Genomic DNA, 113334 nt, shown 5'->3' with positions numbered 1-113334 from the left:
CGACGGCCACCGCACCGGACTCGATGCCGAATGTCGAGGGAATGATGTATGAGGGATCTGCCTTCAATCCAGCTTCTTCCAGGGCGTGGCGGAAACCCTCCACGCGTCCCCGCGAACTGGAGGCATAGGATGGACCGGCGATGACGCCAATTCTGCGATGGCGGAGATCGAGGAGGTGGCGGGCGGCGAGGTACCCACCGAGCCTGTCATCGCCGACCGACGAGAGGCTGTGGCCATCCGTCCGGAGCGCCAGGACATAAGGAATACCGCGTTTTGCCAGCTCGTCCGGAAAGTCATCGTCTTCCCGCGCTGTCGAAAGAATCAGACCATCGACGCCGCGTTTCAGCAGAGACTCGGCCGCAAGCCGGTCTGCCTTTGGCTTGTCGTCGGTCGTTGCGACAATCGCGAAGCGGCCGCTACGGCTGCAGGCCTTGGCCAGTGCTTCATAAAGCATGGCCATGACCGTATCCGTCAGCCTGGGCACGATCACCCCGATTGTCATCGTGTTGCCGCGCCTGAGGCTCGCTGCGGAAACATCCCGAACGTATCCGAGCTCTTCGGCAACCTTGCGCACGCGACGCGCTGTCTCGCTGTCGGAGCGGGGAAGCCTCTCGTCCAGTATGCGGGACACGGTAGATTTGGAGACACCGGCTGCGGCAGCGACGCCGTGAATAGTGACGCGGGTCTGTCCCGGAACTTCATCCGTCTTTGAACTCATTGAGCCTTTTCCATTCGAGTCGGCAATCGGCCGTCGAGCCATTCTGAGCATGCACCAAAAAAGATATTGACTCCAGAGAATTCAAGAACGATAGTGGGAACGTTCCCGTAAACGATCCTATATCGGTCGCGAGTGAACCGCGATCGCACGAAGGAGGAGACCAATATGCAACCGATGGATATGCGCGGGCTGAGCCCGGCCCCCGTTACCGCTTTCACCCGCGACGGTGAAGTTGATCACAAAGCCAACGCCAAACTCGCCAAATGGCTAGTTTCGATGGAAGGCGTCAAAAGCCTCGTCATCCTCGGCCATGCCGGCGAAGGCACCTTCCTCACGGAAGAGGAGCGCCTTGCTCTCATCCGCACCTATGTCGAAGCTGTCGACGGTGCCGTTCCGATCATTGCCGGGATTACCGGTGAAGGCACGAAGGTCGCCGCTGAAGAGGCGAGGAAATGCAAGGCTGCGGGTGCCACCGGCGCACTCGTCTATCCGAACCACGGCTGGCTGCGTTTCGGCTTTCAGAAGGGAGCGCCCCAGGATCGCTACAAGGCAATCTGGCAGGAGTCTGGCCTCCAGTGCATCCTGTTCCAGTATCCCGACGCCACCAAAGCATCATACGATCTCGAAACACAGCTTGCGATTGCCACACAGGAAGGCGTCGTCGCCACCAAGAACGGCGTGCGCAATATGAAGCGCTGGTATGTCGAAATTCCAGAGCTGAAGAAGGCCAATCCAAAGCTGCAGGTTCTGAGCTGCCACGATGAATGGCTGCTGCCGACCATGTTCGATGTCGACGGTCTGCTCGTCGGTTATGGCAATATTGCGCCGGAGCTGCTCATCGACCTGATCAAAGCCGGCAAGGCGCAGGACTATCCGGAAGCGCGCAAGATCTTCGAGCGCCTTCTTCCGGTGACGCGTGCCGTCTATCACCGCGGCTCTCACATGGAAGGCACCGTGGCCCTGAAACTTGGACTCGTGCACCGCGGTATCCTTGACCACGCTACGATCCGCGAGCCGCTGAAGAACCTTGGCGAAAAGGCCGAAGCAGAGATCTTCGTCGCCTTCGACGCCGCCGGAATTGGCCGCGTTGACCAGTTGCTGGCTGCCGAGTGACCTCTTTGACGCCCCTGCGCAGGTCGCAGGGGCGCATTCCGATGGGAGGAAACCATGGGAACCCGCCGAGTCAGGCTTAATAGCTTTGAAAGCCATTGCCCTGACAGGACGAACTGACACGCAGTAGCAACCATCAAGCAGGAGCGCCCCTGGCCGGGAGAGTGGTAGGCCACGGGGCGAGAAGGAGGAACCAATGAATGTCATGCAGCCTATGCCGGCTGAGACGGCGAATGCCGCTGATCGTCAGGCCGAAATCAGCGCTCGTCTGGAGCGCCTTCCCATCACCCGTGAGGTATTTTGGGCGCGCAATATCGTCGGCGCCGCAACGTTCTTCGACGGCTACACGGTCATCGCCATCGCTTATGCCATGCCCGTCCTCGTGCGCGAGTGGGGTCTGACCCCCTCGCAGACCGGCATGATCCTGTCGATGGGCTATCTGGGGCAGTTGATCGGTGCGATCCTGTTTGGCTGGCTCGCCGAGAAGGTCGGCCGGCTGAAAGTTCTTCTGTTCACTATCCTGCTTTTCGTCAGCATGGATGTGGCATGCCTGTTCGCTGCCGGGGCCGGCATGATGATGGCCTTCCGTTTCGTCCAGGGGATCGGCACGGGCGGCGAGGTTCCGGTCGCCAGCGCCTATATCAACGAGTTGATCGGATCGAAGGGGCGCGGCAAGTTCTTCCTCCTTTATGAGGTCATGTTCCTGCTGGGCCTCGTCGGAGCCGGGCTGATCGGCTACTTCATGGTGCCGGTTTACGGCTGGAAGGCGATGTTCGTCGTCGGTCTCGTTCCCGCACTTATCATGATTCCTCTACGCTGGTTCCTGAAGGAATCACCGCGTTGGCTAGCTGCCAACGGCCGCTATGGCGAAGCAAACGCTATCGTTACCCGCATGGAAGAAAGTGCTCGTGCAGCCGGCAAGGAATTGCCCGAACCGAAGCTCATCCAGGCGCCGGCCCGCCGCCAGTCGGACTGGCGCGAACTCTTCCAGGGCATTTACTTGAAGCGGACACTTTCCATCTGGGTCATGTGGTTTACCGCCTATACGGTCGCCAACGGTACGATCACCTGGCTGCCGACCCTGTATCGACAGGTTTTCAACCTGCCGCTTCAAACCAGCATCTTCTATGGTTTCCTGACGTCGGTCGGCGGCGTGATCGCCGCCGTCATCTGCGCGCTGCTCATCGACAAAGTGGGACGCAAGCGCTGGTACACCGGTGCGCTGCTTCTCGCTCCCCTGCCGCTGCTGGCTCTCGCATGGCTCGGCGCGACCTCTCCTATCCAGGTTTTGGTTCTAGCCGGTCTCGCTTATGCGATCGTCCAGACCGTCACATTCTCCCTTTACCTGTACTCGGCAGAGATCTACCCGACACGCCTCAGGGCTTTGGGAACCGGAACCGGCAGTGCCTGGCTTCGCCTGGGATCATCGGCCGGCCCGATCCTCGTCGGCACGGTGATGTCTTCCATGGGCATCCAGTATGTCTTTGCGAGCTTCGCAGCCATTCTGATTGTCGGTGCAATCGTCACGATGTTGTTTGCGGTCGAAACCAAGGACCGCGTGTTGGAGGAGCTTTCTCCGTAACGGTTGAAAATGCGATCTGCTCAGCTTTGATCTGGCGGATGGAAATCCGCCAGTTTCATTTGGTCGCCGTTGAGGGCACTGGGTCGGCGCCGCCGGGAGGGTCAAGCGGCGCCGGATGCGGTTTTCGCTATCGCTGGCAGACTTTGACGCGATGGGGATTGCCCCAATCGTCGTGCAACCATTCGAAGTGGCAATAGTCCGGCCGGTAATAGGTACGGTAAACGGGGTAAGGGCGGTAAGCGGGATAGGCCGGATAGACCGGGTAGGCGGGACGGGCTGCCTCCGACAGCAGGGCGCCACCGACGACGCCGGCGGCAAGGCCGCCCCAGAAGGCATCGCGTGGACGGGCATCGGCGGTGGTGGCGGTGGCGAGCGAGGCGCCGGCAAAGGTCAGCGTGATCAGGCCCGTCGCCATGGTCTTATGAAGAACGGACATAGTATTTTCCTTTCATGGGCATGGCTTCCATAAAGCCATGCCGGAGACTCGGCCCGGATCGCGGCGGCGCAATGGCCGCGCAAGCGGTTTTGGCATTAAATTTTCGTCATGATTTCAGCGGATCCCGACATCGAAAGGAATTATGGCGGGCGTCCTTTCAGTCTCGTGCAAGCCGGGGCTGGTAATCTCGAATTGTCTTCAGCTTGGTGAGCCTGGCTCCTAAAATTCCGCTGTCGAAATTTATGGTTAAAACCTTGTTAAAAGCCTTGGCGTTATAGTTTTTCTAGTCGATATTTCATTCATTGCGGGAGCGATATTTTTTGAAATCAGCCGGGGAACTTCTTGAGTTGGCTTGCCGCCGGATCGCTGATCTGGATACCCCGGCCTATGTCAAGAACAGCGAGCTGCGTTATGTCGCCGTCAACGAGGCCTATGCCCGTTTTCTGGGCCGCGAGATTTCCGATTTCATCGGCAGGCGCAGCCGCGAGCTCCTCGATCGCCCCGAGGAAGAGGATCGTGAGGATAAGGAACGCCGAGCGCTGGTGTTCGGCACCGAGGAAAACGCCATCTGCTTCGATGCGGCGGGCCTCAGTCATGAACGCATCCAGATCGAAAGCTTCTCGCCATCGCTGGATCGGGCCTACGTGCTCGGCATTTTTGAAGTGCGCGAACCGACGCGCCGGGCGATCGGCGATCCAGGGATCGCTAGCGATCCTGGCATGACGGGCGACGCCGGCGTCGCTGCCGATTTCGCTCGTGTGCGCGAGGCACTGGAACAGCTCGACTATCCGATTGGCATCTTTGCGGGGGATGGCCGCCCCCTGGTCGTCAATGCCGCCTATCGCAACGACGCAAAGCCTGCGGCTGTCAGCGACGCGGCCTGGCACGAGAGCGTCAATGAACTCGACCTGCTGCGCACCATTCTGGAGGACCTGCCGGTGGCAGCCTTCGTGCGCGACGAGAAGCATCGCCTCGTCTATGCCAACCAGTATTACGAGACCTTCAGCGGCCATAGCCGTTCCCGGGTGTTGGGGCTGACCGAACATGAAATGTTCGGGCTGGACGGCGGCGAGGCGATCTATCAGGAAAACCTGCTGGCGCTGGAAGGCGGCACGTCTAAGGAAATCGAAAGCCTGTTGCCGAGCAAGGACGGCCACATCTATTCCGTCCTTTCGCGCGTCAATCGCGTCGTGACAGCGGACGGACGGCCCTATGTCGTCGGCTCTTTTTCGGACATCTCGCCACTCAAGGACCGAGAGAAGGCGCTGATCGAAGCGCAGAAACACAAAGAGGTGCTGCACCGGGATATCGAGAATATCCTGCGCTCGCTGCCGGTCGGCGTGCTGATCCTCGATAACGACCACCGGATCCTCTACGTCAACGACGAGTTCTACGGCATCTGGGAGCTGCCACTCGACGATCCCTTCGACGGCCGCCCGTTCATCGACGTCATCCGCCGCAATTATGAGCTCGGTCGTTACGACGGCGCTCAGACGCCCGAGGAGATCTACGATTTCCGCAAGCATCTGTTCGAGACCGAGGAGCCCGAGCCGATTGAGCTCGGCTGGGCGGGCGGCAAATCCGTCATCTTCGATAGCCGCCGTATCTCGAACGACCGGATCCTGCTGACCTATGCCGACATCACGGCCGTGCGTGAGCGGGAAAAGGAGATCCACGAGGCCCGTGCCGCGCTGGAGCGGCTCGGCGAAATGATGCGCGATGCGACCCATGCCATGCCGCAGGGCCTAGCCGTTGTTCAGGACGGCATCATCAAGATGTCCAACGAGGCGCTTTCTGACATCTTGCAGATTCCGGCCACCTATCTCGAGCCCGGCGAGGGCTGGATCGGCATGTTCGAATTTTGCGCGGCGCGTGGCGATTTCCACGATGCCGCCGGCGAAATCCTGCAGGGTTGGCGTGACAATATCGCGGCCAGGCTGCCGATTTCCACCGTCTTCCATGTCGGCGGCGAGCGCTGGGTGAACATGGATGCGACGGTCAGCAAGGGGCAGCACTGGGTGGCGCTTTTTACTGACGTCACCGAACTCAAGAGCCGCGAGGAGGAGTTGCGCCAGCTGCTGTCGCGCGCCGAGGCTGCCGACCGCGCCAAATCCGAATTCCTTGCCAATATGAGCCATGAGATCCGCACGCCGATGAACGGCGTGCTTGGGATGGCGGAGCTGCTTGCCAAGACTAATCTCGACACCCGCCAGAAGACCTTCGTCGACATCATCGTCAAGTCGGGCAACGCGCTGCTGACGATCATCAACGACATCCTCGATTTTTCGAAGATCGACGCCGGGCAGATGAAACTGCGCAAAGCTGCTTTCGATATCACCGAAGCGGTAGAGGACGTGGCGACGCTCTTGTCCTCGCACGCTGCCGAGAAGAACATCGAGCTCCTGGTGCGGGCTGCACCCGATCTGCCCGCCGCCGTAATCGGCGACGCCGGGCGTTTCCGCCAGATCGTTACCAATCTTGTCGGCAACGCCGTCAAGTTCACCGAGCGGGGCCATGTCTTCGTCGATGTCGGCTTCCAGCCGGCCGCCGGCGGCGAGATCATGGCGAGCATCCGCATCGAGGATACCGGGATCGGCATCCCGCCGGAGAAGCTTGAATCGGTCTTCGACAAATTCTCGCAGGTGGACGCCTCATCGACCCGGCGACATGAAGGAACCGGCCTCGGTCTTGCGATCACCGCCGGGCTCGTCGACCTTTTCGGCGGTTATCTCAACGTCGAAAGTGAATGGGGCAAGGGCTCTGTCTTCACCATCAACCTGCCGTTTGCGGTGGCGGCCGCCCGCCTTGAGCCGAAGCCGTTGCCGATCAACGTGCAGGGTGCGCGTATCCTCGTCGTCGATGACAATGAAGTAAACCGGCGAATCCTCACCGAGCAGCTTTCGCTCTGGGGCTTTGACGGCGTGGCCGCCGAAGGCGGCGGCACCGGGCTTGCGATCCTGGAGGCGGCGGCCGATCTCGGCGTTACCGTCGACGCTGTCGTGCTCGACTATCACATGCCTGATATGAACGGCGCCGATGTCGCGCGCCAGCTGCGCGCCGATCCCCGCTTCGTCGAATTGCCGATCATCTTCCTGACGTCGATGGATATTTCGGGCACAGAAAAGGAATTCGCAGCACTGAATGGCCACGCGCATCTGATGAAGCCGGCGCGCGCCAACGTGCTGCGCAACACCGTCGTCGAGGTGGTGCGCGCCAGCCGCGTCAAGCAGGTCTCCGAGGCCGAGATCGCCCGGCTGCAGACGGAAGCGATCGTGCCGGCGCCAGCGCCCGTGCCGCAGAAACGCGCCGCTGAATTCGTCGACGTGCTCGTTGCCGAGGACAACGAGGTCAACCAGATCGTCTTCACGCAGATCCTGCAGGGAACAGGCCTCTCCTTCCTCGTCGTCGAGAATGGCGAGGAGGCGGTCGCCGCCTGGGAGCGGTATACGCCGCGCATCATCATGATGGACGTCTCGATGCCCGTCATGAACGGCCATCAGGCGACCCAGACGATCCGCGAAAGGGAAAAGGGGCACGGCCACCGGGTGCCGATCATCGGCGTCACCGCCCATGCGCTCGAAAGTGACCGCGAGCTCTGCCTCGATGCCGGCATGGACGACTACATGTCGAAGCCGATTAGCCCCGAACTGCTCGAGGAAAAAATCCGCCAGTGGCTGGGAACGAGCGAGCAGCAGCCGGAGCGCACAAGCTACTGATCTGAACCTTCGGGAAACAGGATGCTCTCGAAATCCTGAGCGCCGTTGAGGATATGCAGGATCTCGATACGATCCTCGCCGACACGATAAAAGATCAAATAGCTGCCGTAAGGACGGCGGCGAACGGCGGTATGTTCGTAGCGTGGAACCAATGAAAAACCGTTTGGCATTTGCGCCAGACGCTCACACCGTGCCAGCAGTTCGTGAATGAAGCTTGCCGCCCGCTGCGGATCGACCTCAGCGATATAGTCGCCAATACGTTCGAGATCCGCCTCCGCCTGCGCGGTAATGAGGACGATCACGAACGATCGTCATATTTGCCTGAAAGGCGCGCGGCGACATCGCTGATGGGCTTGAAGCGGCCTGATTCCGCGTCGGCGATCCCCTGGCCGATCGCCAGATCGAGCGCCATCAGCCGTTTTTCCCGCTCCTCGACAAGCCGAACACCTTCCCGCAGAACTTCGCTGCGAGAGTTGTAACGACCCGATTTCACGAGTTCGTTCACATAGTTTTCGAGTTGCTGTCCAAGATTCGCGCTGCTGGCCATATTGGTTCCTCTCGGGCGATTATCGCACGAGGTGATAACTGTTAGCAATGCAGCCGCTTGAATCGATCGTACTTGCCGAGATTACTTGACGCCGCAGAGCATTTCGCGCTTGCCAGCAAAGCCCTTGCGGCGCTCGACGGCGAAGCCCGCGGCGATGAGATTGCGGCGCACGAAGCCGGCCGCTGCATAGGTGGCGAAAGTGCCGCCGGCTGCGCTTTTCTCACAGACGAGCCGCATCAGTTCCTGCGACCACATATCGCTATTGCGCGACGGGGCGAAGCCGTCGAGATACCAGGCGTCGAAGTCGTCTTCGGCTGCCGCGACGCCGTCCAAGGCATAGCCGCATACGACGCTGAGCGTCGTCTGGGCATCGAGATCGAGGCGCACGATACCGGCCGGTATTTCCGGCCAGGCCGCCGTCAGCACCTGACGTTCGGCGTCGATCTCCGGCCAGTGCGATAGCGCCCGGCCGATTTCTTCACCGCGCATCGGGTGCAGTTCGAAGGAGGTAAAATGTAGCTGCTGGCCGTCTGCACGGTGGAGCTTCCATTGCCGCCAGGTCTCAGCGAAGTTCAGACCGGTGCCGAAGCCGAGTTCTCCGATCCGGAATCTCTGCCGCCCGTTCCAGCGCTCTGGCAGGCCATTGCCGGCGAGAAAAACATGGCCGCATTCCAACCGCCCATCGGTCTGGCAATAAAAATGATCGCCAAAGGCGGTGGAATAGGGCATATCGCCGTCGCGCCATTCGAGCGGCTGCGGCGCGCCCGCGCCAATCTGATCGGGGTTCACGTCTGTCATGGAAAAAGCCGATAATCCTCAGCCGGTCTCAGGTCAATCGTCCTCAGAATTGCTGATCGTCGGCGGCGGTATCATGGGACTCTGGGCGGCCGTCCATGCCGAGCGCCGGGGCATCCGTGCCGTTATTGCCGACGCCGGCAGGTTGGGCGAAGGTGCAAGCGGCGGCGTGCTCGGCGCGCTGATGCCACACATGCCGGACCAGTGGTCGGAGAAGAAGCAGTTCCAGTTCGATGCGCTGGTCTCGCTCGAAGCCGAGATCGCCGCGCTCGAATTCGAGACCGGGCTTTCCGCCGGTTATAGCAGGTCCGGACGGCTGATCCCGCTGCCGAAGCCGCATCTCAACACAATAGCGCGCGGCCGTTTCGAGGACGCTGAACAGCATTGGTGGGTGGGCGACCGCCGCTTCCACTGGCATGTCCTCGACAGGCCGCCGATCGACGGCTGGATCGAAGCGTCTGCCGGTGAGAGCGGCTTCGTGCACGACACGCTCGCCGCCCGCGTTGCGCCGCGTTTGCTGATCGCAGCGCTTATCGCCTTCCTGCGGCGGGCAAAGCATGTTCGTATCCTGGAGCATGCGACGGTTGCCGGCCTCGATCCCGATCGCGGTACGGCCGAAATCGAGGGCGAAACCATTGTTTTCAGTCACTGCATCCTGGCTGCCGGCCATCAGTCCTTTCCGCTGTTGCAGGGACTGACGCCGGGGCTGAAACAGCCGCTCGGCCAGCCGGTCAAGGGGCAGGCGGCACTGTTGAACGCCGATATCGACCCGGCGCTGCCGACGATCTTCCTGGACGGGCTCTATGTCGTCGCGCATGAAGGCGGGCATGTGGCAATCGGCAGCACCAGTGAGAACCGTTTTGACCATCCTACATCCACCGACGTCCAGCTCGACGCGCTGATCGAGGCGGCGCGCGGTATCGTGCCGATGCTTCGCGACGCTCCCGTTGTCGAGCGCTGGGCCGGGCTTCGCCCGAAGGCGATCGACCGTGATCCAATGATCGGCCGCCATCCCGACCACCGGCGCCTGATCGCGCTGACCGGCGGCTTCAAGGTCAGCTTCGGCCTGGCCCACCGGCTGGCAGAGGCGGCGATATGTATCGCAGGCGATACAGACTGCGGATTTTTGCTGCCGGAAAGCTTCGCAATTTCAAGCCATATTGCGGCGGCTTCACGTTAAACGTGAATTAGGCGCCGCTACGTTTCGTTATTCTGTCATGCAAATCACCTATCTGCTTGCGCATCGACAGCGCCGGATCAAAACGGCGCTCACTTCCTTGATGGAGGAAATTGCATGCGCTATGCCATTTGCTTCACGCCTCCGGCGGGCGACTCGTTGTCGCTCGTGGCCGCCAATTGGCTTGGCCGAAACGTGTTTTCGGGCGATATGATGGAGCCTCCGGCCGTTCGTGGTCTCGGCATTCACGAGATCGCCTTCCATACCGCCGTGCCTCGCCGCTACGGCTTTCACGGTATTTTGAAGGCGCCCTTTCATCTGTCCCACGACATGGCCGAATCGCAACTCCTGCGCGATCTGATGCGTTTTTCCGGGACCTTCGTTCCCTTCCAAATTCCGCGTATCGAAGTCGCCCGGCTCGGCAATTTCTACAGCCTGCTCCCGAGCGCTCCCTGCGAGCAGATCCAGTATCTCGCCTCGGCGATCGTGCAGGAATTCGATCGTTTTCGCGCACCGCTCAGCGAGGCCGAGATCGAACGCAGCGATCCGGACGGGCTGTCGGCGACGCAATTTTCCAATCTGCATCGCTGGGGCAATCCCTATGTGATGGAGGAGTTCCGCTTCCATATGCCGGTGACAGGCCCCGTCAACGCGATCGACATGCCGCGCATCGAGCCAGCGTTGCGGACGATCTTCGAGCCTGTCCTCTGCGAACCTGTTACGGTTTCGAACGTGGCGCTGATGATCGAAGAGGGCACTGGCGGTCCTTTCCGCGTTCATTCGCTGCATCCGATGGGCAAGGTCAGCGCGCGCAAAATCGCTTGAATCTGCTGGTGAGCTAAACGCTTGTATCGTAAAGGCAAAATCCGGCTGAGCAGTTTCCGTCTCGACATTCCGGCTGCGGATGCTACCGTTCCCCGTCTTTTCAGAAGGTGATTTGATGGTATCCGAGACTTATCCGCGCAATCTCGTTGGTTACGGGCGTCTGACGCCCGATCCGAAATGGCCGGACGAGGCACGCGTCGCCGTGCAGTTCGTTATCAATTACGAGGAAGGCGGCGAAAGCTCGATCCTCGACGGCGACCCGGCTTCCGAAAACCTACTGTCGGAGATCGTCGGTGCGGCCGCCTGGCCAGGGCAGCGCAACCTCAACATGGAATCGATCTACGAGTATGGTTCGCGTGCCGGCTTCTGGCGGCTCTGGCGAATGTTCACCGATCTAAAGGTGCAGGCCACCGTCTACGGCGTGACGCTGGCGATGGCCCGCAACCCCGAGGCCGTCGCTGCGATGAAGGAGGCCGGCTGGGAGATCGCCAGCCACGGCTACCGCTGGCTGGAATACAAGGATTTTCCAGAAGAATTGGAGCGCAAGCATATCCTCGAAGCCGTGCGCCTGCACACCGAGCTTACCGGCGAGCGGCCCTACGGCATGTATCAGGGCAAGCCTTCCGACAATACGCTTCGGCTGGTGCAGGAGGAGGGTGGCTTTCTCTATTCCTCCGATTCCTATGCCGATGACCTGCCTTACTGGGTGAAAGGCGTCGACGGGAAACCCTTCCTGATCATCCCCTATACGCTCGAAACCAACGATATGCGTTTTGCGACGCCGCAGGGCTTCAATGCCGGCGATCAGTTCTTCACCTATTTGAAGGATGCCTTCGATACGCTTTATGAGGAAGGCAAGGCGGGCAGCCCGAAGATGATGTCGGTCGGTTTGCATTGCCGGCTCGTTGGACGTCCCGGCCGGGCGGCGGCGCTGAAGCGCTTCATCGAATATGTCCTGAAGCACGACAAGGTCTGGATTCCGCGCCGTATCGAGATCGCCGAGCACTGGCACAAGCACCATCAGCCGGAAGCGCTCTGATGATGTCGCGAGAGGATTTTGTCTCCCGCTTCGGCGGCGTCTTTGAACATTCGCCTTTCATCGCCGAGCGCGCCTATGACGCCGGCCACGTGACGGAGCCGCTGACGGCGGCCGGTGTGCATGCGTCGCTAACCGCTGTCTTTCGGGTGGCAAGCCCGCAGGAGCGTCTCGGCGTGCTCAGCGCCCATCCTGACCTTGCCGGGCGCCTCGCGATAGCAGGCGAACTCACTGAAGACAGCCGGAAGGAGCAGTCCGGCGCCGGTCTCGACCGCCTGAGCGCGGCCGAACATGCCCGCTTCACCGAACTCAATTCGGCCTATGTCGAAAAATTCGGCTTTCCCTTCATCATTGCCGTCAAGGGGCTCGGTAAGGACGACATCTTGGCGGCTTTCGAAACACGGATCAGCAATGGCAAGGACGAAGAATTTGCGGCCGCGACGGCGCAAGTCGAGCGGATCGCGCTGCTGCGTCTGACGTCGATGCTGCCGGAGGCTGAATGAACGAGCGGCGCGCGATCGACTATCTCAATGAGATGTATGAGGCTGCATCCGAAGCGCTGTCTTTCGTCGGCGGAATGGATGGGGCGGCGTTTGCCGGGGACAAGCTCACTTTCAAGGCGGTCACCTTTTGCCACTTCACCATCGGTGCCGCGGCGTCCCGTCTGCTCGTGACTCATCCAGAATTTGCGAGCGAGCATCCCGATCTGCCGTGGACGAAAATCTGCGGCACGGGCAACCGTATCCTCGACGGCATCTTCGATCTTGATCCTTCCGACATCTGGGAGGCGACCTATCGCACGCTGCCGGAACTTCTTTCTGCGATCGATGCCATCCGTCACTGGCATGCCGAAGGTGAGTAAGCGATTGCCTCCACATCTCGACATCCGTCCGCTTACGAGATCCGCCTTTGCTCCCTTCGGGGAGGTGATCGAAGCCGATCCCGCCTCGATGCGGTTCATCAATGGCGGTACGACGGAGCGGTTTCATGCGCTGGCCGCCACTGAGGCGACGGGCGAAGGCGCACGCGTCATCATCAACCTCTTTCGCGGCCAGCCACGAAGCTTTCCTTATGACGTCGCGATGATGGAGCGCCATCCGCTCGGCACCCAGAGTTTCTCGCCGGTCTCGGGCCGTCCTTTTCTCGTCGTCGTCTCCGAGGATGAGAACGGTCGCCCGGGCAGGCCGCAAGTGTTTCTGGCGCGCGGCGATCAGGGCGTGAACTATCGCCGCAACGTCTGGCATCATCCGTTGATGGCGCTCGGCCAAGCCTCAGATTTCCTGGTCGTCGACCGTGATGGGCCGGGCAATAATCTGGAAGAATACTTCTTCGAAACCCCTTATATCATCAGAGAGCCAGCCCCATGACCGGACTGACCACGCATGTTCTCGATACCGCTCTCGGCAAGCCGGCCGAAGGTTTGAGGATCGATCTTTTCCAGCTCGACGGCGAGATTCGCAGGCATCTGAAGACGGTGGAGACCAATGCCGACGGCCGGGTCGACGGCGGCCCCATCCTCATTGGCGAAAATTTTCGGGCCGGCACCTATGAACTGGTCTTCCATGCCGGCGATTATCTGAGGGCCAGCGGCACGCCGCTGCCGCATCCCGCTTTCCTCGATCTCGTGCCGATCCGCTTCGGCATTGCCGACGTCACGGCGCATTACCATGTGCCGTTACTGATTTCGCCCTATGGCTATTCTACCTACCGAGGGAGCTAGAGATGCGTTTTGCAGCGATCGCCGACATTCACGGCAACCATCTGGCGCTCGAGGCGGTGCTTGCTGATATTCGCGCACAGGGGATCGAGGAGATCGTCAATCTCGGCGATTTCTTCAGTGGGCCACTGGAGGCCGGCCGGACAGCAGATCTTCTGATGTCGCTCGGCCTGACCTCGGTTCGCGGCAATCACGACCGCTACCTGATCGAACAGGACCCGGCGGCGATGCATATTTCGGATGCGGCCGCCTACAGTCAATTGTCGCCGTCTCATCTTAGTTGGATCCGAAGCCTGCCGTTCGATACCGTCTATCGCGGCGAGGTCTATCTCTGCCACGCAACGCCGAAGGACGACAATCTCTACTGGCTGGAATCGGTGTCGCCGGAGGGCGTCGTCTTCCTGAAGTCGATCGGAGCGATCGAGGCGCTGGCCGAAGGCACTGACCTGCCGCTGATCCTCTGTGGCCACAGCCACATTCCCCGCGCTGTGCGCCTCTCCGATGGCCGCCTGATCGTCAATCCGGGCAGCGTCGGCTGCCCGGCCTATGACGACGAACTGCCTTATTACCACAAGGTGGAGGCTGGCCATCCGCTGGCGAGCTACGCCATTCTGGAAAAGACGGCAGCCGGATGGACATGGCAGTTCCGAACCGTCGCCTATGACCAGATAGCGATGTCGGCACTGGCCGCCGAAAGGGGCCGTGCCGACTGGGCAGGCGCGCTGGCAACGGGTTGGGTGAGATAGAGCACGATGCCGAAAGTGTGTGCGGTTTTCGGGCGACATCGTGCTCTAACTATTTAATTTAGAACAGGATTTGGATTTTGGGCCGGACCGGCCTAAAATCATCCTGTTCCAGTCCAGACCCGCTTGCGCGGCGGTCAGTCCTTCTTTGGTCCCGGCTTCGGCGCCGGAGGAATGATCGTTTGTGTCGGAGTTGCGGTCGGTGTTGTCGGCCTTGCCGGGGCTGCGGCGGGCGTTGCCGGTCTTGCCGGTTTTGCGCCATCGAGATTTCCAAGAAGGGATGAGATGGCATCGTCACCTTCGAAGCCGGCTTCCTTCAGCAATTTGTCGAGGATCGGTTTATTCGCCTGATAGGAGAGGAGCTGGCTGGCCAGTCCTTCGCCGAGCCCGATGCCGTTTCCGCCGGTCGCTCCGTTTCCGCGGCCGAGCATGCCGCCGGTATCGAATATCCTGATGTCGGAGATCTTCTCGATCGGCTTGACCGCTTCGGCGAGCGCCTGCGGAATGATGCGGATCCGTTCGCGGGTGATCTCGAACTCGATGATAGCAGAGCTCAACTTGTTGCGCGCGTCGTTGAGCAATGCCTCGCTCTCGGCCGCGGCCTTGCCGGTTTCGAGAATGCCCTTGGCCTTGATGATCGCCGCATCCGCCTCGGCGGTCGCGAGCGTCTTGATGGCCTCGGCCTGGTCGCTTGCCGCCTGTTTTTCGGCTTCGGCGCCGACGGTGACGGCGGTCGCTTCCGTCTCGGCTTTCTTGCGTGCGTCGATGACGGCAATCTGCTTTTCGCGTTCGGCAATCTCGATCGCCTTGGCGGTGCCGACTTTTTCCTCCGCCGCTATCGCCAGCGCGCGGGCCGTTTCCGCAGCCGCCTTCGCCTCGGATTCTTCACGGCTCTTGTTGGCAACGGCGATGGCGCTTTCCTGTGCCACGATCTGGAGGTCGCGCTTGGCTTCGGTTTCGCGTTGCTGGACGGCGCGGGCGGCGTCGATGTTGGCGCTTTCGCGAGCCTGTTTGGCAGATGCCTCGCGTTCGGCGATCGCCTGTTCGGAAGCGATGCGGGCTTCCTCCTCGGCGCGTTTTGCGGCCTGCTCCTGCTGCGCGGTTTCGGCGCGTGTCGCCGCGGATTTGTTGGCGATGTCCCGTTCCTGGCTGAGTTCGGCTTCCCGCTTGGTCCGCTCGATGGTCAGCGATTGCTGGCGGGCCTCGAGATCCTTCTGGGCGATGGCGACTTCGGTGTCGCGAACGATCTCGTTCCGCTCCTTCTTGCGTCCCTCGGTGATGCGGGTCAATGCCGCAAGGCCTTGCGCGTCGAAGAAGTTGTTGGCGTTGAAATGCTTGATATCGGTCTGGTCGAGGCGTGTCAGCGACACGGATTCGAGTTCGAGGCCGTTCGACTGGAGATCGGCGCCGACAGCTTCCTGCACGGCCTTGACGAAATCCATGCGCTGTTCCTGCAGCGCGTCGAGATTCATCGTCGCGGCCACCGAGCGAAGGCCGTCGACGAATTTCGCCTCGATCAGGATGCGGAGAGCCTCGGCGTCGTTGGTGCGGTTGCCGAGTGTCTGAGCTGCAAGCGCAATCGAGGAGGCATCGGGTTTCACGCGCACATAGAACTCGGCGCCGATATCGACGCGCATGCGGTCCTTGGTGATCAGTGCATCGCCTTCACCGCGGCGAACCTCGAGCCGCAGCGTCTTCAGGTTGACCCGGGCGGTCGAATGGAAGATCGGCAGAACGACCGAACCGCCGTCGAGCACGACCTTCTGGCCGCCGAGACCGGTGCGCACATAGGCCTCATCGCGGCTGGAGCGCGTGTAAAGAGAGGCGAGGACAAAACCGATGCCGAAGATCAGAACAATCCCAATGCCGGCTGGTAGAATAACGTCGTACATCATTGCTGCTCCCTCAAAGATTGATTGTCCGCATCGGTGGGGTCGACCGGCGCGGGAATGGCGATAAACACATTTGCCTTGTGATCGACGAGAAGAACCAAAGCGCCGATCGCGAGTGGACCTTCGCCCTTGGCGGCTCGGGCTCGAAGCACATGCCAGTTTCCATGCTGATCCTTGACGCGGACGCGGCCCGGCAATCCCTGATCGAGCGGGCCGATCGACACCTCGGCTGTCCGGCCGAGCAAGGCGTCGAGATCGACCGCATAGGTTTCGTCGTGCGGTACGATCCGCGCCACGGTTCTGCTCGACGCCCTGACCATGGGGATGGTTGCGAGCGCGGCAGGTATGACGGCTATCAAGCTTGGCAGCGGCGCCCAGAAGGCGTTGGCGACGGCCTGCAACGCAAAGCCCGTCATCGCGAAGAAGCCGAGCGTCAGCATCATGAGAATCAGTAGCGGAACACCGCCGAGATTGAGCCAGGAGAGATAAGCCAGAATGCCGTCATGGCCATGAACCTCTGGCTTTCCTAGGAATTCCGTCATCGAAAAACCCATGACCATCGCGAGCATCTCGATCGCGGTCAGGCCGACAAGGATCGCTGCGGCGATGGCGAAGGGCGCACATTCAGGGGCGAAAAGGAGTGCCATCGTGTTATCGGTTATCCGCCTTGAAGCGTGCGAGCCGGGCTTCGATTGCCTGTTCGCGGTGCAGCCGGTCGAGTTCGTCCAATTCGGAACTGTGGCCATGCTCGCCAGCGGGAACTCCGGTCAGCCGCGAGACCGCCGCAGCAGCGCGCGCAGCATCTGCACCCGGTGCGGGCTGGCTGTGACCGGCCGCTGCCTGTTCGGGATGCCGTGCGAGACTGCGTTTGAAATCAGCAAGGCGGGCGTCCGCCTCGCGGCGCGTGGCGAGCACGGCCTGCAAGGCTTTCTGGCCTTCGTCCACCTGTTCCCTAGCATCGGCCAGTGCCTTATCGAGCGCTGCGATCTGGGATTCGAGATCGATCTGGCGGGCAACGCCGGCCTTTGCCAGGTCATCCCGCTGAGACGAGACGGCGATGCGGATCTTTTGGTCGAGCGCGTTCAGGTCTTCGACGATTTCGTCTTTGCGGCTCTGGATGCGGTATTCCTCCGCACGCGCCTTGCCGAGATCGGTGCGGGCCTCATCCGCCGCTGCGTCGATCTCGCGGATCGCCTGTTCGATGACGGCAATCTTGTTGACGCCTTCCGCCTTGTCGATCGCCGCATTCGCGATGCCCGCGATCAGACGGCCCATGCGTGAGAGAATGCCTTCGTTCGTCATGTTTTCCTCCATCCGAGCGGAATTCGGCGTAACGCCAATGTGAATCTCGTAGCGATCCTGGCCTGCAACGAGATAGGCCGGAAAAATACTCTCCCATCCCCGTGAATAACCCGCGACATCGAAGGGCACGGCAACACGTCCGTGCACCGTGGCGATCGTCAAGTCCGAGGGACCTTTGATGGCGAAGAGCTTGTCGTCGAGCGGCAGATGCAGCGGATCGGCGGTGACGCCGCGATTGGCGGCGAAATCGCGAAGGCCGAGCGTGACCAACCTTGCCGGCAGGCCCGTCTGGTCGCGGACGGTTTCATAGGCAAGGTCATGCAGCACGACGAGATTTGCGCCGGTCCTGTCGGAGACGAGGCCGGTCAGGATTTCGATCATCCTGAGATAGGCGGCAATGGTGTCGTCCAGCGCCTGCCGGGCACTGTCGTCAGGTGTCAGCGTGTAGCGCAGCAGCGATGGATGCGGTGTCTTGCCTGTGGTAGCCATGGGTAAAACATAAAGCACCGCTTTTGTGCTTTCAAGAGGTCGCGCTAAAAATACAACCTAAGCTCAACGTGCGGTTAGAAGGACTGAGGCAGCGTCCAGTATCGAGATATTTGGGGCCGTTGCTACATACGTCGCTATTGCAGCTTTACTGCCGGCCGTCGATGATTGAAGAATTCACATCGTTGATGTCGCGCTTGCCGCAGAGCGCCATGGTGATGTCCATCTCCTTGCGGATGATGCCGAGTGCCAGCGATACGCCTTCCTTGCCCATGGCGCCGAGACCATAAAGGAAGGGGCGGCCGATATAGGTACCTTTGGCGCCGAGTGCCACGGCCTTCAGCACGTCCTGGCCGGAGCGGATGCCGCCGTCGAGATGGATCTCGATACGGTCGCCGACGGCATCGACGATCTTCGGCAGCATGCTGATCGAGGAGGGGGCGCCGTCAAGCTGGCGCCCGCCATGATTGGAGACGACGATCGCATCGGCGCCGGTGTCGGCGGCTGCCTTCGCATCCTCCGGATCGAGTATGCCCTTGATGATCAGCGGGCCGCCCCATTGTTCCTTGATCCAGGCGACATCCGCCCAGGACAGCCGCGGATCGAACTGCTCGTGCGTCCATGCGGAGAGCGAGGCGATATTGGTGACATTTTTCGCATGGCCAACGATATTGCCGAAGTTGCGGCGCTTGGTCTGCAGCATGTCCAGGCACCAGAAGGGCCGGGTCGCCATCTGCCAGACGTGTTTCGGGGTGAATTTCGGCGGCGCCGACAGGCCGTTGCGCAGATCCTTATGCCGCTGGCCGAGGATCTGCAGATCGGCGGTCAACACCAGTGCCGAGCATCCGGCGGCCTTGGCGCGGTTGATGAGGTTGACGACGAAATCCTTGTCCCTCATCACGTAGAGTTGGAACCAGAAGGGGCGCGTCGTCGCTGACGCCACGTCCTCGATCGAGCAGATGCTCATCGTCGAAAGCGTGAAGGGAACGCCGAACTCCTCGGCGGCGCGTGCCGCCAGCATCTCGCCATCGGCATGTTGCATGCCGGTCAGGCCGGTTGGCGCCAGCGCCACCGGCATCGACACTTTCTGGCCGATCATCGTCGTCGCCAGTGTGCGGTTGGTCATGTCGACCATCACTCGCTGGCGCAGCTTGATCTGGCGGAAATCGCTCTCGTTGGCTGCATAGGTCGATTCCGTCCAGGCACCCGAATCCGCATAGTCGAAAAACATCTTCGGCACACGGCGCCGTGCGAGTTTTTTCAGGTCAGCGATGGTGAGCGGAGCGGCCATGAATCGAACCTTCACATCTGAATGCGGCCATCGGCCATAACATGAATTTGGCAGGAGCGTTACGGGAAACTGGCCGTGCCGGGCTGCTTTCACGGTCCGAATTCGAGAGTAACAGGGCGTGTCATTGAAGCTCCTTCTTCAACGCAATGCCGGCCACATAGGTCTCGGCGATCGCCCGGTCGTCGCCCATCGTCTGCAGCAGGAAGAGTTCTTCGGACAGCGTCTTCACCACTTCCATCTTCAGCGCCATGGCCGGTGTCGCTGTTGCATCGAGAACGACGAGATCGGCCTCGGTGCCGGGTTCCAGTGTGCCGATCCGGTCCGCCAGCGACAGGGCTTCGGCATTGCCACGCGTCATCAGGTAATAGCTTTCCAGCGGGTTCAGCCGTTCGCCGAGCAACTGCTGGATTTTGTAGGCTTCGTCCATCGTCCGCAGCATCGAATAGCTGGAACCGCCGCCGATATCGGTCGCTACCCCGATGCGAACAGGCTTTTCCCGCCGCGCCAGCGCCTTCAGTGGAAACAGGCCGGAGCCGAGGAAGAGGTTCGAGGTCGGGCAGTGGACGGCGACGGCGCCCGCCTCGCTCATGGCATCGGCTTCGCGCTCGGACAGGTGGATGGCGTGGCCGAAGAGGCTTTTCGGCCCGAGCAGGCCGTAGTGGGCGTAGATGTCGGTATAGTCGAGCGCGTCGGGATAGAGCTCGCAAGTGAATTTGATCTCGTCGTGGTTTTCCGAAAGATGCGTCTGGATGTGCAGGTCAGGAAATTCACGGGCAAGCGCTGATGTCGCTTCCATCTGCGCCGGTGTCGAGGTGATGGCGAAGCGCGGAGTGATGGCGACGTGGTTGCGGCCCTTGCAGTGCCAGTCCGATATCACCTGGCGGGTCTCGTCATAGCCCATCTCGGGCGTGTCGAGCAGGCCCTGCGGGGCATTGCGGTCCATCATCACCTTGCCGCCGACCATGCGCATGTTGCGCCTCAGCGCCTCGGCAAAGAAGGCGTCGGCCGAGGTCTTGTGCACGGAGCAATAGGCGACCGCCGTCGTCGTGCCGTGGCGGATCAGTTCGTCATAGAAATGCGTGGCGATCCTTTCAGCATGGGCGCTTTCGACGAAACGGCACTCCTCGGGAAAGGTATATGTATTCAGCCATTCGAGCAGGTTGGCGGCGTAGGAGGCAATCACCTGCATCTGCGGAAAATGCAGGTGCATGTCGATGAAGCCCGGCATGATCAGATGCGGGCGGTGGTCGATCTCGGCCGTGTCCGCGGATGCTTTTGCCTTGACGTCGGCATAGGGGCCGACCGCCGCGATCAGCCCATCTTCGACCAGCAGGCCGCCATCCTCTTCGTAAAGATAGCTTTGGCTGTCGGCGAGGCTCAGCGGCGCGCGATGGAAGGAAAGCAGGCGGCCGCGCAGGAGTGTCGTCGTCATTGTTGCTTGCCTTCGACTGCGCTCTCGAACCAGGCGACCAGCAGCTTGCGCTCGTCCGGCGTGATATCGGTGATGTTGCCGGGCGGCATGGCATGGCTGCGGCCCGCCTGTATATAGATCTCGCGGGCATGGGCGGCGATTTCCGCGTCGTTTTCGAGCATCACGCCCTTGGGCGGTCGCGCGATACCCTCATAGACCGGCTCGGCCGCGTGGCACATGGAACAGCGCGTCGAGACCAGTTGCTTGACGGCGGGGAAATGCGGATCGCCGGCGAATTGCTGGAAGGCGGGCGCGACGGCTGCCGCATCCGTTTCGCCGGTCAGCAGCTTCGGCACGGTCGAAAGCCAGATGATCAGGATGAAGAGAATGACGGTGACGATCCAGGTCCAGGTCGGCCGGCCTTTCCTGGCATGCGTCGTGTTGAACCAGTGGCGGATGGTGACGCCCATCAGAAAGACCAGAGCCGCGATCACCCAGTTGAACTGCGTACCGAAGGAGAGCGGATAATGGTTCGACAGCATGAAGAAGATGACGGGCAGCGTCAGGTAGTTGTTATGCAGCGAACGCTGCTTGGCGACCTGCCCATATTTGGGATCGGGAACCCGTCCGGCGATGAGGTCGGCGACGACGATCTTCTGGTTCGGAATGATGATCATGAAGACGTTGGCCGACATGATTGTCGCGGTGAAGGCGCCGAGATGCAGGAATGCGGCGCGGCCGGTGAAAAGCTGCGTATAGCCCCAGGCCATGAAGACGAGCACGACATAGAGCACCGCCATCAGCCCCCAGGTATTCCGCCCAAGCGGCGACTTGCAGAGCAGATCGTAGACGACCCAGCCGAGGGCAAGCGACCCTAGCGAGATCAGGATTGCGACGGGCGGGCTGATATCCAGCACATGCCGATCGATCAGGAAGAGGTCGGCGCCGCCGTAATAGACGATGCACAGCATCAGGAAGCCGGAAATCCAGGTGAAATAGCTCTCGTATTTGAACCAGGTCAGGTGCTCCGGCATCTGGGCGGGCGCCACCAGATATTTCTGGATATGATAGAAGCCGCCGCCATGGACCTGCCATTCCTCGCCATAGGCGCCGGGCGGTAGATGCGGGCGTTTCACCAGTCCGAGATCGAGCGCGATGAAATAGAAGGACGATCCGATCCAGGCGATCGCGGTAATGACATGGAACCAACGCGCCGCGAAGGCGAGCCATTCCCATGCTATGGCATATTCATACATCGAGTTCCCCTATCTTCCTCCGACTCGCGACATTGCGGAAATTTTGGCGGGGAGGGAAGAGGAGATTGAACGACTGCACACGCGCAACGACCGGCGCGGCCAAAGGAGCAATGGAATGATCACCGCGCTCTACAGCGATCAAGTCATCGCCGAAAACGCGCCGATGGACCGCCGGCTTGCCGCGCTCATCCTCTCGCGTGGGAACCGCGTCGGCTATATCACGTCCGGTCCGGACCCGCAGCGGGCGTTTTTCGATGAGAAGCGGCGTTATTACATGACGTACGGGCTTCTTCTCGATCCTTTCGTCGATCTCGACACACTCTCCGGCGACGAGGAGATCAACCGGCTGCTTTCCTGCGACGCCATCCATCTTTCCGGCGGTCATACCGGCGATTTTCTGAGAAGGCTGCGACAAAGCGGCATGCTGGACAAGTTGCGCTCATGGGCACTGGACGATGGCATTCTCATCGGAACCAGCGCCGGGGCGATTTTGATGACGCCGACAATCACCATCGATGCGCTCTTTTCCGGCGGTTCGCCTGATGCGGTGCAGGATGGCGCGGCTCTTGATCTCCTGCCCTTCGAATTCTTCCCGCATCTGAACGACGATCCCGGCTATCTCTCCGCGCTGCTGCGCTACAGCGAGACGACGGCAAGACCCATTCTCGCGTGCCGGGACGGCGAAGGTCTCATCCTCGGCAACGGACTCGTCGAGATCTTCGGCGCTCCGCTGACGATTTCCGGCGGTTTTGCCGAAGCTGCCGATCGCAGCCGCATCGCCGATCTGCTGTCGCGTGCCTAAAAGCTGCCGAGAAGGCTGTGTATTATCCCTGCCTTATACTTGATCTGCTAATTCAGCAGGCCTTGAACTACGACGACTCGATTACAGTTATTTTGCGGGCCGCCGGAATAAAATAAGAACCGTTAGATCATCGGCGGCGCATTCATCGACGGAGAAGATGCCCATGCGCAGCATTCTGACGTGTGTGATGATTGCGTATGCGTCGTTGGCGACGGCTCACGACGCACCTTCGGGGTGGAGTTATGACCCCTATTGTTGCAACGGCGACAGTCATAATGGCGATTGCCAGATGATCCCTTCGAAAAGCGTGGCGGTGACGCCGGGCGGATATCGTGTGACGCTGCTGCCGGGCGACCATCGGCTGGTCACGCATGCTCATGTCTTCCTGTTGCCGATGACGAAGGCGATGCAATCCGGCGACAATGACTACCATCTCTGTCTGTTCCCGAATGAGGACACGCCGCGGTGTTTTTATGCGCCGGAGATGGGATATTGAGGGTGGAGCACAAGACCGGACCCGGCTCACGAACCGGGTCCGGCATGTCGTTGTCCGAAAAATACTTTTAGGCGACATGCATCAATTGCCGGCTGCCTTCATCTCCTCCAGGATCCAGTTGCGGAAGGCCTTAATCTTGGGCACGTTGCGACGGTTTTCGGGGTAGACGAGCCAGTAGGCCTTGCCGTCGCTGCGGGTCAGTTCGAAGGGCTGATAGAGCCGGCCGAGCGCGATCTCAGCCGTATAGAAGGCCGGATGGAGAATGGCGACGCCATGGCCGGCGATCGCCGCATCGGCTTCCACCGCCTGAGAGCCGAGCTGGTTGCGCGGGCGCCGATCAAGATCCGTCTCCGTGATGCCGGCGGCCTCGAACCATTGTTTCCACCAGATGTCGCCGGCGTCGAAGAGATCGAACTTCAGGAGATCGCGCGGTTCTTTGATGCCGCCTGCCGTCTCCGCCAGCTTCGGGCTCAGCATCGGCGTGAATTCCAGGCCCATCAGCCGGTGCAGCGCCAGCCCCGGCCAGTTGCCGTCGCCCCAGCGGATGCCGACATCGATCTGCTCGCGGCCGAAGTCGATAATATCCGAACTCGCCTGAAAGCGCACAGCGATCGCCGGATGTTTCAAGTGGAAGGAGCCAAGGCGCGGCGCCAGCCACTTCGAGGCGAAGGTATGGGTCGAACTGATGGCGAGCGTGCCTTCGACGCTGTCGCGCGCCGTCGCCATGGCGTCGTGCAGCATGGCAAAAGCTTCGGTTACCTTCGGCGCCAGCCGCTCGCCGGTGTCTGTCAATGCGATCTGGCGCGGACGGCGCAGGAAGAGCGGCTCGCCGACATTCTCCTCCAGCAGTTTGATCTGATAGCTGACGGCGGTCTGCGTCATGCCGAGTTCATCGCCTGCCTTGGTGAAACTTCCAAGCCGGGCAGCGGTCTCGAAGACGCGCAACGCATTCAGCGGGAATTGTTTCGACAGTTTCATGGATAAGTTCTCTTGATGCAGGCAGACGGTCGTTCGATTGGAATTGCAGCATTTTTTGCCGCAAGCTGCAACTCATACCATCAAACCATCGAGGTGATGTCATGGATTGCTATGCTATCGAACAGAGCCCGCCGCAGCCGACCATCGGAATTTTCCGGCGCATCGGCGGCCGGCTGGCGCGGATCTGGCGCATGCCCAGCCTCGATCTCGATACGGCGCCCGATCGCGTCAAGCGCGATCTCGGTTTCCTCGACGGGCGCGATCCCTATTACGAAGACGAGCGCATGCGGTAGGCGCCAAGCGCCGTCAGGATCTCGGCGGCGGTGATGACGGCGATCACTTCAGGGCGTTTGTCCCTGACCGCCGCGCCGCCGATCGGCAGCGTCAGCCGCTCCATCCAGCCGCGTTCTCCGCCGCCTTCGCGGGAAAGCCAGCTGGCGAAGGTGGCGCGCTTGGTCGCCGAGCCGATCATGCCGGTATAAGCGAGATCCGTTCTTTCCAGCGCTTCGCGGGCGATGAGGAAATCCAGCGCGTGGTCGTGCGTCAGGATGACGACCACGCCGCCGGCCGGAATAGCCTTCACCAGTGCTTCCGGCATCGGCACGAGCCGCGTCTTCGTCTCGGGAGGCAGGTTGGCGAGTTCCTCCTGCCGCGTCTCGACGACCGTCACCGACAGCGGCAGCGGCGCAAGGGCTGTTGCCAGCGCCCGGCCGACATGGCCGGCACCGAAAAGATAGACCTCGGGCAGACACTCGATCTCACTGGTTAGCCTGGCTCCTATTTCGTCAGCAAGCGCCTGCGTCACCCGGCGAAACCGCAATTGCGTGCGCCCACCGCAGCACTGGCCAATATCGGGCCCGAGCGGGATATCCATCTCCGCCACCCCGCCGGTTCCCGCCAACATGTCCCGCGCATTCGCGATCGCCATGAACTCGAACTGGCCGCCGCCGATCGTGCCCCACAATGCGGTTTGCGATACCAGCATGAAGGTACCGGCCTCGCGTGGGGTGGAACCTTGTGTGCCAGTGATGTCGACGAGGATGCAGTCTGGGTGGGTGGCGAGGAAGGGGTGGATGTCGGTCATGGGTGGCTGACCGATGGGTTCAGGCGTGTGTCACCCCCCTCTGTCCTGCCGGACATCTCCCCCACAAGGGGGGAGATCAGTATGAGGCGGCGGCTTCCCGGAACAAAGAAGTCGTCGCGTAGAGTCGGACTTTGGTGATGTAGCGGAAGGGTAGCGAAGCGCAGAGCGTTCCGTCTTGCTGATCTCCCCCCTTGTGGGGGAGATGTCCGGCAGGACAGAGGGGGGTATCGCTCACTCCAAGCTCTCTGCCCGTCCCGATCAACCGTCGGGGGCAACAAATGAGCCGGACGCGTTTCCATCTCCTACACCCGCTTCATCCGCTCGACTGCCATCAGCACCCGCTCCGGCGTCGCCGGGGTGTCGAGCCTCGGGCAGACCTTGTAGTTGGCGACGCTTGCCACCGCCATCGACAGCGCTTCTAGCACCGAGATCGCCAGCATCAAGGGTGGTTCGCCGACGGCCTTGGAGCGGCCGATGGTGGCCTCAGTGTTCTCGGACCATTCGGCAAGGCGCACGTTGAAGATCTTCGGACGGTCGGAGGCGAGCGGGATTTTGTAGGTCGAGGGGGCATGGGTGCGCAGCCGGCCCTTGTCGTCCCACCAGAGTTCTTCCGTCGTCAGCCAGCCCAGTCCCTGCACGAAGGCGCCTTCGACCTGGCCCATATCGATCGCCGGATTCAGCGAGCGGCCGACATCGTGGAGGATGTCGGTGCGGTCGATCAGATATTCGCCCGTTAGCGTGTCGATCGAAACCTCGGTGCAGGAGGCGCCGTAGGCGAAATAATAGAAGGGTGTGCCGCGGCCGGCCTTGCGGTCCCAGTGGATCTTCGGCGTCTTGTAGAAGCCGGCGGCGGAAAGCTGGACGCGGGCGAAATAGGCCTGCTTGATGAAATCGGGGAAGGGGATTTCGATCTCGCCGACGCGCACGCGGTTCGGCAGGAAGACGACATCGACGGCCTCAACATCCCATTTCTCGGCGGCGAAGGCTACCAGCCGTTCCTTGATCTGTCGGGCAGCGTCATAGGCGGCCATGCCGTTGAGGTCCGAGCCGGAGGACGCCGCGGTGGCCGAGGTATTCGGCACTTTGGCGGTGGTCGTCGCCGTGATCTTCACCCTGTCGATATCGACCTGGAAACTGTCGGCCAGCACTTGCGCCACCTTGGTATAGAGGCCCTGGCCCATTTCGGTGCCGCCGTGGTTCAGGTGGATCGAGCCGTCCTGGTAGATGTGGACGAGGGCGCCGGCCTGGTTGAAGGCTGTCATGGTGAAGGAGATGCCGAATTTGACCGGCGTCAGCGCGATGCCTTTTCTGATGTAGCGACTGTCGCGGTTAAAGGCGATGATGGCGTTGCGCCGCGCCCGGTATTCGGTCGTTTCCTCCAGCTCCTCGACGATGCGGGCGATGATATTGTCCTCAACCTCCTGATGGTAGGGGGTGAGTGTGCGCTCCGAACCCGGCTGGCCGTAGAAATTCAGCTTGCGGACATCCAGCGGGTCCTTGCCGACGGCATAAGCGATCTCCTCGATGAAGCGTTCGGCGCCGAGCATGCCCTGCGGCCCGCCGAAACCGCGGAAGGCGGTGTTGGAGACGGTGTGCGTCTTCAGCGGCTTCGAATTCAGATGCACATGCGGATAGAAATAGCTGGAATCTGCATGGAAGAGCGCACGGTCGGTCACCGGTCCCGAGAGGTCGGAGGAGAAACCGCAGCGCGCCGCATAAGTGGCGTGGACCGCATGGATGCGGCCTTCGGCGTCGAAGCCGAGCTCGTAATCGACGAGGAAATCATGGCGCTTGCCGGTTGCACTCATGTCTTCGTCGCGGTCTGGACGGAATTTGATCGCGCGGCCGAGCTTCTTGGCGGCGATCGCCGCAAGGGCCGCGAACTGGTTGCCCTGCGTCTCCTTGCCGCCGAAGCCGCCGCCCATGCGGCGCACATTGACGGTCACGGCGTTCGAAGGAATATCGAGCACGTGGCCGACGATGTGCTGGATCTCGCTCGGATGCTGCGTCGAAGACCAAACGGTGACCTCGTCATCCTCACCGGGGATCGCCACCGCGATATGGCCTTCGAGGTAGAAATGTTCCTGTCCACCGATGCGCATCTGACCTTTCAGACGCATGGCGGCTTTGGCCATTTCCGTGTCAGGCTCGCCGCGCCTCAGCGTCATCGGAGTGATGACGAGCGGGCTGCCATTGGCGAGCGCGCCGTCGATATCGCTCCAATGCGGCAGGTCACGATAGTCGATCTTTGCCAGCCGTGCGGCGCGGCGGGCGGCATCACGCGTCTCGGCGATGACGGCAAAGATCGGCTGGCCGTGGAATTGAACTAAAGTTTCGGCCAGCAGCGGCTCGTCATGGCTGCCGTTGGAGCTGACGTCGTTGACGCCGGGCACGTCCTTGCCGATGAAGACCCAGACCACGCCGGGATAGGCGGCGACCGCGGAAAGGTCGATGCTGAGGATTTCGGCATGCGCCCGGTCGGAGAGGCCGAGGGCGCCATGCAGCAGACCTGCGGGTTCGGGAATATCGTCGATATAATCGGCGGTTCCGGTGACATGCTTATGTGCTGAATCATGCTGCAGCGAGCCGTGCATCGGCCCCGCGATGATGGCCTTGCGGTCTTCGAAGGTGGATTTGTCCATTAGCGGTGTCCTCCTTCGCGAGGATGTGTGGTGCCGCGCGGCCCCCTCATCCGCCCTTCGGGCACCTTCTCCCCGAGGAGAGAAGGGGGAAAAGAGACGGCGCGGCAGTCGCTTCTCCCCAGCGGGGAGAAGGTGGCGGCAGCCGGATGAGGGGGGTGGCTTGCGCTGACATGTATTATCTTCATCACGCCACCTCCTCGAATCGCTTCAGTTCCGCCGGCGCTCCAACCGTCTCAAGATAGAACCGCGTCAACAGGTTCTTCGCCGTCAGCTGGCGGTATTCCGCCGTGGCGCGCCAGTCGGTCAGCGGTTGGTAGTCGGCGTCGAATGCGGACCGGGCTGCCTCGATCGTCGCTTCCGTCCATGGTTTGCCGATCAGTGCTGCCTCCACGATGCGGGCGCGTTTCGGCGTCGCCGCCATGCCGCCAAAGGCGATGCGGATGTCGGTGATCATCTCGGCCGCGTCGAGCGTCAGCAGGAAGGCGCCGAGGACGGCGGTGATGTCCTCGTCGCGGCGCTTGGTGATCTTGTACGCGGCAAAGCGATTGGTTGCTGCCGGGTAGGGCACGAAGACGCTCTCGACGAATTCGCCGGGCTTCCGATCCTGCTTGCCATAGGCGATGAAGAAATCCTCGAGCGGCATTCTGCGCTGGCCTTGCAGGGACCGCAGCGTCAGCGTCGCGCCGAGCGCGATCAGCGGCGGCGGGCTGTCGCCGATCGGCGAGCCGTTGGCGATGTTGCCGCCAATCGTGCCCATGTTGCGCACCTGCTCGCCGCCGACGCGATCGATCAACCGGCCGAGCGCCGGGATTTTCTTGGAGATTGCTTCGAAGGCCCTGGTGTAGCTGACGCCGGCGCCGATAGTGACGCCGTCTTCGTCTTCTCTGACCGACTGCAGTTCGCTGAGGTGGTTGATGAAGACCACCGGGCTCAGCCTGCGCATCTGCTTCGTCACCCAAAGGCCGACATCCGTCGCGCCGGCGACGATGATCGCGTCGGATTCCTGCGAAAGGACCTCGGCCAGTGCCTGCATCGAAGCCGGCACGATCAGCCGGTCTTCGCCATTCGCAATCCTGATCGTGCCGCTCGCCAGCATTGCCCAAAGCCGCGAGACGATTTCAGAACGCGTCCGTTCCAGCGGGTCGAAGAGTGTGCTCGGCCGCATCAGGCTCACCTGCTCGGCGGCCTTGACGATCGGCTCGTAGCCCGTGCAGCGACAGAGATTGCCCTGCAGTGCCTTTTCGATTTCTTGGCGGCTCGGCTTTTCCTTGGCGAGCCAGAGACCGTAAAGAGACATGACGAAACCAGGGGTGCAGAAGCCGCATTGCGAGCCGTGGCAATCGACCAGTGCCTGCTGCACCGGATGCAACGCGCCGTCCCTGCCGGCCAGATGCTCGACCGTTACCACATGGGTGGCGTGCAGCGAGCCCATGAAACGGATGCAGGCATTGACGGATTCATAGGCGAGTTTGCCGTCCGCCAGCCGGCCGACGAGTACGGTGCAGGCGCCGCAATCGCCTTCCGCGCATCCTTCCTTGGTACCCGTCAGGCGTCGCTTCAACCGCAAAAAATCGAGAAGCGTCTCGGTTGGCCCGACATCGGTGAGCGCGATGTCCTCGCCATTCAGAATGAAGCGGATGCTGTCGTTCATGATATTCCCGGTTGTTTTTCCAAATGGTTAAGCCGCTGTCCAGCCACCGTCAATCGAGATGTGCGTTCCGGTCACCTGCCGGGCCGCGTCGCTCGCGAGATAGAGTGATAGTGCGCCGATTTCCTCGGCCTTGACGAATTCATGCGTCGGCTGCGCCTTGAGGATGACCTCGCTCTTTACTTGTTCCTCGGTCATGCCGCGCGCCTTGGCGGTATCAGGTATCTGCTTCTCGACGAGCGGTGTCAGCACGTAGCCGGGGCAGATGGCGTTCACGGTCACGCCGAATTCGGCGAGCTCCAGCGCTGCCGTCTTCGTCAGGCCTAATATACCATGTTTGGCCGCGACATAGGCGGATTTGAAGGGGGAGGCGACGAGCCCGTGGGCCGAGGCGATGTTGATGATGCGGCCGTACTTCTTCGCCTTCATCAGCGGGATCGCGGCGCGCATGGTATGAAAGGAGCTCGACAGATTGATCGCAATGATCTGATCCCATTTCTCGATCGGGAAATCCTCGATCTTCTCGACATGCTGGATACCGGCATTGTTGACCAGGACATCGACGCCGCCGAAGGTCTTGGCGGCCGTTTCGATCAGGTCGGCGATCTCGGCGGGCTTCGTCATGTCGGCCGGATGATATAGCGCCCGGCCTTTGGACATTGATTCAAGTCGTTCGACGATCGCCTTGATTTCATCTGCCTTTCCGAAACCGTTGATGACGATGTTGTCGCCCGTTTCGGCGAAGGCAGTGGCGATCGCAAGGCCGATGCCGCTGGTGGAACCGGTGACGACGACTGTTCTGCTCATGCTGTTCTCCCTGAAATCGCGATGCTGCGTTGCAGCGTTGGCTGCGAAGTTATGCCCAAAGCCGGCGGGCTGGCAATTCCGCTTTATTCGCTTTTCTCGCCCGCATCCGTGTCCTATTGATTTGCTTCGACAATTGACATGCTGAGGGAGGGTTTTCATGAGCGGATATGTTCTGGCGATCGATCAGGGAACGACGTCGACGCGGGCGATCGTCTTCGATGGCGACATGCATGTCGCCGGCAAGGGCCAGAAGGAATTTACTCAGATCTATCCGCGCTCCGGCTGGGTCGAGCACGATCCCGAGGAGATCTGGGATTCGGCTGTCTCCACCGTCCACATGGCGCTGCGCGATGCCGGGATCGAGGCCAAAGATGTTGCAGCGCTCGGCATCACCAACCAGCGCGAGACCGTGGTCGTCTGGGAGCGCGAGACGGGCCGGCCGATCCAGAATGCCATCGTTTGGCAGGACCGGCGTACGGCAAGCTATTGCGACAATCTGAAACGACAGGATCTCGAGCGGCTGTTCACCAAGAAGACCGGCCTGATCCTCGATCCCTATTTTTCCGGCACCAAGCTCTCCTGGATGCTGGCTAACGTGAAGGGCGCGCGGGCGCGCGCCGCCAGGGGCGATCTCTGCTTCGGCACGATCGACACCTTCCTGATCTGGCGGCTGACAGGCGGCAGAAGCTTCGTCACCGATGCCACCAATGCCTCGCGCACGCTGATGTACAACATCGCTGAAAACGCGTGGGACGAGGATCTGCTCGATATTCTGAGAGTCCCCGCCGCCATGCTGCCGGAGGTCAAGGATTGCGCCGCCGACTTCGGGACGGTCGATCCTGATATCTTCGGTGCGGCGATCCCCATCCTCGGCGTTGCCGGCGACCAGCAGGCGGCCACCATCGGCCAGGCGTGTTTTGCGCCGGGCATGATGAAATCGACCTATGGCACTGGCTGTTTCGCGCTGCTCAACACCGGCGCCGACATGGTGCGCTCCAAAAACCGGCTGCTGACCACCATCGCCTATCGCCTGAACGGCGAGACGACCTATGCGCTGGAGGGTTCGATCTTCATCGCGGGTGCGGCCGTGCAGTGGCTGCGGGACGGGCTCGGCATCATCGGCAGCGCTGCCGAGACCAATGCCCTTGCCGAAAGGGCCGATCCGACGCAGGAGGTCTATCTCGTGCCTGCCTTCACCGGCCTCGGCGCGCCGCATTGGGATGCCAAGGCGCGCGGCGCGATCTTCGGGTTGACGCGTAACAGCGGTCCCGCCGAACTCTCCCGGGCGGCGCTGGAGGCCGTCTGCTACCAGACCCGCGATCTGCTCGATGCCATGCAGAAAGACTGGAAGAACGGCACTGAGGACACCGTGCTGCGCGTCGACGGCGGCATGGTCGCCTCCGACTGGACGATGCAGCGTCTTGCCGATCTGCTTGACGCCCCGGTCGATCGCCCGGTCATTCTTGAGACGACGGCGCTGGGGGCTGCCTGGCTCGCCGGCAGCCGGGCAGGGGTGTGGCCGGACAGGGACGATTTTTCGGCGACCTGGAAACGGGATCGGCGGTTCGAGCCTGAGATGGATGAGAAGGTGCGGGCGGCGAAGCTCAGGGGCTGGAAGAATGCTGTCCGGCGAACACTGAGCGAGGGGTAGAGGCGATGAGAACCGCGTCGTAGCCCCGCTCGTTTCCGCGAGTTGGTTGGCTATTTTTTCAACCACGGCGTCGCCGTGCTCCAGAAGATCACGTTCGCGCCGAGATAATCCTCAGCGAAGGCGGTGAATTCGGCCTTGGTGAAGGGCTTCTTCGTCGCCGGGTTCTTATATGTCAGCGTCGGCTCCTGCACGGCCATGCCGACATAGGCGAGCTTGCCCTTGTACTTGTTGAAGAAGGGGTAGGAGTTCTTCATCTGCGCCTTGCGATTGGGCACGATATCGGGGCCGCCGAGGCCGATATTGTTCTTCGCCGCGAAGTCGAAGAGGCGGCCTATATAATTATGGTCGTTTTCCCATTCGCAGGGCCAGAAGTTGACGTATTGCACCACCATCGACTTGGCGAAGACCTTCCTTGCAAAGGCGAGGTTTGCCATCTCGCCCTCCAAATAGGCATCGCAGCTATAGCCTTTCGGTTCGTGCTTGGGGTCAAGATCGATCGCCGTTTCCGGCAGATTGACGCCGTAGACCTTGCCGTCGAACTTTTCGGCCAGCGCCTTCAGCAGCGCCTGATAACGCTCGCGCACTGCGGGGTTCCATTGCTGCGCCACCCAGCCAGAGCCGACCGGCTTGTTTTCGCCGGGATTATCGAACTGGGCGGTGAGACCGCCATCATATTCCGGTTCGTTCAGCATATACTCTGGAATGTTGCGCGCCTTCGGCTCGAAGAAGCGGTCCTGGACCTGGATGAAGAGCTTCCTGTTCAGGCTTTGGGTGAGCGCCAGATCCTTCTCGATCTGCCAGAAATCATATTGGCCCTTGGCAGGCTCGAGGCCCTTCCAGTTGTACACGATTTGGACGCCTGAGATTTCCGGCCGCGAGAGCAGCGCCTTTGAGGCCTCGAGTTCGCCGGAGCTGGTATAGATGAAATTCTCGGCGGCGAATGCCGCCGGATGCAGGGAAACGAAGACAGCGCAGGCAAACAGCAGGCTTTGCAGTGGTTTCATTTTGCGTCCTGATAGCCGCGAGTTGATCGGTGCAGCGGCAGACACATCCGATGCAAAATGGGCAACTCCGTGACATCTACCCCAGAACCAGCGACGTGGTTAATCGCGCGGCACGGCCTTCGTTAACGGCAGGGTTCAGGCATTTTCCAGCGCGCCGAGATGCACCTTGGCGTGGCGCTTGCGATACTCGGCAGGCGTCACACCGATCTGCCTTGCAAAAGCTCGGCGCAGCGTATCGGCATCGGCAAAGCCGCATTCGACGGCGACCTGCTTCGGCGCATGGCCTTCTTCCAGCAGGTGCCGTGCGGCGGTGATGCGCGCCGCTTCCACCCAGGCGGCGGGTGTCATGCCGACCTCGTCGCGGAATAGCCGGGCGAAGTGGCGGGGGCTCAATTCCATTCGCTGCGCCAGCGTCGCGACGCTGTGGTTGACCGCGGGATTGGCGGCGATCCAGCGCTGGACCTCCTGCAGCGCCGAGCGGCCGGCAGGCGCTGCCTCGCCTTTGCGGCTGAACTGCATCTGCCCACCCGGCCGCTTGAAGAACATCACGAGCTGACCCGCTACCCTCATGGCGATCTCATGGCCAAGATCCTCCTCGACGAGCGCCAGCGCAAGATCGAGCCCGGCGGTGACACCGGCCGCGGTCCGCAACTGGCCATCCCTCACTTGGATGGCATCCGCCTCCACCGTGATCCCAGGATAGGCTTCGACCAGCCTGTCGGCGACCGCCCAGTGGGTGGTGACGCGGCGGCCGTCGAGCAGGCCGGTTGCCGCGAGCAGGAAGGCGCCGCTGCAGACGGAGCCGTATCGCCTTGCCGCCGGCGCTGCCGAGCGCAGCCAGGCGACCATCGCGGCATCCGGTTGAATATCCGCCGCATTCGGACAGCCGGCGACCAGCAGCGTATCCACCGCGCCGATATTGTCGCCGATGACGTAGTCCGCCACCAGCCGAACGCCGGAGGAGCTGCGGATATGGCCATGGCCGACGGCGATCACCACGGGTCGATAGACCTCCCTGCCTGTCTGGACATTGGCTTCGGCAAAGACGTCGAGCGGTCCCGAGACATCAAGAAGCTGGACGCCCGGAACAGCGAGAATGGCAATGGTCTTCGATCTGGTCACGGCGGCGTCCTGTCGATACCGGTTTTGGCAGAAAATGACGTATTACGTCGATTTATGACATATGCACCTGTTCTAATGTGGAAGCAGGTTCAAACGCAAGGAAAAAAGCCATGACCCTGACGATCGACGGCATCAGCATTCCTAACAGCAAGCTGGCGCGCGAGGTGACGGAGGTAGTGCGAGACACTGCCTCGCCGCTGCTCTTCCACCATTCCAGCCGTGTCTATTATTTCGGCGCGCTGGCCGGCAAACAGCGCGGCCTCCGCTTCGATCCGGAGCTACTTTATACTGGCGCGATGTTCCATGACATGGGGCTCACCCACCAGCATAGCAGCGCGGATGAGCGTTTCGAGGTTGATGGCGCCAATGCGGCGCGCGATTTCCTGAAGAGCCGCGGCATTGCCCAGGCCGATATCGACACCGTCTGGACGGCGATCGCGCTGCATACGACGCCGGGCATTCCGCAGCATATGCACCCCGTCGTGGCGCTGGTGACAGTGGGTGTCGAAATGGATGTGCTAGGACTGACCTACAAGGACTACAGCGATCAGCAGCGCGAGGCGGTAGTGCATGCCCATCCGCGCGGCGATCAGTTCAAGGAACATATCATTCAGACCTTCTATGAAGGCATCAAACACAAGCCGGAGACCACCTTCGGCAACGTCAAGGCCGATGTTCTGGCCGACAAGGATCCGCACTTCCACCGCGGCAATTTCTGCAGCGTCATTCGTTGCTCGCACTGGGCAAGCTGACCCAAAAGGGCGGTGACCCTCTCCGGTCGCCGCCCCTTTATTATCAATAGCGCTTTATTTCCCATCAATAATTTTTTGATGCGGCCTGTCGGGTAAGCGGTTACTCCTTCGTCATTCGGAAAGAGGAGTGAGCGATGCTTTATGCAATCCTTTGTTACGCCCATGAGGAAACCGTCTTCGCCTGGACCAAGGAGGAAGAAGCTGCCGTCATGGAGAAACTCTACGCCGTGCAGGAGCCGCTTGCCGCATCCGGCAAGCTTGGCCCTGTCGGCCGGCTGATGCCGACGACGGCTGCGACCACGGTGCGCAAGGGCAAGGACGAGCCCTTGGTCATCGATGGGCCTTTTGCGGAAACGAAGGAGGCGCTTCTCGGCTTCTATGTGGTCGACTTTGAAACGCTCGATGAGGCGATCGCCTTCTCGAAGCAGCTTTCATCCGTCAATCCAGGTTCCACCTCTTACGAAATTCGGCCTTTCTACGTCTTCAGGCCCGGAGATGCTTCATCATGACAGACATTGCCTGGATCGACCTCGCGCTTGCATCGGCCCGCCCGAAGGCGCTCGGCGCGCTGCTGCGCTATTTCCGCAATCTCGATACCGCGGAAGAGGCGTTTCAGGAAGCGTGTCTGAGGGCGATCCGGACATGGCCGGAGAAAGGGCCACCGCGCGATCCCACAGCCTGGCTCATCTTCGTCGGCCGCAACAGCGGCATCGATTCGGTGCGCAAACGGGCGAAGATCCAGGCTCTGCCGGATGAGGACGTAATCTCCGATACCGAGGATGCCGAAAGCGACATCGTCGAGCGGCTGGACGATTCCAACTATCGCGACGATATTCTGCGGCTGCTGTTCATCTGCTGCCATCCCGATCTACCCGCGACCCAGCAGATCGCGCTGGCGCTGCGCATCGTCTCCGGCCTTTCGGTGCCGCAGATCGCGCGTGCCTTCCTGGTTTCCGAGAGCGCCATGGAACAGCGCATCACCCGGGCCAAGGCGCGCGTCGCCAAGGCCGGCGTGCCTTTCGAAACGCCGAGCCCGCAGGAGAGGGCCGAACGGCTCTCGATCGTCAGCACGATGATCTACCTGATCTTCAACGAGGGCTATAGCCAGGCCGATCCCAGGCATGAGGCGGCTGCCTTCAGCGACGAGGCGATCCGGCTAGCTCGGTTGATGCTGCATATCTTCCCTTCGGAACCGGAGTTGATGGGGCTGCTTGCGCTCATGCTGCTGCAGATCTCGCGCCGGCCGGCGCGCTTCAACGCCGGAGACGAGATCGTGCTGCTCGAAGATCAGGACCGCTCGCTCTGGAACAGACCCTTCATCAATGAGGCCATAGCGCTGCTCGACAAGGCGCTGCGCCATCGGCAGCCCGCTCCTTATCAGATTCAGGCGGCCATCGCCGCTGTTCACTCCCGCGCAAAACGCGCCGAGGATACAGACTGGGTGGAGATTGATCTGCTCTATCGCGCGCTCGAGCGTCTCCAGCCATCGCCTGTCATAACGCTCAACCGGGCCGTCGTCGTCTCCAAGCTCCAGGGTGCGCAGGATGCGCTCGACCTCATCGATCCGCTTGGCGAAAAACTCGGCGGCTATTTCTACTATCACGGCTTGCGGGGCGGGCTGCTGAAGCAGCTTGGCTTGACCAGCCAAGCGCGCGAAGCCTTCGACCGCGCCATTGCACTGGCCCATTCGGCGGCAGAGGCAGCCCATATCCGCCGGCAGATCGACAAGATGCAGGAAGATGCCACGCAGCCGATCGCAAAATAAATTGCGAAGAAGCCGGCGGGCTGTCGGAACGGCGAACTTCGACACGTCCTTGTAACAACCTGACAGGAAACAGGTTTCATTCAAATGGAGAGATGTCGACATGACCGCCAGCACGCAACATGAACTCGTCCTCGTTCGCGAATTCGATGCGCCGCGCGAGAAGATCTACAAAGCATGGACCGATCCTGATCTGATGAAGCAATGGTTCGTGCCGCGTCCCTGGGGTGTGACGGAAGCGACGCTCGACGTCCGCCCCGGCGGTTCCAGCGTCATCGTCATGCATGACCCCGAGGGCAATCAGTACCCAAACCGCGGCGTCTATCTCGAGATCATCGAGAACGAGAAGATCGTCTTCACCGATGCCTATACCAGCGCCTGGGTGCCTTCCGAGAAACCTTTCTTCACAGGCGTCATCCTGCTCGAAGATCTCGGCAACGGTCGCACGAAATATACGGCCAAGGCGCTGCACTGGCGCGCGGAGGACAAGGAAGCACACGAGAAGATGGGTTTCCACGAAGGATGGGGCAAGGCTGCGGACCAACTGGCGGAGCTGCTGGCGAAGATGTGAGGGGTAGCGGGGCCGCCCCGCGCGGCCCTTTTTGTCATCTGCCGTGTGAAGTCATTCGAGAGATGATTCCGCTCGCCCCTTGAAGTGCCTGATCCGGAATCGAAATTGGTGATCGGCGGTCTCTCCAGGTGCCGTTTGGCGCGACGTGTGCCAATCTTCCGCCATGAAGGGTTATGTCTATATTCTCGCATCGAAGCGCAACGGCACGCTCTATGTTGGCGTGACGCGCGATCTGGCAGGGCGTTTGTACGAACACCAGAATGAACTGACGCCGGGCTTTACGTCGAGATATGGCGTCAAGATTTTAGTGTGGTTCGAGGAATACGACCTCCTGACGACCGCGATCACGCGTGAGAAAACGATCAAGAAATGGCCGCGGCAGTGGAAGCTCAATCTCATCGAGAGGGAGAATCCCGAATGGGAGATATCTCGTTTCATCTTTTGGGTTTGTGAGAAGATGAGTCTCTCGTCGCGCGGACGCGCGACGGCTGGATTCCTGTGGCAAGCACAGGAATGAGGGAGTTCTTGGTGTTTGTGGAATTCAACAACAATCGCCTACCCAATATGATGATAATACCTTGAATGATAACAGATATTAGTGGCGGAGTGCATACCTCTTACTCCCTCATTCCTGTGCTTGTCACAGGAATCCAGCAGCGCCGTGTCCACGGCGCAAAGACTCTTTGCCGTCTCGCGATGAAGTCCATCAACCGTCCGAAACACAACGCCGCCCATCGAAACTCTCGAACATTCCGTTCCAGAATTTGTATTTGCGCTCTATCCCCGGCATCCTTATCTCAGCCGAGAATTCAACAGGATGCCGATGATGGAACTGGGGCTTTACACATTCGCCGACGTCAATCCCAACCCTTCCCGCAGCAAGGGCGCGGAAGCGGCCGAACGGCTGAAGCATCTTATCGAGGAAATCGAGCTTGCCGATCAGGTGGGGCTCGACGTCTTTGGGCTCGGCGAACATCATCGGCCGGATTATGCGGCGTCGGCTCCCGCGGTCGCGCTGGCGGCCGCCGCCGTTAAGACGAAGAACATCCGGCTGACAAGTGCGGTCACCGTGCTCTCGTCCGATGATCCGGTGCGCGTCTTCCAGCAGTTTTCGACGCTCGATCTGATCTCCAACGGCCGCGCCGAAATCATGGCGGGGCGTGGCTCCTTCATCGAGTCCTTCCCGCTGTTCGGCTATAATCTCGAAGATTACGACCAGCTTTTCGAGGAGAAGCTCGATCTGCTGCTGGCGCTGCGCGACAGCGAGGTTGTGGAGTGGAAGGGTGAACTTCGCGCGCCGATCAACGGGCGCGGCGTCTATCCGCGACCGCTGCAGGATCCGTTGCCGTTGTGGGTTGCGGTCGGCGGTACGCCGCAGTCGGTGGCGCGCGCCGGCGCGCTGGGCCTGCCGGTGGCACTGGCGATCATCGGCGGTGAGCCGCGCCGTTTTGCGCCGCTCTTCGATCTCTACCGCGAGGCGGCGCGCCGGGCAGGGCAGGATCCAGCGAAGCTGAAGACCAGCATCAACGTCCATGGCTTCATCGCCGATACGACGGAGGCGGCGGCCAACCAGTTCTATGGGCCTCAAGCCGAGGTGATGAACCGTATCGGCCGCGAGCGCGGCTGGGGACCGACGAACCGGGCGCATTTCGACATGTCGCGTGGGCCGAACGGCGCGCTCTTCGTCGGTGATCCTGAGGCGGTCGCCGAAAAGATCATCGCCCATCATGCACTCTTCAAGAACGACCGCTTCCTGCTGCAGATGGCGATCGGCCTGATGCCGCATGCCGAGATCATGCGCGGCATCGAGCTTTACGGCACGAAAGTCGCGCCGATCGTCAGAAAGGCATTGACTGAAAGGAGCGAAGAGGCGAAAGCCACGGCCTGACGAGCGCATAACGTCGAACATCGGAATCGATTTTCGAAAAAGGATTGTGCGCCACTTCAACGTGATGAGCGTCCTTCGCGCGTCCTGTCGAACGCGCGGCGCTCTGAGGCGGCCGCGGCCGTCCTGCGCAAGGCCGGAACAGACGAATGGTTATCGCAAACGACGACGAACTGGTAAAGCTCAAGGAGATCGGTCGCATCTGCGCCAACGCCATACAGGTGATGGCGGCGGCAATGGAACCCGGCATGACGACGCTGGAACTCGACCAGATCGGCCGCAAAGTGCTCGAGGATTCGGGCGCGCGTTCGGCGCCGGAGTTCTGCTACCAGTTTCCCGGCGCCACCTGCATCAGCATCAATGAGGAAATCGCCCACGGTATTCCCGGCCCGCGCGTCATCCGCACGGGCGATCTCATCAATATCGACGTCTCGGCGGAAAAGGATGGCTTCTTCGCCGATACCGGCGCCTCCTTCACCATGCCGCCGGTCAAGCCGAAGATCGAGCGGCTCTGCCGCGACGGCAAGCGGGCGCTTTGGATCGGGCTCAACCAGGTCAAATCGGGCGAGCCGCTTGCAAAGATCGGCACAGCCGTCGGCGCCTTTGCGCAGAAGAACCGCTATACGCTGGTCGCCAATCTGGCGAGTCACGGCGTCGGCCGCTCCCTGCATGAGGAGCCGGCCGAGCTCTCGACCTGGCCGGACCCTTCGGAAAAGCGGATGATGACGGAAGGTCTCGTCTTCACCGTCGAGCCGTTTCTCTCACTCGGCGCGACATGGGCCGAAGGCGGCGACGATGCCTGGACGCTCTATGCCGATCCGAAGGCGCCGACCGTGCAATACGAACACACGGTGGTGGCGACGCGCAACGGGCCGGTGATTCTGACCTTGCCGGATGAGCGGGCGTAGGGCGTTAGGGAGCGCCTCGCCCTTCAAGGTTTGCATCTCCACGACGCTTTGTAGGGTGCGCCCACTTCTCCTCCCTCATTCCTGTGCCTGTCACAGGAATCCAGCCACGGCGCGTCTGCGCCGTGAATGAATCAATACCTCAAGGGAAAGAGTCTCCCGCGCCCAAGGACTTGGGCGCTGGGTTCCTGTGACGAGCACAGGAATGAGGGAGGAAAGGTTAGCGCACTCGTCAACTCACCGAGCTTTGGTGGCCAGCCTCGCTCTTTAACCCCGCGTTCCCGGCCTGCCGCCTTGCAGGATTTCGGTGGCAGCGCGTTCGAGGATGCCGGCGATGCGGGCGGCTTCGGGTTTCGACCAGGGATAGCGCATCCGCATGGCCGAGCGCAGCAGCATGCGGGCGGCGCGGATATCACCACCGTCCTGCATGAAATCGCCGTCATCGCCTTCGTCGGCGCCGTGACGGTCGGTTTCGAAGACACGCTTCACATGGGCCATCTTCTCGCCGATGCGTTCCAGCTTGGCGAAGGTATGCAGGATCATGGCGCGGTTTTCCTCGATGCGCCCGCGGCCTGCCTCGGTGATGCGGTAGAGCTTCTTGGCGCCCTCCACCTCGACCTCGGCAAGGCCGGTTTCCTCGAGATAGGTGAGGGCGGGATAGATGACGCCGGGGCTCGGCACGTAGAAGCCGCCGGACCGCTCCTCCAGCAACTTTATCAATTCATAGCCGTGGCGCGGTTGCTCAGCGAGCAGGGCCAAGATGACGAGCTGCAGGTCGCCCGCCGCGAATTTGCGGCCCATACGGAAATCTCCGCCGAACATGCCGCCTTTAAAACCTCTCATGGGTCTTTCCTTTCATCGTTAGATGTATCGTTGACTATGTCGTAAAACATATATCGTAAGATAATTGTTTTCAAGAGGGGGTGAAAATTTCCGACGTTTCGGGAAATTGATCGATCGATCAGAATTACTTGATTGTGATGCCGGTGCTGCAGCGCGATAAACACGGGCATGCTCGCCCGCACCCGAAACTCCCCACCGAACCTTGTCTCTGCAGCCGCTGCCGGCGCCGTTGCCATGGCTGCTGCCATGGGCTTCGGGCGCTTCTCCTACACGCCGATCCTGCCCGGTATGATCAGCGGCGTGCCGCTTTCGGCGGCAGATGCCGGCTTCATCGCATCGGCGAATTTTGTCGGTTATCTCGTCGGCGCCGTGCTTGCCGCCTATGGCTGGGCGGCCGGACGGGAGCGGCTGGTGGCGCTGCTGTCGCTGCTGGCAACCGCGATCCTGCTTGCCGCCATGGCCGCCACTGATTCCGTCGCCGTCTTTGCCATCATTCGCTTCCTGGCCGGTGTCGCCAGCGCCTTTGCGATGGTCTTCACCTCGTCGATCGTGCTCAGCCACGGGGCTGCCGCCGGCAACGACCATGTGCAGGCGGCACATTTCGGCGGGCCGGGGGCGGGTATTGCGCTTTCTTCGGTCATGGTGTTGCTGATCGGACTTGGCTTTCACGACGGGCCGGGCGGTTGGCGGGCCGACTGGATCGGCGGGGCGCTCTACTGCGCGGCAAGCCTCGTCGTCGTCTTCCTGCTATTGCCGTCGGCGCCGGCGCAATCGGCGCAGGCGGGCAGAGAGCCGCCGCTCATCTGGAGCCGGCCGATGGTGCTGCTGACGCTGTCTTACGGCCTGTTCGGTTTCGGCTACGTCATCACCGCGACCTTCCTCGTCACCATCGCACGTCTTTCTGCAACTGGACCCTTCGTCGAATTCCTCTGCTGGTTCATCGCCGGCCTGACGGCTGCGGTGGCGCTGTTTGCCTGGAAGCCTCTGGTCAGGCCGCTCGGGCTTGGCGGGGTCTATGTCGCAGCCCTTCTGGTCGAGGCCGCCGGGGTGTTTGCGACGGTGGCGCTACCGCCTTCCGTCGCACCGTTGATCGGCGGGGCGCTGTTCGGGGCGACGTTCCTGGCGATCACCGCTTACGGGTTGCAGATCGGCCGCAAGCTTTCGCCTGACAGTCCGCGGCGGATCCTGGCGATGATGACAGCCGCCTTCGGCGTTGGCCAGATCGGCGGGCCTGTTGTTGCCGGCTGGATCGCCGAGCGCACAGGCAGCTTCACCCTGCCCACGATGATCGCCGCCGTGGCACTTGTCGCCTGCGCAGCGCTGGTAATGCCGGTGATCAAGAAAGTCGCTTAACCGGTTACATCTCCGTAACAATCGGCTGAACCCATTGCTGCTTCCTTGGAACTGCCTTAGTTTCCGGCACAATCAGTGTTGACGACACTCCCGAGACTCACAGTTCAGGAAAGCAAAGCCCCCCGTGTTTCATTCGTTTTTTCCCCGACCGAAGCTGTTTTTCACCTCCGCGGTCGCATGGACGCTCGCCTGCGTTTTCTTTTGGTATTTCGCAGGCATTGGCCTTTTGACCAATCTTGGCTTTCCTCCACTGTCGGAGGATGCACAGCCAGTCGGAGCCGCGTTCTTTGTCGCACCTACCAATTTGCTATTTTATCTATTTTTCATACTTTGCTCCGCTTTGTTCTGCGGTGTATGGCACGTCCTCGCCCACGCGCATCCTTGGAAAATATGGTCGGTCTGGGGATCGGCGCTGATTATTTTCATTACGTATTTCGGCGTTCAAATGGATGTGGCAATTAATGTTTGGCGAGGACCTTTCTTTGATCTTCTTCAAAATGCACTTGCCGGAAAACCGGGCATCACCAATGAGAACTTCTATTATTTGATCTTGAAGTTCTTGGAGATCGGTACGGTGGGCGTGATTGTGTCCGTGGCGTCTGCATTTCTCATCAACCACTATGTGTTGAGATGGCGCGTGGCGATGAACGATTTCTACATGTCGAAGTGGCAGAAACTTCGTCATATCGAAGGAGCGTCGCAGCGTGTCCAGGAAGACACGATGCGGTTTGCAAACATCATCGAAGGCCTCGGCGTCAGCCTCATCGGCTCGGTCATGACGCTTATCGTCTTCCTGCCAATCCTGTCAGCGCTATCGGCCCATGTAACCGATCTTCCAATCCTTGGAGCGGTTCCGAATTCCCTCGTCTGGCTCGCGCTTGGTTGGTCGGTATTAGGCACCGTCCTCCTGGCTGTCGTCGGCGTAAAACTGCCAGGATTGAATTTTCGCAACCAACGTGTTGAGGCGGCTTATCGCAAAGAACTCGTCTACGGCGAAGATCATGAAGATAGAGCCCAACCGGTAACCGTCGCCGAGCTGTTCTCGAATGTCAGGCGAAACTATTTCCGTATGTATTTTCATTATCTTTATTTCAATGTTGCACGTTATTCATACGGGCAGCTTGATGCGATATTTCTTTATTTCGTTTTGGTGCCGACGTTCGTCGCGCATAAGATCACGCTTGGGATATGGCAGCAGATTGCTACCGCTTTTGGCCAGGTCAGCAATTCGTTCCAATACCTCGTGAGTTCCTGGACGACGATCATCGAACTACTCTCCATCCACAAACGCCTCCAGGCCTTCGAAGCGGCAATCGACGACGAGCCGCTGCCTGAGATCGACCAGCGCTATCTGGAGCGTGAGGCGGGTATTGTTCACGCCGACGGCTGATGGAGCGGGGGTATTCTGCGAGCGATCGGAAGGTTCGCGTCGGCGGCACCCGTCCGCCCTGTCGGGCACCGAGCGGGGTCGAGCCACAGGTCTCGACCCGTCCTTCGGACCTCCGGTGGGTAGAATGGGGAATCGCAGCGTCGCAACGAATCTCTTCTCCCCAGCGGGGAGAAGATGCCGGCAGGTAGATGAGGGGGCGGCACGGCATGCCGTCTCGTTCAAGGAAATCTGGAGACACCTTGCCGTCTCTACAGCATTTCCATAGCCGCCATCAAAGACCTGACGTCTGCAGTTTCCCGCGGGCTTCGATCATCGGGATCGCTTCCGAATAGCTGACGCAGGCGACGTCGGTGCGGTGGCAGACGTCGCTGACCAAACGGTCGAGCGCCCGCCAATAGGCGCCGCCGTTCATTTCGACGAAGTGGAAACCGAGCTGTAGCGGGATGCGGTTGCCGGCATATTGCTTGTCGAAAGCTTCCTTGAAGGCGGCATAGGCGCGATCCTCGAATTCCGCGGAATCGGCCGTGTCTTCCTCGCCCTTGGAATGGCGGACGAAGAGATTGTAGTCCATGCCGATGATTGGCTTTTCGCTCGGGCCTTCGGGGATGAGCGGCAGGCCGAAGCGGATGATGCCGTCTTCTTCGACAGGCATGGCAGGGCCTTTGGTGACGAGGCTCGCGTCATAGCTGAAGCCTGCCTTCTTTTCGGCGGCGATCATGTCGGCGCCCGCAGTTGCCGAGAGATAGGGGGCGCGAAAGCCCTTGATGCCGTGATCAACCAAATCCTGCCAGCCGGCCGGCGCCTGGAGGCCGACACTCTTCCAGGCATTCTCAAGCGTCGCGTGGAAGGTGGCGTATTCGGCCGACCAGTCGGCCTCGCTCCAGAGGCGGCCGTCGAAATGGCCGCAGGCATGGCTCGATATGTCGTGTCCTTCGAGATGGGCGTGCCAGATATTGCCGAGGCGCTCGCGGATCTCGTCGTCACTCTGGGCGAAGCCGACGTTGGATTTTCCGCGTTTCTGGTGCGGCGCCTGATAGGCCCTCTTCGCCGCCTCGTTCATCAGGAAAGTGCAGGAAAGGAAATAGGTGAAATGGGCGCCGTTTTTCGCCGCCATTTCGCGGCTCTTCAGCCAGAGTGCGTTGTCGTGGGCGCCGTCGAAGGAAATGATGACGAGCTGTTTCGGCCGGTCGGCTGCCTCTGCCATTGCCGGAATGAGGAGCGAAACAGAAAGGCAGGCGGAGAGGAGGGAACGAGACATGGGCACCGCGACAATTTGTTCGCGGTTTCCCTCCGACAGAATTGCGGCGAAGCTGCGGTCGCGCTGGCATTTTTTCGCGCCAGGCTCTAAGCCATGACAAACGGCACGGAAGGGATCCGCAATGACATTGCTTATCGTCGGCATCATACTTTTTCTCGGGGTGCATTTGGTGCGGGTGCTGTTGCCGGACTTTCGCCGCTCGATGATCGCAAGCCTCGGCGAGAAGGGCTGGCGGGCGGCCTATTCCATTGCCAGCATCGCCACGCTGATCCTGTTGATCTACGGCTTCGGGCAGGCGCGGCAGGTGACCGGAATGCTCTACAATCCACCGGTCTGGATGGCGCATATAGCAATCACGCTGATGCTGATCGCGATGATCTGTCTCGTCGCCTCGCTGCTGCCGGCGGGGCATATCGCGACCAAGACCAAACATCCGATGGTGCTGTCGGTGAAGATCTGGGCGCTGGCGCACCTGCTCGCCAATGGTGAGACGTCGTCGGTCCTGCTGTTTGCCGCCTTTCTCGCCTGGGGCGTCATCCTGCGCATTTCCCTGAAACGGCGGCAGCGGGCGGGCGAGATCACGCTCCGGCCGTTCGTCTCGGCCAAATACGACCTCTATGCCATCATCATCGGCATCGTCGTCTGGGCGCTGATCATCTGGAAGCTGCACGAATGGTTGATCGGCGTTTCGCCGCTCGTCATCTGACCCGCGCATAACCCCAAAAATCGATTCCGATTTTTGGAAGGATTATACGCGGATTCAAAGTGTTAGAGCGTCCTGTTGGACGCTCGGTGCTTTAGAGCGGTTCAGCTTTCATGGAAGCTCAGAACCGCTCTAACCTTTTGTTTTTATACAATTCCCGGCAAAAGCACTTCGCGCTTTGCGTGGGAAACCCGCTTCGCACTTTTCCTGGAATTGCTCTAATCTTTCGCATCCCCCTTACAACGGCGGCAAAATGGAGTAGAAGGCCCGACAATATGCGTTTTGCATGGTTATGGGTATTTCCGCGGCCGGAGACGAGAATGGCATTCAACGACGACAGCTTCATCCGTGAAGTCAATGAGGAATTGCGGTCTGACCAGATGAAGGGCGTCTGGCGCCGGTTCGGCCGCTATATCATCGTCGTCGCCATTCTGATCGTCGCCGGCACAGCCGGCAAGGTTCTCTATGACTATTGGGACGACAACCGCTCCTCCGGCACCGGCGATCAGTTCCTGGCAGCGATGAAGCTTGCCGACGAGAACAAGAACGACGAGGCGCTGGCCGCGCTCGACAAGCTCGAGAAGGAAGGCCATGGCGCATACCCGGTGCTGGCGCGGATGCGGGCCGCGACCGTCCAGGTGCAGAAGGGCGATACCGCCGCGGCAATCACCGCCTTCAACGAGATCGGCAAGGACAATGCCGTTCCGGCTGCCGTGCGCGATGCCGCCAAGATGCGCGCCGGCTGGTTGCTCATCGAGAACGGCACTTACGAACAGGTTTCGGCGGCGATCGAGGAAATGGCCGTTCCGGGCAACGCCTTCCGTCATTCGGCGCGCGAGGCACTCGGCCTTGCCGCTTACAAAGCCGGCAACATGGCGCAGGCGCGGCAGTGGTTCCAGTCGATCGTCGACGATACCGACAGCCCGCGCAATGTTGCCAATCGCGCCCATATGATGCTTGATCTGATTACCGCATCCGGCAAGGCGCCCGCCGCTCAGGGCTGATCGCGTTAAGGACAAGATATGAGTTTCACGGTCGCCATCGTCGGTCGTCCGAATGTCGGCAAGTCGACACTTTTCAACCGGCTGGTGGGCAAAAAGCTGGCGCTTGTCGATGACACGCCGGGTGTTACCCGTGACCGCCGGCCGGGCGATGCTCGGCTAATGGGCCTGACTTTCACGATCATCGACACGGCCGGTCTGGAAGAGGCCGACGCGGAAAGCCTGCAGGGGCGGATGCGGGCACAGACGGAAGCGGCAATCGACGAGGCGGATCTTTCGCTTTTCGTCGTCGACGCCAAGAGCGGATTGACGCCTGTCGATACCGACCTTGCCGAAATGCTGCGCCGGCGCGGCAAGCCGGTGGTGCTTGTCGCCAACAAGTCCGAAGCGCGCGGTTCCGACAGCGGCTTCTATGACGCCTACACGCTCGGGCTCGGTGAGCCGACGCCGATTTCGGCCGAACATGGGCAGGGCATGCTCGACTTGCGCGATGCGATCGTTGCGGCAATCGGCGAGGACCGGGCCTACCCCACCAAGGAGGATGTCGCCGTCACCGACGTCGACATTCCGCAGACGGAAGGCGAAGACAGCGACGCGGACGAAGAGCCGGCCTATGACGAGACGAAGCCGCTCAGAGTGGCGATCGTCGGCCGGCCGAATGCCGGCAAGTCGACGCTGATCAATCGCTTCCTCGGCGAGGACCGGCTGCTGACGGGACCGGAAGCGGGCATCACCCGCGATTCCATCTCGGTCGAATGGGACTGGCGCGGCCGCACCATCAAGATGTTCGACACGGCCGGCATGCGCCGCAAGGCACGGGTGATCGAGAAGCTGGAAAAGCTTTCGGTGGCCGATGCGCTGCGCGCCATCCGTTTCGCCGAAACCGTCGTCATCGTCTTCGATGCGACGATCCCCTTCGAAAAGCAGGATCTGCAGATCGTCGACCTCGTGCTGCGCGAAGGCCGTGCCGCCGTGCTCGCCTTCAACAAATGGGACATGATCGAAGATCGGCAGGCGGTGCTTGCGGATCTGCGCGAAAAGACCGACCGGCTGCTGCCGCAGGCGCGCGGCATCCGCGCCGTGCCGATCTCCGGCCAGACCGGCTGGGGGCTCGACAAGCTGATGCAGGCGATCATCGATACTGACAAGGTCTGGAACAAGCGTATCTCGACGGCGCGGCTCAACCGCTGGCTGGAGACGCAGCAGATCCAGCATCCGCCACCGGCCGTTTCGGGCCGCCGCATCAAGCTGAAATATATGACGCAGGTCAAGGCCCGCCCGCCGGCCTTCATGATCTCCTGCACCCGGTCGGATGCGCTGCCGGAATCTTATACACGCTATCTGATCAACGGGTTGCGCGCGGATTTCGACATGCCGAGCGTGCCGATTCGCATCCACTTCCGCTCGCCTGAAAATCCGTTCGAAGGCAAGAAGAGGCGGACGTAGGGCTGGGGTTGGCGCTGATTGGTAGCGTTTTGTGGAGTTTGGGTGTGCCGCGTGGCAACCGCCCTCTGCCCTGTCGGGCATCTCCCCCACAAGGGGGAGATCGGCAGGAGGCGAACGCTCAACGCTCTCTATCGGTGTTCTGATCGCCAAACGGTAATTGTTTGGGAAGCCGAACGTCCATCTGATCTCCCCACCTGTGGGGGCCGAAGGACGGGTCGAGACCCTTGGCTCGACCCCCAGGCCCCGGCAGGGCAGAGGGGGTATCACAAGCACTGTGATACCAGTCCGGTTAGCAGCTAAACCACGCTTCGATTCAGCGCTTCACGCAGCGCCACGATCTCGGCCTGAAGGCGGGTGAGGTCGACTGCATCGCGACCGCTGGCAGCGGCGATGCAACCCGGTATGCCGATCGCCTTTTCCTTCAGGCGAATGCCTTCTTGGCTCAAGCGGATGACCACGACGCGTTCGTCCTCCCGGCTGCGTTCGCGTCTGACATAACCTGCGGTTTCCAGGCGTTTGAGCAGCGGGGTCAGCGTGCTCGATTCCAGGAAGAGCTTTTCGCCGAGGCCACCGACGGTCTGGCCGTCCTGCTCCCAGAGCGAAACCATTGCCAGATATTGCGGATAGGTGAGGCCGAGCGTATCGAGCAGCGGCTTGTAGACGCGGTTCAGTGCGTGGCTTGCCGTATAGACGGCGAAGCAGATGAAATTGTCGAGCTTCAGTTGATCCTGCATGGGTATCTCCAGAACTGATGGAAGTTATATCGTGCAATAAATAATCGTAAGCAATTTTTATGCATAGCTGCCATGTGTAAATTTAAATTGCCCAATAAACAATCGTGCGCGATATAAAAAGTGTTCAAGACGAACATCGAACCCGAGAGGACAAGACAATGTCGACCATCAAGACCACCGTTTCCGCAGCAGCACTGCTCGCAGCTTCCGCCGTCGGCGCGCTTGCCGATCCGGTACTCGAACCGACAACGCAGAAATTCATCGACGGGCTTGCCGGCGGCAAGCCGATCTACACGCTGTCGCCGGCCGATGCCCGCAATGTCCTGGCCGGCGCGCAGAAGGGCGATGTGAAGAGGCTTGCTGCTAGGGGAGAGGACAAGGTCATCAAGGCTGGTCCGACAGGCAGCATCAAGCTGCGCATTGTCCGCCCGGAGCATGCCACGGGCACGCTACCGGTCATTCTTTATTTCCATGGCGGCGGCTGGGTGCTGGGCGATGCGGATACGCATGACCGGCTGGTGCGTGAGATCGCCAACGGCGCCGATGCCGCTGTCGTCTTCGTCGACTACGAGCGCTCGCCGGAAGCCCGTTATCCCGTTGCCATCGAGCAGGCTTATGCTGCGACCAAATATGTCGCCGAGCATGCCAAGGAGTTCAAGGTCGATGCCTCCAGGCTCGCGGTCGCAGGCGATAGCGTCGGCGGCAACATGGCGGCGGTGGTGACGCTGCTTGCCAAGGAACGCGGCGGTCCTGCCATCGACCAGCAGGTGCTGTTCTACCCCGTCACCGACGCCAATTTCGACAATGGGTCCTACAACCAGTTCGCCGATGGGCCGTGGCTGACCAAGGAAGCGATGAAGTGGTTCTGGAACGCCTATCTGCCCGACGAGACCAAGCGCAAGGAGCCGACGGCCTCACCGCTGCAGGCGTCGCTGGAGCAGTTGAACGGCCTGCCGCCGGCGCTGGTCATCGTTGACGAAAACGACGTGCTGCGCGACGAGGGTGAGGCCTATGCCCGCAAGCTCAGCCAGGCCGGCGTTAAGGTCACGTCGATGCGATACAACGGCACGATCCACGATTTCGTGCTGCTGAACGCGATTGCCGAAACGCCTGCCGCGCGCAGCGCGATTGCGGTCGCGAACGACACGCTTCGCAGCGCCCTGCACAAGTAAAATCAATCAGTCTGCAGACGGGAGGGGCCTGGCGGTTTCGCCGGGCTTTCTGCTTCTTGGAAGTGATTTGGCAAACTGCCAGGCCTTCTTCCATTTCGGCGTGATGACGCCATTGGCGGCGCGGATATTGTTGATGAACTGCAGCGTCGCTGCTTCCCAGGAATATTGCATGGCGAGTTCACGCGCCTTGCCGCGCGAGGCGGAGAGGGCGGCAAGGCAGGCGGCCTGCAGGTTCTGGTCGAGCGCCCCGACCTCGCTGTCATCGCCAATGATGTCGAGCGGGCCGGTGACCGGATAGGCTGCGACCGGCACGCCCGATGCCAGTGCTTCGAGGATGGTGTTGCCGAAGGTATCGGTGAGCGAGGGAAAGACAAAGACGTCGGCCTGGGCATAGGTTTTCGCCAGGTCCTCGCCGAACTGCACGCCCGCGAAGAAGACGTCGGAATATTGCTTCTCGAGTTCGGCGCGCGCCGGGCCGTCGCCGACGACGACCTTGGAACCCGGCAGGTCGAGATCGAGGAAGGCCGGCAGGTTCTTTTCCAGCGCCACGCGGCCGACGGTCATGAAGATCGGACGCGCCAAGCCGAACGGGTTTTCCTCGAGCGCCATCGGACGGAACTGCGTGGCGTCGATGCCGCGGCTCCAGGGCATGAGGTTGCGGATGCCCTTTTCCGACAGTTCACGGGCAAGGCTCGGTGTCGCCACCATGCAGCCAGCGCCGCCATTGTGGAACCAGCGGACGAAGGAATAGAGCCAGCTCTTCGGTATCGGCAGGCGCGCGGAGACGTATTCCGGGAAGCGGGTGTGGTAGCTCGTCGAAAACGGCATGCGGTTCCTCAGGCACCAGCGGCGGGCGGTCAGCCCCAGCGGACCTTCGGTGGCAATATGCACGTAGGAGGGATTGTGCTTTTCGATCTCGCGGGCGATGCGGTGGTAATTGGCGATCGATAGGCGGATCTCGGGATAAGTTGGGCAGGGGATGCTGTTGAAGCGCTCCGGCGTCACCATCGAAACCTCGACGCCCATCTTCGCCAGTTCGCGGTTGGTGTTCTCGATCGAGCGAACGACGCCGTTGACCTGCGGGTGCCAGGCATCGGTGACGATCACCAGCCTTTCGGGCAGGTTTCCGGCGGCTGCGGCATTGGCCCAGCTCTCGCAGCTATAAGTGTTTGCCGAACGTTGCAGCATGTCACGATTTCCATCCGCGTCGCAGTGATATGCCAACGCTCAACCCCAAAGCGGGGTTCCGGAACGGCGATTCCCGCTTCTCTATTTTGAGGCATGACCATGATGGAAATATTACAGCCCATATTGCAAGGATTGCAGGGCTTTAGCGGCTCGATACCCGCGAATATGTCAGCGGTCGATCGCGGTTTTCATGCATAAAGAACGATGGCGCCGGTCGTGGACCGGCGCCGTTTGGGAGGTTAAGCGGCAGCGGAAGCCGAGCTTGCTGTCGGAACTTCCGAGATCGTCTTCAGAACCTGCGAAGCGATCTGGTAGGGGCAGCCCTGCGAGTTCGGGCGGCGGTCTTCCAGATAGCCCTTGTAGTCGTTCTTGACGAAGGAGTGCGGCACGCGGACCGAAGCACCACGGTCGGCAACGCCGTAGGAGAACTTGTTCCACGGTGCCGTTTCGTGTTTGCCGGTCAGGCGCTTGTCGTTGTCAGGACCGTAGACGCTGATGTGGTCCATCAGGTTCTTTTCGAACTGCGCCATCAGCGCTTCGAAATAGGCCTTGCCGCCGACTTCGCGCATGTATTTGGTCGAGAAGTTGCAATGCATGCCCGAGCCGTTCCAGTCGGTATCGCCGAGCGGCTTGCAGTGATACTCGATGTCGATGCCGTACTTTTCGGTCAGGCGCTGCAAGAGGTAGCGTGCCATCCAGATCTGGTCGGCGGCCTTCTTGGAGCCCTTGCCGAAAATCTGGAATTCCCACTGGCCCTTGGCCACTTCAGCATTGATGCCTTCGTGGTTGATGCCGGCAGCGAGGCAGAGGTCGAGATGCTCTTCGACGATTTCGCGGGCAACGTCGCCGACGTTCGAATAGCCGACGCCGGTGTAGTACGGGCCCTGCGGAGCGGGGTAGCCCTGCTCAGGGAAGCCGAGCGGACGGCCGTTCTGGTAGAAGAAATATTCCTGCTCGAAGCCGAACCAGGCGTCTTCGTCGTCAAGGATGGTGGCGCGGGCATTCGATGCGTGCGGCGTGACGCCATCCGGCATCATGACTTCGCACATGACGAGAGCGCCGTTGGTACGGGCCGGGTCGGGATAGATGGCGACCGGCTTCAGCACGCAATCGGAGCTGCGGCCTTCGGCCTGCTGCGTCGAGGAGCCGTCAAAGCCCCAGAGCGGAAGCTGTTCCAGCGTCGGGAATACGTCGAATTCCTTGATCTGCGTCTTGCCACGCAGGTTCGGTACCGGAGTGTACCCATCGAGCCAAATATACTCGAGCTTATATTTTGTCATCGTGACTCTCTCAATGCTACGAAGGTGAGCAAATCCGGAGGTGATCTCGGCGCGCAAGCGCATCCGACCGCCAGGGATGATGCTTTAAAAGCACGTAGCGTGCCAGTTTTGGCGCGGCTCGAAAGAAAAATCGCGAGTCAGCATGTCTGTCGGTTTTTTAGCTTTTGGAAAATCGGGCCGTTTTTAACGCTCACCGGCGGTATTGCCCATCAAAACGCGCTTTTTCCGTCTGGAACCGGATGAAAATTGCGGCGTTAAGCTGAAATGATGAAGTGTTAAACAAATTATCGGAAGCTTTTAGCCGAGACAGCATACCGACCGATTACAATTGTAACATTGCCCTTATTTTATGCAATTTGCATAAACTATGTGCATTGTGCTATGTAGGTGGTCCTGAAATGTTGATGCGCCGAACTGAATGGAGGCGATCTCATGCCCACCGGTTTCCATCGTGAATCCGCGACGATCTACCAGTTTCCCGCTAAGGCGATACGAAACGCCAACCGGTTCGAACGCGCCAAGCTGATGGAGCGCGAGGCAGCAGCCGTCTGCGATGCTGCGCTCGACAGCTGCTGGTACCATGACGAGGCAGTTCGCGAGTCCGATCGACCGACGAAGTCCTGATTTCCCCTGGCAGCGGGGCACACGATGCCGATAAGGCAGGGAGCGCCTACACATGGCGTTCAGACTGCGTCACCATGGGCGGCGTAAAAGCATGTTGCGCTAAGCGAATCTGAAAGACCGCGCCGCTTTAGCCGCGGTCCAATCCAAGCTTTTCCCTTACGACCAATGCACCATGTTCGCTGACGACGCGGGCAGCAACCTTTGCTGCGAAGCGGGTGGCGGCAGGCGCATCGCCTGCTTCGAGATATCGTGCGAGAAAGGCGCCGTTGAAGCTGTCGCCGGCGCTGGTTGTGTCGACCACCTTCTCCACTTTTTCGGCCGGAACGAAGGTTTGCTCGCCGGCAAAATTCATCGTGACACCGTCAGCGCCGTTCTTGACGACGATATCGACGGCACCCAGTGCGCGATAGCGATGGATCGTCGCCTCGATGGAATCATCGCCGAAATGGGCCGCCTCGTCGTCGAAGCTCGGCATGACGAGCACGGAGGAGCGGGCGCCTTCGCTGATCGTCGTGTGCATCACGTCGTAGCTCGACCAGAGGCGCGGGCGGATGTTCGGATCGAAGACGACGAGCTTGCCGGCGGCCTTGGCGCGACGGACTTCTGCAAGCAAAGTCTCGGCATCCTCCTGGGGCAGAATGGCAAGGGTGATGCCGGAGAAATAGATGACGGCAGCGCTCTCCACCGCCTCGCGCAGGCGGTCCGGATCAGCCGCCAGGCTGCGGGCAGCCGAGCTGTCGCGCCAGTAGCTGAAGGAACGTTCGCCGTTCTTCAGATTGATCATATAGAGGCCGGGCGTCCTGCCCTTGATGCGGCGGATGAGGCTCGTGCCGATGCCTGATGTGTCGATGAAGGCCAGCATCTCGTCCGACATGGCGTCGTCACCGAGGGCGGTGAAGTAGTCGACCGACCAGTCGGCGGCAAGGCAGGCGCGGGCATACCAGGCGGTATTGAAGGTATCGCCGGCAAAGCCCTTGCGCAGCAGACCATCGCCTGCCTGCGAGAGTTCCACCATGCATTCACCGATCGATAGAAACCGTCTGCTCACCTTGTCCTCCCGGCATTTGGAGCCCCGCGTGTCCAACAGGACGCGCTAGTCTTCATTCGCTGATACGCGGAGCCGGGCGGAGTGACAAGCGTCGATATCACCAGATATGTAAACCCGCCTTCACGGACGAGGCGAAGGCGGGCTCTTATTATCTATTCGTGGATGGTGTAGCTGCCCATCGCGCAAAGATCCTGCGTATCTTCGGTGGTTTCGAGGTTTGACCCTTCCTCGAATTCGAAGCGCATGTCGTATTTGCAGACGGTGCGGCCGTCGGCGATGGTGATATCCATGGTTTCGTCCGGATCGAGAACGTTCTCGCCGAAGACGTCTTCTTCCCAGTCGTCGACGCCGGTCGGCGAGCTGTAGAAGTGCGTCAGGACGGAGTTCGTTCCGTTGATGAGCTTGAACGTCAGATCTTCGGCATGCGATGAAACCGCGGAGACGGCAATCATGGCCGCGGTAAGTGCGATTACACCTGATATTTTCGATTTCATATATGCGTTCCCCTGGCTTGCGATTAGGCCGAAATGGGATAGCACATGCTTATAAAAGCTTTCTTATTGGGGTCTTTAGACCCAAAATAAGTCTGCTTCGCCCGAAACGGATGGCGCACTGGGTATCCTTATGAGGTGACGGCCGCTTGCGCGACCGTCGTTCCATTCATGGCCTGTCCATATGATAACAGGCGGCCTTCTGGCCGGGGCGGACCTCCTCTGTCGGCGGCATTTCGGTGCGACAGATGTCGGTCGCCTTCCAGCAGCGCGGTGAGAAGACGCAGCCTTTCGGCGGGTTGAGCGGCGAGGGTGGGTCACCCTGCAGGCGGATGCGGGTGCGCAGGCGCGCAAGCTTCGGATCCGGGATCGGCGCAGCGGAGAAGAGCGCCTGCGTATAGGGATGGGCGGGATGATCGAAGACGGTGGCGCAGTCGCCGGCTTCCACCACCCTGCCGAGATAGAGCACCAGCACATCGTCTGAGATCAGGCGCACGACGGAGAGGTCGTGGCTGATGAAGATCAGCGTCAGGCCGAATTCCTTGCGCAGCTTGCGCAGAAGCGTGATGACCTGACCCTGGATCGAGACGTCGAGGGCCGAAACCGGCTCGTCGCAGATGATGAGCTTCGGTTTGGTGACGACCGCGCGGGCGATGCCTATGCGCTGCGCCTGGCCGCCGGAGAATTCGTGCGGATAGCGGTTGATCATTTCCGGCACCAGGCCGACGGCGGTCATGATCTCGCGAACACGCTCGGTGCGCTCGGCCCTTGATAGCTTCGGCTCGAAGACGGTAAGCGGCTCGGCGATGATATCTCCAACAGTCATGCGCGGGTCGAGCGAGGCGATCGGATCCTGGAAGATGATCTGCATGTCGCGGCGGGCGGCGCGCATTTCCTCGTCCGACAGGTCGAGAAGGTTGCGGCCCTGCCAGAGGATACGGCCCTTCTGCGACTTCAACAGCCGCAGGATGGAGCGGCCGAGCGTGGACTTGCCGCAACCGGATTCACCGACGATGCCGAGCGTGCGGCCTTCGCTGAGGTCGAAGCTGACATTGTTGACGGCGGTCAGGAAGATCGGCGGCTTGAAGAGGCCTTTGGCTGGCAGTTCGAATTGGGTCGTCAGGTTCTCGACCCTTAGAAGCGATCGTTCAGCCATGGTTCAGCAGCTCCTCGCGACGCGGGAAGGGGTGGTAACAGGCGGCGCAATGGTGCGGCGCCAGCGTTTCGAGCGGCGGCGGTCGGTCGATGCAATCGTCCTGGACCTGCGAACAGCGCGGCGAGAAATTGCAGCCCTTCGGCAGGTGCTGCAGGTTCGGCGGACGGCCGGGGATGACGACGAGGTCGTCGACATCCTGGTCAGGGCGTGGGATCGAGGCATGCAGTGCTGCGGTATAGGGATGGGCCGGATTGTCGAAGAGTTCATCGACCGGCGCTTCCTCGACGATGCGACCGGCATACATGACGGCGACGCGGTCGGCGAGGCCGGCAACGACGCCGAGATCGTGGGTGATCATGATCAGCGCCGTGTTCATCTCCGCCGTCAGATCGTTGAAGAGGTCGAGGATCTGTGCCTGGATGGTGACGTCGAGGGCCGTTGTCGGTTCGTCGGCGATCAACAGCTTCGGCCGGGTGAGCAGCGCCATGGCGATGACGATGCGCTGTCGCATGCCGCCGGAGAGCTCATGCGGGTAGAGGTGGAAGCGTCGCGTCGGGTCGGGGATGCCAACGCGTTTCAGCATATCGAGTGCGGCGGCGGATGCGGCGCGCGCCGTCAGCCCGCCGTGAACCTCGAGCTGCTCCGTCAGCTGCCGGGAGATCTTCAGCGTTGGATTGAGCGCCGTCATCGGGTCCTGGAAGACCATCGCCATGTCTTTGCCGCGGATCTGGTCGAGCTCGCGCGGTTTCAGCGCCAGCACGTCCTTGCCTTCGAGCAGCGCCTGTCCCGTCGTTTTGCCGTTCTTGGCGAGCAGGCCCATGATGCCGAGGAAGGTCTGACTCTTGCCGGAGCCGGATTCGCCGACGATGGCGATGCGCTCGCCGCGCTTGACCGTCAGGTTCATGTTCGAGACCGCCTTCACTTCTCCATCCGGCGTCTTGAAGGTGATCGAGTAGTCTTTGAGTTCGAGGAGGGTATCCGTCATTTAACGATCCTTCGGGTCGAACGCGTCGCGCAGCCCGTCGCCGATGAAGAGCAGGCTGAGCAGCAGCGCCACAAGAAAGCTCGCCGGGAAGACCAGCAGCCACGGCATGCTTTCCATGGCATCGGTCCCCTCGGCGATCAGCGTGCCGAGCGAGGTCAGCGGTTCCTGCACGCCGAAGCCGAGATAGGAAAGGAAGCTTTCGGTGGCAATGATCTCAGGCACCGTCAGCGCCGCGAAAATCACCACCGGGCCGACGAGGTTCGGGATGATGTGCTTGATGATGATCTTGAACGGCCGCTGTCCGGATGCGCGGGCCGCTTCGATGAATTCGCGATGCTTGATCGACAGCGTCTGGCCACGCACGATGCGGGCCATCGTCAGCCATTCCAGCGCGCCGATGGCGGCAAACAGCAGATAGACGTTGCGGCCGAAGATCACCATCAGCAGGATGACGAAGAGGATATAGGGAAGCGCATACATGATATCGACGAAGCGCATCATGATCGCATCCAGCCTGCCGCCGATATAACCCGATACCGCACCGTAGAGCACGCCGATGAAGACGGAGACGACGGTCGCCGTCAGCGCCACCGCCAGCGAGACGCGGGTGCCGTAAAGGACGCGGGCGAGAAGGTCGCGGCCGTTCGGGTCGGTGCCGAAATAGTGGCCGGTTTCGATCGAGGGGGGTATGCGGAAAGCCGCCCAATCAGGATCCTCATAGTTGAAGGGAATGAACCAGGGGCCGATGAAGGCGACGAGGATCAAAAGCGTCAGGACGACGATCGACAGGACGGCCGCCTTGTTGCGCCCGAGGCGACGCAAGGCATCCTTGGTGAGCGAGCGGCTTTCGGGCGCAAGGCCTTCCGCCTCCAGCAGTTCCTGGGCGAGCAATTCTCGCTTTGCGGGGTTGAGGATCATCGGTTTCTCACTTTCGGATCGAGCCAGGCATAGGCGATATCGACGAGAAGGTTCAGGAACACGATCAGCACCATGTAGAAGATGACCGTGCCGAGAACCATGCCGTAATCGCGGTTCAGCGCTGCGTTGACGAAATAGCGGCCGATGCCGGGCAATCCGAAGATGCTCTCGACAACCAGCGAGCCGGTGAGAAGGTAACTTGCTGCTGGACCCAGATAGGAGACGACAGGCATCAGCGCTGGCTTCAGCGCGTGGCGCATGACCGTCAGGCGGGGGCCGATGCCTTTGGCCTTGGCGGTGCGAATGAAATTCTGATTCATCACCTCGATCATCGAGCCGCGCGTGATGCGCGAGATACGGCCGGCATGCGGCAGCGCCAGAACGACGATCGGCAGGATGAGGTATTTGATCGAGCCGTCACCCCAGCCGCCGACCGGAAACCACGCGAGATGGATGCCGAAGACGAGCTGCAGGATGGGCGCAATCAGGAAGTTCGGTAGCACGACGCCCACCAGAATGAGCGCGCCCAGAATATAATCCGGTGCCTTGTTCTGATAGAGCGCCCCGAGACAGCCGACGGCCACGCCGACAATGATGGCAATCAGGAAGGCAGCCGTACCGATGGTGAAGGTGTAGGGCAGACCGATCATGATCTGCTGGGCGACTGTGAAATCCTCACTCGCGAAGGAGGGACCGAGATCGCCCCGGAGCAGGTCACCGACATAGATCAGGTACTGCTGGATGAGCGGCTTATCGAGATTGTAGTGGATCGCAAGGTTCTTCAGGATCACCGGCGGCAATGGCCTTTCGCCATCGAAAGGGCCGCCGGGGGCAAGGCGCAAAACAAAAAACGAGGCTGTCACGGCGATCCACATGACGGGGATCGTCGACAGCAGGCGACGGAGTGCGTATTTGATCATGATCGTGGGCCGGTCCTTTCCGCAGTGCGCGGAAAGGACCGTTTTCCCTTACTCTTTCATCGACAGCCAGCGGGTGCGGTGGATGTCTTGGATGTTGTCGACGAAGCCTTCGATCTTCGGCGAAACGACGTTCTTCGAGACATAGTAGTAGATCGGCAGGGCGGCGGATTCATCCAGCGCCAGCTGTTCGGCCTTCTTGAAGATCGCGGCACGCTTGGTGAGATCCGTCTCGGCGTTGCCTTCCTTGATCATCTTGTCGTACTCGGGATTCGACCAGCGGCCGTAGTTCATCTGCACGCCTGTCACCAGGAGGTTCAGGAAATTATCAGGGTCGTTGTAGTCGGCGAGCCAGCCGGCGCGGCCGATTTCGACTTGACCACGCTGCATCTGGTCGTAATGCACTTTGGTTTCGGCATTGACGAGTTCGACATCGACGCCAAGCGGCTTCCACATGGATGCGATGGCGACGGCGATGCGCTTGTGGTTGTCGTTGGTGTTGTAGCTCAGCACGGCGTGAAGCGGCTTGTCGGGGCCGAAACCGGCTTCGGTCAGGAGCTTCTTGGCTTCGGCGACCTTCTCGCTGTAGGGCAGGTCCTTCCAGCTAACATAGGCCGGTTCGCCGTAATTCGCCGTGCCCGGCGGAACCCAGGAATAGGCCGGCAGTTCGCCGGTGCCGAGGATCTGCGGGCCGATGACCTCGCGGTTGATCGCCATGGAGAGAGCCTGGCGGACGCGCTTGTCGCTGAAGGGCGGTTTCTGCGAGTTGACGACGTAATAATAGAGGCCAGAGAAGGGGGCGACATGCGCCTGGCCCGGCAGGTTTTTCTTCATCCACTCGTATTGGTCGGTTGGGAAGTCGGTGAGGATGTCGAATTCGCCGGCGCGGTAGCGTTTCAGCGCGGCTTCCTGGTCTTCGAGCACGAAGAACTTCGCTCCGTCGATCTTCAGGTCTTTGGTGTCATACCACTGATCGTTCTTGACTGTCGTGACATGCGAGCCCGGAACCCATTCGACGGGCTTGTAGGGGCCGTTGGTGACGATGTTGCCGATCTTGACCCAATCCTGCCCCTTCGCCTCGACGACATGCTTCGGCAGCGGATAGGCGGTGTAGTGCATCAGGGCATTGAGGAAATAAGGGGTGGAGTTTTCGAGGGTGATTTCGAGCGTCTTGTCGTCGATCGCCTTGACGCCGAGCTGGTTGAGATCGGTGATCTCACCCTTGTTGATCTTTTCCGCGTTCTTGATGGTGAACTGGAGATAAGCGTAGTCGGCGGCGTTCTTAGGGTCGACGAGGCGCTGGAAGGCGAAGACGAAGTCTCCTGCCGTTACCGGCTGGCCATCGGACCACTTGATGCCGTCGCGAAGCTTGAAGGTGTAGACCTTGCCGTCAGGCGAAATTGTCCAGCTTTCAGCCTGGCCGGGGATCGGATTATCCTTGGCGTCCTCAGTGACGAGGCCTTCAAAAATGTCGCCGGCGATGCGGTTCTCCCAGTCGCCGGAAAGCTTCTGCGGATCGAGCGACTGCGGGTCGCCACCATTGTGAATGTTGAGCGTGGCCGCGTGGGCCGAAAACGCCAGCAATGTGCCAAGCATTGCAGAGGCGAGAAATTTTTTCGCGAAATGGTTCATGGTGGGTCCACCTTTCTAGGCTTTTCGCCTTTATTAGACATTTGTTCCCGGTGTTTGACCTCTTACGTGCAGGTCAGCGCGCACATTATCGCAAAGGCTTTGCGTTGCAACCCCAAATCCGGAGGGTGGATTCGGGTTGTGGACAAGCCTATGTACGTCTCCCCCTTGTCGGATCGCGACGATGCGTCGCGGCGTTTCGCAACGCCTTCATAACCGCTTCACATGGTTGTCTTTTGTTTCGTCCGCTTTAGTGTGGCGAGCGCAAACGAGGCAGGAGATGTAGCCGATGGCATTGCAGGCAGGCGGGAGTGCGGACTGGTGGCGCGGCGCGGTGATCTATCAAGTCTATCCGCGCTCGTTTCAGGACACCAACAGCGATGGTCTCGGCGATCTCAGGGGAATTACCCGCCGGCTGCCGCATATTGCCAGCCTCGGCGTCGACGCGATCTGGCTCTCGCCCTTCTTCAAGTCGCCGATGGCCGACATGGGCTACGACGTTTCCGATTATTGCGACGTCGATCCGATCTTCGGGACACTCGCCGATTTCGACGAGATGATGGCCGAGGCGCACAAGCTCGGCATCAAGGTTGTTATCGACCAGGTGATCTCGCACACCTCCGACCGGCATCCCTGGTTCGTCGAGAGCCGATCGAGCCGGACCAATCCCAAGGCGGATTGGTATGTCTGGGCCGATCCGAAGCCTGACGGCACGGCGCCGAACAACTGGCTGTCGATCTTCGGCGGGCCGGGCTGGGAATGGGATGGCGTGCGCCGGCAATATTACCAGCATAATTTCCTGACCTCGCAGCCGGATCTCAACTTCCACAGCGAGGCCGTGCAGGATGCGGTGCTGGAGACGGTGAAGTTCTGGCTCGACCGCGGCGTCGACGGCTTCCGCCTGGATACGGTCAACTATTATTTCTGCGACAAGCTGCTCAGGAGCAATCCGCCGCACGAGCCGGATGAGGATGACGCAGGCCTCGATGCGCCCGACAGCAATCCCTACGGCATGCAGAACCACCTCTATGACAAGACGCAGCCGGAAAATGTCGATTTCCTCAAACGCTTCCGGGCGCTGCTCAACCAGTACGAGGATCGCACGACCGTCGGCGAAGTCGGCGATGGGGCGCGTTCGCTGAAGACGGTTGGCGCCTATACGAGTGGCGGCGACAAGCTGCACATGTGCTACACATTTGATCTGCTGGGGCCGGAATTCACCGCCGAGCATATTCGCGGCTGCGTCGAGGCCTTCCAGAAAGCAGTCACGGACGGCTGGGTCTGCTGGGCTTTTTCCAACCACGACGTCATGCGCCATGTCAGCCGTTTTGCGCGGACGGAGGAAGAGCGGCCTGTCATCGCCAAGCTGGCGATCTCGGTGCTTGCGGCACTACGTGGCTCGATCTGCCTCTATCAAGGCGAGGAACTCGGCCTGCCCGAGGCGGAGCTCGCCTTCGAGGATCTGCGCGATCCCTACGGCATCCGCTTCTGGCCGGCCTTCAAGGGCCGCGACGGATGCCGCACGCCGATGCCCTGGGAAGCCGGCAAGGCGCATGCGGGCTTCACGTCGGCCGAGAAGAGCTGGCTGCCGGTACCTTACGAGCAGGCAGCGCTTTCCGTGGATACGCAGGAGACGAGCGACAGCTCGGTGCTGCATCACTACCGCAGGACGCTCGCATTCCGGAGGAGCCACCTGGCGCTGATCGACGGCGAGATGACCTTCATCGGCACCAACCAGGATCTGCTCGCCTTCACCCGCGAAAAGGGCGGAGAAAAACTGCTCTTCATTTTCAACCTGACGCGCAAACCGGCGGAATTCCGCCTGCCTGACGGCATCGTGCTCGGGGAACCGCTTGCGATGCCGGGCTTCGAGGCGGTGGCTGACGCGGGATTGGTGAAGCTTGCGGCGTTGGATGGGTTTTGTGCGCGGGTTTGACGCTCGACTGAAAGGCGACTGTTGAGGTTGTCCGCCGCGGAGCCAGCCGTTTTTCAATCGCGTCACCCGATGAGCGCGAACTTGTCGACATCAACCATGCCGCGGTCGGATATTTTCAGGTGCGGGATGACCGGCAGCGGCAAGAAAGCGAGCTGGAGGAAGGGTTCTTCCAGCGTGGCGCCGAGCGCCAAGGCGGCTTTGCGCAGTTGGTGGAGCGTATCGCGGACCGTCTCATAGGGTTCGAGGCTCATCAAGCCGGCGATGGGCAGGGCGATTTCGCCGGTGACCTTGCCGTCTTCGACGACAACGAAGCCGCCCTTGATCTCGCCGAGGCGGTTTGCGGCGCGCGCCATGTCGTCCTCGTTGACGCCGACGACGCAGATATTGTGGCTGTCATGGCCGACGGTCGAGGCGATCGCACCCTTCTTCAGGCCGAAGCCCTGGACGAAGCCGTTGGCATGGTTGCCGTTCTTGCCGTGGCGCTCGATGACGGCGACCTTGATGATATCATTCGCAAGATCGACTGTCGCCTCGTTGCCCCTGACGGGCAGGCGATAGCGGCGATGCTCGGTGATGATCCTGCCCGGGATGACGCCGATGACAGGCGTCTCGCCTTCGGCGACCGGGACGCCGAAATGGGCGGCGTTGACGGGACGGGCCTTGACGCTGTCGAGGCCGATCGGGGCAACCGGCCTGCGCGAGGAAAAGAGCGCATCGGTGACGCGGCGGCCGGCGGAAAAGACCATGTCGGCGCGGCAGTTTTCCAGGCTGTCGAGCACCACCAGATCGGCGCGCCAGCCGGGCGCGACCAGGCCGCGGTCCCTCAGACCGAAGGCGCGGGCGGCCGAAATCGAGGCGGCGCGATAGACCGCGAGGGGCTCGACGCCGCTTGCGATCGCTGTGCGGATCATATGATCGAGATGGCCCTGTTCGGCGATATCGAGCGGATTGCGGTCGTCGGTGCAAAGCGCGAGGAAGGGTGAGAGCCGCTCGGTGATAATGGGTATCAGCGCCGCGAGATCCTTGGATACCGAACCCTCGCGCACGAGGATGTGCATGCCCTTGCGGATCTTTTCCATCGCTTCGGCGGCGGTCGTGCATTCGTGCTCGGTGCGGATGCCGGCCGAGAGGTAACCGTTGAGGTCGTTGCCTGAGAGCAGCGGCGCGTGACCGTCGATATGGCCGCCCTGGAAGGCATCGAGCTTGGCCATGCAGACGGGATCCTTGTGGATGACGCCGGGGAAATTCATGAATTCGGCAAGGCCGATGACCTTCGGATGGTGGCGGTAGGGCAGGAGGCTTTCGATCGGCAGGTCGGCGCCGGAGGTTTCGAGATGTGTCGCCGGAACGCAGGAAGAGAGCTGGACGCGGATGTCCATGATCGTCTCCAGCGCGGATTCAACAAAGAATTCGATGCCGGCGGTTCCGAGCACATTGGCGATTTCGTGCGGATCGCAGATGGCGGTGGTGACACCATAGGGCAGAACGCAGCGATCGAATTCATGCGGGGTCACCAGCGAAGATTCGATATGCAGATGCGTATCGATGAAGCCGGGAACGACGATCCTGCCCGAGATGTCGATCTCGGTTTCGCCCTCATAATTGCCTGAGGTGCCGACGATGCGATCGGCGCCGATGGCAATGTCCGACTGGACGAGTTCGCCGGTGACGAGATCGAAGAAGCAGCCGCCCTTCAGCACGATATCGGCCGGCACACGGCCAACGCCCTGATCGATGAGACGTTCGAGCTTCGTGGTCATGGATTGCTACCTCTTCGATTGTTTTTCTGCCGCTGATGCCGAACTGATGCTGGAAACATTTGGATTGTATTTCCCGCTGCTTTTGCCTCGGTGGCAGCAGTGCTAGTGAAGCGAGAATACAGATGTCGTTTTCCAACTCAAGGTCATGATATGAAAGCAATTATTTCGGCGGCCTGCGCAGCAGTTTTTCTGTTGAGCGGCTGTGTGAACAACTCTGCGGTACTCACGACCGACAAGCACGGGAAGGTCAGTCAGATCATTCTCAAAAAATCGACCGGAAGTGTCGCTTCCGATGAAAATCTTAAGCGCGTCGTGGTCGCCAGTTTCTACGCGCGGATTTCAAATCCAACACCCAATCGGACGTATGTTCAACCGATGGTACTTATCGAACACCCGACAGTGGAAAGCTATCTGCGTGAGGATAAGAGGACGCGGGATTGACCGGCAGCCCATCTCTCAAAATACAAATCGGGCGCCGTGAGGCGCCCGATCCTGTTTCTCTATATCCGTCAATTACTCGGCGGCGACGATCTTGCCGGCTTCCCACTTGTAGAGCGAGAAGCTCTGCGAGGTCAGGTCGCCGGTCTCGCCGTAGGTGACCTTGCCGATGGCGGTCGGGATTTCTTCGCCGCCCTTCAGCGCGGCCGCGACGGCTTCCGCATCCTCGGCGCTGCCGGCCTTCTCGATGCCGGCCTTCAGCACTTCGACGGCGGCATAAGCGTTCAGCGTGAAGGCCTCGGCCGGGATGTTCTTGGCGGCGAGCGCGCCGGCTGCGGCCTTGGAATCCGGGCTCTTGGTGGCGTCCGAAGCGTTGGTGAAGATCGTGCCTCCTGCCGCATCCGTGCCGATTGCCCAGAATTCGGTGTTGGAGAGTCCGTCGCCGCCGATGATCGTCGCGTTGGCGGCGAGGTCATGCAGCTGGCGGGCGAGCAGCCCGCCTTCCGGATGGTAGCCGCCGAAATAGACCACGTCGACCTTCTCGGACTTGATGCGGGTGGTGAGCGCGCTGAAATCCTTGTCGCCAGGCGTGATCGCGTCATTGACGACTTCGGTGATGCCGCCGGCGTTCAGCGTCGCCTTGAAGGCATCGGCGAGGCCCTTGCCGTAGGCGCCCTTGTCGTTGACGATGGCGACGCGCTTGTCCTTGAAATTCTTCAGCACATATTTGGCGGCGACTTCGGCCTGCTGGTCGTCGCGGCCGCAGGTGCGCAGCACATTGGTGAGACCACGCTTGGTGAGGTCGGGGGCCGTCGCGGTCGGGGTAACCATCAGCACGCCGTTTTCAGCAAGCACGTCCGAAACGGGAATGGCGACGCCCGAGGTTACCGGGCCGACGACGAAGCGGATGCCGTCGCCGACGACCTTGTTGGCGGCGGAAACGCCCTGCTTCGGTTCGCCGGCATCGTCGGCCAGTTCGAGAACGACCTTCTCGCCGAGAATCCCACCCTTCTTGTTGATCTCGTCGACGGCGGTCTGAGCGCCGTTCTTCACCTGGTCGCCATAGGCGGCGACGGGGCCGGTCAACGGCGCGATCAGGCCGATGGTGATATCGGCATGGGCAAGCGGCGCAAAGGCGAGTGACGCGACGAGGGTCGCCGTCAATGTCTTGAGGATCATTGTCTGTCTCCTTGGATGGGGTCATTCGACCCGCGATGAAGCGTCGCGCCGGCTTTTCCGGATCGTTCAACGGCCCCCAGGCCGTGCCAAGGACGATCGATATCGGCGCGATCGATGCGCCCTCCGGCCATATTTGGCTCAAATGGGCGCAACGGCAAGATTTCTAGGAATTTTGGTGAGATTCCGCAAGTTGATAACAAAATGAAACGAAAATCGAGCCGATCCGGCATGAAATCGTCCCGGAATCGTCGATCCTGGCGCTGTTTGCCGATTTCTAGAGGGTGCGGTACCCCCTGGCATCAGCGCGGATCGCTGATAGACCTGCTGAATTTCGGGGAACGTCCTCGTCTTTCTGAATATTCGAATTCCGTTTTGAGATTAACACTTGATTCTACCAATTAGAGTAGAACCATTGTTCGTGCATATATTGCTGCGATGCAAAAGAGCGGTCGATAATAAACAGAGAGATATTTCGGGAACTGAGATCTGGATGCTCAAGCGTATCGAAGCCAGGCGGGTGCGCAACGGAATGTTTGTGGAGGCGATCGAGGGTGCATGGCAGGATCCTTTTCTGTCCAAGCGAAGATTTCTGCTGCGGCGTGAAGCCGATGCCCTGAAACTTCGCAAGAGCGGTATTGAAGGTGTTATCATCAACACCAGCAGAGGCCTGGACATTGACGGCCTGCCAGGCGGCAATATCGAGATCGACACCCAGGCGGCACGCGAGACCATCCAGAAATCCGTGCAGGTACTGGAAAGCGTTTTCGGCCGGCTCCAGCATGGCGATGGGATCAGCGTCGATCAGGTGGCGCCGGTGATTTCCTCAGTCTCCAAGTCGATGGATGACAATCCCACTGTCTTTCTCAGCGTTACGCGTCTGAAATCCAAGGACGAAGTGACGTTTCTGCATTCCCTTTCGGTGAGTGCGCTGATGATCCTTTTCGGCCGTCATCTCGGACTTGACGAGGCTACAGTGCAGACGCTCGGCACAGCAGGATTGCTGCACGACGTCGGCAAGCTCGAAATTCCGCTTGAGATACTCAACAAGGAAGGGCGTCTTGACGAGGACGAGATCAAGATGATCCGCGATCACCCCGAAAAGGGGCATGCAATCCTGTCACGCCAGGAAGGCATGTCGGAGATCGTACTCGACGTATGCCTCAACCATCATGAACGTATCGACGGCAAGGGCTATCCTCGCAGGCTTTCCGAGACGCAGGTCAGCTTCCATGCCCGTCTTGCTGCGATTTGCGACGTCTATGACGCCGTGACCTCCGTGCGGCCGTACAAGGCGCCATGGAGCGCGAGCCAAGCACTGAAGTGGATGCTTGGCAGCGAAGGGCAATTCGATCGCCGGCTGGTGAAGAAATTCGCCCTCTGCCTTTCCGTCGCCGCCGTGAGCTGAGGCCTATCGGTCTTCCCAACAAAAGGGCCTGGATGGATTTACAGCGCCGCGCGTCTTTTCAGACGCGAAAAGGACGCTGTAACACTTTGAATTGCCGCATAATTTTCTCCTTAAATCGGTTCCGATTTGAGGAATTATGCAGGCGGTCCGCCGCAGGCCATGATGCCTGAAGACTTCAGAGCTTTCTCAAATGTTGTTCTGCAGGATGGCCCGCAGCTTGCCGAAGAGCTCGTCGATGTGGTGCTTCTCGATGATCAGCGGCGGGGAGAGTGCGATGATATCGCCGGTGGTGCGGATCAGCAGGCCGCTTTCATAGGCTTTCAGGAAAGCGGTGAAGGCGCGCTTGGTGGGCTCGCCGGCGATCGGGTCGAGTTCGATCGCGCCGATCAGGCCGGTGTTCCTGATGTCGATGACATTGGGGCAGTCCTTCAGCGAATGCAGCGCGTCGGCCCAGTAGTCGGAAAGCTCGGCGGCGCGTGTCAGCAGGCCCTCCTCCTTGTAGGTGTCGAGCGTGGCGAGGGCCGCGGCGGAGGCGATCGGGTTGCCGGAATAGGTGTAGCCGTGGAAGAACTCGATCATATGCTCCGGGCCGTTCATGAAGGCATCATGAATCTCGGAGGTGACGAAGACGGCGCCCATCGGGATGACGCCATTGGTCAGTCCTTTGGCGGCAGTGATCATGTCAGGCTTGACGTCGTAATATTGCGCGGCAAAGGGGGCGCCGAGGCGGCCGAAGCCGGTAATGACCTCGTCGAAGATCAGAAGGATGCCGTGTTTGGTGCAGATCTCGCGCAGCTTCTGCAGGTAGCCCTTCGGCGGGATCAAGACGCCGGTGGAGCCCGCCACCGGCTCGACGATGACGGCGGCGACGGTGGAAGCGTCATGCAGGGTGACGATACGCTCGAGTTCGGTGGCGATGTCGCCGCCATGCTCGGGCTCGCCGCGGGTGAAGTTGTTCTTGCCGGGCTGGTGGGTGTGCGGCATGTGATCAACGCCGGTCAGAAGCGTGCCGAACATCTTGCGGTTGGTGACGATGCCGCCTACGGAGATGCCGCCGAAATTAACGCCGTGATAGCCGCGCTCGCGGCCGATCAGGCGGAAGCGTGATCCATTGCCCTTCACGCGATGATAGGCGAGCGCCACCTTGAGCGCGGTCTCGACGGATTCGGAACCGGAGTTGGTATAAAGAACGTGGTTCAGGCCTTCCGGGGCGATGTCGACCAGGCGGTTTGCCAGTTCGAAGGCCTTGGGATGGCCGAGCTGGAAGGCCGGCGCGTAATCGAGCTCGCCGGCCTGCTCGCGGATCGCCTCGGTGATCTTCGGGCGGCAGTGGCCGGCATTGACGCACCAAAGGCCGGCCGTGCCGTCCAGCACCTGACGGCCGTCATGGGTCGTGTAGTACATGTCCTTGGCGCCGACGAACAAACGCGGCTCCTTCTTGAACTGGCGATTTGCCGTAAACGGCATCCAGAAGGCGCGAAGATCGTTTGGTGCGTTGAGGCGATTGGACATGCTGTTCTCCTGGCCGCTGACGGCCCTTTCCCGGGGGCCTTACGCCCATATTTTTACTGCCCGGTCAAATTATCAGGGCTTCCCAAGGCGTCAACGGGAAAAGTCCCGAAAGCTCCCCTGACAGGAGGCTCAAGCTGCTTCGATCGATCACGGGGCGAGCGCTTCAGCGCGGTCGGGCTGCAGTTCCTTGCCTGCGGCGAAAGGAGCAGAAAGGCCAGGCCTTCAAAGGCACGACCGGCAAATCGCAAATTTGCCGGTCGTGCCATAAGGTTCAGGTGCTGAAATATCGCTGCCAAGCCTCCGGGAACATCCCCTTGCAGCGCGGCATCGGCCGACATTCATGTCAGCGCTATCATCAGGCGGCGGATCTATTCCGGTTCTGCACGAGGTAAATGTCTTCGAGCGTTGCCAGGATCTTCATGACTGGCTCGGAGGTGCTCGAGTAATAAATGGTCTGTGCGTCTCTGCGGGTCTTGACCAGCTTTTGAGCGCGCAGTTTCGACAGGTGCTGAGAGAGAGCCGACTGGCTGAGCCCGACCTGCGTCGCAAGCACGCCGACGGCCACTTCGCCCTTCACGAGGCTACACAGGATCAGCAATCTCTTCGGGTTTGCCATGGCCGACAATAAAGCTGCCGCCACGCTCGTGTGGTCGGCCAAATCAGAGGTTTCCATATGTTATCTTCCTAATGCAAAACGTACATCAAGCGTGTTGGCGGCCGCCAGCCGGGATTTTGACTGACACCAAAAACTAGCAACTGGGCTCGAAGATTGTATATACCTAAATTTAAGGTATCGAGTATGCTATTTTAGACATGTTTGAACAAATGTGATCGGTATCCACAGCGAGGGTTTCGAACTCGTATCGCAGCAGCAAATCGCCGGAAATCATGTCGAAACCTGAGGAATCGATACCACAAATGCGCCAAGAGCCGGATTCCGGCGCCTTTAGCCTGATAGCGAGGCTTTCCTCGACGTCGGGGTGGCGTTCTACTAAATCTCGCACTGCTTCTGCCGCCCCGACGGCAATCGCCTCATTCGCGGCCGACTGGATTACGAGATCGTTCCCATCCAGCTGGTAGGCGCGGCCGAAGCCGCCATTGAGGCTGGCCTGCTCAGGCTTGAGACGGAAGAATAGGAAATCAGGAAAGTCGATATAAAGCTTCGCCTTAGTGTGGCGAGCGAGAAAACGCATGTGGATCCGCGCGTAGCATGGATTGCTGCGCTCGACGGATTCTGCTCTGCACTGGGTCGTCAGACGAGGATAGGCGAGGGGATCGCCCTTGCCGGGCTCGCCAGTCAGGAGCGAGGCGCGCGGGTCGCTGGCGAGCGCCCTGGTATGGGCCGACAGCTGCGAAACCAGGATAACGGGGGTGCCGTCGATATCGGTGGCGACGAGCACGCGGCTGGCGAAGGGAAAGCCGGTCTCTGGGTCGAGAACGGCAATCGCCGCGTATCGTGCGGTGCGCAGAAGCACGCGGGCAAGCTTGCGGGCATCGTCGTCGGTTTCGCGTAAGGGCGAGGGCTGATCTTTCATATCCGCCTTGTGACAAAGCGGATGGAAAACATCAAGCTTCCTCCTTGCGGCGATGGCGGGTGAGGCCGGCAACGATATCCTGAGCCGAGATGGTGCCGACGATCGCGCCGTTTTCGACGATGCCGATACTGCCCGGCTGGCGGGCAAGGGCATCGAGGATATCGATGAGCGGGGTCGCGGCGCGGGCCGTGGCGCTGACGCTCATGCCGGCGGCAGTCTGACCGAGGCCTGGCTGCATGACGTCGGCCGCCGTCAGCATGTTGATCGGATTGAGGTTCTGCACGAAGTCGGCGACATACTGGTCTGCGGGGTTCTTGACGATGTCGTGCGGCGTCCCACACTGGATGATGCGGCCGCTCTCCATGATGGCGATGCGATTGCCGATGCGGAAGGCCTCGTCGAGATCGTGGCTGACGAAGAGGATGGTCTTCTTTAGCCGCCGCTGGAACTCCAGGAGCTCGTCCTGCAAACGGGTGCGGATCAATGGGTCGAGCGCCGAGAACGGCTCGTCCATGAGCAGGATCGGGGCGCCGGTGGCAAAGGCGCGTGCAAGGCCGACACGCTGCTGCATGCCGCCCGAAAGCTCGTTGACCTTGCGGCCTGCCCATTTTGTCAGGTTGACCAGTTCAAGCTGCTCGCCGACGCGGAGCTTGCGTTCGGCTTCCGGCATGCCGGCGAGTTCGAGGCCGAAGCCGACATTGTCGGCGACGGTGCGCCAAGGCAAAAGGGCGAACTGCTGGAACACCATGGAGACGGTGTGCGTGCGCAGATCGCGCAGAGCCTTGGCATTGCATCTGTAAGGGTTGACGGGGCCGGTGGTCGTGGAGACGGCGACATCGCCACGCACCACGGGAGCGAGCCCGTTGACGGCGCGCAGCAGCGTCGACTTGCCGGAGCCGGAAAGGCCCATCAGCACCAGGATCTCGCCTTCCTCGATCGTCAACGAAGCATCGGCGACGCCGAGCACCAAGCCGGTCGCGGCGCCGATTTCGTCGCGCGATTTGCCCTGATCGACCATGGCAAGCGCGGTTTCCGGCCGATCGCCGAAGACGATGCTGACATTGTTAAAGCTTACCGCGGTCATGCAGCGCCTCCTTCACCCGCCGTGCGGAACATCCGGTCGAGAATGATTGCCAGGATGACGATGCAGAAGCCCGCCTCGAAGCCCTTGGCGATATTGACGGTGTTCAGCGCACGGACGACGGGCACACCAAGCCCGGGAGCGCCGACAAGGGCGGCGATGACGACCATCGACAGCGATAGCATGATGGTCTGGGTGAGACCCGCCATGATCTGCGGCGTGGCGAAGGGAAGCTCGATTTTGCGCAAGACCTGTATCGGCGTCGCTCCAAACGCGACGGCGGCTTCGACGAGGGACGGCGGCGTCGAGATGATACCGAGGCGCGTCAGCCGGATCGGGGCGGGGATCGCGAAGATGACGGTGGCGATCAGGCCCGGCACCATGCCGAGGCCGAACAGGATGAGCGCCGGGATCAGATAGACGAATGTTGGTATGGTCTGCATGAGATCGAGTATCGGGCGCATGGCAGCATAGACCCAAGGGCGGCGCGCGGCGGCAATGCCGAGCGGAATGCCGATCACCATACAGACGAAGGTGGCGGCGAGCACGAGGGCGAGAGTCTCCGTCGTTTCCTTCCAATAGTCCTGGTTGACGATCAGCAGCAGCCCGAGACAGGTGAAGACGGCGACTGCGATCGACCGGCGCAGCCAAAAGGCGATGGCGGTAATGGCCGCGATGACGATCAGCGGATGGGGCTTCTGCAGCACGAAGAGCAGGCCATCTATAGCGCTCGACAGCAGGAAGGCGATCTGGTTGAAGAACCACTCGCCGTTCGAGGTCAGCCAGTCCACGAAGGATTTGGCCCAGGGGCCAACGGGAATCTTAAATTCGGTGATCCAATTCAAGGGTGCGCCCATCCAGAAAAACAACAATCGGACAAAAATGAAGCGGGGCGGCGAGCCGCCCCGTTCGTATTATCAGAGGCCGAGGCCGGTCTTGGCGGCCGCGAGAGCCTCGCCGCTGCCGTCGCGGGTTTTGACGCCCGCGAGCCAGGGTTCGAGCGCTGCGGGGTTCGCCTTCAGCCATTCGGAAGCTGCAGCCTCCGGCTCCTTGCCGTCGTTGAGGATCTTGCCCATGATCTGGTTCTCCATGTCGAGGGAGAATTTCAGGTTCTTCAACATCATGCCGACATTCGGGCATTCGTCGAGATAACCGGCACGCACGTTGGTGAAGACCTTGGCGCCGCCGAAGTCGGGGCCGAACACTTTGTCCCCGCCTGTGAGGTAGGTCAGCTTGAAGTTGGTGTTCATCGGGTGGGGCTCCCAGCCGAGGAAAACAACGGGCTTGCCTGACTTGTCGGCACGCGCGACCTGGGCGAGCATGCCCTGTTCGGAGGATTCGACGACTTCCATATCCTTCAAGTCGAACTCGTTCTTCTCGATCATGTCCATGACGAGGCGGTTGCCGTCATTGCCGGGCTCGATGCCGTAGATCTTGCCGTCGAGATCGTCCTTGTGGGCGGCGATATCCTTGAAGTCCTTGATGCCGAGTTCCGCACCCTTGGCGTTGGTGGCGAGCGTGTACTTGGCGCCGACCAGGTTCGGGCCGAAGGATTCGACCGACTTGTCGTCGAGATAGGGACGAACGTCCTTCTCCTGCGTCTCCATCCAGTTGCCGAGGAAGACGTCGATGTCCTTGTTCTTCAGCGAGGTGTAGGTGACCGGCACGGAGAGAACCTTGACGTCGGTCTGATAGCCGATGCTCTTCAGGACGATGGATGCGGTGGCGGTGGTGGCGGTGATATCCGTCCAGCCGACGTCCGAGAAATGAACGCTGGAGCAGCTGTCGGGATCGGCGGCGAAGGCGGCGGTCGCAACGGAGAGGGCGGCGACGGCAGTTGCGGTAACGAGTTTGAACGTGCTTGTTGTTTTCATTTTAGACTCCCAGTCTTTAAGTTCCCAAGCCAACCATCAATAACCGAGTTTGACAAGCGACCTCAGTGCGTTTGCGCCGTATCGACCCATGCGATTGCGACGTCCGCGGATTTTTTCGCAATGCCTTGTTTCCGGGGCTTTCGGCGGTTTTCGAGCCGGATTCCTGTGATTATCGCTCCCTCAGGGCTTTTCTTTGCCATTCCAAGCTTTCAATAAGCCGATCAAGGAGAAATCGGATGGCAAAACTCTATTTCAACTACTCGACGATGAACGCCGGCAAGTCGACGATGCTGCTGCAGGCCTCCTATAATTACCAGGAGCGCGGCATGCGCACGGTGCAGCTGATCGCCGCCTTCGACGAGCGCGCCGGCCGAGGCGTCATCGGCTCGCGGATCGGCTTGGAGGCGAGCGCCATTCCCTTCGAGCCGCATGAAGATCTGTTTCGGTTGGTCGCGACGCTGAGCGGAGACGGAGCGCCGATTTCCTGCATCTTCGTCGACGAGGCGCATTTCATGACGCCTGTCCATGTCTGGCAGCTTGCCCGCGTCGTCGACAGGCTCGGTATCCCTGTGATGGTCTACGGGCTGAGAACCGATTTCCAGGGCAAGCTGTTTCCGGCCTCGCAGGAACTGCTGGCGATCGCCGACGAAATGCGCGAGGTGCGCACGATCTGCCATTGCGGGCGCAAGGCGACGATGGTTGTGCGGCTCGACGCGAAAGGAAAAGTATTGCACGAAGGCGCGCAGATCGATGTCGGCGGCAATGAGAAATATGTCTCGCTCTGCCGCAGGCACTGGGACGACGCGATGAACGGTGCCTGGATCGCCGAGCCGGTCTAAAGCCGGCGATGCTGCCTGTTTTCTTTGGCGCCGCAAGCGACTAGCTTGGGGGCAGGAGATTCCCTGGAGAGATCAGGTGCGCAAACCCCCGTCATTCGACAGCCAGTATGAAGCCGCAGGCAGCCTCGCCGAGAGGATTGCGGCCGAGGGGGCCTATTGCGTGGCTGCGATCAGCGCCTTCAGCGGCGACGAAACACGATCAGCCGACGAGGTCTTCCTCGAGCAGAATGCCCGCTTCCAGGCCCATATCGCCGATGCTGCGGCGCTCGACGCCCAACTGGCCGAGCTGGTCTTTTGCCTCGACCGGCTGACGGCCGAGGTTTCTGCCGATCTCGACAGTTTCCGGGGGCTGACGCTACGTGAGAAGATGGCCGGCTGGGTGTCGCGCCAGCGGATGTGGCGCATGTACACCGAACGCGTGCGCGAGGCGCCCGTCATCGAGCGGCTGCTCGATCTTTTGACGAAATCGGACGCGCTCGCCAGGCTGATCGCCAATCAGCGCGCCGCGCTTACCGAACGGCACAAGGCAGCCGAACTCAGCCTTGTCGATATCGTCGAGCAGCGGCGCCGGCTGGTCGTTTCCATCGATATCGCCCGCCTCAAGATGAAGGAGCTCAATGCCAAGGCGCTGACGACGCAGGGCCGTATCGGCGTCTATGGCAACAGGGCGCATTGGGAGCAGATGGAGGCGGAACGGCGGGCGCTGAAGGCGGAGGCCGAGCGGATTTCCGCCGGGGAGCACGAGATGCGCGACGACAGCCAGCGGCGTGAGCGCTTCATCGGCCTGTTCCAGACCTATGTCGATTCGCTGAACGGCCGGATCGCCGCCTGCAACGCGCTGTTGCGCAAGCTGTTGATCGACGTGGAGGAGCGGCTGATCATCTACCAGGCGCAGGTCGATACCGACCGGCCGGGCATGAAGGTGAGGATCAAGCCGGAATTGTTCCCCGATATCGCTGCGCCGATCAGGCTGTTCGAGAAGGGCATGCTGGTCGCCCAGGATCTGGAGCGGCGCAAGAGCCGTGCCGATCTCGAATTCGCTAGAAGGTTCCCGACCTATGCCGATCCGCCGCCGGAAACCTCGGGAGCGCCTCTGATCGATACGGCGCGCAGGTCCTTCCGTTTCAGCCGGCCTTTCCTGCGCTCCTGACCAGCAGGGCGCGGGCAATACCCCTCTCCCAATGCTTTCATTCTGGAAAATCGAAGGGTTCGTGTTGTGCTCGGCCCATCGAGCGCATATGTGGGATGCAGCGGGACGGCAATGTCCCGATGTTCGCCTCGCCTGACAGGAGACGACGATGCTTGACCGGATAGCCGGTTTTTTCAGGCTGATCGGCCAGACGATCGGCCGTTGGGCCCGCCTGTTTTCCGCCTGGGCCTTCTGGCCCTTTCTTGCCGCACACGGCTGGTATCAGCGCCGGAGCTGGATGATCCGGCTGCCGGTCATCGCGTTCGTGGCGCTGCTGGTCGTGCTCTATGGTTATTTCTTCTGGCAGACGCAGGTCTGGTCGAATTTCAACACCGCCTTTGTCGATCAGTACCGGCTTTCCGAACGCAAGGTTGCCGCCGGACAGGAAGTGCCGGTCGCCGAGGGCGCCAATGCGACGGCGCCGAAGACCTGCCAACGCTCGGCGATCGTTGACGTCGCGGCCGATCTGACCGATTTCAATGTCAACCAGAACGCATGGATCTCCTCCATGCTGCTCTACAAGATGGGCTTCTTCGGCATCGACTGGGATCACACGCCCTTTCTCGACAACAAGGCGTCGTTCCAGCGCGGCGTCAACCAGGCGGTCCGACGGACTTCGGCGGAGCTTGTCGATACGCTTGGGCGCGTGCGCGGCACGTCGGGCATCAACAATGACCTGCAGAGCGCGCGCGGCAATCTGCAGTTCGACGAAAACAGCTGGTATTTCGGGCTCAATCCCTTCGGGCCGAAGACGCCAACGCCTTCCTATTACCGCTCCGCGGTCGGCAGCCTGCGCAAGTTCAACACCGATCTCGCCCTCTGCAATGTCGTTTTCGACGGCCGCGCCGATAACCTCATGCAGTTCATCGACCGCATTGCCAACGATCTCGGCGGCACCTCCGACATGCTCGCCGAGCGCTCGGAAAACCACAATCGCGGTTGGTTCGACACCCGCGCCGACGACCGGTTCTGGTTCGCCTATGGCCAGCTCTATGCTTACTACGCCATCCTTACCGCCGCGCAGGCCGACTTCTCACAGGTGGTGCAAGAACGCAATCTCGGCGCGATCTGGGGCAGCACGACGCGGCAGTTCCAGGCCGCCCTGCGCATCCAGCCGGCGATCATCTCGAACGGTCGCGAGGATGGCTGGATCATGCCGAGCCATCTCGCCACCATGGGCTTCTATATTCTGAGGGTGCGCTCGAACCTCGTCGAGATCCGCTCGGTGCTCGACCGCTAAAACGTCTGGAGTCAACGGGGTATCGTGTTGTCCTCGAAGCCGACGACGCGCAGTTTCTCGACGAATTCATAGGTGATGCCGACGATGCCGCCGCCGCTTTCATCGTTTCGGAAGCGGCCGACGCTGCGCACCAGCTTGTGGCCGCCAAGCCGGTTGTCGACACGATAGACGAAATGGAAGCCGACGCCGTGAAGGCTCGCCTCTTCGAAGGTCTGAGCGATCAGACTGCGGTCCTCCTCGTGGATGCGCGACATCAGCTCTGTCAGGTTGACGGGGCCGTCGCTATAGGGGAGGCCGAAGATCGCGTGGACATCCTCGCTTGCAAAGAAATGTCCTGTCTCGATATCGATGCGCCAGAAGCCGAAAAGACGATAGGCAGCAAGCATCCGGACGACTTCCGCATCGGTGATGCCGATGTGGGCGCGGGATTGTTCTGTCTTGTCAATGACGGGCTGTTCGAAGTGAAGAGGCACGATTCCCCCAGATCATGGGACGACGTGCCGACTCTCTTCTGATTCCTCAGTTGATCAGCTTCAATCGAATGGCCTTAGCTACCAACTGGGTCCGGTTGACGCAATCGAGTTTTTTGATCGCGTTCGTCATATAGGCGTTCACCGTATGGTCCGAGAGCGTGAGGATCTGACCGATTTCGATCGAGGTCTTGCCCTGGGCAGTCCAACGAACAACTTCTAGTTCTCTGGTTGATAGCGCGTTATGCGCGCATTCCTCGTTACGTTTGACTGCATTGTATGCATCAAGTGCATGGAGAATGATCATTGCCAGCTCGTTGATCTCACTCTGGCCAAGTGCGGCGCGCTCGCCGCAGAACCAAAAGACCAGGCGCTGGCCGTCGGCTGCAATGGTCGGCATGGCAACGCCTGCCGGTATGGCATGGCGCAGCATCAGGGCACGAAGTTCGGCGGGGAAAGCCTGACCATTGGAGGCGTCGTTGAGGTGCCATGCCGGCGGCACAGCAGACTGCCTCAGCCTTACGCCGAAAGGGCAGCCGCGCATCATGTGGGCGCGGTCGAAATCCCTGACATAGGCGACAGGAAGCGAGCTCTCAATCAGCAGGGGTTTCAGGAGGAGGTCTTCGGGGGAGGGAGCGTGCATCAGCGTCGCATGCGACAATCCGAAGGCTGTGGAGACCCTGCCGAGCGCCTGCGCAAACAGGCTGCGCGTTCGTGCGGTCGCAAGCTCTGCCGAAAGCAATGACTGTCTTTCAGAGGTAGTCATGTAAGACATTTGTACGCCCCCGGCAGCCCCAATGTTACCGCTATCAAATACAGAAAATCTGCGGGATGCTAGCCCCAATTGACCTAACGCAAGCCGATTCATTCAAATTGTGAAAAATTAGCCACAGTAGCTCGCGCTTCGGTTGAGTTTCGAGTTGCAAACATAGCGTTGCGGTATCGTTGAGTTCCCTCATGGCGGCATCGCAACGGTCTCGCGCAGCCGGGCAGGGGAGAATCACTTGGGAGAGTTTCGGGGAAGAGCTCGGATCTCTCCGGCACCGGCGCAAAGGCGGTGGGGCGGCCTACCTGCAACGCTTGGCGGCGGCGCGGGTGATCTGCGCGAACACGGCCGCAGCGGGACGCCATCTCAGCCGGATTGCGATGAGAGAACAAAGATAAGAGGACCGCAGCAGGCGGCGAAATCCGGCTTGCTGGCAGTCAATCCACTTGCTAAGCCTATGCTCAGTACAACTGAGGCAATTTAATCGTGCGCTTTGCAGTTTCCTTTTTGGTGAAGTGTCTATTTTCCAGATTGTTACTTGTTTTTCTCCTTTTGACCTTGCCGATCGGAGCGGCAACCTCGCAGGCTGCCGAGGAAAAGAAGCCAGCGCCGCATCCCCCGATGAATTTCATCCTCGTGCGCAGTCTCCTCTGCCAGGAAAACTGTCCGGAATGGATATCGGCGGAGGGGCGGATAACGTCGGATACACCCGCGCGGCTCAGAAAGATCCTCAAGAAGATCGGCGGCCGTAAACTGCCTGTCGTTTTTCGTTCGGAAGGCGGCGACGTCGATGCCGCCTATGCGATGGGCCGGATGATCCGCAAGGCCGGGCTGGAAACGGCGGTCGGCGGCACGCGGCTCAAAGATTGCCCGGTTGGGGATACGCGCTGCCAAGCCGCTGTTGCCAAGGATGGTAGCGCGGTCGGTTATACCTATTCGTCCGGTGCATACTGCTTTTCTGCTTGTCCGCTGGCATTCGTCGGCGGTACGTCGCGTGTCTCGTCGCAATGGGCCTTGATCGGTGTCCACCAGATCACGACCGTCTACAACAAGGTGCGAGTTTCCTATCGCATCGAATACAAGATCGTGAACGGCAAGAAAAAGGAGATCTCCCGCAAGGAGGTCGGACGCAAGGTGGCGGGGCAGAGCAGTTCCACCAAACTTGGAAAGAAGGCTACTGCTGCCTTGACGGCCTATTTGAAGGAAATGGGCGTCAGCGAAGACGTGGTCGGTCTGATGATGAGCGCTACGCCTGACAACATCAATATCGTACCGGCTGCAGAGGCACTTCGAATAGGTCTCATTACGGACATGCTGTCCTACAATGAGTGGCCCGGCATGCCGCTCTGCGCGCCGGATGCAGCGGCCGAGGCTGTCTGTCACAGCCATCCGGCAGCCGAAGCGCCTGTGGCGGCTGAGGCGCCTGTATCTAAGACGCCGGTATCCGAGGCACCCGTACAGGAAGCGGCTGCAGAGACAAGCGAGAAACTGCCCAAAACCAGGCCGATGGACTTCCTCCTGATGTCCAATGGCAATTGCCAGGAAGAGTGCACGCAGTGGATTTCTGCGGACGGAGACATCACACCGGATACGCCGGCTCGGCTGAAGGCGATGTTGACGACGCTCGGCGAACGAAAGCTGCCGATCGTCCTTCAATCTAATGGCGGGGACACGGATGCGGCTTTCGTGATGGGGCGCATGATCCGCGCTGCAGGTCAGGAAACCTCGATTGGCAGAACGCAGTTGCCGAATTGTCCAAAGCTGGATCCACGTTGCAAAGCCAGCATCGCCAAAAGCGGACCGACCGAGGGCGAAGTCTTTGCCGGCCGTGCGTACTGTCTTTCGAGCTGCGCTCTTGTCCTGATGAGCGGAACGCCGCGGATGGTCGGATATTCGGCAATCGGCATCGTCAGGCCCACGACGGCTGAATATACGAGATTTTTAGCTTATTTCGACGAGATGGGCGTGAGCGCCGAGACATACGAGACGATGATGCCCGCTACTTCAACTGAGCGAGGAAGTATCATACTTCCTTCTGAGGCCCTCAAGCTTGGCATCATCAATGGTATCATCCCCTATGATGAAGAGCCCGGCTTGCATGTCTGTGGGCCGGAGGCGAAGGAAAGCCTTCGGTGCCCGAGAAAAGCTGAGGCAGAGATCGTTCCTGTTGCTGCTTCGGTCAATTGATCTCAGGACTCGAAAGAGCATAGCTCGGCGTTTTCGTCGGGCTGCTGCTTGTTGAAGCTCCGAAGGCGCCTCGTGACGCCTGTCAGTCCTTATCCTTCAGATCATTTTTCGACGTGACGCTCATCAGCTTCTCCAGGAAACCGAGCATGACGGCGGAGGCGACGAAGGCGAGGTGCATGAGGGTCAGCCACATGATCTTGCCGTCCGCATATTTGTCGGCATTGAGGAAGACCTGCAGCAGGTGGATGGAGGAGATGGCGACGATCGAGGAGGCGACCTTGATTTTCAAGCTGCCCGAATCGAGCTTGCCAAGGAAGGAGACCTCGTTGTCGGCCTCGCTGGCCTCGTCGAAGCGGCTGACGAAATTCTCGTAACCCGAGATCATCACCATGACGATCAGGCTGGCAACGAGGGCAGCGTCGATCAAACCGAGCATGGCAAGGATCATCTCCGCCTCGTCAAGCTCGAAGACGCCGGAGGCGATCTTCAGGAACTTGTAGGCGAAGGAAACGGCATAGACGGCGAGTGCTGCTACTAGGCCGATATAGAAGACGACGAGGATCCAGCGGCTCGACAGGATGATGCGCTCGATGATGAGTTCCAGTGATTTCATGTTTTCAGCCTGTTAAACCGCAATTGTCGTCCGCCACATAAACGCCCAGCGTGGCGGCCGCAAGGCGTGGGGCTATTCACACCCCGCCGATATTTCGTTATCTCGATGAAGAGAAAAATAACGGCTCCGCGCCCGCGGAGGTCGGACGGGGGAACATCCATGCCATCCATCAAATCCGATATCGAAATCGCACGCGCCGCGGCCAAAAAGCCGATCTTCGAAATCGGGGCGAAACTCGGCATTCCGGTCGAGCAGCTCGTTCCCTATGGTCATGACAAAGCGAAGGTCAGCGCCGAGTTCATTGCTGCGCAAGCAGGCAAGAAGGATGGCAAGCTGATCCTCGTCACCGCGATCAACCCGACGCCGGCGGGCGAGGGCAAGACGACCACCACCGTCGGGCTCGGCGACGGGCTGAACCGGATCGGCAAGAAAGCCGTTGTCTGCATCCGCGAGGCCTCGCTCGGCCCCTGCTTCGGCGTCAAGGGCGGGGCGGCCGGCGGCGGTTATGCACAGGTCGTGCCGATGGAAGACATCAACCTGCATTTCACCGGCGATTTCCATGCGATCACATCGGCGCACAATCTGCTGGCGGCGATGATCGACAACCACATCTACTGGGGCAACGAAGAGAATATCGACATCCGCCGCATCACTTGGCGGCGGGTCATGGACATGAACGACCGGGCGCTCAGAAGCATGGTCTCATCGCTCGGCGGCGTCGCCAACGGTTTCCCGCGCCAGGGCGGGTTCGACATCACCGTCGCCTCCGAGGTGATGGCGATCCTCTGCCTTGCCACCGACCTCAAGGATCTGGAGCGGCGGCTTGGCGACATCATCATCGGCTATCGTTTCGACAGGACGGCGGTGCAAGCGCGAGACCTGAAAGCCGACGGCGCAATGGCGGTGCTGTTGAAAGATGCGATGCAGCCGAACCTCGTGCAGACGCTAGAGAACAATCCGGCCTTCGTGCATGGCGGCCCCTTCGCCAACATCGCCCATGGCTGCAACTCGGTGACGGCGACGAAGACGGCGCTGAAGCTTGGCGACTATGTGGTGACCGAAGCGGGCTTCGGCGCCGATCTCGGGGCCGAGAAATTCTTCGACATCAAGTGCCGCAAGGCCGGGCTGAAGCCGGATGCGGCGGTGATCGTCGCGACCGTCCGGGCGCTGAAGATGAATGGCGGGGTGAAGAAGGAAGATCTCGGCACGGAGGATGTCGAGGCGCTGAAGAAGGGCTGCGCCAATCTTGGCCGGCACGTTGCCAATGTGCGTCGTTTCCGGGTGCCCGTCGTCGTGGCGATCAACCATTTCGTCTCGGATACCGACGCCGAGATCGCGGCAGTCAAGGAATTTGTCTCGAGGCTTGGCGCCGAGGCGATCCTCTGCAGCCACTGGGCGCTGGGTTCGGCCGGCATCGAGGAACTGGCGCACAAGGTGGTGGAACTGGCCGAATCCGGGCAGGCGAAATTCCAGCCGCTCTATGGCGACGACATTTCGCTGTTCGAGAAGATCGAGATCGTCGCCTCGAAGATCTACCATGCCGGTGAAGTGACGGCCGACAAGGCGGTGCGCGACCAGTTGCAGACATGGGAGGAGCAAGGTTACGGCAAGCTGCCGATCTGCATGGCGAAGACGCAATATTCGTTCTCCACCGATCCGAACCTGCGCGGCGCGCCGGAAGGCCACATCGTCACCGTGCGAGAGGTGCGGCTTTCGGCGGGAGCGGGCTTCGTCGTCGCCATCACCGGCGAGATCATGACGATGCCGGGCCTGCCGAAATCACCGTCGGCGGAACGGATTTTCCTGAACGACCAGGGCTATATCGAGGGGTTGTTTTAGAGCCGGCTTCAGAAGCTCTTCGGCCATCGTTGAGATGTATGCAAGATGGTTAGAATTTCAATTTCGTTTTCTCTAGCGCGACATGCGACAATATAGGGAATGTCGCTCAGCACCACTTCCCTTGTTCCCGCGACGCGACTGACTTTTCCCACCAACGGATAATCCGGCATCGTCTCCACGAGGGATTGGATACGGACGATGACCCTCGCTGCGGCACCTTGATGGTGACGGGCGATGTAAGCGCCGATATGATCAAGGCGGGCAAGCGCTCTGCGGGTCCATTTGATGCGCAGGCTCATTTTCCAGAAGGGCTGCCAATATATTTTGACAGGACTGTAGCGACATCCTCATCGGAGGCGAAGTCGCTTTGGTCGGCTTCGCGAACGGCAGCCTCGATCTCCGAGAGTTGCCATTCCTCCCGTTCGATGAATTCTTCGATCGCCACGGCTGCGATCTCGGCCGACGAAAGCTTTCGCCTTTCGGCCAGGCGATCCAGACGGGAAACTGTGGAGTCTTTCATCTGGAAGCTCAACAAGGTCATGGTAGGCACTCCGCCGGTTCTTCGTGCCGAAGTTTAGTGGTTGGATGACCCGATTCAAGCGGGAATCGCAACTCTTTGAAGTGACTAATGGCAATAACGATAGCCACCCTTCCTCTCGATGACGTCTAGATGGAAATGGGTTTCGTGGGCGGCGTCGCTTTCCGGATCGAGGACGGTGGTGAAGTAGAGGCAGCCGGCGGCGCTGACGGTGCGCTGGAAGGCGCCGGTCAGCGTCGAATCCTCGCGACGGGAGCGGACGGCGACATCTTCACCCTTTTCGAAATGGAAGCTCGCAATATCGATGGCGTTGCCGCGGGCATGCTCGGAGATCTTGCCGGTTCCGGCACTGTTACGCAGGCGGCACATATAGGACGTTGCCTGGTTGACGGTGGTGATGCGGCCCTGCTCCGGTAGGGCGGCGGAAGCCGCCGGGATGACGCTGTCCTTCATCCAGCGAGCAAGGGCAAGCGCTGCCGGACAGCGAATCGTCGCCTCCGGCTTCAGCTTGATGCCGGGCAGGGCTTCAGAGACGATGATCGGCTTGTCGATGCCGCAGCCGTTACCGTCATCGATGCGCGGCGTGTCCTTGAAGACGACGCCCAGGGACTGAAGGGCGGCCGTGCATTCGGCATGCTCGGCATCGCTTTCCGGTTCGATCGTCAGGTGTTGCTCTTCAAGTGTCTGCTCGCCGGGCGGCTTACCTTCTTCCGTCGGCGGCTGTGAGCTTTCGGGGCTGCCCGGCGGCCGCGGCGGACCTTGCATCGGTTCTGTCGGCCCGGGCTCTGACGGTGCGGCCTGCGGCGCTGGCGGGCTCGATGCCGGTGCCTCCGGGTCCTTGACGTCGGGTTTCGGCTGAGGGGCCGGGACCTCTCCGGGCGCGGGCGGTTCCGTCTTTTCCGAGGAAGGGGAGGTGGGGCTGGTCGGCTGTCCGGCATCTGGCCGAGGTTCGGGCATCGGGCCTTGCGGGGGCAGGCGAGCGCCGGCAAGAAAGGCGGTAGCGGCGAAAAGGATCGCCAATGTCGAAAGTTTTCTCAACGCGTCCGATTCCTCGTATCCGTGGCTGAAGACAACGCATGAGGGCGTTTTTCGTTGCAATTGTGCAACGTCATTGAAGATCGCTAAAACTTGATATATTTATTCAACATAAAACGATGACTTATGTTGACAATGCTGCTCATGTTTTTTATGCGGCGAAAAGAAGGCGGAATTTTACTTCGTCTTCATCCGTAAAAGCCCAGCCAGCCCCTCGAGCGTTCGACGCGCCACGACCAGCCAGCCCGGTAATCATCATGAGAGGGTAGGTTATGATCGTCCGGCATTGGCGCTCGGTTCTATTGGTCTGCACGGCAGCCACAGTTGTTCTTCCTGTTTCGCAGTCTTTCGCGCAAAGCGCTCCGGCAACAGCGCCGCAAGCCGCGACGGAGGAAAGCACCGTCCTGCAGAAGATCGTCGTCAAGGGCAAACGCGTGGCGCCGGGCAGCGTCGCCGATACGCCGCTTGCCACCGAAATCACCGCCAAGCAGCTCGAAGAAAAGCAGGTCACCAATTTTGACGATATCGGCCGCAGCGTCGATGCAGGCGTGAATTATTCGCGTGGTGACGCAGGCTTCAACCTGCGTGGCCTTTCCGGCGCTCGCATCCTGACCACCATCGACGGCATTCCGATCCCGTATATTTCGAACAGCTCGCGCCAGGGTGCCTTTGCGCCGGCCAACGCCAACGGCGGCGGCGACACCTTCGATTTCGATTCACTGTCCTCGCTCGATATCGTGCGCGGGGCAGATTCGAGCAAGGGCGGTTCCGGCATGCTCGGCGGCGCCATCGTTCTCAATACGCTGGAGCCGGAGGATCTTATTCCCGAAGGCCGGGATTGGGGTGCGATCGTCAAGTCGACCTATGACAGCGAAGACCGCAGCATTTCCGGCTCGGCCGCCGCTGCCAAGAAGATCGGCAACACGTCGATCCTCTTTCAGGGCGGCTACCGCAAGGGCCATGAACGCGACAATATGGGCGACAATGACAGCTACGGTGCTCTTCGCACCGAGGCGAATCCGGCTGATTTCGATCAGAACAACCTGCTCTTCAAACTACGCCAGGAGCTGGAAGGCGGCCATCGCATCGGCTTGACAGCGGAACGATTCCGCCGCGATCTTAAGACCGACCTGCGCCAACTCCAGGGAGGCACCAGTCCTCGCAACTTCATGATCGACAATTATGACGGTCGCGAACTGCGTGACCGCGATCGCGTATCGCTCGATTATGATTATGAAGCGCAGTCCTCCGACGCGTTCTTCAGCAGTGCGCGTGCCACGCTCTATTGGCTGGATTTGAAGAAGGAAGCCGGCAGCAGGGGCCGTACGACCGCCAATGTAGCCTATGGACGTAACAACGAGATTGAAAACGAAACCTGGGGCTTCAGTGGCACGGCAACGAAGGATTTCGAATATTCCGGTCTCAGCCACTCCGTTCGGGTAGGCCTCGACGTCGGCGTTTCGAGCTGGAGCCAGTATAGCTGGGCACTTTGCCCGACATCGACGACCTGCCCGTCGCTGAACAATCAGGCGGAAGTGCCCAATGTCGACAGCCAGAATCTTGGGCTTGTTGTCGAAGACAAGATCGAGATCGGCAATACCGGCTTCGCGCTGACGCCCGGCTTCCGCTTTGACTGGTTCAACTACAATCCCTCGACCGGCGGGAGTTTCGCAAGCAATACCGGGCTTGCCCGTTTCGGGGACCTGAACGACCGAACGGAAGCCGGCCTGTCACCGAAGATTCTTGCGACATACGAGCTGACGCCTGACGTGCAGCTCTACATGCAGCTGGCAGTTGGCTTCCGCGCACCCACCGTGGACGAACTCTACAGCCGCTTCTACAATCCGACGGGCCGCTATGCCCAGCTCGGCAATCCCGATCTGGAACCCGAAATCGGCCGCGGCGTCGAAATCGGCGCTAACTTTGACACGGGCGATTTTACCGGTCGGGTCGCGGCCTTCCACACCCGCTACCAGAACTTTATTGAGACGGTGACGAGCGTCGACGCGACCGGCTTTACGGAATTCAACTACACGAACGTGTCTGCGGCCACGATCTCCGGTATTGAAGCCAGCGCCGCTAAGACATTCAATAACGGCATAAATCTGCATGCGTCACTTGCCTATGCATATGGCAGAAATGAAGAAACCACTCAGCGCCTACGCTCGGTGGCACCGTTCAAGGCGATCGTCGGCGGCGGCTGGAGCAACGAGACTTTCGGCTTCGACCTTTCCTCGACGCTGTCGGCCGGCATGCTCACCGACCATCTCGATACCCCCGTCAGCAACACCAACGACACGACCTTCGATGCGCCCGGCTACGCAATCGTCGACCTGACCGGCTGGTGGACGCCGGAACAGGTGCCGGGTCTGCGCGTGCAGGCAGGCGTCTACAACATCTTCGACCAGGAATATTTCAATGCGCTTGGCGTGCGCGAGGTCAACCTCAGCTCGGCGACGGCGTCACAGCCGCGCGATTGGTATTCCGAGCCGGGCCGCACATTCAAGGTGTCGCTCACGAAGACCTTCTGATGCCAGTTGAGCCTTCAAGGCTGGGGAGGGGCGGCTTTCGGGCCGCCCTTTTTCAATCCTGCATTCGCCTCTTGCGCAATCGCTGATCTCAGGCTAACAATTTTTCATGATCAAGTCCTTGAACATTGCTGTTTGGTGGTGGGTTCGCTAAGGCGGCCTCGACCAATCGTGTCCAAAGACGACGAGTGAGCCGCCCGAAACTTCGAGGCGGCTTTTTTTGTTTTATGGCCGCCTGTCGTCCGGGCCCCGATAACGGAGTGGAACAATGGTAACGATCCTGCGGGATGATGGTGCGGAAATCTACGAGACCAAGGGCGGCATTACGGTCACGCGGCAGCGGCGGGCGATCCCCTACGGCGATGCGGTCTCTTCCTATGTCGACAAGCTCGACGAGCGCCGCGGCGCGGTGTTTTCGTCGAACTACGAATATCCCGGCCGCTATACGCGCTGGGATACCGCCGTCGTCGATCCGCCGCTCGGAATCTCTTCCTTCGGGCGCGACGTCTGGATCGAGGCCTATAATGAACGCGGCGAGGTGATCCTCGGCTTCGTGATCGAGCGGCTGAAGACCGTGTCCGACATCGTGCTCGGCGCTTCCTCGGCCCGCCGCCTCGACCTCACCGTCAAGACGCCGGACCGGGTGTTCACCGAGGAAGAACGCTCGAAGATGCCGACGGTCTTCACCGTGCTGCGCGCCGTCACCGACCTATTTTATTCGCAGGCGGATGCAAGCCTCGGGTTCTACGGCGCCTTCGGATACGACATCGCCTTCCAGTTCGACGCGATTAATCTGAAGCTGACGCGGCCCTCCGATCAGCGTGACATGGTGCTCTACCTGCCGGACGAGATCCTCGTCGTCGACAACTATTCCGCCAAGGCCTGGGTCGACCGTTACGACTTCGAAAAAGGCGGCGTGTCGACCGAGGGCAAGGCCCAGGATATCGCCGCGGAGCCCTTCAAACACACGGATGCCATTCCGCCGAAGAGCGATCACCGACCGGGCGAATATGCCGAGCTCGTCACCAAGGCGAAGGAAAGTTTCCGCAAGGGCGACCTTTTCGAAGTCGTGCCCGGGCAGAAATTCATGGAGCGCTGCGATAGCAAGCCGTCCGACATTTCAAAGCGGCTGAAGGCGATCAATCCGTCGCCCTATTCCTTCTTCATCAATCTCGGCCATCAGGAATATCTGGTCGGCGCCTCGCCTGAAATGTTCGTGCGCGTTTCCGGCCGTCGCATAGAGACCTGCCCGATTTCGGGCACGATCAAGCGCGGCGACGACCCGATCGCCGACAGCGAGCAGATCCTGAAGCTGTTGAATTCCAAGAAGGACGAGTCCGAGCTCACCATGTGCTCGGATGTCGACCGCAACGACAAAAGCCGCGTCTGCGAGCCGGGTTCGGTCAAGGTGATCGGCCGCCGGCAGATCGAGATGTATTCGCGCCTTATCCACACGGTCGACCATATCGAAGGGCGGCTGCGCGACGACATGGACGCTTTCGACGGTTTCCTCAGCCACGCCTGGGCCGTCACCGTCACCGGCGCCCCGAAGCTCTGGGCGATGCGCTTCATCGAGAGCCATGAAAAAAGTCCACGCGCCTGGTATGGTGGGGCGATCGGCATGGTCGGCTTCAACGGCGACATGAACACCGGCCTGACGCTGCGCACCGTGCGCATCAAGGATGGTATCGCCGAGGTGCGCGCCGGTGCGACGCTGCTCAACGATTCCATTCCTGACGAAGAAGAAGCCGAAACAGAACTGAAGGCCTCTGCCATGCTTTCCGCCATCCGAGACGCCAAGACGGGCAATTCCGGCAGGGTTCAGCGCGACGTCGCAAGCGTCGGCAAGGGCGTCAGCATCCTGCTCGTCGATCACGAGGACAGCTTCGTCCACACGCTCGCCAATTATTTCCGCCAGACGGGGGCGACGGTTTCGACCGTGCGCACGCCGGTGCCGGAGGAAATCTTCGACAGGCTGAACCCGGACCTCGTCGTGTTGTCGCCCGGACCCGGAACGCCCAAGGATTTCGATTGCAAGGCGACGATCAAGAAGGCGCGGGCGCGCAACCTGCCGATCTTCGGTGTCTGCCTCGGCCTGCAGGCGCTCGCCGAAGCCTATGGCGGGGAGTTGCGTCATCTGGCGGTGCCGATGCACGGCAAGCCCTCGCGCATCCGCGTGCTGGAGCCGGGCATCGTCTTCTCCGGCCTTGCCAAGGAGGTGACGGTCGGCCGCTACCACTCGATCTTCGCCGATCCTTCGACGCTGCCGCGCGAGTTCATCATCACGGCGGAAAGCGACGACGGCACGATCATGGGTATCGAACACGCGAAGGAACCGATCGCCGCGGTGCAGTTCCATCCAGAATCCATCATGACGCTCGGTGGCGATGCCGGGATGCGGATGATCGAAAATGTCGTGGCGCATCTGGCGCGCAAGGTGAAGACGAAGGCTGCCTGAGGATTTCGACGGTTATTCGGCCTGCTCTTTCCCCCGACTGCGGGGAGGGGCAGGCCGTTTTCGAAAGGCCGGTTGACTTCTTCAGGCAAATCAGAACATTTCAGGAACGATCAATCGGGATATTCGACGTGGCCAATGCTGAAAAGTTCATCGTTCTTCCCTATCGCAAGAACCGCGGCAATCTCGTCCCCGGTGAAATGCGCCAGGCATCGAACTCCGTCAGCGCGGAGAAAATTGCCTCGGCGATGTCGGAGCGTTTTGTCGGCGTGGCGGCCTATGCGGTGATCGTCGATGAAGAAACCGGAGATATGTCGTCGCCGCGATTGCTTGCACGATATGGCGAGATTGCCGATCTCAACGCCGCCTGAGGCGCGGTTTTCAGCATGGAGACATCGCTCTACCTGCCGGTCAAAGCTTTCCTGGAGGCGGCGGGTTATGTCGTGAAGGGTGAGGTCGGCGGGTGCGATCTCGTTGGCTTGAGCGATGCCGAGCCGCCGGTCGTGGTGGTCTGCGAACTCAAGCTCTCCTTCAACCTCGAGCTTGTTCTCCAGGCGGTCGATCGCGCGGCGATGAGCGATGAGGTCTGGATCGCGGCCCGCGTCTCCGCCAAGGGTCGGGGGCGGGAGACCGACAAACGCTATCGCGATCTCTGCCGGCGGCTCGGTATCGGCATGCTCGGCGTCTCCGATAGCGGCGAGGTCAGCGTTATCGTCAGTTCCGTTTCGCCGATGCCGCGCACCAATCCCAAGCGGCGGACGCGCCTCGTCAAGGAGCATCAGCGCCGCCGCGGCGATCCCGCCATCGGCGGCAGCACGCGGGCGCCGATCATGACCGCCTATCGCCAGCAGGTGCTGCTCTGCGCCGCCGCAATCGAGCGTGGGGTCGGGCGGCCGCGCGATATGAAGGCTCAGGTGCCCAATGCCGGCCGCATCCTGCTCGACAACGTCTACGGATGGTTCGAGCGCAAGGAGAAGGGCGTTTATGCGCTGACGCCTGCAGGGCAGGCCGCGCTCTTGCGCTGGCCGCAAATTGTTCTCGCCGACCCCGCTCCTTGAGTCGCGCGGAAGGGAGTCTCATTGCCCTTTGACAAATCCGCCGTCTTCCCCCATATCACCATCAACTGAACCGCCTGCGCGACATTCGCGTGGGCGGTTTTGCGTTTCAACGGCTTGAAAGCTGCAATTCATTCGCAACCGCAGGGGAACGATATGAGTGACAACGGCGATCTTACGGTTCGCAAGTTGGCGATGTGGGGGATTCCGCTGTCGCTCGGCGTCATGGGGCTGAAGATGGTGGCCTGGTGGGTCACCGGGTCGGTGGCGCTGCTGTCGGACGGGCTCGAATCATCGGTCAACGTCGTCGCAGCCTTCATCGCATTCTTCGTCATTCGCTATGCGCAAAAGCCGGCCGATCACGACCATCCTTTCGGCCATCATAAGGCGGAATATCTGTCAGCGGTTACCGAGGGCGCGCTGATCGTCGTCGCTGCCCTGCTGATCGTCAACGAGGCGGTTGGTTATCTCGCCGAGCCACGCATGCTGGATGCACCCGTGCTCGGCCTTGCGATCAACTTCGCGGCCGGTGTCATCAATGCGATCTGGGCGCGCTTGCTGATCAGAACCGGACGCAGACATCGCTCGCCAGCGCTGACGGCGGATGGGCAGCATATCATGTCCGATGTCGTAACCTCTGTCGGCGTGCTCATTGGCCTGCTGCTGGCGCTGGCGACGGGGTATGCGATCTTCGACCCGGTGCTCGCCATCCTCGTTGCCGTCAACATCCTCTATCAGGGCTGGAAGGTGATCTCGCAATCGATCGGCGGGCTGATGGACCAGGCGGTCGAGCCGCAGGAGGAGGAGGCGATCAAACAGGCGATCGCTGCCCACGCGGAGGGCTCGATCGGCGTGCACGACCTGAAAACGCGCCGCGCGGGCACCGTCACCTTCATCGATTTTCACATGGTGGTGCCCGGCGGGATGTCGGTGCGGCAGGCGCATGATATATGCGACCGCCTTGAGGATGCCATCAGGGCGGTGCACCAGGGCGCCACGATCGCAATTCATGTGGAGCCGGAGGGCGAGAAGGCTCACGGCATCCGCGTCAAAGTCGTCAAGGAGGCATGATGCCGAATACAGATGTTTCCAGCCTGTCGATGCTGGGTCAGCAAACCGAAACCGCGCAGTCGCCGGAGGAGGCGGTGCTTGAAAAAGTGCCGTCCAACCATGCCGGCACCGACTATGTCGTGCGCTTCACCGCGCCGGAATTCACCTCGCTCTGCCCGATGACCGGGCAGCCGGATTTCGCCCATATCGTCATCGATTACATTCCGGGCGAATGGCTGGTGGAATCGAAGTCGCTGAAGCTCTTCCTGCATTCCTTCCGCAATCACGGCGCTTTCCACGAAGATTGTTCGGTCTACATCGCCAAGCGCATCGTCGAACTGCTTGATCCCAGGTGGCTCAGGATCGGCGCCTACTGGTATCCGCGCGGCGGTATTCCGATCGACGTCTTCTGGCAGACGGGCAAGCCGCCGGAAGGCGTCTGGCTGCCGGAGCAGGGCGTTGCCACCTATCGCGGCCGTGGGTGAGCAGCGGTCGGGCAAAGCCCGACCAATCGATCCAGTGAATCGATTGCAGCGGCGAACGCCCTGAGCCTAGAGCGAAGGGCCGGGCAACGGTGCGGCAATCGCTATCCGTCTCCGGCCGCTACACCTCAAACATCCGTAACGTTGTCGCCGGACGAGTCGTCGATGGAATCGTCGCCGTCGTCGTAATCGGCCTGCTGCAGGTCGGCCCTGTTGTCCTTGTCATCGGCCGTGTTGTCCGCGGCCTGGCGGGTGTCGTCATTGCCGTAATAATTGTTGATGACGGTTTCTTCGGTCGGCGCGCTGGCATTGCCGAAGGGATTGGCGCCGAAGGGCGAGCCCCAGCCGAGCGAGGACATGTGGTTGCCGAAGATGCCGCTCAGCGAGTTGGCAAGCAGCATGCCGCCGGCGACACCTGCCGCCGTGCCGAGCGCGCCATGCAGGAAGCTGCCGCCGGCAGACGGCGCAGAGGCCTGCTGGGTCCAGGGGCCGGTCGGCTGTTGCGGCGGCTGGCGGACATCGCGTTCGTAGCCGCGGGAATCGTCATAGCCGCGGGACTGCTGGCCCAAGGGACCGGGATTGGAGGGGCCAGGATTGGAGGGGACTGGCGCCGGTTGCTGCGTCTGGGTGTTGCCGAAGATCGAGCTCAGAAAGCCGCCGCCCTGCTCGGCCTGACGGTGTTCGCTCTCGCCGGCTTCCAACTGGCGGACACGCTCTTCGAGTTCCTTGATGTGGTTGGCGGCTGCCTCAAGCCCCTTTTCCTGAACGATGACGGCCTGGGCCAGGTAATAGGTGGCGGAGGGTTGTTCGCGCGTCGCCTGGTCGATCAGGGCCTCGGCGTCGCGGTCGCGCGGTGTGGCCGCGGCGGTGCGTACGCGGTCGAAGAGGGCGGTCAGCAATTGGCGTTCTTCGGGTGACATGTCCTGTCTCCTAATGATCTAGAGCGCCGCGCGTCGGACGCGCTAAGGACGCTCTATCAATTTAAAACTGCGCATAATCCTTTCCGACAATCGATTCCGATTTCGGGGTTATGCGCTGGCGGCGTTTGCCGCGTGAGGTTGAGGTAGGAACCGATTCAGGCTTTTCAAAGCCTTTCGCCGTTACAATTCAGTAAGGCTTGCAGAACGGCGCGCGGCTTCTTAAGGATATCTCCATCGCTTCGGTGCCTTGTGTTTTTCTCGCATTGTTTTAGGCATTGAGTCGCACTATGTGCGAGGAACCCGAATTCATCTCCAAGAGGTTCGAATGAACGACGAAGACCAGGACGACAAGACGAAGGAACTGCCGCTCGGCAAGGAAACGGAGGCGAATCTTTTCAAGTCGCGTTCGATCTTCATCTACGGACCGATCAATCAGGAATTGGCGCAGAAGGTCTGCTCGCAGCTTGTGGCACTTGCCGCGGCCAGCGACGAGGACATCCGCATCTATGTCAATTCGCCCGGTGGCCACGTCGAATCCGGCGATTCCATTCATGACATGATCAAGTTCATCAAGCCGAAGGTCTGGATGATCGGCACCGGTTGGGTCGCCTCCGCTGGCGCGCTGATCTATGTCGCCACTCCGAAGGAGCGGCGCCTGTGCCTGCCGAACACGCGCTTCCTGCTGCATCAGCCCTCCGGCGGCACGCGCGGCATGGCATCCGACATCGAAATCCAGGCGCGCGAGATCATCAAGATGAACGAGCGCTTGAACAGGATCATGGCAGCGGCCACCGGCCAGCCGCTCGACAAGATCGACAAGGATACGGATCGCGACTACTGGCTTTCGGCCGAAGAGGCGAAGGAGTATGGCCTCGTTTCACGGATCGTGACGTCGCAGGCCGATATCTAAGTTTTCTCAGCCAAAGCTGCCAAGAACCCGCCCTTGCCTGCCGATCGCAGGTGAGGGCGTTTTGTTTTCGGCCAGAGCCTTTCCTGGTCAGAATGCTGCAATCTGGCCAGGAAAGGCTTTAGTGCTTGAACGGAGATGATCTCCTAGCGGCAAGGTCTGAACGGAAAGCACTGAATCCAGACTTGCGCCTGCGGCAACCATCATGCTCCATGCGGCATTCGCGCAGCTCGAGTCCCGCCATGCTCAAAGATTTTTCCGTCCAAGCCCTGTTCATGGGGCTGCTGACCGCCTTCGTCGGTTCCGCCAGTTCCTTCGCCGTTGTACTGCACGGGCTGCAGGCGGTCGGCGCCACGGATGTACAGGCGGCTTCCGGGCTGATGGCATTGTCGATTTCCATGGGCGTCTGCGCGATCGTGCTGAGTGCCGTGACCAGATTGCCGGTCAGCATCGCCTGGTCGACACCGGGTGCCGCACTGCTGGCAAGCACCGGGGCGATCGAGGGCGGCTTCAATGCGGCGGTCGGGGCATTCCTGATCTGTGCTGCGCTGATTATCCTTGCGGGACTGTTCAAGCCGCTCGGGCGAGCGGTTGCCGCCATTCCGGCACCACTCGCCAATGCAATGCTCGCCGGCGTGCTGATCGGCCTCTGCTTCGCGCCGGTAAAGGCGATCGGCTTCAATCCGCTGTTCGGCCTGCCGATCGTCGTCGCTTGGATCGTCGTCGGCGCCTTCAAGCGGCTTTGGGCGGTGCCGGCAGCACTCGCGGCCTTCGTGCTGGTGCTCGCCTTCGGCGTCGATATCCCTGACGGTGCGCTCGGCTCGCTGGAACAATCACTGGTGCCAACGGCGGAAATCGTCCGACCGGTGTTCAATCTTGCCGGCCTCATCTCGATCGCGCTGCCGCTCTTCATCGTCACCATGGCCTCGCAGAACATTCCGGGTATCGCGGTGCTGAAGGTCAACCATTACGATCCGAAGCCCGGCCCGCTCTTTGCCGTCACCGGCTTCTTCTCGCTGCTGTCGGCGCCGTTCGGCGGCCACGCCGTTAATCTGGCGGCCATCACCGCGGCGATGTGCGCAGGACAGGACGCCCATGCCGATCCGAAGCGGCGCTATTGGGCGTCACTCATCGCCGGTGTCGGCTATATCATTCTCGGGCTGCTCGCCGGCGCGGTGACGGCCTTCGTCGCCCTTGCGCCTTCCATCCTGATCGAGGCGGTGGCCGGCCTGGCGCTGGTCGGCGCCTTCTCGTCCTCGGCAATGTCGGCCTTCCAGGCGCCGGACTCACGTGAGGCGGCGGCAATCACCTTCCTCGTCACCGCCTCCGGCGTTTCCTTCGGCGGTATTTCCGGCGCCTTCTGGGGCCTGCTCGCGGGTGGGCTGATGCTGGCGCTGTCGCGGCTGGTGAGGCTTTGGAAAGACCGAGCTCAGGCGAGGTAACGGAAGGTCGTTCTGCCCTTCAAATGCCGGATCCTGGCGCTTTCAAGCAACTCCGCCGGCAATAGATGGGCAGTTGGTCGAATGTTGGCGGCGATCAAAAGCCGGGCAAGGACTTGCCAGCTCTACCGTCCGAGGCTATAAGCGCGCTCATGAAGACCACTGGCGCCAGAATTTCTGACACGATTGCACGCGGCCGCATTGCCCTGCGTGACAATACGCGCGCCCTGACCTCGCTTCTTCTCCTCGGCCTTACGCGCGGTTGTCGGGTCCTTTGAGGAGCGCCCGGCGGCCGAAAGCCCGCCCGGCCATCGCTCCTCGCGACTCACTTTCAAAATTGACCTAACGACCGACAAGGTCCGCATTTGTTTATCGCCAAGCCCGACGTGATCGGCTAAGAGCGGGCAAATGCCGGGACGAGGAGACGATACGATGGACGCGAAGACGCAATCCTCCGAGAATAAAGCGGCCTCAAAGAGCGGAACGAATTCCGCAAAAGGCATGCCCGATGCCGCGGCAAAATACCGGGCCTATCCGCAGGTGAACATTCCCGACCGCACATGGCCGACGAAGACCATTACCAAGGCACCGGTCTGGTGCTCGGTCGACCTGCGCGACGGCAACCAGGCACTCGTCGACCCGATGGGCCACGATCGCAAGGCGCGCATGTTCCAGCTGTTGATCGAGATGGGCTTCAAGGAAATCGAGATCGGTTTCCCCTCGGCTTCACAGACCGATTTCGACTTCGCTCGCTGGTGCGTGGAGGAGGGCAATGTGCCCGACGACGTCTCCCTGCAGGTATTGGTGCAGTGCCGCCCGGAACTCATCACCCGCACCTTCGAAGCGCTGGAAGGCGCAAACCGGCCGATCGTGCATTTCTACAACTCCACCAGCGAGTTGCAGCGCCGCGTCGTCTTCGCCAAGGATGTGCAGGGCATCAAGCAGATCGCCGTCGATGCCGCCAAGATGATCACCGATATGGCCACGAAGGCCGGCGGCGGTTATCGTTTCGAATATTCCCCGGAAAGCTTTACCGGCACGGAACTCGATGTGGCGCTGGAGATCTGCAACGCCGTCATCGAGGTCGTCAAGCCGACGCCCGATAACAAGCTGATCATCAACCTGCCGTCCACCGTCGAGATGGCGACGCCGAACGTCTATGCCGACCAGATCGAATGGATGTGCCGCAACCTCGACAATCGCGAGAACCTGATCGTTTCGCTGCATCCGCATAACGACCGCGGCACCGGCATTGCCGCTGCCGAACTGGCACTGCTGGCAGGTGCCGACCGCGTCGAAGGCACGCTGTTCGGCAATGGCGAGCGTACCGGCAATGTCGACATGGTGACGATGGCGCTGAACATGTTCACGCAAGGCGTCGATCCCGAGATCGACTGCTCGAATATCGAACGCATCAAGGAAGTGTTCGAATATTCGAACCAGATGGCGATCGGCGAGCGCCATCCTTACGTCGGAGAATTGGTCTACACCGCCTTCTCCGGCTCGCATCAGGACGCGATCAACAAGGGTATGAAGGCAGCGCAGGTCGCCAATCATCCGATGTGGGAAGTCCCATACCTGCCGATCGACCCGCGCGATGTCGGTCGTTCCTACGAGGCGATCATCCGCATCAACTCTCAGTCTGGCAAGGGCGGTATCGCCTATATCCTGCAGCAGGATTACGGGCTGAACCTGCCGCGCAACCTGCAAGTGGAATTCCGCGAGGACATCCAGCGCATCACCGACGTCGAGGGCAAAGAGCTTCCGTCCCGGCGCATCTACGACCGCTTCATCGAGCGCTACGTGACGCAGCCGGAAGGCCGCCTGCGCTTCGTCGACCATCACACCTATCCCGACACCGAGCACAAGGGCCAGCGGATCGTCGCAGCCGAGATCACCGACAATGGGGAGATCAAGCGCATCGAAGGGCGCGGCAACGGTCCGATCGACGGCTTCATCAATGCGCTGTCGCATTATCTCGGCGTCGACATGTCGGTCGAGGACTATTCCGAGCATTCGCTCCAGCATGGCTCGAACGCAGCGGCGATCTCCTATGTCGAGATCTCCTATCCCGGCGGCAAGCTCTTCGGCGCCGGCATCAATACCAACATCGTCGCGGCGTCGCTGGAAGCGATCGTTTCGGCCGCCAACCGCGTCCTCGACGTGAAGGCCGGCAAAGCCTAATCGGCCTTTGTCGGTTAGGTCTCAGGCCGAGACCGCTCTACTGCATAATTCCTTAAATCGGAATCGATTTAAGGATAAAATTATGTAGCAATTCAAAGTGTTACAGCGCCTTATGCGCGTCTGAAAAGACGCGCGGCGCTGTAGCGCGGCGCGGCCTGACGATGCAGTCGGCGATATCGGCGGCTTCGTTTCGCGCCTCGGCATGGCGCTGACCCCATTGGCAGAGCGCCAGCAGCACCGGTTCGAGGCCGAGGCCGAGTTCGGTCGCGCTGTATTCGACGCGGACGGGGACTTCAGCGAAGATCTGGCGGGCGACCAGCCCGTGCTCCTCCATCTCGCGCAGTTGCTGGATCAGCACCTTCTGGGTAATGGCGGGCATCATCCGTTTCAGCTCCGACAGACGCTTCGGGCCGGAGAAGACGTAATAGAGGATGACCGGCTTCCAGCGCCCCGAGATCACCTTCAGCGCGCGTTCGACGGGCAGCTCGGGGAGTCTTTTCATCGGCTCAGCCATGGTCACCTCCTGGTGGGTAGGGCACGAAAGAGTGTGTATTTTCATCTGATGTTCTATTGCTAAACCTGCCCCACGCCAATCAGACGTGAGGTTCACCTGCCATGAAAGCCCTCCAATTCAATCGCTTCGGTCCGCCAGATGTCCTCGAGCTCGTGGAACTGCCGGTCCCCGAGCCGGGACCGGACGAGGTGCTTGTCCGCGTCCACGCGGCGGGCGTCAACTTCTTCGAGGTGTTGATGCGGGCCGACCGCTATGCCGTGACGCCCGACCTGCCGATGTTTCCCGGTGTCGAGGTCGCGGGTACGATCGAGCGAGCAGGGCCTGGTGCCGACCGCTCGCTCATTGGTACGCGCGTTGCCGTTCCTCTCTTTGCGATGGGGCGCGGTTCGGGCGGTTATGCCGAGTTCGTTGCGGTCGATGGCGGGGCGGTGGTGCAACTGCCCGGTGCGGTTTCTTTCGAGGCGGCCGCCGCGCTGATGGTGCAGGGGTTGACGGCGCTGCACCTCCTACGCCGCAGTCCAGTGAAAGGCAAAAACGTTCTCGTCAATGCGGCAGCCGGCGGTGTCGGTTCGCTCCTCCTGCAGCTGGCGAGGCGCGACGGGACGAAGATGGTGATCGCGGCGGCGAGCAGTGACGAGAAGAGGGCGCTTTCCCTGTCGCTTGGCGCCGATCATGCGGTCGATTATACGGCGCCCGGCTGGCAGGAGGATGTCAAGAGGGTGACCGGAGGGCCCGGCGCGGATGTCATCTATGAAACCGTCGGCGGCGCGTTTTCAAGGGCGGCGCTCGATGCGCTGGCGCCTTGCGGGGAACTGGTGCTGGCGGCGATGGGGCGGTTCGGGCTCGGGGCCGCAGATGTCGAGGGCATGCTTGATCACAACCAGTCGATCAAGGGATTTTCGTTGTTGGCGCTGCTGACGCCTCAGGGGGTGCGTGAGGATCTTGCAGCGCTCTTCGAGCTTGCCGCGACGGGCGCCCTGACGGTTATCGACGGCGGTCGTTTCCCACTGCATCAAGCGGCGGAAGCGCATCGCGCCATCGAAGATCGGCGGGCGGTCGGCAAGGTGGTGCTGGTGCCTTAGAGCCTTTCCGGGTTAGATTGAAGCATTCTGTTGGCTCAAACGGAGTCGGATGGTCGACCGGCCGGCGCGCGTCGTAGCCCAGCTCTACGGCCAAGCCGGGCGGTCGATCAGCCGGCCCGTTTCAGCCAACCCGAAGGGCCGGGCATCTTTCCGCCAGGACAAAGGCGATCGGCTCGGACGTACCCTGGGGTATGCCCGTCGCCAATCGCCTTTGTCCTGACGAAAACCTGCTCCGGCAGAATGCTTCAATCTAACCCGGAAAGGCTCTAAATCAACGTGACGCACGATGTCGGGCGATACTGCTCGGCATCATGCTCCGGCAATCAGATCGCGGTGGCGATCTCCATGGCGAGCTGGCCGAGCGTTGCTTCGGCGGAGGGGCCGGCGAGTACGTAGGAGGTGCCGGCATTGTGCCAGGTCACGAGGCCGATCTCGTCCTTGATCGTTTCCTTGAAATCGTCGGTCTCCGGCGGCTGCGCGTCCTTGCGGAAGCAAATGGAGATGATGTCGCCATCGGCATTCGAATAGACGAGCTGTCCGACGGGGCGGCTGTCGCCGAGGATGACGCGCGCGCCCTGGAAGGTCCAGGCTTCGGCGCTCAGATCCGGCACGCGGAAGGGGACGCCGATTGCGGTCGTCAGCCAGCTGGAGATTTCCTCGGCCTGCGAGGCGGGCACTTCGACGAGATGACGGGGCTGGCGGATCAGCAAGCGCTGATAGGCGGTGACGTCGCCCAGCCAGTCGCTGGTATTGACCGGTGCCGTATTGGTGGTAGCCGTGGTGGCAATCTCGTCGGCATCCGGGGCTGTGCCGACGAAATAGCCGATGCCGCAGCCGACGACAAAGAGGATGAGGGCGGCGGCCAGTGCCTGCGGGCCGCTCGGCGCCAGTTTCACTTGCGGGCGCGTGGCGCGCTGGGCGATCGGCGTCTTCGGCGGCTGTGTGCTCTTGATAGAGCGGACCAGGGCAAGCGGGACCGGCTCCTTCAGGATATCGTCGAGGCGGCGGCGGCCGAAATCGGCGCCGTGGCGCAGCTTCTCATGCAGCCGGCGCGCATTCTCGTCGCTTGCCAAGCGCTGCTCCAGTTCGTGCCGCTGTTCGGGCGAGACTTCGCCGTCGAGAAGGGCGGTGAGCTGGGCTTCGAGCGGCAGTTTCCTAAGATCGAGCAAATTCAGAACCTGTGGATCGGGTGGGTGCCGGCAAGCTCGGCGAAATGCAGCCTTGCGGTGGCGAGCTGCGAGACGACGTTTGCCACCGGAATACCCATGATGTCGGCCGCCTGCTGGTAGCTGTGGCCTTCGACGTCGACGAGCAAGAACATGCTGGAAACACCATCCGGCATATCGGAAATCATGTGATGGATGGTGTCGGGATCGACCGCTGCCGAACGTTCGCGCGCGGCCTCGCGAATATCGGTGACGTTGCCGCGGACGGAAGCCTTCGGCTTGCGTTTGCGGTTGTCGTCGGTCCATTGCTGGCGGGCAAGCGTGTAGATCCAGCTTTCCAGCCGGCCTTCGCCGCTCCATTGATGACCCTTGGCGATGGCGCGCTGACAGACGGCCTGAACGAGTTCATCGGCCACGGCAACCTCACCCGCGAGCGTGATCGCGAAGCGGCGAAGGCGGGGCAGGAGGCCGACGAGATCACGCCGGAGATCGATGGTCGTTGCGGGCTGACGCATTGTTTATCCAAGAAGCATTCACAATGGTTTCGCGGACGAAGGGTTCGCCGTCGGGCGCGAAACCGACTTTATCGACGCCGTCGATGCATGAGCTTTATGAAACAAGTCTCCTGCACTTCGCAAGCATCCGGTCGTCTTCATCCCTCTTTCCCAAGGGATTTTCGTATTCTGGCCCGCAAAGCTTGCGTCAATATGTCTTGTAGCCGTTCAAGCTTTGCAGCAGGGCGCGATAGGCCCAGGTGCCTTCGCCGCCGCGATCACGGATTTCGACAAGCTGGACGCGGGCGCCCTGAATATCTCCCTGTTCCACCAGCGCCATGCCCATATAAGAGCGGGCGAGGATATAATTCTCATCCGCCTGCAGCGCCTTGCGGTAGTAGGACATGCCGAGCTCCATGCGGCCGGCCTTGCGGTTAGCGTAGCCGAGATAGTTCAGGATGCGCGGGTCGTTCTGGTTGCGAGCGAGATTGAGCACGGTGATGGCGTTGTCATACTGGCCGGCATAGGCAAACTCGCGAGCGAACTTATAAAGATCGTCGTCGTTGAAGCTGCTCTTCTTCGGGTTGACACATTCCTTCTTGGCCTTGTCCCAGACCTTGCCGCCGGTGCAGGTCTTGGTCGTCTGGGTCTTCGGCGGCGGATTGGTGTCGTCATTGTTGTCGCCGACCGCGAAAGCGGCCGTGGCGATGCCGAAGGCAAAGCCGGCGGCGAGCGAAAGTCTGGACAGGTGACGGAAAGAAGAAGTCATCGGCGCGCTCCGTTCTCAGGCAATGCAGTTGCTCGAATTGTACGCTTACCACTAAAAATACCAAGAGGGTAAGCAACCTCCATGGCAAATGTTGCGACGGTGGGCCGATCTCCTCGCAGATCGATTCAAGTGCTATACAAAAAGAGTCAGGAGCCGGCGCTAAGGCGCGAAAATATCGGTGCTTTCCGGCATCACCGCGTCGCCGGCCCTGTTGAGGCTGAAGCGTTCGCCACTGAGCTCCCAGGCGCCGGGAGAGCCGTCGATGGAGAAGAGGTTGTAGGCGGCGGGCGGCTTGACGCTGCCCGGTCCCTGCGAGGCTGAGGCGATGCCGACGACCGGCACCGGCTGCACCTGGCCGCGCAGCCAATGCAGCGTGTTCAGGTGCGTATGGCCGTGCAGCACGAGTTCGGCGCCGCCCGTCGAAATCACAGCGGCGAAACGGCGGATGCCGATCATCCGTTTGTAGAAGGCCGTGGCGCCGCGGATCGGCGGATGATGGATCATGACAACGCGGAAGAGCCCGGCTTCCCCAGCCGCGCGCAACATGTTGACAGTATCGCGGGCCTGTCGCGCGCCGAAAAAGCCGGAGGCGGCGAAGGGAGGAGTGGCGACCGCCGTCGAACAACCGACAATCGCGACTTTGCCGCGAACACGCAGATAGGGGAAGATATGGCGGTCGTCCTGCCATTGCGGCGGGGCGAGATCGCCGCGGACATAATCGTACCACGCGCGCATCGACTTCTCATAGGCGCCTGGTACATAGGCGTCATGATTGCCGGGAACGACTGACGTGTTCGCAGGGTCGCCGAACGCGCGCAGCCATGCAGCGGCGGCGCGAATCTCAATGCCGCTCGCCAGATTAACGAGGTCGCCGGTGACGGCCAGGTGATCGGCCTGGTGGGCGCGGATGTCGTCGAGCAGCAGATCCAACGTGCTGCCGAAAAGGTGCTTGCGTCGATTTCGATGCCAGTTCACAAAGCCTGTTATGCGTTTTGAAAACAGCTCTTGAATGGAAAGACTGGGCAGCGGCCCGAGGTGGACGTCGGAGATATGCGCGAGCTTGAACATGTTACGAGACATAGACCAGCTTATTGACAAATCAAACACATCGGGCGCGATGAAGAGCTGAAACGGAGTGATAGTGGATAAAGAGAACCGGCCCCTTCACATGAGGCTGGCATTGCGCCTGCTGCATGTCTATTTCAGTTTCGTCCGCAGCATGACCGTGGGCGTGCGGGCTGCCTGTTTCGATGCAGACGGACGCATCTTTCTCGTGCGCCACAGCTATATCGGCGGCTGGCACATGCCGGGCGGCGGGCTGGAGCGCAACGAGACGGTCGAGGAAGCGCTTGCCAAGGAATTGCGCGAGGAGGGCAACCTCAGGATCATCGGCAAGCCGCAGCTGATCCAGGTCTATTTCAATACCACCACCACAAGGCGCGACCATGTCGTCTTCTACCGGGCAATCGTCGAGCAGACGGCGCCGCGGCCGCCGGACTGGGAGATATCCGACAGCGGCTTCTTTTCCCTCGACAGCCTGCCCGAGGGCACGACCAAGGCGACGCATCGCCGTCTCGCCGAGCTTCGCGGCGAGCAGGAGCCCGCCCACCGCTGGTAATTCTCAGGCGGCGGCAAGCGACTGCATAATTTCTTAAATCGGAATCGATTTAGGGATAAAATTATGCAGCAATTCAAAGTTCTACAGCGTCCCTTGCGCGTCTAAAAGGACGCGCGGCGCTGTAGCACGACCGTGCGGACGGTCGAGATCGAGCGCCGGGCCGACGGGAACGATGCCGGTCGGATTGATCGTCTTGTGGCTGCGGTAATAGTGTTCCTTGATGTGCTTCAGGTTCACCGTCTCCGAAACGCCCGCCGTCTGGTAGAGATCGCGGAGATAGTCGGGCAGGTTGGGGTAGTCGGCGATGCGGCGGATGTTGCACTTGAAATGGCCGACATAGACGGCGTCGAAGCGCACCAACGTGGTGAACAGGCGCCAGTCGGCCTCGGTCTGCCTGCTACCGAAGAGGTAGCGGCCCTTGCCGAGGTGTTCATTGAGCATGTCGAGCGTTTCGAACAGCTTGCCGACGTTTTCTTCATAGGCTTGCTGGGTGGTGGCAAAGCCGGCCTTGTAGACGCCGTTGTTGACGGTGTCGTAGACGGTGGCGTTCAGCGCATCGATGTCGGAGCGAAGGTCCTCGGGATAGTAATCGGCCTTCGAGCCGGTCAGCCCGTCGAAGGCACTGTTAAACATGCGGATGATCTCGGCGGATTCGTTGCTGACGATCGTGCCGGTCTTCTTGTCCCAGAGCACGGGAACGGTGACGCGGCCGGAATAGTGCGGATCGGCCTTGACGTAGATCTGCCAAAGCGCGGACGCGCCGAAGAGGTGATCGCCGGTGGCACCGTCGCCGACCTTGAACTCCCAGCCGTTCTCGAGCATCAGCGGATCGACGACCGAAACCGAGATCAGCTCTTCGAGCTTCTTCAGCTTGCGGAAGATCAGCGTGCGATGCGCCCAGGGGCAGGCGAGCGAGACATAAAGATGGTAACGCCCGGCTTCGGCCTTAAAGCCGCCGCTGCCGGAAGGACCGGCCTCACCCTCTAATGTCACCCAGTTGCGGAACTGCGAGGGCTGCCGCTTGAAATGACCCTTGCTCTCCTTCGTGTCGTACCAGGCGTCATGCCAGACGCCGTCCACTAGCATTCCCATGGTCTTCATTCCCTTGATTGCGTGTTGGAACGGAAGATATCGCAGATGGCAGGGCTTTGCAGGCGGTAAAGATTGAACAGTGCGTCACGTCGTGCATTTTGCGTTGGACGGCGGAAATTTTTCCTGCTATCGGCCTTTTCACGATTTTCGGACCCCTGCCTGATGTTCATTTCCAGAAACCCGCGACGACGCTGATGCTCCCGAACGCCCAAGGCGTGTTCGAGACCCATCAATCTGTCCATCCGGTTTCTGTCATCATGTACAAGCACGATCTCGTCTACCTCACTGAAGACGCGTCTCATGACGCCGCCATCGAACACATCAACGAAGAAGCCTTCGGTCCGGGCCGATTCACGCGCGCTGCCGCGCGCATCCGTGAGCAGGGACCCCATGACCTGTCGCTCTCCTTCATCTGCACCGATAACGGTGAGACGATCGCCTCCGTGCGCATGACGCCGGTACTGGCCGGTACAGTGAAGGGCCATCTGCTCGGCCCGCTCGCCGTCCGCCCCTCCCACAAGAACAAGGGCATTGGCCGGGAACTGGTGCGGATCGCGGTGGAGGCAGCAAGACGCAAGGGCTCGGAAGCCGTCATCCTCGTCGGCGACCCGCCCTATTACGGCCCGCTCGGCTTCGAGAAGGTCGCCTACAACGCGCTGTCTTTTCCAGGCCCGGTCGATCCCGGCCGTGTACTCGTCGTTCCGATCGCCGAGGGCGTGCACGCGCTGCTGAAGGGTACGATCGCCTGGCGCGAATGATTTAGAGCGCCGTGCGTCCTTTCGGACGCACAAAGGAGATGCGCTAGAGATTTTTCCGGAGGAAGCTGCGCGTGCGGCCTTCCGGGAAATCCTTAAGCTCTCCGAAAACCTCATAACCCTGACGCAGATAGGCGCGCAGAGCCTGCGGGTTGAAGGTGTCGATCCAAGCGCCGCGGCACCCCCGGGCTTTCGCCTCTTCTTCCGCCTTTGCGAGGATATTGCCTGATATACCGGTGCCGCGCAGTGTATCGGGAATATAGAGCATCTGGGTGAAGAGCCAGCCCCAGGCGGTAAAGCCGGAAAGACCGCCGGTCACCTTGCCGTCGGTATCGCGGATGAGGACTGCAAGCGGCTGGCGATCCGAAGGGCCGACATCGCTGTTGTTGAAGGCCGAGAGCGCATCGGTGATCACTGCCAGTTCCTCTAGCGAGGGCGAAGCGGTGAGCTCGAATTCCGGCATGAGATTACCGCCCTTCGCGCCACCACATGGCGCCGAAGGCGAGCAGCAGGATGCCGACGCCGGCGAACCCGGCAAAGAGCGGCAGCGTGTTGATGCCCTTCAAGACCGTCTCGCTGGTCATGCGGATCATCATGCGATCGTTGTCGGAGACGCGCACCTGGCCGCGCACCGGCAGGATCGGCGGGACCGAGATCGCGCCATTTGCATTGGAGACGCGGGTGACGAGACCCTTGCTTCTGTCGGCGACCGGCTGCAGCACATCGGTCGTCGAGATCATTGCCTTGAATTCCGGCGCGTCGACGGCGCCGATATGAACAAGCGTCGACAGCTTGCCGTTGCGGACTTCGAAGAGACCGATTTCGTCCATCCTCTTCTCGGCCTTGTAGAGCCCCGGTTCGGACTGGGTGAGCGGCAGGGTTTCGGTCTTGCCGGAGGGATAACGCACGGTGGCGTTGCCGGGATTGTCGCCGATCGTCTGGCGGGTAACTTCAAGGGTCCGGCCGGAGGCGCGCGCCGTCAGCGCTTCTTCCTCGAGCGCCGGCTCCTTCATCAGCCAATGGGCGATACGGCGATAGAGCGAAACGTTCGGACCGCCGCCTTCGAAGCCGCGCGCCCAGAGCCAGCCCTGATCGGAAAGCAGCATGGCGACGCGGCCCTGGCCGGCGCGGTTCAGCACCAACAGCGGGTGGTTGTCGGCGCCGAGCATGATCGTCTCGCCCTGCGGCCGCTCGACATCGACGCTGCGGAACCAGCGTCCCCAATGCGGCGGGTCCTCGCCCGAGCCATCCAGGCCGCGCGTGACGGGATGTTTTCGGCCTTCCTCGGAGAGGCGGGGATAGAAGGCCTTTTCGATCATCTCTCCGGTGGGCGTTGCCGGCAGGACCGTGGAAAGCGGCGTCAGCGCAATGGAATCGGGGCCGGCATGCTCGGGACCGGCGGCGATCAGCAGCGCGCCGCCGTTGTCGACATATTGCGCGATGTAATCGTAATAGAGCAACGGCAGAACGCCGCGGTGCTGGTAGCGATCGAAGATGATCAGGTCGAAATCCTTGATCTTGTCGACGAAGAGCTCACGCGTCGGAAAGGCGATCAGCGACAGCTCGTTGATCGGCGTGCCGTCCTGTTTTTCCGGCGGACGCAAGATGGTGAAGTGGACGAGATCGACCGAGGCATCGGATTTCAGCAGGTTGCGCCAGGCGCGCTCGCCGGCATGCGGCTCGCCGGAGACAAGCAGGACGCGGAGATTCTGGCGGATGCCGTCGATGACGTGGACGGCGCGGTTGTTGGCGGTGGTGACTTCGCCGGGAAGTGCCGCGACCGAGAATTCGAGCACATTGCTGCCGCCACCCGGCACCTTGAAGGAGAAGGGCGTATCCTGCCCGGGTGTCGCCTGCAGGGTGGCGATCTCGTCGCCATTCAGCTTCACCGTGACATCGGCCGTGCCGCCCGGGCTAGGGCCGTCGTCGAAGACGCGCAGGATCACCTGCTGCTCTTCGTTGACGATGCCGAAGCGCGGCCCCTTGATGACTTCGATGCGGCGATCGAATTCGTTGGCTTTGCCGGTGATGAGGCCATGGATCGGCGCGTCGAAACCAAGCGCCTGATTGGCGGCCGGAGCATCATGGACTTCACCGTCGGTCAGCATGATGGCGCCGCCGATACGGGCGGGCGGGACATCGGCAATGTTGGCCGACAGCGCGTCGAACAAACGCGTGGACGGCACGTCGGAATTGACGTCGCCTTCGACATCGACGAAACGGGGCTCTATCTGGGGGAAGCGGGCGAGCTGTCCCTTCAGGGCCGCAAGCGCATCGTCGGTCATCTTGACGCGATCGGGCGTCTGCTGGCTCTGGCTTCGATCGACAAGAACCGGGACGATCGTCGACAACTGATCCCGATCCTCCTGCAGCAGGACAGGATTGGCAAGGGCGGTCAACATGGCGAGTGCTGCCAGCGTTCTGATCCAGGCGCCGCGAATGCCGCGCCAGATCGCGAAAGCGGCGATAACAGCGCTGACGACCGCGAGTGCAGCCAGAACCGACCAAGGCAGGAAGGGCGAAAAGTCGAAGGTCATCTCATTGTCCTAACCGTTCGAGGAGGTCGGGAACATGGACCTGGTCGGTCTTGTAGTTGCCGGTCAGCATGTACATCATGATGTTGACGCCGGAACGGTAGGCATATTCGCGCTGCGTTTCATCCGACGGCACGGTCGGCAGTATCGGTACGCCGTTGTCGTCGATCGCCCAGGCGCCGGCGAAATCATTGCCGGTGATCAGGATCGGCGAAACGCCGTCGGCCGTCGCCGCCGATTTTTCGCTCGGTCCCTGACCGCCCTGCCGGGACTCGATCCAGAGGGGGCTGCCGGTATAACGACCGGGAAAGCTCGACAGAAGATAGAAGGATTTCGTCAGCACGTGATCTGATGGTACCGGCTCGAGCGGCGGGATGTCGAGATTGGTGAGGATTGCCTGCAATCTCTCACCGTTGGCGCTGACATTGCCGCCATTGTCCAATGCGCTGATCTGATCACGCGTATCGAAAAGCACGGTGCCGCCATTGCGCATATAGGCATCGATACGGCTGATTGCCGCCGTCGACGGCATCGGCGCCGTCGCCGAAACCGGCCAGTAGATGATCGGATAGAAGGAGAGTTCGTCTTTGGTGAGGTCGATGCCGACGGGCGACGCCGGCTCCAGCGTCGTGCGAAAAGTCAGGAACTGGGTTAGTCCCTCAAGACCGCGCTCGGATATATTATCCACATCCTGTTCGCCGGTGACGACATAGGCGAGATGGGTGTTGTCAAGCCTCTGCAGGATGAGGTCGTCGCCGGGCTGGGAGTCGTCGGCGTGAAGCGTGCCGGGTTGCACGAGAAAGCCGGCGCCGACGGCGACCGCGATCATCGCGGCGGTTCGGACAGCCGGGTGCAATCGCGAGAATGCGCCATTCATGAAGAGGACGATCAGGCTATCGGCCAGGAGCAGCAGAAAGGCTGCGAGAAAGAGCGCGGGTTTTGCCGACCAGCTTTCGCCGCCGATCAGGCCTTCGCGCACGGCATTGGTCCCTGTTGTGTCGAGCGGCGTCAGTTCGGCGTTCTCGGGCAGCACGTTCAACGAGGTGAAACCATCCTCCGAACCGTAGAGCCCGGGAGGGTTGTCGAAATTTGTCGTCGGTTCGACCCCGGCCTGTGGAATGAGCGGCCGCGCCGATCCCGTCTCGGAGACGAGCGTGCCCTTGGCCGTCAGCATGCGGAATGGCGGCAGGGTTTCGGAGACACGCGCATTGCCGCGCGCTTCCGAAGTCACACCGCCCGAGCGCGATATCTGCAGGAGGTGACGCAACATGTCGACGAAGGTGCCTGAGATCGGCAGATCGGACCAGGTTGCTTCCGCGGTGACGTGAAACAGGACGATCTGGCCGGATGCGATCTGCTTCATCGTGACGAGCGGCGTGCCGTCAGCCAGGCTCGCCCAGGTGCGTTCGGCAAGATCGGGCGTCGGTTCGGCGAGCACCTGCCGCTTGACGACGACATCGGCGGGACGCGCTATGCCGGCGAAAGGCCCGAAACTCGGAAATTCGGCAAGCGACTGCGGCTCGCTCCAGGACAAGGTGCCGCCGAGCGCCCGTTCTCCCTGACGCAAGATGACAGGGATCAGCGGATCGTCCGCAGGGGCTGCCGCCATGCGCGGGCCGGCAAACCGCAGGAGCATGCCGCCATTCGATATCCAGCGCGTCAGAGGCTCGTAGGTCTCCTCCGGCAGCCGGCCGATATCGGCCATGATGATGATGGAGGGATTGTTGGCGAGAAGTTTTGGTATCGCGACCGAAAGATCGGAATCGCCAGGTTGGATCAGATCCGCATAGGGTTGCAGCGCCCGCTGGATATAATAGAGCGGCGAGAGCAGCGGCTGGAACTCATCCCCTCCTTCACCTGACAGCAACACGACGCGGCGGCGCTTGAATGCGTCGTCGAGAAGGTGGACGGCGCCTGCCGTCGCGCCGTTGTCGACGCTGATGCGCGCGAAATCGTTGCGCATCTCGAAGGGAGCGGTGATCGCACTCGTCGCGACGCTCTGGCCGGGGCGGAAATCCACCCTGCCATTGGCGATCGAGCGGCCCTGGGTATCGACGGCGTTCAGCGCCACCGATGCGGCCTGCGAGGTGTTGAGCCGCGTGACCTTGACGGTCATGGCATCCGCCGCATTGTTGGCGGCAGTGATCGCGACCGTCCGCGCGGCATCGCCCTCGATCAGACGCAGATCGGTGGGCTGGAGTTCGGCGAGCCTGTGCACCGTGGCGTCGTCGGCCTTGGCGGCGGCGCCGTCAGTCAGGAAGGCGAGGGTGCCGGGCTTGATGCCGTTCAGCGCGGCGCGCAGCGCCTGGAAGGCGCGTTCGCGGTCCGGTACCAGTGGTCGCGGCTCGGCGGCGCGCAGCTTGTCGCGGGCGGCAGCGGCGGTGCCGGGCACGGCGTCGTTGCTCGGATCGGCGGTGAAGGCGATCGACACAGGCGTGCCGGCGGATTCGGCGTCGTCTATCAACGCGTCGGCGGTCTGGATGCGGCGCTCCCAGTCGGGTGCCGCCGCCCAGCTGTTGTCGACGAGGAGGACGAGCGGGCCACCTGATGCCAGCGAACTGGTGCGTGGATTGAAAACCGGGTCGGCGATTGCAAGGATGATGGTGGCGGCGAGCAGCATGCGCAGCAGCGTCAGCCACCAGGGGCTCTGCGCCGGCGTCTCCTCGCGCTTCAGCACCGAGGCGAGGATCTTCAGCGGCGGGAAGACTTCGGTCTTCGGACGTGGCGGCGTCAGCCGTAGCAGCCACCAGATGACCGGCAAGGCGACGAGCGCGCCGAGAATGGCGGGATAGGCGAAAGCGAAGGGAAGGGCGTTCATAGCTGCCCTCCATGCGTTGCCTTGGCCGGCATGCCGGACAGATACATGTGCACCGCGACCAACGCTTCCGAAGCAAGATGATCGGTGCGATGAGACGCGAAGGTCCAGCCGAGATGGCGCAGCGACTGGCCGAGGCTGTCCCTGCGAGCGAGGTAGGCGTTGCGATAGGCCTCGCGGATATGTTCGGCGCGGCCGGAGATAAGCTTGGCGCCGCTCTCCGGATCGGTGAATTCGGTGCGGCCGCTATAGGGGAATATCTCTTCGGCGGGATCTGATATCTCGACCACGTGGCCGCGCAGGCCGCGGCGGGCAAGCGGGCCGAGGCGCTCCATGATTGCCGGCGCATCGTCGAGGAAATCGCCGATGAGGACGAGGTCGCTCCAGCCGCGGATCATCGCCGTTTCCGGCAGGCCGCCCATCAGCGGCGTGTGCATGAGCGCGGCTGCGAGGCGTTCGGCGGCGTTGCGGGCGGAGGCGGGTTCCATGATGCCGGGGCAGCCGATGCGCTCGCCGGAGCGGGCGAGGATTTCGGCAAGCGCCAGCATGATGACCAGAGCGCGGCTTTCCTTGGACACGTTGCCGTAGCTCGACTTGTACATCATCGAGGGCGACATGTCGCACCAGAGCCAGATCGTGTGCGCCGCCTCCCATTCGCGCTCGCGCACATAGGTGTGGTCGTCGCGGGCGGAGCGGCGCCAATCGATGCGCGACAGGCTCTCGCCCTCGGCATAGGGACGGAACTGCCAGAAATTCTCGCCGATGCCGCGCTTGCGGCGACCATGCCAGCCGGCGATCACGGTGTTGGCGATGCGCTTGGCTTCCACCAGGCAGTCCGGCACCAGGGCGGCCCGCTGCCTGGCGCGGGAAAGGGCATCGCTGCCTGACGTCGGGTTGACGATCTGTCCGATAGATGCCACGCGTCCGGCTTCCTTATCCCTTTGCCTGCTTGACCAGTCCGGCGACGACATCACGCACCGACATGCCTTCGGCGCGGGCGGCGAAGGTCAGCGCCATGCGGTGCTGGAGAATGGGTTCGGCGAGCGCGAAGATATCGTCCAGAGACGGTGCGAGACGGCCTTCGTAGAGCGCGCGGGCGCGCGCGCAGAGCATCATTGCCTGGCCGGCGCGAGGGCCAGGACCCCAGGCGACGTTCTTGTCGGTCGAGGCATTGCCCTGTCCGGGGCGGGCGGAACGCACCAGCGCCAGGATGGCATCGACAACCGTGTCGCTCACCGGCATCTGGCGCACCAGAGTCTGGATCTCGATCAGCCGCTGCGCATCGATGACGGCTTCCGGTCGGGTTTCGCCCAAGCCCGTCGTCTCGAGCAGGATCTGACGCTCGGCGGCGAGTTCGGGGTAGTTGACGTCGACTTGCAGCAGGAAGCGGTCGAGCTGGGCTTCGGGCAGGGGGTAGGTGCCTTCCTGCTCGAGCGGGTTCTGGGTGGCGAGCACATGGAAGGGCGCCGGCAGGTCATAACGCTGGCCGGCGATCGTGATGTGATATTCCTGCATCGATTGCAGAAGGGCCGACTGGGTACGCGGCGAAGCGCGGTTGATCTCGTCGGCCATCAGGAGCTGGGCAAAGACCGGGCCCTTGACGAAACGGAAGGAGCGGCGTCCACTGTCGTCCTGGTCCATCACCTCGGAGCCGAGAATATCCGAGGGCATCAGATCCGGCGTGAACTGGATGCGGTTGGCGGCAAGGCCGAGCACCTCGCCGAGCGTGGTCACCAGTCTGGTCTTGGCAAGACCGGGAACGCCGACGAGCAGAGCATGACCGCCTGACAGCACGGCGAGAATGGTGTTCTCGACGACGCTTTCCTGACCGAAGATCACCTTCGAGACTTCCCCGCGGATGGCGGCGATATCGGACAGCGCCTTTTCGGCGGCGGCGACGATCGCCTTTTCATCGAGGCTGGCTTCGGTCTTCATCATACCCATGCGTATCTCCAACGGCTGAAATCATTCGGCAGCGAATCGGCGGACTTATACATGTGCCTCATACCCGATAGAGTTATGGAGATGTGACGGGCTGACAAGTTCGTTGCGAATGACTATCTCGTGACTTTACTTCGTTAAGGACAAACCGGGACGGAAGAATGGCAGCCGAGGAAATCAGCGGACAGGCGGATGCGGCGGGACTTGCCGCACTGATTTCGCGCGCGTCTCAGGAAAATGCCGGACAAAAACGAGGATTGCCGCCGGTCGAGCGGTGGAATCCGCCTTTCTGCGGCGATATCGACATGGAAATCCGGGCGGACGGCACCTGGTTCTACATGGGTACGCCGATCGGCCGACCGGCGCTGGTGCAGCTGTTTTCGACGGTTTTAAGAAAAGACGACGACCAGAAGACCTATCTCGTAACTCCTGTGGAAAAGGTCGGTATAAGGGTCGTCGACGCGCCTTTCATCGCCGTGGAGATGAGCGTGACGGAGGGGCAAGGCCGACAGGTGCTGACTTTCCGCACCAATGTCGGCGATGTCGTGGAGGCGGGAGGAGAGCATCGGCTGCGCTTTGCGATTGCGGGCGAGAATGCCGAATTGAAACCCTATCTGCATGTGCGCGGGCGGCTGGAGGCGCTGGTGTCGCGTGCGGTGATGTATGAACTGGTGGCGCTCGGCGAGACGATCGAGGTCGAGGGACAGGCGATGTTCGCCGTCCGCTCGGCCGGAGAGGTTTTTGCGATGATGCCGGCCGATGAACTGGATGCGCTTTCCCGATGAATGATGCGATTACCCAACGTTATCCGCTGTTTTCCGCAGCCGAATTCCGCCGCCGCGCGCTCAACCAGAATGGTGGGCCGGTCGATCATGCCTGGCGCGATCACGGGGACCACATCCTCAATCCCGATATCGTCGCCGAGGTCGAGACCTTCAAGCTGCGCGACGCCGCCGTGCTCGTACCCGTCGTCGACGATGGCGAGGAAGCGCATGTGATCTTCACCAAGCGCACGGCGACGCTGCGCAAACATTCCGGGCAGATCGCCTTTCCCGGCGGCTCGATCGATCCCGCCGATATCTCGCCCGAAATGGCGGCGATCCGCGAGACGGAGGAGGAGATTGGCCTGGCCGGTTCCTTCGTCGAAACCGTGGGGCGGCTGCCGAATTACCTTGCCTCAACGGGCTTCCGCATTACGCCGGTGCTCGGCGTCGTCTCGCCGGGCTTTGCGCTGACGCTGAACCCGACCGAGGTGGACGACGTGTTCGAGGTGCCGCTTTCCTTCCTGATGGATCCTGCCAATCACACCCGCGACAGACGTGTCATCGACGGCATCGACCGGCATTTCTACCGCGTGCCCTATGAAACCAGAATGATCTGGGGCATCACCGCCGGCATCGTCCGCACGCTTTATGAAAGGCTTTATGCATGACCGGCATCGCCGACCAAGCATGGTTCCGCGACCCGGCCCTCGGCCGGATCTTAGCGCTTCTCAACGCCGATGGCGGCGAAGGGCGGGTGGTTGGCGGAGCGGTGCGCAACAGCCTGATGGGCCTGCCGGTCAATGATGTCGACATAGCCACGACACTCAGACCGGAGCCGGTGATGGAGCGGGCGGCGGCGGCCGGCATCAAGGCAGTCCCAACCGGCCTCGAGCACGGCACGGTGACGCTCGTCATCGACGGCAAGCCCTTCGAGGTGACGACCCTTCGCACCGACGTCGAGACCGACGGACGCCATGCCAAGGTTGCCTTCAGCACCGACTGGAAGGGAGACGCCGAACGGCGGGATCTGACGATCAACGCGCTTTATG

At 61.1% G+C, this 113334-nt stretch carries 109 protein-coding genes and 1 pseudogene (2 of these 110 cut by a window edge); 53 read left to right on the top strand and 57 right to left on the bottom strand.

From position 1 onward, the window contains the following. Positions 1-718 carry the 5' portion of a LacI family DNA-binding transcriptional regulator gene (locus tag AC244Q_RS16585; protein ID WP_128406823.1) on the bottom strand. The gene continues 311 nt to the left of window position 1, outside the view, so only the first 718 of its 1029 coding nucleotides appear in the window; its start codon is at positions 716-718; the stop codon falls past the left edge of the window. A gap of 165 nt (positions 719-883) precedes the next feature. Between AC244Q_RS16585 and AC244Q_RS16580 the strand changes: the two genes are divergently transcribed. Beyond that, a complete protein-coding gene (locus AC244Q_RS16580; protein WP_162770459.1) occupies positions 884-1831 on the top strand; it encodes a dihydrodipicolinate synthase family protein in 948 nt (315 codons plus the stop codon). Between the two features lie 193 nt (positions 1832-2024). Further along, the gene (locus tag AC244Q_RS16575) at positions 2025-3410 is read left to right on the top strand and encodes an MFS transporter (protein ID WP_113548387.1); all 1386 of its coding nucleotides are present in this window, start codon (positions 2025-2027) and stop codon (positions 3408-3410) included. A gap of 127 nt (positions 3411-3537) precedes the next feature. Here the strand turns inward: AC244Q_RS16575 and AC244Q_RS16570 are convergent, their stop codons facing one another. Beyond that, the gene (locus tag AC244Q_RS16570; protein ID WP_113548388.1) at positions 3538-3846 is read right to left on the bottom strand and encodes a hypothetical protein; all 309 of its coding nucleotides are present in this window, start codon (positions 3844-3846) and stop codon (positions 3538-3540) included. Positions 3847-4166: 320 nt separating this feature from the next. Here AC244Q_RS16570 and AC244Q_RS16565 point away from each other — a divergent pair, with 320 nt between their 5' ends. Continuing rightward, positions 4167-7562, top strand: coding sequence for a response regulator (locus AC244Q_RS16565; protein WP_113548389.1), 3396 nt, complete (start codon positions 4167-4169; stop codon positions 7560-7562). On the opposite strand, the gene AC244Q_RS16560 is transcribed toward AC244Q_RS16565, so the two are convergent. From AC244Q_RS16560 to mnmC2, 3 genes are all read right to left on the bottom strand, one after another. After that, positions 7556-7864, bottom strand: a complete 309-nt coding sequence (locus AC244Q_RS16560; protein WP_012758561.1) for a type II toxin-antitoxin system RelE/ParE family toxin — start codon at positions 7862-7864, stop codon at positions 7556-7558. The two genes, AC244Q_RS16565 and AC244Q_RS16560, sit on opposite strands and share 7 nt — an antisense overlap. After that, complete coding sequence (locus tag AC244Q_RS16555) at positions 7861-8109, bottom strand: type II toxin-antitoxin system ParD family antitoxin (protein ID WP_012758560.1); 249 nt, start codon at positions 8107-8109, stop codon at positions 7861-7863. The genes AC244Q_RS16560 and AC244Q_RS16555 overlap by 4 nt, the downstream gene beginning before the upstream one ends. 81 nt (positions 8110-8190) lie before the next feature. Next, the gene (mnmC2, locus tag AC244Q_RS16550) at positions 8191-8907 is read right to left on the bottom strand and encodes a tRNA (5-methylaminomethyl-2-thiouridine)(34)-methyltransferase MnmC2 (RefSeq protein ID WP_113548390.1); all 717 of its coding nucleotides are present in this window, start codon (positions 8905-8907) and stop codon (positions 8191-8193) included. On the opposite strand from mnmC2, the gene AC244Q_RS16545 reads away from it, so the two are divergent. The 8 genes from AC244Q_RS16545 (at position 8906) to AC244Q_RS16510 (ending at position 14405) form a co-directional block, all read left to right on the top strand. Continuing rightward, positions 8906-10084, top strand: coding sequence for an NAD(P)/FAD-dependent oxidoreductase (locus tag AC244Q_RS16545; RefSeq protein WP_113548391.1), 1179 nt, complete (start codon positions 8906-8908; stop codon positions 10082-10084). The two genes, mnmC2 and AC244Q_RS16545, sit on opposite strands and share 2 nt — an antisense overlap. A 114-nt stretch (positions 10085-10198) precedes the next feature. Continuing rightward, a complete protein-coding gene (locus AC244Q_RS16540) occupies positions 10199-10906 on the top strand; it encodes a DUF1045 domain-containing protein (protein ID WP_113548392.1) in 708 nt (235 codons plus the stop codon). A gap of 115 nt (positions 10907-11021) precedes the next feature. Next, entirely contained in the window at positions 11022-11945 is a 924-nt protein-coding gene (gene puuE, locus AC244Q_RS16535; protein ID WP_012758556.1) for an allantoinase PuuE, read from the top strand. Beyond that, on the top strand, positions 11945-12445 hold the full coding sequence (gene uraD, locus AC244Q_RS16530; protein ID WP_113548393.1) for a 2-oxo-4-hydroxy-4-carboxy-5-ureidoimidazoline decarboxylase: 501 nt from the start codon (positions 11945-11947) through the stop codon (positions 12443-12445). Before puuE ends, uraD begins: the two co-directional genes overlap by 1 nt. Beyond that, positions 12442-12804: a HepT-like ribonuclease domain-containing protein gene (locus AC244Q_RS16525; RefSeq protein WP_113548394.1), complete on the top strand. Its 363-nt coding sequence runs from the start codon at positions 12442-12444 to the stop codon at positions 12802-12804. Before uraD ends, AC244Q_RS16525 begins: the two co-directional genes overlap by 4 nt. Beyond that, positions 12788-13309, top strand: coding sequence for an ureidoglycolate lyase (locus AC244Q_RS16520; protein ID WP_206641086.1), 522 nt, complete (start codon positions 12788-12790; stop codon positions 13307-13309). The genes AC244Q_RS16525 and AC244Q_RS16520 overlap by 17 nt, the downstream gene beginning before the upstream one ends. Continuing rightward, entirely contained in the window at positions 13306-13662 is a 357-nt protein-coding gene (gene uraH / locus AC244Q_RS16515) for a hydroxyisourate hydrolase (RefSeq protein WP_003541961.1), read from the top strand. Before AC244Q_RS16520 ends, uraH begins: the two co-directional genes overlap by 4 nt. Positions 13663-13664: 2 nt before the next feature. Beyond that, complete coding sequence (locus tag AC244Q_RS16510; RefSeq protein WP_113548396.1) at positions 13665-14405, top strand: metallophosphoesterase family protein; 741 nt, start codon at positions 13665-13667, stop codon at positions 14403-14405. Positions 14406-14539: 134 nt separating this feature from the next. On the opposite strand, the gene AC244Q_RS16505 is transcribed toward AC244Q_RS16510, so the two are convergent. The 6 genes from AC244Q_RS16505 to puuD all read right to left on the bottom strand — a co-directional run bounded on the left by AC244Q_RS16505 (position 14540) and on the right by puuD (position 22040). Next, entirely contained in the window at positions 14540-16297 is a 1758-nt protein-coding gene (locus AC244Q_RS16505) for a flotillin family protein (RefSeq protein ID WP_012758552.1), read from the bottom strand. After that, positions 16294-16941 (bottom strand): OB-fold-containig protein, encoded by a 648-nt coding sequence (locus AC244Q_RS16500; RefSeq protein WP_012758551.1) that lies wholly within the window; start codon positions 16939-16941, stop codon positions 16294-16296. The genes AC244Q_RS16505 and AC244Q_RS16500 overlap by 4 nt, the downstream gene beginning before the upstream one ends. A gap of 4 nt (positions 16942-16945) precedes the next feature. Further along, positions 16946-18103, bottom strand: a complete 1158-nt coding sequence (locus AC244Q_RS16495) for a PspA/IM30 family protein (protein WP_113548397.1) — start codon at positions 18101-18103, stop codon at positions 16946-16948. Between the two features lie 127 nt (positions 18104-18230). Continuing rightward, on the bottom strand, positions 18231-19373 hold the full coding sequence (locus AC244Q_RS16490; RefSeq protein ID WP_113548398.1) for an alpha-hydroxy acid oxidase: 1143 nt from the start codon (positions 19371-19373) through the stop codon (positions 18231-18233). 121 nt (positions 19374-19494) lie between these two features. After that, entirely contained in the window at positions 19495-20805 is a 1311-nt protein-coding gene (guaD, locus tag AC244Q_RS16485; protein ID WP_017994882.1) for a guanine deaminase, read from the bottom strand. Next, entirely contained in the window at positions 20802-22040 is a 1239-nt protein-coding gene (gene puuD / locus AC244Q_RS16480; protein ID WP_012758547.1) for a urate hydroxylase PuuD, read from the bottom strand. Before puuD ends, guaD begins: the two co-directional genes overlap by 4 nt. Before the next feature lie 115 nt (positions 22041-22155). On the opposite strand from puuD, the gene AC244Q_RS16475 reads away from it, so the two are divergent. Continuing rightward, on the top strand, positions 22156-22842 hold the full coding sequence (locus tag AC244Q_RS16475; protein ID WP_113548399.1) for a Type 1 glutamine amidotransferase-like domain-containing protein: 687 nt from the start codon (positions 22156-22158) through the stop codon (positions 22840-22842). Between the two features lie 163 nt (positions 22843-23005). Continuing rightward, positions 23006-23338, top strand: coding sequence for a hypothetical protein (locus AC244Q_RS16470; RefSeq protein WP_003565666.1), 333 nt, complete (start codon positions 23006-23008; stop codon positions 23336-23338). Positions 23339-23419: 81 nt separating this feature from the next. Here the strand turns inward: AC244Q_RS16470 and AC244Q_RS16465 are convergent, their stop codons facing one another. Next, complete coding sequence (locus AC244Q_RS16465) at positions 23420-24316, bottom strand: LysR substrate-binding domain-containing protein (RefSeq protein WP_113548400.1); 897 nt, start codon at positions 24314-24316, stop codon at positions 23420-23422. A gap of 101 nt (positions 24317-24417) precedes the next feature. Here AC244Q_RS16465 and AC244Q_RS16460 point away from each other — a divergent pair, with 101 nt between their 5' ends. Then, on the top strand, positions 24418-24609 hold the full coding sequence (locus AC244Q_RS16460) for a hypothetical protein (RefSeq protein ID WP_012758544.1): 192 nt from the start codon (positions 24418-24420) through the stop codon (positions 24607-24609). On the opposite strand, the gene xdhC is transcribed toward AC244Q_RS16460, so the two are convergent. The 4 genes from xdhC to AC244Q_RS16440 form a co-directional block, all read right to left on the bottom strand. Next, complete coding sequence (xdhC, locus tag AC244Q_RS16455; RefSeq protein ID WP_128406822.1) at positions 24585-25400, bottom strand: xanthine dehydrogenase accessory protein XdhC; 816 nt, start codon at positions 25398-25400, stop codon at positions 24585-24587. The genes AC244Q_RS16460 and xdhC overlap by 25 nt on opposite strands. A gap of 302 nt (positions 25401-25702) precedes the next feature. Continuing rightward, a complete protein-coding gene (xdhB, locus tag AC244Q_RS16450) occupies positions 25703-28042 on the bottom strand; it encodes a xanthine dehydrogenase molybdopterin binding subunit (RefSeq protein ID WP_128406821.1) in 2340 nt (779 codons plus the stop codon). 184 nt (positions 28043-28226) lie between these two features. Continuing rightward, the gene (gene xdhA / locus AC244Q_RS16445) at positions 28227-29693 is read right to left on the bottom strand and encodes a xanthine dehydrogenase small subunit (RefSeq protein WP_012758540.1); all 1467 of its coding nucleotides are present in this window, start codon (positions 29691-29693) and stop codon (positions 28227-28229) included. Positions 29694-29720: 27 nt separating this feature from the next. After that, on the bottom strand, positions 29721-30497 hold the full coding sequence (locus AC244Q_RS16440) for a 3-hydroxybutyrate dehydrogenase (protein WP_012758539.1): 777 nt from the start codon (positions 30495-30497) through the stop codon (positions 29721-29723). A 157-nt stretch (positions 30498-30654) separates the two neighbouring features. Here AC244Q_RS16440 and glpK point away from each other — a divergent pair, with 157 nt between their 5' ends. Next, complete coding sequence (glpK, locus tag AC244Q_RS16435) at positions 30655-32148, top strand: glycerol kinase GlpK (RefSeq protein WP_128406820.1); 1494 nt, start codon at positions 30655-30657, stop codon at positions 32146-32148. Positions 32149-32198: 50 nt separating this feature from the next. Here the strand turns inward: glpK and AC244Q_RS16430 are convergent, their stop codons facing one another. Both AC244Q_RS16430 and AC244Q_RS16425 read right to left on the bottom strand, forming a co-directional pair. After that, positions 32199-33152, bottom strand: coding sequence for a hypothetical protein (locus AC244Q_RS16430; protein WP_128406819.1), 954 nt, complete (start codon positions 33150-33152; stop codon positions 32199-32201). A gap of 135 nt (positions 33153-33287) precedes the next feature. Then, on the bottom strand, positions 33288-34274 hold the full coding sequence (locus AC244Q_RS16425; RefSeq protein ID WP_017994874.1) for a GlxA family transcriptional regulator: 987 nt from the start codon (positions 34272-34274) through the stop codon (positions 33288-33290). A 110-nt stretch (positions 34275-34384) separates the two neighbouring features. On the opposite strand from AC244Q_RS16425, the gene AC244Q_RS16420 reads away from it, so the two are divergent. The 7 genes and pseudogenes from AC244Q_RS16420 to map all read left to right on the top strand — a co-directional run bounded on the left by AC244Q_RS16420 (position 34385) and on the right by map (position 40152). Continuing rightward, complete coding sequence (locus AC244Q_RS16420; RefSeq protein ID WP_017994873.1) at positions 34385-35026, top strand: HD domain-containing protein; 642 nt, start codon at positions 34385-34387, stop codon at positions 35024-35026. A 134-nt stretch (positions 35027-35160) separates the two neighbouring features. After that, positions 35161-35535: a YciI family protein gene (locus AC244Q_RS16415; RefSeq protein ID WP_003561490.1), complete on the top strand. Its 375-nt coding sequence runs from the start codon at positions 35161-35163 to the stop codon at positions 35533-35535. After that, positions 35532-36791 carry an RNA polymerase sigma factor gene (locus AC244Q_RS16410; protein ID WP_113548259.1) on the top strand — a complete coding sequence of 420 codons (1260 nt, stop codon included), beginning with the start codon at positions 35532-35534 and terminating at the stop codon, positions 36789-36791. Before AC244Q_RS16415 ends, AC244Q_RS16410 begins: the two co-directional genes overlap by 4 nt. Before the next feature lie 100 nt (positions 36792-36891). After that, on the top strand, positions 36892-37359 hold the full coding sequence (locus AC244Q_RS16405) for an SRPBCC family protein (RefSeq protein WP_113548258.1): 468 nt from the start codon (positions 36892-36894) through the stop codon (positions 37357-37359). Positions 37360-37522: 163 nt separating this feature from the next. After that, positions 37523-37812: pseudogene (locus AC244Q_RS16400) on the top strand (GIY-YIG nuclease family protein). A 373-nt stretch (positions 37813-38185) separates the two neighbouring features. After that, positions 38186-39247: an LLM class flavin-dependent oxidoreductase gene (locus AC244Q_RS16395; RefSeq protein ID WP_113548268.1), complete on the top strand. Its 1062-nt coding sequence runs from the start codon at positions 38186-38188 to the stop codon at positions 39245-39247. Between the two features lie 146 nt (positions 39248-39393). Continuing rightward, positions 39394-40152, top strand: coding sequence for a type I methionyl aminopeptidase (gene map / locus AC244Q_RS16390; protein ID WP_442137661.1), 759 nt, complete (start codon positions 39394-39396; stop codon positions 40150-40152). Positions 40153-40416: 264 nt separating this feature from the next. On the opposite strand, the gene AC244Q_RS16385 is transcribed toward map, so the two are convergent. Further along, the gene (locus tag AC244Q_RS16385; RefSeq protein WP_012758530.1) at positions 40417-40992 is read right to left on the bottom strand and encodes a PadR family transcriptional regulator; all 576 of its coding nucleotides are present in this window, start codon (positions 40990-40992) and stop codon (positions 40417-40419) included. A gap of 168 nt (positions 40993-41160) precedes the next feature. On the opposite strand from AC244Q_RS16385, the gene AC244Q_RS16380 reads away from it, so the two are divergent. Then, positions 41161-42345, top strand: a complete 1185-nt coding sequence (locus AC244Q_RS16380) for a YbfB/YjiJ family MFS transporter (RefSeq protein WP_128407435.1) — start codon at positions 41161-41163, stop codon at positions 42343-42345. Between the two features lie 124 nt (positions 42346-42469). After that, positions 42470-43735: a peptide antibiotic transporter SbmA gene (sbmA, locus tag AC244Q_RS16375; RefSeq protein WP_017994865.1), complete on the top strand. Its 1266-nt coding sequence runs from the start codon at positions 42470-42472 to the stop codon at positions 43733-43735. A 271-nt stretch (positions 43736-44006) separates the two neighbouring features. Here sbmA and AC244Q_RS16370 read toward each other — a convergent pair whose 3' ends face one another. Beyond that, positions 44007-44993 carry a polysaccharide deacetylase family protein gene (locus AC244Q_RS16370; RefSeq protein ID WP_026157445.1) on the bottom strand — a complete coding sequence of 329 codons (987 nt, stop codon included), beginning with the start codon at positions 44991-44993 and terminating at the stop codon, positions 44007-44009. A 121-nt stretch (positions 44994-45114) separates the two neighbouring features. Here AC244Q_RS16370 and AC244Q_RS16365 point away from each other — a divergent pair, with 121 nt between their 5' ends. From AC244Q_RS16365 to der, 3 genes are all read left to right on the top strand, one after another. Next, complete coding sequence (locus AC244Q_RS16365; RefSeq protein ID WP_017994863.1) at positions 45115-45699, top strand: NnrU family protein; 585 nt, start codon at positions 45115-45117, stop codon at positions 45697-45699. Positions 45700-46016: 317 nt separating this feature from the next. Next, the gene (locus AC244Q_RS16360) at positions 46017-46700 is read left to right on the top strand and encodes a tetratricopeptide repeat protein (RefSeq protein WP_017994862.1); all 684 of its coding nucleotides are present in this window, start codon (positions 46017-46019) and stop codon (positions 46698-46700) included. An 18-nt stretch (positions 46701-46718) separates the two neighbouring features. Next, positions 46719-48143 (top strand): ribosome biogenesis GTPase Der, encoded by a 1425-nt coding sequence (gene der / locus AC244Q_RS16355; RefSeq protein ID WP_012758524.1) that lies wholly within the window; start codon positions 46719-46721, stop codon positions 48141-48143. 296 nt (positions 48144-48439) lie between these two features. Here der and AC244Q_RS16350 read toward each other — a convergent pair whose 3' ends face one another. Beyond that, positions 48440-48877 carry a MarR family winged helix-turn-helix transcriptional regulator gene (locus AC244Q_RS16350; protein ID WP_113548257.1) on the bottom strand — a complete coding sequence of 146 codons (438 nt, stop codon included), beginning with the start codon at positions 48875-48877 and terminating at the stop codon, positions 48440-48442. A gap of 158 nt (positions 48878-49035) precedes the next feature. On the opposite strand from AC244Q_RS16350, the gene AC244Q_RS16345 reads away from it, so the two are divergent. Further along, positions 49036-50049 (top strand): alpha/beta hydrolase, encoded by a 1014-nt coding sequence (locus tag AC244Q_RS16345; protein WP_128407436.1) that lies wholly within the window; start codon positions 49036-49038, stop codon positions 50047-50049. A 6-nt stretch (positions 50050-50055) separates the two neighbouring features. Here AC244Q_RS16345 and AC244Q_RS16340 read toward each other — a convergent pair whose 3' ends face one another. Together AC244Q_RS16340 and AC244Q_RS16335 are read right to left on the bottom strand one after the other, a co-directional pair. Next, positions 50056-51237, bottom strand: coding sequence for a glycosyltransferase family 4 protein (locus AC244Q_RS16340; protein WP_128407437.1), 1182 nt, complete (start codon positions 51235-51237; stop codon positions 50056-50058). 239 nt (positions 51238-51476) lie between these two features. Continuing rightward, the gene (locus AC244Q_RS16335; RefSeq protein ID WP_012758520.1) at positions 51477-52517 is read right to left on the bottom strand and encodes a glutamine synthetase beta-grasp domain-containing protein; all 1041 of its coding nucleotides are present in this window, start codon (positions 52515-52517) and stop codon (positions 51477-51479) included. A gap of 24 nt (positions 52518-52541) precedes the next feature. Here AC244Q_RS16335 and AC244Q_RS16330 point away from each other — a divergent pair, with 24 nt between their 5' ends. Both AC244Q_RS16330 and gstI read left to right on the top strand, forming a co-directional pair. Next, entirely contained in the window at positions 52542-52760 is a 219-nt protein-coding gene (locus AC244Q_RS16330) for a hypothetical protein (protein WP_128407438.1), read from the top strand. 189 nt (positions 52761-52949) lie between these two features. Then, the gene (gene gstI, locus AC244Q_RS16325) at positions 52950-53141 is read left to right on the top strand and encodes a glutamine synthetase translation inhibitor GstI (protein ID WP_017994859.1); all 192 of its coding nucleotides are present in this window, start codon (positions 52950-52952) and stop codon (positions 53139-53141) included. Between the two features lie 127 nt (positions 53142-53268). On the opposite strand, the gene AC244Q_RS16320 is transcribed toward gstI, so the two are convergent. The 7 genes from AC244Q_RS16320 to AC244Q_RS16290 all read right to left on the bottom strand — a co-directional run bounded on the left by AC244Q_RS16320 (position 53269) and on the right by AC244Q_RS16290 (position 60288). Beyond that, positions 53269-54189 carry a sugar kinase gene (locus tag AC244Q_RS16320; protein ID WP_012758518.1) on the bottom strand — a complete coding sequence of 307 codons (921 nt, stop codon included), beginning with the start codon at positions 54187-54189 and terminating at the stop codon, positions 53269-53271. A 152-nt stretch (positions 54190-54341) separates the two neighbouring features. Next, a complete protein-coding gene (locus AC244Q_RS16315) occupies positions 54342-54683 on the bottom strand; it encodes a hypothetical protein (protein ID WP_012758517.1) in 342 nt (113 codons plus the stop codon). A gap of 166 nt (positions 54684-54849) precedes the next feature. After that, positions 54850-55836, bottom strand: coding sequence for an ABC transporter ATP-binding protein (locus tag AC244Q_RS16310; RefSeq protein WP_012758516.1), 987 nt, complete (start codon positions 55834-55836; stop codon positions 54850-54852). Then, positions 55829-56821, bottom strand: coding sequence for an ABC transporter ATP-binding protein (locus tag AC244Q_RS16305; protein ID WP_012758515.1), 993 nt, complete (start codon positions 56819-56821; stop codon positions 55829-55831). The genes AC244Q_RS16310 and AC244Q_RS16305 overlap by 8 nt, the downstream gene beginning before the upstream one ends. Continuing rightward, complete coding sequence (locus AC244Q_RS16300; protein ID WP_003561446.1) at positions 56822-57739, bottom strand: ABC transporter permease; 918 nt, start codon at positions 57737-57739, stop codon at positions 56822-56824. It abuts the gene before it with no gap. After that, positions 57736-58659 carry an ABC transporter permease subunit gene (locus AC244Q_RS16295; protein ID WP_012758514.1) on the bottom strand — a complete coding sequence of 308 codons (924 nt, stop codon included), beginning with the start codon at positions 58657-58659 and terminating at the stop codon, positions 57736-57738. Before AC244Q_RS16295 ends, AC244Q_RS16300 begins: the two co-directional genes overlap by 4 nt. A gap of 48 nt (positions 58660-58707) precedes the next feature. After that, positions 58708-60288, bottom strand: coding sequence for a peptide ABC transporter substrate-binding protein (locus AC244Q_RS16290; RefSeq protein ID WP_011653015.1), 1581 nt, complete (start codon positions 60286-60288; stop codon positions 58708-58710). Positions 60289-60574: 286 nt separating this feature from the next. On the opposite strand from AC244Q_RS16290, the gene bglA reads away from it, so the two are divergent. Continuing rightward, positions 60575-62221, top strand: coding sequence for a beta-galactosidase BglA (gene bglA / locus AC244Q_RS16285; protein WP_012758513.1), 1647 nt, complete (start codon positions 60575-60577; stop codon positions 62219-62221). Positions 62222-62283: 62 nt separating this feature from the next. On the opposite strand, the gene ade is transcribed toward bglA, so the two are convergent. Then, positions 62284-63981: an adenine deaminase gene (gene ade, locus AC244Q_RS16280; protein WP_128407439.1), complete on the bottom strand. Its 1698-nt coding sequence runs from the start codon at positions 63979-63981 to the stop codon at positions 62284-62286. 150 nt (positions 63982-64131) lie between these two features. Here ade and AC244Q_RS16275 point away from each other — a divergent pair, with 150 nt between their 5' ends. Then, on the top strand, positions 64132-64422 hold the full coding sequence (locus AC244Q_RS16275; protein WP_012758511.1) for a hypothetical protein: 291 nt from the start codon (positions 64132-64134) through the stop codon (positions 64420-64422). 72 nt (positions 64423-64494) lie between these two features. On the opposite strand, the gene AC244Q_RS16270 is transcribed toward AC244Q_RS16275, so the two are convergent. Further along, on the bottom strand, positions 64495-65598 hold the full coding sequence (locus AC244Q_RS16270; protein ID WP_113548249.1) for a branched-chain amino acid ABC transporter substrate-binding protein: 1104 nt from the start codon (positions 65596-65598) through the stop codon (positions 64495-64497). Between the two features lie 490 nt (positions 65599-66088). On the opposite strand from AC244Q_RS16270, the gene AC244Q_RS16265 reads away from it, so the two are divergent. Further along, positions 66089-67003 (top strand): HD-GYP domain-containing protein, encoded by a 915-nt coding sequence (locus tag AC244Q_RS16265; protein WP_012758509.1) that lies wholly within the window; start codon positions 66089-66091, stop codon positions 67001-67003. A gap of 186 nt (positions 67004-67189) precedes the next feature. Here AC244Q_RS16265 and aptA read toward each other — a convergent pair whose 3' ends face one another. The 6 genes from aptA to AC244Q_RS16235 form a co-directional block, all read right to left on the bottom strand. Next, positions 67190-68515 carry an omega-aminotransferase AptA gene (gene aptA, locus AC244Q_RS16260; RefSeq protein ID WP_012758508.1) on the bottom strand — a complete coding sequence of 442 codons (1326 nt, stop codon included), beginning with the start codon at positions 68513-68515 and terminating at the stop codon, positions 67190-67192. A 355-nt stretch (positions 68516-68870) separates the two neighbouring features. Beyond that, positions 68871-69188 carry an ArsR/SmtB family transcription factor gene (locus AC244Q_RS16255; RefSeq protein WP_012758507.1) on the bottom strand — a complete coding sequence of 106 codons (318 nt, stop codon included), beginning with the start codon at positions 69186-69188 and terminating at the stop codon, positions 68871-68873. 112 nt (positions 69189-69300) lie between these two features. Beyond that, positions 69301-70050, bottom strand: a complete 750-nt coding sequence (locus AC244Q_RS16250; protein ID WP_128407441.1) for a HugZ family pyridoxamine 5'-phosphate oxidase — start codon at positions 70048-70050, stop codon at positions 69301-69303. 31 nt (positions 70051-70081) lie between these two features. Then, a complete protein-coding gene (gene choV, locus AC244Q_RS16245; protein ID WP_113548248.1) occupies positions 70082-71134 on the bottom strand; it encodes a choline ABC transporter ATP-binding protein in 1053 nt (350 codons plus the stop codon). Next, complete coding sequence (choW, locus tag AC244Q_RS16240) at positions 71131-71976, bottom strand: choline ABC transporter permease subunit (RefSeq protein WP_017994845.1); 846 nt, start codon at positions 71974-71976, stop codon at positions 71131-71133. Before choW ends, choV begins: the two co-directional genes overlap by 4 nt. A 72-nt stretch (positions 71977-72048) precedes the next feature. Further along, a complete protein-coding gene (locus AC244Q_RS16235) occupies positions 72049-73005 on the bottom strand; it encodes a choline ABC transporter substrate-binding protein (RefSeq protein ID WP_113548247.1) in 957 nt (318 codons plus the stop codon). Between the two features lie 236 nt (positions 73006-73241). Here AC244Q_RS16235 and AC244Q_RS16230 point away from each other — a divergent pair, with 236 nt between their 5' ends. From AC244Q_RS16230 to AC244Q_RS16220, 3 genes are all read left to right on the top strand, one after another. Beyond that, positions 73242-73844, top strand: coding sequence for a thymidine kinase (locus AC244Q_RS16230; RefSeq protein ID WP_012758502.1), 603 nt, complete (start codon positions 73242-73244; stop codon positions 73842-73844). Positions 73845-73920: 76 nt separating this feature from the next. Then, complete coding sequence (locus AC244Q_RS16225) at positions 73921-74994, top strand: hypothetical protein (protein WP_113548246.1); 1074 nt, start codon at positions 73921-73923, stop codon at positions 74992-74994. A 148-nt stretch (positions 74995-75142) separates the two neighbouring features. Next, complete coding sequence (locus AC244Q_RS16220) at positions 75143-76273, top strand: DUF2333 family protein (protein ID WP_012758500.1); 1131 nt, start codon at positions 75143-75145, stop codon at positions 76271-76273. Positions 76274-76284: 11 nt separating this feature from the next. On the opposite strand, the gene AC244Q_RS16215 is transcribed toward AC244Q_RS16220, so the two are convergent. The 3 genes from AC244Q_RS16215 to AC244Q_RS16205 all read right to left on the bottom strand — a co-directional run bounded on the left by AC244Q_RS16215 (position 76285) and on the right by AC244Q_RS16205 (position 78141). Next, positions 76285-76746: a PAS domain-containing protein gene (locus AC244Q_RS16215; RefSeq protein ID WP_012758499.1), complete on the bottom strand. Its 462-nt coding sequence runs from the start codon at positions 76744-76746 to the stop codon at positions 76285-76287. Between the two features lie 46 nt (positions 76747-76792). After that, entirely contained in the window at positions 76793-77518 is a 726-nt protein-coding gene (locus AC244Q_RS16210; protein ID WP_113548245.1) for a helix-turn-helix transcriptional regulator, read from the bottom strand. A 452-nt stretch (positions 77519-77970) separates the two neighbouring features. Further along, entirely contained in the window at positions 77971-78141 is a 171-nt protein-coding gene (locus tag AC244Q_RS16205; protein WP_245460608.1) for a hypothetical protein, read from the bottom strand. A gap of 181 nt (positions 78142-78322) precedes the next feature. On the opposite strand from AC244Q_RS16205, the gene AC244Q_RS16200 reads away from it, so the two are divergent. Beyond that, positions 78323-79696: a hypothetical protein gene (locus AC244Q_RS16200; protein WP_244432226.1), complete on the top strand. Its 1374-nt coding sequence runs from the start codon at positions 78323-78325 to the stop codon at positions 79694-79696. Positions 79697-79778: 82 nt separating this feature from the next. Here the strand turns inward: AC244Q_RS16200 and AC244Q_RS16195 are convergent, their stop codons facing one another. Next, positions 79779-80309 carry a TIGR00645 family protein gene (locus AC244Q_RS16195; protein ID WP_012758496.1) on the bottom strand — a complete coding sequence of 177 codons (531 nt, stop codon included), beginning with the start codon at positions 80307-80309 and terminating at the stop codon, positions 79779-79781. Between the two features lie 159 nt (positions 80310-80468). On the opposite strand from AC244Q_RS16195, the gene AC244Q_RS16190 reads away from it, so the two are divergent. Continuing rightward, complete coding sequence (locus tag AC244Q_RS16190) at positions 80469-82148, top strand: formate--tetrahydrofolate ligase (protein ID WP_113548243.1); 1680 nt, start codon at positions 80469-80471, stop codon at positions 82146-82148. 8 nt (positions 82149-82156) lie between these two features. Here AC244Q_RS16190 and AC244Q_RS16185 read toward each other — a convergent pair whose 3' ends face one another. The 3 genes from AC244Q_RS16185 to AC244Q_RS16175 form a co-directional block, all read right to left on the bottom strand. Beyond that, entirely contained in the window at positions 82157-82447 is a 291-nt protein-coding gene (locus tag AC244Q_RS16185) for a type II toxin-antitoxin system RelE/ParE family toxin (protein WP_113548242.1), read from the bottom strand. After that, a complete protein-coding gene (locus AC244Q_RS16180; protein WP_017994843.1) occupies positions 82444-82689 on the bottom strand; it encodes a CopG family ribbon-helix-helix protein in 246 nt (81 codons plus the stop codon). The genes AC244Q_RS16185 and AC244Q_RS16180 overlap by 4 nt, the downstream gene beginning before the upstream one ends. Positions 82690-82773: 84 nt before the next feature. Next, positions 82774-83784: an extensin-like domain-containing protein gene (locus AC244Q_RS16175; RefSeq protein ID WP_017994842.1), complete on the bottom strand. Its 1011-nt coding sequence runs from the start codon at positions 83782-83784 to the stop codon at positions 82774-82776. Positions 83785-83993: 209 nt separating this feature from the next. Here AC244Q_RS16175 and AC244Q_RS16170 point away from each other — a divergent pair, with 209 nt between their 5' ends. The 6 genes from AC244Q_RS16170 to queF all read left to right on the top strand — a co-directional run bounded on the left by AC244Q_RS16170 (position 83994) and on the right by queF (position 91294). Beyond that, positions 83994-86252 (top strand): TonB-dependent hemoglobin/transferrin/lactoferrin family receptor, encoded by a 2259-nt coding sequence (locus tag AC244Q_RS16170; RefSeq protein ID WP_113548241.1) that lies wholly within the window; start codon positions 83994-83996, stop codon positions 86250-86252. Positions 86253-86517: 265 nt separating this feature from the next. Then, a complete protein-coding gene (locus AC244Q_RS16165; protein ID WP_128407442.1) occupies positions 86518-88707 on the top strand; it encodes an anthranilate synthase in 2190 nt (729 codons plus the stop codon). Positions 88708-88835: 128 nt separating this feature from the next. Continuing rightward, entirely contained in the window at positions 88836-89075 is a 240-nt protein-coding gene (locus AC244Q_RS16160; protein ID WP_003541831.1) for a hypothetical protein, read from the top strand. A gap of 15 nt (positions 89076-89090) precedes the next feature. Beyond that, positions 89091-89762, top strand: coding sequence for a DUF2161 domain-containing phosphodiesterase (locus AC244Q_RS16155; protein ID WP_012758489.1), 672 nt, complete (start codon positions 89091-89093; stop codon positions 89760-89762). A 153-nt stretch (positions 89763-89915) separates the two neighbouring features. Then, a complete protein-coding gene (gene emfA, locus AC244Q_RS16150; protein ID WP_113548239.1) occupies positions 89916-90830 on the top strand; it encodes a CDF family cation efflux transporter EmfA in 915 nt (304 codons plus the stop codon). Then, positions 90830-91294: a preQ(1) synthase gene (gene queF, locus AC244Q_RS16145; RefSeq protein WP_012758487.1), complete on the top strand. Its 465-nt coding sequence runs from the start codon at positions 90830-90832 to the stop codon at positions 91292-91294. The genes emfA and queF overlap by 1 nt, the downstream gene beginning before the upstream one ends. A gap of 125 nt (positions 91295-91419) precedes the next feature. On the opposite strand, the gene AC244Q_RS16140 is transcribed toward queF, so the two are convergent. Beyond that, positions 91420-92211: a DUF2076 domain-containing protein gene (locus tag AC244Q_RS16140; RefSeq protein WP_128408277.1), complete on the bottom strand. Its 792-nt coding sequence runs from the start codon at positions 92209-92211 to the stop codon at positions 91420-91422. Between the two features lie 325 nt (positions 92212-92536). Between AC244Q_RS16140 and AC244Q_RS16135 the strand changes: the two genes are divergently transcribed. The 3 genes from AC244Q_RS16135 (at position 92537) to leuA (ending at position 96741) form a co-directional block, all read left to right on the top strand. Then, entirely contained in the window at positions 92537-93121 is a 585-nt protein-coding gene (locus AC244Q_RS16135; RefSeq protein WP_003561390.1) for an ATP-dependent Clp protease proteolytic subunit, read from the top strand. 209 nt (positions 93122-93330) lie between these two features. Then, on the top strand, positions 93331-94560 hold the full coding sequence (locus tag AC244Q_RS16130) for a benzoate/H(+) symporter BenE family transporter (RefSeq protein WP_128405971.1): 1230 nt from the start codon (positions 93331-93333) through the stop codon (positions 94558-94560). A gap of 429 nt (positions 94561-94989) precedes the next feature. Beyond that, positions 94990-96741 (top strand): 2-isopropylmalate synthase, encoded by a 1752-nt coding sequence (leuA, locus tag AC244Q_RS16125; RefSeq protein ID WP_113548237.1) that lies wholly within the window; start codon positions 94990-94992, stop codon positions 96739-96741. A gap of 100 nt (positions 96742-96841) precedes the next feature. Here leuA and AC244Q_RS16120 read toward each other — a convergent pair whose 3' ends face one another. Next, a complete protein-coding gene (locus AC244Q_RS16120; RefSeq protein WP_206641043.1) occupies positions 96842-97351 on the bottom strand; it encodes a winged helix-turn-helix transcriptional regulator in 510 nt (169 codons plus the stop codon). A gap of 5 nt (positions 97352-97356) precedes the next feature. Here AC244Q_RS16120 and AC244Q_RS16115 point away from each other — a divergent pair, with 5 nt between their 5' ends. Next, positions 97357-98337 (top strand): quinone oxidoreductase family protein, encoded by a 981-nt coding sequence (locus tag AC244Q_RS16115; RefSeq protein ID WP_128405969.1) that lies wholly within the window; start codon positions 97357-97359, stop codon positions 98335-98337. A 323-nt stretch (positions 98338-98660) separates the two neighbouring features. On the opposite strand, the gene AC244Q_RS16110 is transcribed toward AC244Q_RS16115, so the two are convergent. The 4 genes from AC244Q_RS16110 to AC244Q_RS16095 form a co-directional block, all read right to left on the bottom strand. Then, positions 98661-99506: an anti-sigma factor family protein gene (locus AC244Q_RS16110; protein WP_012758481.1), complete on the bottom strand. Its 846-nt coding sequence runs from the start codon at positions 99504-99506 to the stop codon at positions 98661-98663. A 2-nt stretch (positions 99507-99508) separates the two neighbouring features. Further along, positions 99509-100018, bottom strand: coding sequence for an RNA polymerase sigma factor (locus tag AC244Q_RS16105; RefSeq protein WP_012758480.1), 510 nt, complete (start codon positions 100016-100018; stop codon positions 99509-99511). Between the two features lie 187 nt (positions 100019-100205). Further along, complete coding sequence (locus tag AC244Q_RS16100; protein WP_003561379.1) at positions 100206-100766, bottom strand: tetratricopeptide repeat protein; 561 nt, start codon at positions 100764-100766, stop codon at positions 100206-100208. A 159-nt stretch (positions 100767-100925) separates the two neighbouring features. Beyond that, on the bottom strand, positions 100926-101834 hold the full coding sequence (locus AC244Q_RS16095) for a metallophosphoesterase family protein (RefSeq protein WP_012758479.1): 909 nt from the start codon (positions 101832-101834) through the stop codon (positions 100926-100928). Between the two features lie 73 nt (positions 101835-101907). Here AC244Q_RS16095 and AC244Q_RS16090 point away from each other — a divergent pair, with 73 nt between their 5' ends. Beyond that, complete coding sequence (locus AC244Q_RS16090) at positions 101908-102384, top strand: NUDIX domain-containing protein (RefSeq protein ID WP_012758478.1); 477 nt, start codon at positions 101908-101910, stop codon at positions 102382-102384. A gap of 81 nt (positions 102385-102465) precedes the next feature. Here AC244Q_RS16090 and AC244Q_RS16085 read toward each other — a convergent pair whose 3' ends face one another. Beyond that, positions 102466-103476, bottom strand: a complete 1011-nt coding sequence (locus AC244Q_RS16085) for a glutathione S-transferase family protein (RefSeq protein WP_012758477.1) — start codon at positions 103474-103476, stop codon at positions 102466-102468. A gap of 194 nt (positions 103477-103670) precedes the next feature. Here AC244Q_RS16085 and AC244Q_RS16080 point away from each other — a divergent pair, with 194 nt between their 5' ends. After that, positions 103671-104234 (top strand): GNAT family N-acetyltransferase, encoded by a 564-nt coding sequence (locus AC244Q_RS16080; RefSeq protein ID WP_080518576.1) that lies wholly within the window; start codon positions 103671-103673, stop codon positions 104232-104234. A 43-nt stretch (positions 104235-104277) separates the two neighbouring features. Here AC244Q_RS16080 and AC244Q_RS16075 read toward each other — a convergent pair whose 3' ends face one another. Genes AC244Q_RS16075 through AC244Q_RS16055 form a run of 5 tightly spaced genes read right to left on the bottom strand, consistent with a single transcriptional unit; the run spans position 104278 to position 111524 of the window. Continuing rightward, a complete protein-coding gene (locus AC244Q_RS16075) occupies positions 104278-104694 on the bottom strand; it encodes a GNAT family N-acetyltransferase (protein ID WP_012758475.1) in 417 nt (138 codons plus the stop codon). A gap of 4 nt (positions 104695-104698) precedes the next feature. Further along, complete coding sequence (locus AC244Q_RS16070; protein ID WP_128405968.1) at positions 104699-106768, bottom strand: hypothetical protein; 2070 nt, start codon at positions 106766-106768, stop codon at positions 104699-104701. Position 106769: 1 nt separating this feature from the next. After that, positions 106770-109583: a DUF4159 domain-containing protein gene (locus AC244Q_RS16065; protein ID WP_128405967.1), complete on the bottom strand. Its 2814-nt coding sequence runs from the start codon at positions 109581-109583 to the stop codon at positions 106770-106772. Continuing rightward, positions 109580-110500 carry a DUF58 domain-containing protein gene (locus tag AC244Q_RS16060; RefSeq protein ID WP_128405966.1) on the bottom strand — a complete coding sequence of 307 codons (921 nt, stop codon included), beginning with the start codon at positions 110498-110500 and terminating at the stop codon, positions 109580-109582. Before AC244Q_RS16060 ends, AC244Q_RS16065 begins: the two co-directional genes overlap by 4 nt. Before the next feature lie 13 nt (positions 110501-110513). Continuing rightward, positions 110514-111524: an AAA family ATPase gene (locus tag AC244Q_RS16055; RefSeq protein WP_113545306.1), complete on the bottom strand. Its 1011-nt coding sequence runs from the start codon at positions 111522-111524 to the stop codon at positions 110514-110516. Between the two features lie 158 nt (positions 111525-111682). Between AC244Q_RS16055 and AC244Q_RS16050 the strand changes: the two genes are divergently transcribed. The 3 genes in view from AC244Q_RS16050 to AC244Q_RS16040 are tightly spaced (each overlapping or abutting the next) and all read left to right on the top strand, a layout consistent with a single transcriptional unit that may run on beyond the window. Next, on the top strand, positions 111683-112306 hold the full coding sequence (locus AC244Q_RS16050; RefSeq protein WP_128405965.1) for a DUF1285 domain-containing protein: 624 nt from the start codon (positions 111683-111685) through the stop codon (positions 112304-112306). Next, entirely contained in the window at positions 112303-112953 is a 651-nt protein-coding gene (locus tag AC244Q_RS16045) for a CoA pyrophosphatase (RefSeq protein WP_128405964.1), read from the top strand. The genes AC244Q_RS16050 and AC244Q_RS16045 overlap by 4 nt, the downstream gene beginning before the upstream one ends. Beyond that, a protein-coding gene (locus tag AC244Q_RS16040) for a CCA tRNA nucleotidyltransferase (RefSeq protein ID WP_128405963.1) crosses the window boundary here: on the top strand, positions 112950-113334 show its beginning. Its footprint extends 869 nt past the window's final position; only the first 385 of its 1254 coding nucleotides appear in the window; the start codon lies at positions 112950-112952; the stop codon falls past the right edge of the window. Before AC244Q_RS16045 ends, AC244Q_RS16040 begins: the two co-directional genes overlap by 4 nt.

It is taken from the genome of Rhizobium sp. CB2179, from assembly GCF_057653455.1.
This window is presented reverse-complemented; position numbering and strand designations above follow the sequence as displayed.

Coding starts and splice junctions, on each gene's coding strand:
- AC244Q_RS16395 (WP_113548268.1), top strand. CDS start 38,186: ATGGAACTGGGGCTTTACACATTCGCCGACGTCAATCCCAACCCTTCC.
- AC244Q_RS16045 (WP_128405964.1), top strand. CDS start 112,303: ATGAATGATGCGATTACCCAACGTTATCCGCTGTTTTCCGCAGCCGAA.
- AC244Q_RS16255 (WP_012758507.1), bottom strand. CDS start 69,188: ATGGAAACCTCTGATTTGGCCGACCACACGAGCGTGGCGGCAGCTTTA.
- AC244Q_RS16085 (WP_012758477.1), bottom strand. CDS start 103,476: ATGGGAATGCTAGTGGACGGCGTCTGGCATGACGCCTGGTACGACACG.
- glpK (WP_128406820.1), top strand. CDS start 30,655: ATGAGCGGATATGTTCTGGCGATCGATCAGGGAACGACGTCGACGCGG.
- AC244Q_RS16115 (WP_128405969.1), top strand. CDS start 97,357: ATGAAAGCCCTCCAATTCAATCGCTTCGGTCCGCCAGATGTCCTCGAG.
- AC244Q_RS16370 (WP_026157445.1), bottom strand. CDS start 44,993: ATGTCTCGTTCCCTCCTCTCCGCCTGCCTTTCTGTTTCGCTCCTCATT.
- guaD (WP_017994882.1), bottom strand. CDS start 20,805: ATGACGACGACACTCCTGCGCGGCCGCCTGCTTTCCTTCCATCGCGCG.
- bglA (WP_012758513.1), top strand. CDS start 60,575: ATGGCATTGCAGGCAGGCGGGAGTGCGGACTGGTGGCGCGGCGCGGTG.
- AC244Q_RS16405 (WP_113548258.1), top strand. CDS start 36,892: ATGACCGCCAGCACGCAACATGAACTCGTCCTCGTTCGCGAATTCGAT.
- AC244Q_RS16335 (WP_012758520.1), bottom strand. CDS start 52,517: ATGACAAAATATAAGCTCGAGTATATTTGGCTCGATGGGTACACTCCG.
- AC244Q_RS16290 (WP_011653015.1), bottom strand. CDS start 60,288: ATGAACCATTTCGCGAAAAAATTTCTCGCCTCTGCAATGCTTGGCACA.
- AC244Q_RS16525 (WP_113548394.1), top strand. CDS start 12,442: ATGAACGAGCGGCGCGCGATCGACTATCTCAATGAGATGTATGAGGCT.
- queF (WP_012758487.1), top strand. CDS start 90,830: ATGCCGAATACAGATGTTTCCAGCCTGTCGATGCTGGGTCAGCAAACC.
- AC244Q_RS16580 (WP_162770459.1), top strand. CDS start 884: ATGCAACCGATGGATATGCGCGGGCTGAGCCCGGCCCCCGTTACCGCT.
- AC244Q_RS16235 (WP_113548247.1), bottom strand. CDS start 73,005: ATGAAAACAACAAGCACGTTCAAACTCGTTACCGCAACTGCCGTCGCC.
- AC244Q_RS16200 (WP_244432226.1), top strand. CDS start 78,323: ATGATCCGCAAGGCCGGGCTGGAAACGGCGGTCGGCGGCACGCGGCTC.
- emfA (WP_113548239.1), top strand. CDS start 89,916: ATGAGTGACAACGGCGATCTTACGGTTCGCAAGTTGGCGATGTGGGGG.
- AC244Q_RS16520 (WP_206641086.1), top strand. CDS start 12,788: ATGCCGAAGGTGAGTAAGCGATTGCCTCCACATCTCGACATCCGTCCG.
- AC244Q_RS16410 (WP_113548259.1), top strand. CDS start 35,532: ATGACAGACATTGCCTGGATCGACCTCGCGCTTGCATCGGCCCGCCCG.
- AC244Q_RS16195 (WP_012758496.1), bottom strand. CDS start 80,309: ATGAAATCACTGGAACTCATCATCGAGCGCATCATCCTGTCGAGCCGC.
- AC244Q_RS16075 (WP_012758475.1), bottom strand. CDS start 104,694: ATGCCGGAATTCGAGCTCACCGCTTCGCCCTCGCTAGAGGAACTGGCA.
- AC244Q_RS16055 (WP_113545306.1), bottom strand. CDS start 111,524: ATGGGTATGATGAAGACCGAAGCCAGCCTCGATGAAAAGGCGATCGTC.
- puuD (WP_012758547.1), bottom strand. CDS start 22,040: ATGTATGAATATGCCATAGCATGGGAATGGCTCGCCTTCGCGGCGCGT.
- AC244Q_RS16070 (WP_128405968.1), bottom strand. CDS start 106,768: ATGACCTTCGACTTTTCGCCCTTCCTGCCTTGGTCGGTTCTGGCTGCA.
- gstI (WP_017994859.1), top strand. CDS start 52,950: ATGCCCACCGGTTTCCATCGTGAATCCGCGACGATCTACCAGTTTCCC.
- AC244Q_RS16080 (WP_080518576.1), top strand. CDS start 103,671: ATGCTCCCGAACGCCCAAGGCGTGTTCGAGACCCATCAATCTGTCCAT.
- AC244Q_RS16575 (WP_113548387.1), top strand. CDS start 2,025: ATGAATGTCATGCAGCCTATGCCGGCTGAGACGGCGAATGCCGCTGAT.
- AC244Q_RS16295 (WP_012758514.1), bottom strand. CDS start 58,659: ATGATCAAATACGCACTCCGTCGCCTGCTGTCGACGATCCCCGTCATG.
- AC244Q_RS16545 (WP_113548391.1), top strand. CDS start 8,906: ATGGAAAAAGCCGATAATCCTCAGCCGGTCTCAGGTCAATCGTCCTCA.
- AC244Q_RS16265 (WP_012758509.1), top strand. CDS start 66,089: ATGCTCAAGCGTATCGAAGCCAGGCGGGTGCGCAACGGAATGTTTGTG.
- AC244Q_RS16220 (WP_012758500.1), top strand. CDS start 75,143: ATGCTTGACCGGATAGCCGGTTTTTTCAGGCTGATCGGCCAGACGATC.
- AC244Q_RS16380 (WP_128407435.1), top strand. CDS start 41,161: ATGCTCGCCCGCACCCGAAACTCCCCACCGAACCTTGTCTCTGCAGCC.
- AC244Q_RS16460 (WP_012758544.1), top strand. CDS start 24,418: ATGGATTGCTATGCTATCGAACAGAGCCCGCCGCAGCCGACCATCGGA.
- AC244Q_RS16095 (WP_012758479.1), bottom strand. CDS start 101,834: ATGTTCAAGCTCGCGCATATCTCCGACGTCCACCTCGGGCCGCTGCCC.
- AC244Q_RS16440 (WP_012758539.1), bottom strand. CDS start 30,497: ATGAGCAGAACAGTCGTCGTCACCGGTTCCACCAGCGGCATCGGCCTT.
- aptA (WP_012758508.1), bottom strand. CDS start 68,515: ATGTCCAATCGCCTCAACGCACCAAACGATCTTCGCGCCTTCTGGATG.
- puuE (WP_012758556.1), top strand. CDS start 11,022: ATGGTATCCGAGACTTATCCGCGCAATCTCGTTGGTTACGGGCGTCTG.
- mnmC2 (WP_113548390.1), bottom strand. CDS start 8,907: ATGACAGACGTGAACCCCGATCAGATTGGCGCGGGCGCGCCGCAGCCG.
- AC244Q_RS16100 (WP_003561379.1), bottom strand. CDS start 100,766: ATGACTTCTTCTTTCCGTCACCTGTCCAGACTTTCGCTCGCCGCCGGC.
- xdhC (WP_128406822.1), bottom strand. CDS start 25,400: ATGACCGACATCCACCCCTTCCTCGCCACCCACCCAGACTGCATCCTC.
- AC244Q_RS16340 (WP_128407437.1), bottom strand. CDS start 51,237: ATGCTGCAACGTTCGGCAAACACTTATAGCTGCGAGAGCTGGGCCAAT.
- AC244Q_RS16465 (WP_113548400.1), bottom strand. CDS start 24,316: ATGAAACTGTCGAAACAATTCCCGCTGAATGCGTTGCGCGTCTTCGAG.
- AC244Q_RS16130 (WP_128405971.1), top strand. CDS start 93,331: ATGCGGCATTCGCGCAGCTCGAGTCCCGCCATGCTCAAAGATTTTTCC.
- AC244Q_RS16250 (WP_128407441.1), bottom strand. CDS start 70,050: ATGAAAGATCAGCCCTCGCCCTTACGCGAAACCGACGACGATGCCCGC.
- AC244Q_RS16230 (WP_012758502.1), top strand. CDS start 73,242: ATGGCAAAACTCTATTTCAACTACTCGACGATGAACGCCGGCAAGTCG.
- AC244Q_RS16180 (WP_017994843.1), bottom strand. CDS start 82,689: ATGACCTTGTTGAGCTTCCAGATGAAAGACTCCACAGTTTCCCGTCTG.
- AC244Q_RS16065 (WP_128405967.1), bottom strand. CDS start 109,583: ATGAACGCCCTTCCCTTCGCTTTCGCCTATCCCGCCATTCTCGGCGCG.
- AC244Q_RS16140 (WP_128408277.1), bottom strand. CDS start 92,211: ATGTCACCCGAAGAACGCCAATTGCTGACCGCCCTCTTCGACCGCGTA.
- AC244Q_RS16570 (WP_113548388.1), bottom strand. CDS start 3,846: ATGTCCGTTCTTCATAAGACCATGGCGACGGGCCTGATCACGCTGACC.
- AC244Q_RS16490 (WP_113548398.1), bottom strand. CDS start 19,373: ATGGCCGCTCCGCTCACCATCGCTGACCTGAAAAAACTCGCACGGCGC.
- AC244Q_RS16420 (WP_017994873.1), top strand. CDS start 34,385: ATGACCCTGACGATCGACGGCATCAGCATTCCTAACAGCAAGCTGGCG.
- map (WP_442137661.1), top strand. CDS start 39,394: ATGGTTATCGCAAACGACGACGAACTGGTAAAGCTCAAGGAGATCGGT.
- AC244Q_RS16505 (WP_012758552.1), bottom strand. CDS start 16,297: ATGATGTACGACGTTATTCTACCAGCCGGCATTGGGATTGTTCTGATC.
- AC244Q_RS16205 (WP_245460608.1), bottom strand. CDS start 78,141: ATGAAATTCATCGGGGGATGCGGCGCTGGCTTCTTTTCCTCGGCAGCC.
- xdhA (WP_012758540.1), bottom strand. CDS start 29,693: ATGAACGACAGCATCCGCTTCATTCTGAATGGCGAGGACATCGCGCTC.
- AC244Q_RS16365 (WP_017994863.1), top strand. CDS start 45,115: ATGACATTGCTTATCGTCGGCATCATACTTTTTCTCGGGGTGCATTTG.
- uraD (WP_113548393.1), top strand. CDS start 11,945: ATGATGTCGCGAGAGGATTTTGTCTCCCGCTTCGGCGGCGTCTTTGAA.
- AC244Q_RS16315 (WP_012758517.1), bottom strand. CDS start 54,683: ATGAAATCGAAAATATCAGGTGTAATCGCACTTACCGCGGCCATGATT.
- AC244Q_RS16270 (WP_113548249.1), bottom strand. CDS start 65,598: ATGATCCTCAAGACATTGACGGCGACCCTCGTCGCGTCACTCGCCTTT.
- AC244Q_RS16050 (WP_128405965.1), top strand. CDS start 111,683: ATGGCAGCCGAGGAAATCAGCGGACAGGCGGATGCGGCGGGACTTGCC.
- AC244Q_RS16305 (WP_012758515.1), bottom strand. CDS start 56,821: ATGACGGATACCCTCCTCGAACTCAAAGACTACTCGATCACCTTCAAG.
- ade (WP_128407439.1), bottom strand. CDS start 63,981: ATGACCACGAAGCTCGAACGTCTCATCGATCAGGGCGTTGGCCGTGTG.
- AC244Q_RS16310 (WP_012758516.1), bottom strand. CDS start 55,836: ATGGCTGAACGATCGCTTCTAAGGGTCGAGAACCTGACGACCCAATTC.
- choV (WP_113548248.1), bottom strand. CDS start 71,134: ATGACCGCGGTAAGCTTTAACAATGTCAGCATCGTCTTCGGCGATCGG.
- AC244Q_RS16540 (WP_113548392.1), top strand. CDS start 10,199: ATGCGCTATGCCATTTGCTTCACGCCTCCGGCGGGCGACTCGTTGTCG.
- AC244Q_RS16475 (WP_113548399.1), top strand. CDS start 22,156: ATGATCACCGCGCTCTACAGCGATCAAGTCATCGCCGAAAACGCGCCG.
- AC244Q_RS16300 (WP_003561446.1), bottom strand. CDS start 57,739: ATGATCCTCAACCCCGCAAAGCGAGAATTGCTCGCCCAGGAACTGCTG.
- AC244Q_RS16185 (WP_113548242.1), bottom strand. CDS start 82,447: ATGAGCCTGCGCATCAAATGGACCCGCAGAGCGCTTGCCCGCCTTGAT.
- leuA (WP_113548237.1), top strand. CDS start 94,990: ATGGACGCGAAGACGCAATCCTCCGAGAATAAAGCGGCCTCAAAGAGC.
- AC244Q_RS16415 (WP_003561490.1), top strand. CDS start 35,161: ATGCTTTATGCAATCCTTTGTTACGCCCATGAGGAAACCGTCTTCGCC.
- AC244Q_RS16555 (WP_012758560.1), bottom strand. CDS start 8,109: ATGGCCAGCAGCGCGAATCTTGGACAGCAACTCGAAAACTATGTGAAC.
- der (WP_012758524.1), top strand. CDS start 46,719: ATGAGTTTCACGGTCGCCATCGTCGGTCGTCCGAATGTCGGCAAGTCG.
- AC244Q_RS16470 (WP_003565666.1), top strand. CDS start 23,006: ATGCGCAGCATTCTGACGTGTGTGATGATTGCGTATGCGTCGTTGGCG.
- AC244Q_RS16350 (WP_113548257.1), bottom strand. CDS start 48,877: ATGCAGGATCAACTGAAGCTCGACAATTTCATCTGCTTCGCCGTCTAT.
- AC244Q_RS16345 (WP_128407436.1), top strand. CDS start 49,036: ATGTCGACCATCAAGACCACCGTTTCCGCAGCAGCACTGCTCGCAGCT.
- AC244Q_RS16155 (WP_012758489.1), top strand. CDS start 89,091: ATGGAGACATCGCTCTACCTGCCGGTCAAAGCTTTCCTGGAGGCGGCG.
- xdhB (WP_128406821.1), bottom strand. CDS start 28,042: ATGGACAAATCCACCTTCGAAGACCGCAAGGCCATCATCGCGGGGCCG.
- AC244Q_RS16360 (WP_017994862.1), top strand. CDS start 46,017: ATGGCATTCAACGACGACAGCTTCATCCGTGAAGTCAATGAGGAATTG.
- AC244Q_RS16165 (WP_128407442.1), top strand. CDS start 86,518: ATGGTAACGATCCTGCGGGATGATGGTGCGGAAATCTACGAGACCAAG.
- AC244Q_RS16510 (WP_113548396.1), top strand. CDS start 13,665: ATGCGTTTTGCAGCGATCGCCGACATTCACGGCAACCATCTGGCGCTC.
- AC244Q_RS16385 (WP_012758530.1), bottom strand. CDS start 40,992: ATGAGAGGTTTTAAAGGCGGCATGTTCGGCGGAGATTTCCGTATGGGC.
- AC244Q_RS16430 (WP_128406819.1), bottom strand. CDS start 33,152: ATGAAACCACTGCAAAGCCTGCTGTTTGCCTGCGCTGTCTTCGTTTCC.
- AC244Q_RS16170 (WP_113548241.1), top strand. CDS start 83,994: ATGATCGTCCGGCATTGGCGCTCGGTTCTATTGGTCTGCACGGCAGCC.
- uraH (WP_003541961.1), top strand. CDS start 13,306: ATGACCGGACTGACCACGCATGTTCTCGATACCGCTCTCGGCAAGCCG.
- AC244Q_RS16500 (WP_012758551.1), bottom strand. CDS start 16,941: ATGGCACTCCTTTTCGCCCCTGAATGTGCGCCCTTCGCCATCGCCGCA.
- AC244Q_RS16210 (WP_113548245.1), bottom strand. CDS start 77,518: ATGTCTTACATGACTACCTCTGAAAGACAGTCATTGCTTTCGGCAGAG.
- AC244Q_RS16135 (WP_003561390.1), top strand. CDS start 92,537: ATGAACGACGAAGACCAGGACGACAAGACGAAGGAACTGCCGCTCGGC.
- AC244Q_RS16190 (WP_113548243.1), top strand. CDS start 80,469: ATGCCATCCATCAAATCCGATATCGAAATCGCACGCGCCGCGGCCAAA.
- AC244Q_RS16275 (WP_012758511.1), top strand. CDS start 64,132: ATGAAAGCAATTATTTCGGCGGCCTGCGCAGCAGTTTTTCTGTTGAGC.
- AC244Q_RS16105 (WP_012758480.1), bottom strand. CDS start 100,018: ATGCGTCAGCCCGCAACGACCATCGATCTCCGGCGTGATCTCGTCGGC.